The organism is Glycomyces lechevalierae (genome assembly GCF_027622945.1).
Taxonomy (GTDB): Bacteria; Actinomycetota; Actinomycetes; order Mycobacteriales; family Micromonosporaceae; genus Glycomyces; species Glycomyces rutgersensis.
In genome coordinates this window covers 1-83437 of the sequence record NZ_JAPZVQ010000023.1, presented here as the reverse complement: position 1 = coordinate 83437, position 83437 = coordinate 1, and the positions used below count along the sequence as shown (strand labels likewise).

Sequence of the window (83437 nt, the reverse complement as noted above, 5' to 3'; positions counted from 1 at the left end):
GTCACACGGCACGCGTCACGCGCCACCTCTCAAAATCGCTAGGACACGTCGCGGCGGTGGAACGCCCAAGTGGCCAAGGCCGCGAAGGCGAGCACGATCCCGCCCAGCAGCAGCCCGGCCTCGGTCGAGGTGATGACCATGATGTCCGGGTACTCGGAGTTGAAATCGCTCCAGTCCTGCAGCTCGATACGCCCGTCGATCCACGCGCTCACCCACGTGTACAGCGACAACCGCTCGGAGAACGGCATCTGCATCGCCATGCCCGCGAACCGCACCAGCATGTCGCCCACGATCAGGTAGCCGGCGATGATGCCGCCCGAGATCGCCGTGTGCCGGCCCAGCATCGCCAGCGACGCGCCGAGCACGGTCATCGCGATCGACAGCAGTCCGGCACGCGCGAACTTCGGCAGGTTCTCGTCCCACCAGGCCGAGTTCAGGTCGCCGATCTCGCCGCGAGCCGCCGCCGTCACGTACAGCAGCCCGAAGGCCAGCAGCAGCACCGCGATCACCGCCGCCGCGCACACCGCGGAGGCCGCGCCGAGCTTCGCACCCCACACCTTCAACCGGTTCGGGTGCCACAGCAGCAGGTTCGCCATCCCGCCGCTCGACCACTCCGCGCCGATCGCCGAGGACCCGAGCATCATCATGATCAGGCCCGCCACGATCGTCACGCCGATGAGGATCAGCGGGCTCTCGTCGGCGAACACGAACGTGTAAGTCCAGATGAGGTCGTCGGCCGTCATCATGCCGAACATGTCCGCGCAGAGTTCCTCGTGCGTCATGTCCTCGTAGTACGGCTCGCCGTCGATCCAGCTGTACTCCTCGGTCTCGAAGTAGTCCTCGTCGTCGACGCAGTCCTCGTACTCGAAGTTCTCCCCGTTGATCCGGTCGGCCTCGGCCTGCGCCTCGGCGAGCTCGGTCTCCGTCGGGCCCTTGCTTGACGTGAACCAGAAGACCCCGGCCAGCACCAGCAGCCCCGCCGCGGCGATGATGCCGAAGACCAGGGACAGGCGGCGGCGCGCGAGGCGCCGCAGTTCGGCTTTGAACAGGTTCACCGCTCGGCCCCTTCCGATTCGACGTTGATCGTCACGTCACCGGCGGCGACCGGCGCGGGCGCCGTCTGCGGCACCACCGCGGACTCCCCGATCTGGACCGTGTGCCCCGGGACCGGCGCGGTGCCGGTCAACTCCAGGAACACCGATTCCAGGTTCTTCGTCTCGGTCCGCAACTCGGACAGGTAGATCCCCGCGTCCGCGAGCGTCTTCGTCACCCACGCGGGCTCCGGCGCGCCCCGGACCACGAGCCGGTCGCGATCGACAGCGGCCGTCACCGGCCTCGCCTCGCCGAGCGAACCCGCCGCCGCCGCAAGGGCGTCGGCCGCCTCCGGCAGCGACGCCGCGTCCGGGAACCGCACGGTCAGGCTCGAATCGCCGTGGCCCGCGATGATGTCGGCGACCTTGCCGTCCACGATGCGCCGTCCCCGCGACACGATCGTCATCGAATCGCACAACTGCTGCACCTCCGAGAGGAGGTGCGAGCTGACAACCACGGTCACGCCCTGCGCGTGCGCGAGCCACTGCAGCAGCTCGCGCATGTGGTGGATCCCGGCCGGGTCGAGGCCGTTCGCCGGCTCGTCCAGGATCAGCAGCTGCGGCTGCTTCAGCAGCGCCTGCGCGACCGCGAGGCGCTGGCGCATGCCCAGCGAGTAGCCCTTGACGGAGGCCTTCGCGGCGTCGCGCAGGCCCACCTGCTCGAGCACTTCCTCGACGCGCGTGTTGGAGACGCCGGCGCTCTCGGCGAGGAGCTGGAGCGTCAGGCGGCCGGAGAAGTGCTTGAAGAACTGCGGGGACTCGACGACGGCGCCGATGCGCCCGACCACGTCCGGGAGGCGGTGGGGCACCTCCTCGCCGAAGATCCGCATGGTCCCGCCGTCGACGCGGATGAGACCGAGCAGGGCCCGCAGGGTGGTGGTCTTCCCAGAGCCGTTGGGGCCCAGGAAGCCGTGCACCTGGCCGGCGGCGACCTCGAGGTCGAGGCCGTCCAAAGCGTTGTGCGGCTGACGGAAGGCCCTCGAGTAGGTCTTCCTCAGCCCCGATATCTCGATGATGGGGGGCATCTGCTCATTCCAGTTAGGACGTACATGTCAGGGTGTTCGCGGTCGGGGTGTCCGGCCGTGCGGGCGGCGCCGGGGCGGCCGCCGCGGTCGGGACGCGTGGTCCCTTGTTCAGACGCCGCCGGACGCGGCGTCGTTGCACGGCCCCGGGATTCACCCCCGGGGTCGCCAGGGGGTATTGCCTGTGTGTCGTACTCCCGCCGCCGAGGCCCGCCCGCGACCGCCCGTCCGGGGCCCGTGGTTTCATTGACCCGTGGCTCAGTCTGAACGCGTCCTCGACCTGTCCGGCGTCACCGTCCGACGCGGCGGCAACCAGCTCCTCGACGGCGTCGACTGGCAAGTCGACGCCGACCAGCGGTGGGTCGTCCTCGGCCCCAACGGCGCCGGGAAGACGACGCTGCTCAACGTAGCGGCCGCCCGCAACCACCCCACTTCCGGCGTGGTGGAGATCCTCGGCGAACGCCTCGGCCGCGTCGACGTGTTCGAGCTGCGCCCCCGCATCGGCCTCACCACGACCGCCGTCGCCGACGCGATCCCCAACGACGAGAAGGCCTTCGACGTCGTCCGCACCGCCGCCTGGGGCATGATGGGCCGCTGGCGCGAGGAGTACGACCCGCAGGACGACGAGCGCGCCGCCTCGCTCATGCGCTGGCTCGGCGTCGCCCAGCTCGCCGACCGGCTGTTCGGGACGCTGTCGGAGGGCGAGCGCAAGCGCGTCCTCATCGCCCGGGCGCTCATGACCGACCCGGAGCTGCTGCTCCTCGACGAGCCCGCCGCCGGCCTCGACCTCGGTGCCCGCGAAGCGCTCGTGGCGACCCTCGCCGGCCTCGCCCGCGACGAGGCCGCCCCGGCCCTCGTGCTCGTGACCCACCACGTGGAGGAGATCCCGCCCGGGTTCACCCACGCCCTGGTCCTCTCCGGCGGCGGCGTGGTCGCCGCGGGCCCGATCGAGCAGGCCCTCACCTCGGAGACCCTCTCCAAGGCCTTCGGCCTCCCGCTGACCCTCACCGCCAACGGCAACCGCTTCACCGCCACCGCCGCCTGACCGAGTGTGAACCGCGACACCCCGGCCCGAAAACCGGCCGAAATCGTCGCACCCCCGAGCCAGGGTTTTGACCGGGGGCCCGAAACACGGCCCCCAGCGGCTCGACCCCTGCCCGCCGAACACCCCCGAACGCGAGCCCCCATCGGATCGCGCCGGAATGTCAGACCCCTGTGTCAGGGTTTTGACCGGGGGCCTGCGATACGGCCCTCAGTGCCTCGGTCCCTGCCCCGGAAACGGCCCTCAACGCGAGCCCGCCTCGCATCGGCCGGAATGTCGTACCCGCATGTCAGGGTATGAACCGGGGGCCCGAAACACGGCCCCCAGCGGCTCGGACGCTGCCCTCGTTTGCCCCGCCCGGAGGCTCCCCTCACACGCGCAGCGTTCGTCGCGCTTGGGCGACCTCGGCTAGGCTGACTCGGTGAGATTTCGGTGGTGGCGCGCGACGGTCCTGACAGCCGTCGCCGTTTTCGCGCTCGTCTACGTCGCCGGCCTGACCCGCCTCGGCGAGGCCGAAGCCGACCAGCTCCACGCGGTCCCCGTCCTCGCCGCCGACCCCGCCGGCGAACTCGACGCCCTCCGCTCCGCCGCCCCCGTCCCCGGCGACGACCCCGCCGCCGCCCTCGAGACCGCGCTCGCCGACCCCGAGACCGCCGCCGCCCTCGTCGCCTCCGAACCCACCGCCGACTCCGGCGAACTCGGCGCCGCCCTCGCCGAACTCCACGACGCCGGCGGCGACCTCGACCCCCTCGAGGTCAACGACTTCTTCACCGGCCTCGGCGACGACGCCACCGCCTGGCTCGCCCTCCTCTACCCCTCCACCGTCGCCGAGATGCCCGGCGCCCCCTTCGACGCCCGCATCGCCGCCAACCGCCTCATCCTCGAAGCGACCACCGCGGCCTCCACCACGTACGACAGCCCCTCGCGGCCCTGGACCGACGACGCCGAACGCCCCGCCCGCGAAGAACTCCAAGCCCTCGTCGGCACCGACCGCCAGTTCCTCTACCTCGACCCCTACAACAACAACGGCGACGGCTCCTGGATCGAAGTCGTCGGCGACCTCCACACCGCCGAGAACGTCGCCGTCCTCGTCCCCGGCGGCTCCGCCGTCCTCTCCAGCGAGAACTTCGAGCTCTACTACAACCGCGCCAAGTCCTTCGTGGACGCCGCCGACGGGAAGCTCGCCATCGTCGTCTGGGCCGCCGCCTCCTGGCCCTCCGGCTGGGTCGAGGAATCCTGGGCCTCCTGGTCCCAGGTCGCCGCCGAGAGCCTCGCCTCCTTCACCTTCGACCTGCGCAACCAGATCGGCGCCGACACCCCCCTCACCCTCGCCGGCCACTCCTACGGCGGCGCCGTCATCGGCTACGCCGAGACCTACGACGTCGCCGCCGACCAGGTCCTCCACATCGCCTCCGCCGGCATGGGCAACGACGTCTACAGCCCGGCCGACTACACCGAGCCCTGCCGTCCCCGCTACTCCATCACCGGCCCCGGCGACCCCATCTCCTACGTCCAGGGCATGCCGTACGTGCCGCTCCTCGGCCACGGCGCCGACCCCGACGACTTCCCCGGCAACCGCAACCTCGTCACCGGGAACCTCTCCGACGCCCCCGACGCCGTCGACGACTACGGCCTCAGCCTCGCCGACCAGGGCATCTCCGGCAAGCCCGTCGAGGGCGTCCACTCCCACTCCGAGATCTTCTTCCCCCACTCGGACGCCTGGAACAACATCCTCAAGGTCCTCCTCAACGAGACCCCCGAGCTCGCCGACGAGCAGCCCGAACCGTACGAACCCTGTTCCTAGGCAACAGGAAACGGGCGCGGCACCTGCCACGCCCGTTCCCGATGAGGCCCGCTACTCGCGTTCGAGCAGCAGCCCCAGATGCTTCTCCACCACCGGCAGGACCTCCTCGACCGTGACCTCACGGCCCAGCTCCTGCGACAGGCTCGTCACGTCCGCGTCCGTGATCGCGCACGGCGCGATCCGCTCCCAGTAGCTCATGTCCGGGTTGCAGTTCAACGCGAAGCCGTGCATCGTCGTCGCCCACCGCACCCGCACCCCGATCGCGCAGATCTTCCGCTCCGGGCCCTTCTCGTCCTCCGGCAGCCACACGCCCGTGCGGTCGTGCATCCGCCCCCGCGCCGACGTCACCCCGAACTCGTGGCACACCGCCGCGATCGTGTCCTCCACCCGGCGCACATAGCCGACCACGTCGACCTTGTTGCGCATCTTCATGATCGGATAGCCCACGATCTGCCCCGGCCCGTGCCAGGTGATCTGCCCGCCCCGGTCGACCGTGACGACCGGCGTGCCGTCCTGCGGCAGCGCCCACGTCTCCGTCCGCCGCCCGGCGGTGTACACGCTCGGATGCTCGAGCAGCAGCACGGTATCGCCGATCTCGTCGTCGATCCGCCGCTGCTGCAGTTCCTTCTGGTAGTCCCAGGCCTCCTGGTAGTCCACCAGGCCGCGCCGTTCGACGGTGATCTTCCCGCCGGCGACGCTCGCGGTTCCCACGGTTGCGGTCATGGAACGACATTAATCCGCGCCGCCCCTCAGCGGCCACCGGACGCCGGAAGCGTCACGATTGTTCCAGCCATGGGTCGTATCCGTTATGCCCTGCTCGTTCTTTATGATGCTGTTACTTAATTGCCGACTAGTTGCGGCTCTGGCCGCCCCGCTGACCACGCGTGAGCTGTCACACTACTATTTCCAGGTACTCAAGCCGATCCGCTCGCCCCGCACCAGTCGAGGGTTGCACACGACAACAGGGACACGAATGGAAGCAACGCAGCCGAAGACACCGATGGTCAGCATCTCCGGCGTCAACAAGCACTTCGGAGACCTGCACGCGCTCAAGGACATCGACCTGACCGTTGGAGACGGCGAGGTGGTGGTCCTCATCGGACCCTCCGGCTCCGGCAAGTCGACCCTGTGCCGCACCATCAACCGGCTCGAAACCGTCGACTCCGGCGACATCACCGTGGCCGGCAAGCCCCTCCCCGCCGAAGGCCGCGCACTGGCGAACCTCCGCGCCGACGTCGGCATGGTCTTCCAGCACTTCAACCTGTTCGCGCACCTCACGGTGCTGCAGAACATCACGCTGGGCCCGATCAAGGTGCGCCGCACGCCGAAGGCGAAGGCCGAGGAGCGCGCCCGGCAGCTCCTGGAGCGCGTGGGCCTGAGCGGGAAGGCCGACGTCTACCCGTCGCAGCTCTCCGGCGGCCAGCAGCAGCGCGTGGCGATCGCCCGCGGCCTCGCCATGGACCCCAAGCTCATGATGTTCGACGAGCCGACCTCCGCGCTCGACCCCGAGATGATCAACGAGGTCCTCGACGTCATGCACGACCTGGCCCGCGAGGGCATGACGATGGTCGTCGTCACCCACGAGATGGGCTTCGCGCGCCGCGCGGCGAACCGGGTCGTGTTCATGGCCGAGGGCCAGATCGTCGAGACCGCGACGCCCGACGAGTTCTTCGACAACCCGCAGACCGAGCGCGCCCAGGACTTCCTGTCCAAGGTCATGACCCACTAGAGCAACAGCACCACCACACTGTTCGCCCCCTTGAGGAAAGGAAACACCTATGCGCATGTTCCGCAGGACCGCGGTGGCCGCCGTGGCCGCCGTCGCCATGTCCCTCGCCGCCTGCTCCGGTGAAGCGAGCCAGGACCAGAAGGAGCAGGACGAGCTCCAGGAGTCCGTCGGCGACTACTCGCTCGAGCAGGCCGAGAGCATTCCCGCCGGCCTGATCCAGGACATCCAGGACAAGGGCCAGCTCGTCGTCGGCGTCAAGTTCGACCAGCCGCTCATCGGCCAGAAGAACACCGCCACCGGCAAGATCGAGGGCTTCGACGCCGAGATGGCCCGCCTGCTCACGCAGTACATCTTCGGCTCCGTGGACGAGGAGGGCGACGACGCGAACCTGAAGTTCGTCGAGACGACCTCCCAGAACCGCGAGACCTACATCAACGACGGCACCGTCGACGTCGTCATCGCGTCCTACTCGATGTACCCGGAGCGGCTCGAGAAGTTCGACTTCGCCGGCCCGTACTTCAACACCGGCCAGAACGTGATGGTCCAGGCCTCGAACACCGACATCAACTCGGTGGCCGACCTCGCCGGCCGCGATGTGTGCATCGCCGAGGGCTCCGGCTCGATCGACAACCTCACCGCCGAGAACCCGGAAGCGAAGATCACGCCGCTCGCCGACTACGCCGCGTGCGCCCAGGCGCTCGAGAACGGCCAGACCGAGGCCGTCAGCACCGACGAGACCATCCTGTACGGCTTCACCGTCGACAAGCCGGACGCCTACCGCGTCCTCGACACGGCGAACATCTTCACCGAGGAGCCCTACGGTGTCGGCATGAAGCTCGGCGAGACCGACGCGCGCCTGTTCATCGACGACATGATCGAAGCGATCACCGCGAACGGCGACTGGGAGAAGGCGTTCGACCTGACCTTCGGCGCCGCCGGCATGCCGAAGCCCGCGCAGCTGCCGGTCCCGGACCGCTACGAAGCCAAGTAACCGGTAACCCGAGACCGTTCGGCGGGGGGGGGGGGGGGGGGGCGGCCCCCCCCCCCCCCCCCCCACCGCCCTATGGAGGAGTCCGCTTGTTCGACAATTTCGACCTCATGGTCGCGGCCCTGGGCGCGGGCGCATGGACCACGGTGTGGGTCACGCTCGTCAGCTTCGCGATCGCCCTCGTCATCGGCATGGTCCTCGTGGTCATGCACGTCAGCCCCGCGTGGCCCGCCCGCTGGGCCGCGAACGCCTACACGCAGCTATTCCGGAACGTGCCGCTCCTGGCGGTCCTGTTCATCCTCTTCTTCGGCCTCCCGCAGGTCGGCATCAAAGCCGACAACTGGGTGTGGGCCCTCCTCGGTCTCGGCATGTACACCGGCGCGTTCGTCGGCGAGACCCTGCGCTCGGGCATCAACTCGATCCCGCTCGGCCAGGCCGAGGCCGCCCGCGCGATCGGGCTCACGTTCAGCCAGTCGCTGCGCTCGATCATCCTGCCGCAGTCGATCCGGGTGGTCATCCCGCCGCTCGGCTCGCTCCTGATCGCCCTGGTCAAGAACAGCGCGCTCGTCCTCGCCATCGGCGTCACCGAGCTGACCGCGCAGGCGCGGCGGCTCATCGAGGACAACGAGAGCCGCTTCGACCTGTGGGGGGTCATCATCGGCGTGACCGTCAGTTACCTGCTGATCGCCTTCGTCCTCAGCTACCTGGTGCGGATCGCTGAGAAGCGCACCGCCTTCGTCCGATGAGAGCGGTTGACTCATGAGCAGACAGAGTGAGAGCACGGTCCTGTTCGACGCGCTCGGCCCCAAGGGCCGACGCAACTCGAACATCGCCTCCATCATCTCCGCGGTGGTCATCCTCGGTGCGCTGGCGTACGCCGCCAGCGTGCTCGCCTCCGAGGGCTTCTTCGAGGCGAGCCGCTGGGCGAATCCCCTGGACAAGCTCGTCGTCGAGACCACGTGGATCCCGTCGATCCTCGCGACCCTGCGTGCGTTCGCGCTCGGCTCGATCCTGGCGCTGATCCTCGGCGTGATCTTCGGCTTCGGCCGGATCTCCCGATTCCGGCTGACCCGGTGGGCCGCCGCCGGATACGTCCAGTTCTTCCGGTCGCTGCCGCTGGTGCTGCTGATCTGGATCTCCTTCACCATCGACGGGCACTTCGGGTTCACCACCGACGTGCTCGGCTGGACCAACGAGGCCCGCCGCCTCACGTTCCTGGTGCTGGGCCTCGGGATCTACAACGGCGCGGTCCTCGCGGAGATCCTCCGCGCCGGCGTGGCGGCGCTGCCGCCGGGCCAGGCGATGGCCGGTCACGCGATCGGCCTGAGCCACGGCCAGGTCCAGCGCCTCGTGGTGCTGCCGCAGGTGCTGCGGAACATGCTGCCGGCGGTGCTCGCGCAACTGGTCATCCTCCTCAAGGACACCTCGCTGGGTTACGTGATCACCTACCCCGAGCTGCTGCACTCGGCGAAGATCATCGGCAACGACTACGGCAACTCGTTCCTGCAGGCGCTCGTCATCGCAGCGCTCATCTACTTCGTGCTCGCGTACGTCCTCTCGAAGCTGGTGGTGCTGGCCGAGCGGCGCCTGCGCCGCAAGACCGCCGCACCCGCGAAGGCGGTCCAGCAGATCGAGACGGCCGTCGTCGCCGAGTAACACATCACGCGTCACACGTGACGCGCCATCGAGGGCCCCGCCGTGTTGCCGCGGCGGGGCCCTCGCCCGTACCCGGGCCGACCGCCCGGGCGGGGCGCCGGATCGGGCGCACGGCGGCGGCGCCCGGTGCTGTGCGACATGTGACATGCCACTGGCGGCGGCCCGTGTTCGCGGCGGCGTTCACGGTGCCGTCTGACATGTGACATGGCACCGCCAAGGCACCGACCGGTATGAGGCGCAGTCACATTCGCGCCCTGCTACCCTCCATTTGAAATCAACAACCATTTTCAATTGGTGGGGGACCACAGCAATGAAACTCGCCTTCGTCGGCAAGGGCGGCTCCGGCAAGACCACGATGGCCTCGCTCTTCGCGCGCCGCGCGGCCGCACTCGGACACCCGGTCATGGCCATCGACGCCGACATCAACCAGCACCTCGCCGCCGCCCTCGGCCTCGACGCCGAAGCCGCCGCGATGGGCCCCGTCCTCGGCGAGCACCTGGCCGACATCAAGGACCACCTGCGCGGCACCAACCCGCTCATCCCGTCCGCCGACCTCATGCTCAAGACCACGCCGCCCGGACCCGGCTCCCGCCTGCTCACCGTGCGCGAATCCGACCCGCTCCTCGACGCGCTCTTCACCGAGCACGACGGCATCCGCTTCGCCGCCACCGGCGGCTTCGTCGACGACGACCTCGGCGTCGCCTGCTACCACTCCAAAGTCGGCGCGGTCGAACTGCTCCTCAACCACCTCGTCGACGGCACCGACGAATTCGTGATCGTCGACATGGTCGCCGGCGCCGAAGCGTTCGCCTCCGGCATGTTCACCCGCTTCGACCACACCTTCCTCGTCTGCGAACCGACCCTCCGCAGCGTCGGCGTCTACAAGCAGTACCTCGGGTACGCCGAGGACTACGACGTGCGGATCTCCGTGATCGGCAACAAGATCGACGACGAGGACGACGTCGCGTTCCTCCGCGAGCACGTGGGCGACGCCCTCGCCGGCTGGTGCTCGCGCTCCAAGTACGTCAAGGCCGCCGAGCGCGGCAGCGTCGGCCCCGTCGGCGCCCTCGAACCCGAGAACCTCGCTGTCGTCGACGCCGCCCGCGAACGGGCCGTCGACGGCGGCAAGGACTGGGCCAAGTTCACCCGCCAGGCCCACGAGTTCCACCGCAAGGCCGCGCTGGCCTGGGGGAATGACCGCGTCGGCGTGGACCTCGCCGACCAGATCGTCCCCGACTTCGTGCTCGGCGAGCACCTGCTCCGCGCCCCGGCAGTCTGACAGGCGGGCCGCACAGCGACGTGCGGCCCGACTGGACGCTCGCCGCGGACTGAACATTTCAGGACTTCCCTGCGTCGATTACCCGACAGCGGAGGGTCACCGCGACCGAGCACAATGAACCGATTCGAACCGAGAGGAGAACGCATGTCCCTTGACGTCTCTGAAGACCTGCTCGCCAAGGCCGAAGCAGGGGAGGTCGGCGACGCCGACTTCATCGACTGCGTCAAGCAGTCGCTGCCGTTCGCGTGGGAGCTCATCGCGAAGGTCGTGAACGACCTGAAGAACGGAGTGGTCTCGTCGAGCGGCTCGACGCAGTTCGCCGACAACACCACCCCGCCGCCGGACGAGCAGGCGCGCGGGCAGCTGCTGCGGGTGCTCGCCTCGGACTCGATGCGCGGCGCGCTCGAACGCCACTACGGCGTGAAGCTCGCGTTCCAGAACTGCCACCGGATCGCGGCGTTCCCGCTCGCCGAGGTCGACTCGGACACGTACCGCAAGTTCATCTCCCCGCGCGGGCAGCTGCTCAACCAGTCGCCGGAACTGCGCGACTGCTGAGCCGGCGGTTCACCGGGCCACCAGCTTGAGCGGGCCGGCGGGACACTGGTCCCGCCGGCCCGTGCCGCGTCCGTCGAGCGCCTCGACTACTCCGGGCGCCGCGTGATGAGGAAGTCCCGCACCAGCTCCTCGCCCTGCTTCACCAAGGGCCGCAGGATCTTCAGCCGCGAGAGCGCCACGACGCGGGCCGCGAGGGGCGCGGTCCGGCGGGCCAGCTCGCGCGACTTCTCCTGCCCCGGCGAGGCGTCGTACACCCAGTACAGGACCACGACCATCTGGTGCAGCCACAGCATCTCCGGCAGGATGTCCGCCATGTCCTTGGGCACCTTGGTCTTCGAGCCGTCCAGGACCTCGCGGTACAGCGCGATGTCGCGGTCGCGGCTCTCCGTCGAGTCCTCCGAGAAGGGGCTCAGCGGGCTCGACGGGTCGGCGGCGTTGCGGAAGAACTGGCCCGCGAACGCGTGGTACGGGCCCGCGATGTCCAGCCACGCCAGGAGCGCCGCCTCGATCCGCTCGGCCAGGGTCTCCTTGCCGTCGAGCAGGCGCGGGGTCAGCTCCGCGTGGCGGGTCGTCGCCTGCTCGTAGAAGCCCTGGATCAGGTGCTCCTTCGACTTGAAGTAGTAGTACGCGTTGCCAACGGACACACCGGCCTCGGCGGCGATCGCCCGCATCGTCGTCTTGTCGTAGCCGCGCTCGGCGAACATGTCGAGCGCGGTCTCGATGATGCGCTGACGCGTCCGCTCGCCCTTCGAGGAAGGACGGGCGGACGCGTCGGAGGACTCGGCTTCGGTGCTCACGCAGGCGATCCTACTTGGGTCAGGCGCCGTGCGCCTGCGGCCGCGGCTGCGGCGGCTCCAGGGTGGCGAGCGCCCGGGCGTCGACGTGGCCGCGCTTGCGGAAGCCGTTGAGCACGATGACGTTCACGACGTGCAGCACCCCGAGCACGAGCAGCACCGCCCCGATCTTGACCGCGACGGTCTCGAAGACGCCGCGGGCGTCGGCGACCGGTTCGGCGGTGCGCAGCCACAGCGTCACGAACCCGAAGTTGAGGAGGTAGAAGCCGACCTGCAGGAGCTTGTTGACGGCCTGGGCGAGCTGCTCGTCGCCGGCGAAGACGTCCTTGATGAAGTGGTACCCGTTGGTGCCCAGGGTGCGGGCGACCCAGACGGTGAGGGGGATGGCGACGAGGAGGTAGGCGATGTAGCCGATGACTGCCATGTCCATGACAGTGCTCCGTTCTGTACGGGGTTCAGGGCGTGAATTGAACATGTTCAACTCGCTTCTGAAGTTACACCCGCGTCTTGAACATGTTCAAGTTCGATGCCCAAATATGGCGGACGCCACCCGCACCCGCCGCCTGTAGGCTTGCCGCGTGACTGTTGCGGTGCGAGTGATCCCCTGCCTGGACGTGGACGCCGGGCGGGTCGTCAAAGGCGTGAACTTCGAGAACCTGCGCGACGCGGGCGACCCCGTCGCGCTCGCCGCCGCCTACGACGCGGCCGGCGCCGACGAGCTCACGTTCCTCGACGTGAGCGCCTCCTCCGGCGACCGCGCCACCATGTACGACGTCGTGGCCCGCACCGCCGAACAGGTCTTCATCCCCCTGACCGTGGGCGGCGGCGTGCGCACCGCCGACGACGTCGACCGGCTGCTGCGCGCCGGCGCGGACAAGGTCGGCATCAACACCGCCGCGATCGCCCGGCCCGAGGTCATCTCCGAGATCGCCGAACGCTTCGGCAACCAGGTCCTGGTGCTCTCCGCCGACGTCGCCTCCGGGCGCGACACCGATTCCGGCTGGGAGGTCACCACCCACGGCGGACAGAAGCGCTCCACGGGCCTCGACGCCGTCGAGTGGTGCGCCCGCGCCGCCGAGCTCGGGGCGGGGGAGATCCTCCTCAACTCCATCGACTCGGACGGCATGAAGCAGGGCTTCGACCTCAAGCTCATCGCCGCCGTGCGCGCCGCGGTCGACATCCCGCTCATCGCCTCCGGCGGCGCCGGCAAGGCCGCCGATTTCCCGCCGGCAGTCGACGCGGGCGCCGACGCGGTGCTCGCCGCCTCGATCTTCCACTTCGGCGACGTCGCCATCGGCGAGGTCAAGCAAGTGCTCCGCGAGGCCGGGCACCCGGTGCGCTAACGCGGATGGGATGACGCCGAGGGCCAACGTGAGCGGAGGGTCTCCGCAAATCGGACATCGATGGGCCCCCGGTTCCAACCCTGACATGCGGGTACGACATCCGGCCGGCGCGAGCCACGCTCGCATTGAGGGCCGTTTCCGGGGCGCGGGTCGAGCCGCTGAGGGCCGTATCGCAGGCCCCCGGTCAAAACCCTGACACAAGGGTGTGACATCCCCCGCGAAACCGAACGTGCCTCTCGTCCTGGGCCCAAGCCGAACGCCCAAGGGAAGCCGCAGTCCCGCCGGCGCCGGGGCCGTCGGCACGGGCCATCGCGGGTCCGCCGATCGGGAATTGCGGTTGGCGACTGTCATACGCGCGAGGCATGATTGCTAGCGGTTGCTTGCCGACCGGCTAGCCAGCGTTCGCGACGGCTGGCGCCCGAACCCACTGACCGGAGACCCAATGACGCTGCCCACCGGCACCGCCGCATCCCTCGACGATCAGCCCGCCGACGACCGCATCCTCCGCCAGGGACTGCGCAACATCGGCGACATGATCCGCCTCGAACCCAAACCGTTCGCGGTGGGCGCCGTCGGAGCCATGGCCAACACCGCCATGACCCTCTTCCTCTCCTTCGTCGTCGGCTGGGTCGTCTCCTCCATCGCCGTCCCCGCCTACGAGAGCGGCGAAGTCGTCCTCGGCACCGTCATGATCGGCGTCGCCGCCCTCCTCGGCACCTCGATCATCCGCTTCTCCACCATGTGCGCCCGCCGCATCGGCGCCGGCGTCATGATGTTCGGCGTCCAAGCCCACTGGCGCCGCCAGATCACCCGCCGCTACCTCGCCCTCCCCGTCTCCTGGCACCAGAAGCACCCCACCGGCACCCTCCTCTCCAACGCCAACGCGGACGTCGAAGCCGCCACCCGCCCCCTCGCGCCCCTGCCCTTCGCCGTCGGCACCCTCTTCATGGTCGTCATCGCCATGGGCGCCTTCTTCTGGATCGACTGGGCCATCGCCCTCGTCGCCCTCGGCATGTTCCCCACCCTCTTCGCCCTCAACGCCCTCTTCGCGACCAAGATGGCCCCCCGAGCCAAACGCGCCCAAGAACTCCGCGCCGAAGTCTCCGCCGTCGGCCACGAATCCTTCGACGGCGCCCTCGTCGTCAAGGCCATGGGACGCGAAGCCGCCGAGACCGAACGCTTCAGCGCCACCGCCGAAGAACTCCGCGACGCCATGATCGGCGTCGGCCGACTCCGCGCCGCCTTCGAACCCGCCATCTCCGGGCTCCCCGAGATCGGCGTCCTCGTCGCCCTCCTCGTCGGCCTCGCCCGCTTCGAAGCCGGCGCGATCGACCTCGGCCAACTCGTCACCGTCTCCTTCATGTTCTCCGTGCTCGCCTTCCCCGTCCGCGCCATCGGCTGGGTCCTCGGCGACCTCCCCGGCTCCGTCGTCGGCCGCCGCCGCGTCGACCACGTCCTCTCCGCCACCGGCGACATGACCTACGGCCAGGCCGAACTCCCCGAGACCACCGCCCCCGCCCGGCTCGAGTTCGACGCCGTCGCCTACGCCTACCCCGACGGCAAGGAAGCCCTCCACGAAGTCACCTTCACCGTCGAGGCCGGCACCACCGTCGCCCTCGTCGGCGCCACAGGCTCCGGCAAATCCACCCTCGCCCACCTCGCCGCCCGCCTCATCGACCCCACCCGCGGCACCGTCACCCTCGACGGCTCCGACCTGCGCGACCTCACCCACGCGAGCCTCGCCCGCACCACCGCGCTCGTCCAGCAGATCCCGTTCGTCTTCGACGACACCGTCCGCGCCAACCTCGCCCTCGACCGCCCCGGACTCACCGACGACCGCCTCTGGGACGCCCTCGTCGCCGCCGGAGCCGAGAAGTTCACCGCCGCCCTCGAGCAAGGCCTCGACACCGAAGTCGGCGAACGCGGCACCACCCTCTCCGGCGGCCAGCGCCAGCGCCTCACCCTCGCCCGCGCCCTCGCCGGCAGGCCGAGGCTCCTCATCCTCGACGACGCCACCAGCGCCGTCGACCCGAAGGTCGAGTCCCAGATCCTCACCGGCCTCAAGGACTCCGCGGACGTCGCCAGCGTCCTCGTCGTCGCCTACCGCCGCGCGACCATCGCCCTCGCCGACGAGGTCGTCTTCCTCGAAGACGGCCGCATCACCGCCCGCGGGCCCCACCAGGAACTGCTGAAGACCCACCAGCCGTACGCCGACCTCGTCACCGCCTACGAACGGGCCGAGGCCGAACGCGAATTCGAGGGCGAGTTCGACGACCCCGAGTTCAACGACCCCGACTTCAAGGACGAGGAGACCGCGGCGTGAGCGCGCAGGACGACACCACTCAGACGCAGCCCGGTCCCTGGCAGACCGTCAAACGCGGCCTGCGGCTCTCGCCCGAGCTGCGGCGCGGCCTCGGCTTCACGATCTTCCTCGCGGCGGTCACCTCGATCGGCCGGCTCGTCGTACCGGTGGGCGCGCAGCAGGTCCTCGACAAGGGGCTGCTCGGCGAGGGCGGGCCCGACATCGGGTACGTCGTGCTCGTCGCGGCCCTCGGCGTCGCCGCGCTCCTGGTCACCACGGGCACCAACTACCTGATGAACCGGCGCCTGTTCGTCGTCTCGGAGCACGCGCTGGCCTCGTTGCGGCGCAGGACGTTCCGGCACATCCACGACCTGTCGATGCTGCACCAGCAGTCGGAGCGGCGCGGTGCGCTCACCGCCCGCGTCACGACCGATATCGACCAGGTGAGCACGTTCCTGCAGCAGGGCGGCATGGTCCTCGTGACCGCGGCGGCGCAGATCGTCGTGGCCACGGTGGTCATGGCGGTCTACTCGTGGCAGTTGGCGATCGCGGTGTGGATCGTGTTCATCCCGGTCACGTGGCTGATCAAGTGGCTGCAGGGGCATCTCGCGGCCGCTTACACGGATGTGCGCAAGAGCGTGTCCAAGATGCTCTCGGCCGTCGCCGAGTCGGTCGTGGGCGCGGGCACGGTGCGCGCGTACGGGGTCGGGGCGCGCACGAGCGAGCGGCTCGACGCGTCGATCGACGAGCACCGGCGCGACCAGACCCGGGCGATCAGCCGTTCGGCGTTCTCGTTCGGCGCGGGGGAGCTGGTGTACCTGGGCGTCAACGTGGTCGTGGTGGTCCTCGGCGCGTTCCTCGTCGCGGGCGGGTCGATGACGGTGGGCGAGTTGACGGCGTTCCTGTTCCTCGTCATCCTCTTCACCCAGCCCGTGGTGATCGGCACGGAGACGCTCAACGAGGCCCAGAACGCGGTCTCGGGCTGGCGGCGGGTGCTCGACATCGTCGACACCGAGCCCGACGTGGCCGACCCGGTCGACGGCGTGGCGCTTCCCGAAGGGCCCCTTGGGGTCCGGTTCGAGGGTGTGCGGTTCGCGTACCCCGGCGGCGAGGAGGTGCTGCACGGGATCGACGTGGAGATCCGGGCCCATTCGAAGGTCGCGGTGGTCGGCGAGACCGGTTCGGGCAAGACGACGTTCGCGAAGCTGCTCACGCGGCTCATGGACCCGACTTCGGGGAAGGTGCGCATCGGCGGGACTCCGCTGGCGGAGGTCACGTTCGCGTCGCTGCGCGGCCGGGTGACGATGGTGCCGCAGGAGGGCTTCCTGTTCAACGGGACGCTCGCGCACAACGTCCGCTTCGCCAAGCCGGACTTGACCGACGCGGAGATCTATGTGGCCTTCGCCGAGCTCGGCCTCGACGACTGGCTCGAGACGCTGCCCGCGGGCCTGGAGACTGAGCTGGGGGAGAGCGGCGCGAACCTGAGTGTGGGTGAGCGCCAACTGGTGTCGCTGGTGCGGGCCTATGTGGCCGACCCCGACCTGCTGGTCCTCGACGAGGCCACGAGCGCCGTCGACCCGGCGACCGAGCTGCGGCTCTCGTCCGCGCTGGACGCGGTCACCCGGGGGCGCACGACGGTGATCATCGCGCACCGGCTCTCGACCGCCGAGACCTCTGACGAGGTGCTCGTCTTCGATGCCGGGAACCTGGTGCAGCAGGGCCCGCACGCCGAACTGGCGGCCGAGGCGGGCTCGGTGTATGCGGGCCTGCACGGTTCCTGGCGTGAGCAGACGCGTTCGAACTGATGGTGGAGCACTGACTCGTGTTGTGGCGGGGGCGGTCGGCCTGGCTGAGGACCGACCGCCGCCGCTACCGCGGTGGCCTGGTGCAGGTGCCGTCGGCGCGGGAGCCATCCCGCGCCTCCGATCTTCCGGCGGTCCGCGCGGTCCCCTACCTACCGCCGACCTACACCAAAACTGAAGCCAGCCTCCCACAGAAAGTCAAGACACTCAAGGAATGTTTTTCCCCTGTGGATAACTACGTGAGTGGGTGACATGTTGCCTGATCGCAAGCCTGTGGATAATCTTTTGAAGGTCATTCACTCGGCGACGGTGAGGACGATCTTGCCGATGGTGCGGCCCGTCTCGAGGGAGGCGTGGGCCTTGCCGACCTCGTCCAAGGGATAGGTCTCGGACACCGTGGGCGTGAGCCGCCCGGCCTCCACGAGGGCGGCGAGGGCGTTGAGGCCGATCAGGTCGGGCTCGACGATCGAGAACCCGGCCTTGATCCGCGCCTCCTCGGCCGCCGGGACGTCAGCCGGGCCGGGGAGGGTGATGAGGTAGCCGCCGTCGCGGACCACCGGGGCCGAGCGGGCCGTGTACTCGTCGCCCACACCGTCGAGCACGATGTCGATGCCGCTGACCTGCTCGGCGAAATCGCCTGCGGTGTAGTCGACGACCTCGTCTGCGCCGATGCCCTTGAGGTAGTCGTGCTTGGCGGCGCTGGCGGTCGCGATCACATGGGCGCCTTTGGCTTTGGCGATCTGGACGGCGAGGTGGCCGACGCCGCCCGCGGCGGCGTGGATCAGGACCGTCTGGCCCGCTTCGATGCCCGCGACGTCCACGAGGGACTGGTAGGCGGTGAGCCCGGCCAGCGGGAGGGCGGCGGCTTCGACGTGGCCGAGGCCGGCGGGCTTGCGGGCGAAGTGGCGGGCCGGGCCGGTCACGTACTCGGAGTAGCCCGCGGCGAACTGCGGGAAGCGCGGCATACCGAAGACCTCGTCGCCGACCTCGTAGAGCCGCACGCCGAAGCCGACCGCGGCGACGGTGCCCGAGACGTCCCAGCCGAGGGTGAAGTCGCCGGCGCGGCCGAGGAGTCCGCCGTAGGCGCGGGTCTTCCAGTCCACCGGGTTGAGGCCCGCGGCGTGCACTTTGACGAGGATCTCGCCGACGCCCGGTTCGGGGCGCTCGGTCTCGACGACCTTGAGGACGTCGGGTCCGCCGAGTTCGTCCTGCTTCACGGTTCGCATCGTGGCCATTGTGGATTCCTTCCGGTCGTTTCCGTTGCGGTGAGGACCAGTCTGCGCGGCGGGCGGCCGCGCGCCCAGTGGCCCGAGGGCCATGATGTGAAAGAATCGGGCCATGACCGCTTCCCCCCACCGCGTGGCCGTGCTCGCGCTCGACGGCGTCATCACGTTCGACCTCGGCGTCCCCGAGCGCGTCTTCGCCACCGCCGGGCATGTGGACGGCGTGCCCCGGTACGACGTGCGCGTGTGCTCCCTCGACGGCGGCCCGGTCCGCACCACCGCCGGGTACACGATCAACGTCGAGCACGGCCCCGAGCTGCTGGCCACGGCCGACACCGTGATCGTGGCGACCGTGGACCCCGCCGGGAACCACGTATGCGACCTGCCCGAGCCGCCTCCCGGGCTCGCGGAGGTGTTCGCGGACGTCCGGCCCGAGACGCGGATCGTGTCCTTCTGCAGCGCCGCGTTCGTGCTCGCCGGCCTGGGCCTGCTCGACGGCCGCGCCGCCACCACCCACTGGATGCTCACCGACCGGCTCAGCGAGCGCCACCCGGCGGTCGCCGTGGACCCCGACGTGCTGTTCGTCGACGAGGGCCGCATCCTCACCTCTGCCGGAGCCGGTGCGGCCGTGGACCTCTGCCTGCACCTGGTGCGCCGCGACTACGGCAGCGAGGTCGCGAACGCCGTCGCGCGCCGCTGCGTCATGCCGCCCTGGCGCGAGGGCGGCCAGGCCCAGTTCATCGAACGGCCCGTCCCCGAGCCCGCCGGGACCGGCACCGCCGAGGCCCGCGAATGGGCGCTCCGGCACCTCGACCGTCCACTGTCGATCGACGAGCTCGCGGCCCGGGCCCGGATGAGCCGCCGCTCCTTCACCCGCCGGTTCCGCGAGGAGACCGGGCAGAGCCCGGCGCAGTGGCTCACCCGCCAGCGCGTCGACCACGCCCGGCGGCTGCTCGAGTCGAGCGAGCTCACCGTGGATCAGATCGCGCGGCACGCCGGGCTCGGGACGGGTGTCTCGCTGCGCCAGCATCTGCGGGCGGTCCTGGGCGTGTCGCCGTCGGTGTACCGGCGGACCTTCCGGGAGCGGGAGGCTACAGCCGGAACCGCAGTTCCGGCCGCTCCCAGGTGACGCGCGGGGGCGTCGGCGGGACCGTGCCGGTCTTCTCGGCGCCGACGCTGCGGTAGAACGGTTCGGCCGGGGGATTGGACACGACGCGGATCTCCGTGATGCCTTCGGATCTGGCGAGGTCGAGCATGTGGCCGATCAGTCGGCGGCCGATGCCTTTGCCCTGCAAGCGGTCGTCGACGAAGAGCAGGTTGAGTTCGGGGAGTGCGAAGCCGTGCTCTGCGAGGGTGGCGGGGTCGACGAGGAGCGAGTAGAAGCCCATGAGGGTGTCGTGCTCGTCGACGGCGAGGTAGGTGGGGTGCCGTTCGAGGTAGTCGGGGCCAAGCCGGTATCCGTCGAGGATCGGCGCGTATTCGCCGTGGTAGGCGCTGGAGGCGTGGATGAGCGTGTTGACGCGGTCGGTGTCGGCTCCGGTCGCGCGCCGGATCTGAGGCGGTGTCGCATCCATGGTCGCCGATGGTAGCCGCGCCGTCGACGGTTACCCCCGGGGGGTACGGCCGTCAGGGGATGAGCAGGAGCTTCCCGGTGGTCTTGCGGGCTTCGAGGGCCTGGTGGGCTTCGGGAGCCTCTTCGAGGCGGAAGGTCTCGCCGACGCGCACGAGGAGGTCGTCGTCCTCGATCATCTGGAAGACCTCGCCCGCGCGCCACAGGTACTCCTCGCGGGTCGCGGTGAAGTCGCCGAGGGTGGGGCGGGTGAGGATGAGCGAGCCTCCCTTGTGGAGGAGCTGCGGGTCGACGGGCGGGACGGGGCCGCTCGACTGGCCGAAGAGGGCCATGACGCCGCGGCGGCGCAGGGCGCCGAGGCCTTCGCTGAAGGTGGTCTTGCCGACGCCGTCGAAGACCGCGGCGACGCCTTCGCCGCCGGTGAGTTCGCGGGCCTTCGCGCCGAAGCCCTCGTAGCGCATGACGTGGTCGGCGCCGTTCTGGCGGGCGAGTTCGGCCTTCGCGTCCGTGGAGACAGTGCCGATGACCTTGCCGCCCTTGGATTTCACCATCTGGGTGAGGAGGAGGCCCATGCCGCCGGCGGCGGCGTGGACGATGACGGTGTCGCCCTCCTGGACGGGATAGACCGTGTTGCACAGGTAGTGGGCGGTGAGGCCCTGGAGCATGACGGCGGCGGCGGTCTCGACGGCGACCTTCTCGGGGACGGGCACGAACTCGTCCGCGTCGCCGATGACGAGGTCGGCGTAGGAGCCGGGGACGCTCTTCCATGCGACCTCGTCGCCGACGGCGAAGCCGGTGACGCCGGCGCCGATCGCGGCGACGTACCCGCCGCCTTCGAGGCCGGGGGTGAACGGCACGGGCAGGCCGTAGGCGCCGGTGCGGTGGTAGACGTCGATGAAGTTGACGCCGGCGGCGGCGACCTTGACGGCGATCTGGCCCGGGCGGGGGCCCGGGTCGTCGCCTTCGAGCACGCGCATCACGCCGGGCCCGCCGGTCTGCTCGACCACGATCGCCTTCATGAGGTTTCCTTCCGCCGCACGGTCATCCCATAAAATAGCAGCGGCGCGCGGCCTCACTCGTCCGTGCTGGTCCGCTTGCCGTTCCCGACGCCGAAGCGCAGGCGGCTGCGGCCCCACCGGTTGCGTTCGGCGGTGCGGGAGACCTCCTCGCCCACGAGTTTGCGGATGGCGTCGCGGAAGCCCTTGTGCCGCAACTGGTAGCGGAGCGGATGCGCGGCGGGGTCGCGGGTGAGCTCCTTCATGAGCGAGACGCACAGCAGGAGCATGACGACGACGAACGGCAGGGCCACGATGATCGTCGCGTTCTTGAGCCCCTGCAGGCCGCCGGTGAGCAGGAGGACCGCGGCGACGGCGCCGATCGTCGCGCCCCAGAACACGACGAGGGGCTTCTTGGGCGCGAGCGAGCCGTGGCTGGAGAGGGACCCGAGGACGAGCGAGGCCGAGTCGGCGCCGGTCACGAAGTAGATCGCGACGAGGACCATGGAGAGTCCGGAGAGGAGGCTGTAGAGCGGCAGCGACTCGAGGACCGCGAACAGCGTGTACTCCTCGCCGAGGGCGACGGCGCCGCTGAAGTCCTGGCCGTGGTTCTGCTGCCACAGGGCGGTGCCGCCGAGGATCGCGAACCACAGTGTCGAAGCGGCCGAGGGGATGAGGAGGACGCCGACGATGAACTGGCGGATGGTGCGCCCGCGCGAGATGCGGGCGATGAAGGTGCCGACGAAGGGCGCCCACGAGAGCCACCACGCCCAGTAGAAGATCGTCCAGGTGCCCATCCAGTCGGAGCCGCCGAACGCGCCGGTGGCGCTGGAGATGCCGACGAGGTCGGTGAGGTAGCCGCCGACGGCGCTGGGCCAGGCGTCGAGGATGAACAGGGTCGGCCCGGCGAAGAACACGAACACGACGAGGAACAGGGCGAGGACCACGTTCGTCGTCGACAGCCATTTGACGCCGCGGTGCACGCCCGAGAACGCCGAGGCGACGAACGCGGCCGTCAGCGCGATGATGACGATGAGCTCCAGCTGCTTCGAGCCGGGCACGCCCACGACGATGTCGAGGCCGACGGCGACCTGGAGCGCGCCGAGGCCGAGGCTCGCGGCCGTGCCGAAGACCGTGGCGAACACGGCGAGCAGGTCGATGGCCTTGCCGGTGAGCGGCCCCCAGGCCTTCCCGGCGGTGAGCGGCGCGAACGCGTCGCTCATGTTGTTGCCGCGCTGCTTGCGGAACGTCGAGTAGCCGAGGGCGAGGCCGGCGACGGCGTAGATCGCCCACGGGTGGAGTCCCCAGTGGAAGAACGAGTAGACGAGCGCGCCCTCGGTGAGCTGGTCGTTGAAGTAGGGGGAGGCGGGGTCGAGCTCGAGCGGCGGGGGCGCGTCGAAGAAGTGCGCGAGCGGCTCGGCCACGCCGTAGAACATGAGGCCGATGCCCATGCCGGCGGCGAACATCATGGAGATCCACGGGAGCGTCCCGAACTCGGGCTCCTCGTCGGGGTTCGCGGCGAGCTTGATGTTGCCGTAGCGGCTCACGGCGATGTAGATCGCGAGGACCACGAAGATGTTCCCTGCGATGATGAACAGCCACGCAAAGTTCACGATCACCCAGTTGAGGGCGGCGGTGGAGCCGGTCTCGAACTGGTCGGGGAAGACCGCGCCGACGACGATGACGGCGAGGATCACGACGGCGCTGATCCAGAACACGGGCTGGTCGACCGGGTGCGTGGCCTGCCGCTCCTCCGCCTCGACCGGCGGCGCGGGCGGGGGCGGGACCTCCGCGGGATCGGTGGGCGGCGTCTCGGTCGCAGCCATGGGCAGGGCTCCGTTCGTCGGACTGGAGTGGCACTCCAGTCACCATAAGTGACGAAACGCCCCGGTTCGGCCACTTCCGGGAGCCCGCGGGGCGGTCAGTCCCGGCGGTAGACCAGCAGCGCGACCTCCCCGATCGCGCGCGTCTCGGCCAGCCGCAGCGGCCGCTCGGGCGACTGCGGGAACGCGGCCGCGTGCACGAACCGCGGCCCGCCCAGGCTCCCCAGCAGGAACGGCGCGACCGCCAGGTGCATCTCGTCCACGGCGTCCTCGGCGAGGAACAGGGTGTGGATCGTGCCGCCGCCCTCCACGAGCAGCCGCTCCACGCCCCGCGCGGCCAGGTCCGCCAGGGCCCGGGGGAGCTCCAGGACGGCGCCGAACGGGACGACCTCCGCGGCCTCCGGGGCGAGCGCGCACGCCGCCGCGCCCGCCTCGCTCGTGTAGACGACGACCGGGCCGCCCTCGCCGTCGAACAGCCGCGCCTCAGGGTCGAGGTCCCCCGAGGGCGAGAACACGACCCGCAGCGGCGACGCCGGGCGGCCCGACGCCTCCCGCTCCTCCCGGCGCCCGGCCGAGCGCACGAGCAGCCGCGGGTCGTCAGCGCGGACCGTGCCCGCGCCGACCGCGATCGCGTCCACGCCCGCGCGCACCGCGTCCACCCGGTCGAAGTCCGCCGCGTTCGACAGCATCAGCCGGTCCGGCGACACGTCGTCCAAATAGCCGTCGATGCTCATCGCGGCCGAAACGATCACATAAGGGCGCTCCATAACCCCCGAGAATCCCACGATGCACTCCCGACCGGGCCCGGGTGGCGGACCGCGGCGGGGAGCGATCACAATCAGTAGACGTGGAAGCAGGACAGACCAGCGACGACGTGATCGCGAACCTCACGTTCAACGCCGACGGGCTCGTCCCGGCCATCGCGCAGCAGCACGACACCGGGGAAGTCCTCATGCTCGCGTGGATGGACGCCGAGGCACTGCGGCGCACCGTCGCCACCCGCAAGGCCACCTACTGGTCGCGCAGCCGCGGCGAGTACTGGGTCAAGGGCGAGACCTCCGGCCACCACCAGGCGGTCGTCTCGGTCGCCGTCGACTGCGACGGCGACACCGTCCTGCTCCAGGTGGACCAGACCGGCCCCGCCTGCCACACCGGCACCCGCACCTGCTTCACCGGAAGGGAGATCGCATGAGCGAAGCAGCCGGCGAGACCCGCGCCGCCGAGCGCACCCGCGTCCTCCTCGCAGGCGTCCTCGCGGCCGCCGTCGCCGCCCTCGCCGCCTCCCGCGACTGGACGACCACCACCGACACCGGCCACGCCGGGATCACCGCCACCACCGCCCAGGCCGGCACCGACCTCGCCTCCTGGGCCCTGCCGTGCGCGCTCGCCGGCGGCGCGGCCTTCCTCGCGATGCTCGCCACCGGCAACCGCGCCCGCCGCGCCCTCGGCGTCGTCGCCGCCCTCGCCGGCCTCGCGGCCGCCCTCGGCGGCGCCCTCAACCTCGACGCCGGGCCCTGGCCGATCGCCATGGGCGCCGCCGCGCTCGTCCTCGCGGCCGCCGGCGCCGCCACCACCGCCCGCGCGGGCTCCTGGCCCAGCGCGAGCGACCGCTACGAAGCGGCACCCGACGGCAACGCCGCCATAGCAGAGGACCCGGTGTCGCTGTGGAACGCCCTCGACTCCGGCGAGGACCCCTCGTCGCCTAATATCACGGCATCGGCGCAGGAGAAGGGACGATCTTAGGTGAACGTGCTGGAGCAGATCATCACCGAAGTCCGCGCCGATCTCGAACGGCGCCAGACCGCGACCCCCATCGAGCAGATCCGCGAGCGCGCCGAGGCCGCCCGCCCCGCCCTCGACGGGTACGCCGCGCTCTCCGGCGGCGGCGTCATCGCCGAGGTCAAGCGCGCCTCGCCGTCCAAGGGCGCCCTCGCCGACATCCCCGACCCGGCCGTGCTCGCCGCCGAATACGCCGCGGGCGGCGCCGCCGTCATCTCGGTCCTCACCGAGCAGCACTACTTCAAAGGCAGCCTCGACGACCTCGACGCCGTCCGCGCCAAGGTCCAGATCCCGGTCCTCCGCAAGGACTTCGTGGTCTCCCCCTACCAGGTGCTCGAAGCCCGCGCCCACGGCGCCGACCTCGTGCTCCTCATCGTGGCCGCCCTCGACCAGGACACCCTCGTCTCCCTCCACGAGCGCATCGAAGGCCTCGGCATGACCGCCCTCGTCGAGGTCCACACCGAGTACGAGGCCGACCGGGCCCTGCGCGCCGGCGCCAAAGTCATTGGCGTCAACGCCCGCGACCTGACTACGCTCGACGTGGACCGCTCCGTGTTCGAGCGCATCGCCCCCGGCCTGCCCCGCGACGTCGTCAAGATCGCGGAATCGGGCGTCAGGGGCACGCGCGACCTCATCCGCTACGCCAGCGCCGGAGCCGACGCCGTACTCGTCGGGGAAGGCGTCGTCAAGCAGAAGAGCCCGCGCGACGCCGTCGCCGAGCTGGTCACCGCCGGGTCCCACCCGGCGACGCCGCGCCCGCTGTAGTGTTCGCGGCGAACACACACAGGTGAGCCCTGAGGTGCGCGACGCGCGCGCCCGGGCAGCGAGTTGCGAAGGGGAGCGAAGAACCGTGCCTAATCCAGATGCCAGCGGCCACTGGGGCGAATTCGGGGGCCGCTTCGTCCCCGAAGCGCTCATCGCCGCCCTCGACGAGCTCGAGGCCGCCCACACCGCCGCGCTCGCGGACCCGTCGTTCGTCGCCGAGCTCGACAAGCTCGGCCGCGAGTACGGGAACCTGCCGTCGCCGCTGTACTTCGCCGAGCGGCTCTCCGAGGAGGCCGGGGTCGAGGTGTGGCTCAAGCGCGAGGACCTCAACCACACCGGCGCGCACAAGATCCGCAACGTGCTCGGGCAGGCCCTGCTGACCAAGCGCATGGGCAAGACCCGCATCATCGCCGAGACCGGCGCGGGCCAGCACGGGGTCGCCTCCGCGACCGCCGCCGCGTACTTCGGGCTCGAATGCACCGTGTACATGGGCGAGGAGGACACGCGCCGCCAGGCCCTCAACGTCGCCCGGATGCGCCTCCTCGGCGCCGAGGTCGTGCCCGTCACGACCGGTTCGCGGACCCTCAAGGACGCGATGAACGAGGCCCTGCGCGAATGGGTCGCCTCCGTCGACCACACGCACTACCTGATCGGCTCGGTCGGCGGCCCCGCGCCGTTCCCGCAGCTCGTGCGCGACTACTGCCGCGGCATCGGCGACGAGGCCCGCGCGCAGTTCCTCGACCGCACCGGGACGCTCCCGGACGTGGTCGCGGCCTGCGTGGGCGGCGGCTCCAACGCCATGGGGATCTTCACGGCGTTCCTCGACGACGCCGACGTCAAGCTGTACGGGTTCGAGGCGGGCGGCGACGGCTACGACACCGGCCGGCACGCCGCGACGATCACGGCCGGGCAGATCGGCGTCCTGCACGGCGCGCGGACGTTCGTGCTGCAGGACGAGGACGGGCAGACGATCGAGTCGCACTCGATCTCGGCCGGGCTCGACTACCCGGGCGTCGGCCCCGAGCACGCGCACCTCGCCGCCACCGGGCGCGCGGCGTACGAGCCGGTCGACGACGCCGAGGCCATGGCGGCCTTGGAGAAGCTGGCCCGCACCGAGGGCATCATCTGCGCGATCGAGTCCGCGCACGGCCTCGCGGGGGCGCTGCGCCTCGCGAAGGGCCTCAAGCCGGGCGCGCGCGTCCTGGTGAACCTCTCGGGGCGCGGCGACAAGGACATGGGCAACGTGGTCGAGTACTTCGGCTTCGCGAACGAGAAGGGGGCGTAGGGGTGCTGCACGCTGCTGACGCTTTCGCGAAGACCCGGGCCGAGGGCCGGGCGGCACTGGTGGGGTACCTGCCCGCGGGCTACCCGACGCTGGCCGACTCGATCAAGGCCGTCGACATCATGATCGACCACGGGGCCGACATCATCGAGCTGGGCCTGCCGTACTCGGACCCGGTCATGGACGGGCCGGCGATCCAGAAGGCCGCCGACCAGGCGCTCGCCGGCGGGTTCCGGACCAAGCAGGTGTTCGAGGTGACCGAGGCGGTCGCCGGGCGCGTGCCGATCCTCGTCATGACGTACTGGAACCTGGTGGAGCGGTACGGGGTCGAGCGGTTCGCGCGCGACTTCGCGGCCGCCGGCGGGGCCGGGCTCATCACGCCCGACCTCATCCCGGACGAGGCCGAGGAATGGATCGCCGCGTCGGACCAGTACGGCCTGGACCGGGTGTTCCTGGTCGCGCCGTCGTCCACCGAGGAGCGGATCGCTTCGACCGTGGCCGTGTGCCGCGGGTTCGTGTACGCGCAGTCGGTCATGGGCGTCACCGGCGCCCGGGCCGCCACGTCCGCGGTCGCGCCGGCGCTCGTCGAGCGCACCCGCAAGCACACCGACCTGCCGATCGGCGTGGGCCTCGGCGTGCGCAGCGGCGACCAGGCCGCCGAGATCGGCGCGTACGGCGACGCCGTGATCGTGGGCTCCGCGATCGTCAACTGCTACCTGGACTCCGACGACATCCCGTCGGGCCACCAGAAGCTCGCCGAGCTCACCGCGGACCTCGCCGCGGGCGTGCGCCGGTAACCACTCGAGACGGCCCCGCGGGTTCAGGCCCGCGGGGCCTTCCCGTACCCGTGGCGGTACGTTTTGCGGCTTTTGCGAAACCGGCAGGGCCGCTTCGGAGGCGGCCCGTGGGACCGGCTCGGGCCCGTGCCACCCGCCGCTCGCGCAACCGATAGGTTTACTCGTCGTGGACCTCGCTTATATCCCGAGCCCGTCGGAGTCCGTCTGGCACCTCGGCCCCATCCCGATCCGCGCCTACGCGCTGTGCCTCATCGCCGGCATCGTGGCCGCCTGCTGGATCGCCGAAGCGCGCATGCGCTCGCGGGGCGCCCCCAAGTGGGCCGTGCTCGACATCGCCGTGTGGGCCGTGCCCTTCGGCATCGTCGGCGGCCGCCTCTATCACGTCTTCACCAGCCCCGACGCCTACTTCGGCGCCGACGGCGACCCGTGGAAGATCCTCGCGGTCTGGGAGGGCGGCCTGGGCATCCCCGGCGCGATCCTCCTCGGCGGCGTCGGCGTCTGGTTCGCCTGCCGCCAGCTCGGCCTGAAATTCTCGATGACCGCGGACGCCATCGCCCCCGGCCTGCCCGTCGCGCAGGCGATCGGCCGCCTCGGCAACTGGTTCAACCAGGAGCTGTACGGCAAGCCGCTCGACGCCTGGTGGGCCGTGTCGATCGACCGCGAGCACCGCGTCTTCGGCTACCTCGAGTACTCGACGTTCCACCCGACGTTCCTGTACGAACTGCTGTGGAACCTCGGCGTCGCGCTCGTCGTCTGGGCCGCCGACCGCAAGGTCAAGTTCGGGGCCGGGCGCGCGCTCGCCCTCTACGTCGCCCTCTACGGCATCGGCCGGTTCTGGATCGAGGGCCTGCGCATCGACCCCGCCGAGGCCTTCGCCGGGCTGCGCCTCAACCAGTGGATGAGCGTCATCGTCGTCGTCCTCGCCGTGATCTACCTGATCCGCGCCCGCGGCACCCGCCAGGTGTTCGTCCTCGACGGCGGCGAGCGCGTGCTCGTGGACTGGAATTCCGCCGAAGCCAAGGCCGCAGGCTACGTGAACGGCGGCCTCCCCAAGGGCGCCGAGCCGGGCGAGATCGGCGGCGCCGCGACCGAGGCCGACCCCGAACCCGACCGGCCCGAGGACGACGTGATCGCCGACGAGACCCACGCCGACGAGCCCCCGGCCGACGCGGACAAGACCGAGAGCTGACCCCTCCCCCGGGTGGTGCAGATGCAGAACCGAAGAGCCGTAGTCGTCGGCGCCGGCGTCGCCGGGCTCGCCAGCGCGATCGTCCTGTCCAAGCTGGGCTGGCGGGTCGCGCTGCTCGAGCGGCGCGAGCGCCTCAAAGGCGAGGACCTGGGCATGGTCCTGTGGGCCTCGGGCGTGCGCGCGCTGCGCGCGCTCGGGGTCGACGCGCAGCTCGACGCGTCCGGGACCCCGGTTGACCGCTTCGAGATCCGCAACGAGGACCGCCTGTCGAGCTCGTTCGCGGCGGCGATGCTCGGGGCCGACGACGGCACGCCTTCAGTGATGGTGCACACCGCGATGCTGTACGAGGCGCTGGTGTCGCGGCTGGGGGACAACGTCCAGGTGCACCCGGCGACGCAGGTCGACCGGATCGACATGGTGGACCTGGCGGCGGGCGACGCGTCGCGCCGCTGGGACGCCGAACTCGTGGTCGCGGCGGACGGCATCGACTCGCCGACGCGGCCGCTCATCGCCCCCGGTTCGCCCACAGTGGACGCCGGGGTGGTGTGCTTCCGGGGTCTCGTGCCCGCGCATCGGGCGCCCGAGCGGACCACGGACGCCGTGGAGATCTACGGGCCCGACCGCCGCCGCTTCGGCTACGGCGACCTCGGGCACGCCGGGGCGTGCTGGTGGGCGACGGTGCCGGGCGGGATGCGGCCGGAGTCGCCGCAGATCCAGTACGAGCTCATCAACCGGTGGTTCGCCGACTGGCCCGACCCGGTCGGCAAGTTCATCGCCGCGACCCGGCCCTCGGAGCTGACGCAGCAGTCGGTCCGGTACGTGTGGCCGATCCCGCCGGTCCTGCACCAGCCGGTCGGCCAGGGCGGCCTGGTGCTGCTCGGCGACGCCGCGCACGGCGTCGCGCCGATCCTCGCGCAGGGCGCGAGCCTCGCTCTGGAGGACGCGGTGACCCTCGGGTGGGCGCTGCGGCGCACCCCCGAATCGGTCCCGGCGGCGCTCGCCTCCTACGACCGGGCCCGCCTCGCCCGCATCAAGCGGGTCGCCCGCCTCTCGCGACGGGTCCACACGATCGCCTCCGGCGGCCGGGGGATGACCAAGAGCCTGCTGCGGGCGGTGCCGGACTCGTGGGTGCAGAACCAGGCGGCCTCGCTGTCGGACTGGCAGCCGCCGCGCTGAACGTGAACGGAGAGTCCGGCAGATCGGGCATCCGAAGGGCCCCGGTACCCGGCGAAGCTTGCGAGCCGGCAATGAGCACAGCACCCTGGCATAAGGGTCCGACGATTCGCGTTGGCGCCGAACGTGAACGGAGGGTCTTCGCGAATCGGACATCGATGGGCCCCCGGTCGCAACCCTGACAGGCGGGTACGACATCAGGCCGCCCGTCGGCGCGCTGGCGTCGTGAGGGGGCCTCGACTACGCTTCCATGCCATGGAGATCCGTGATGCGCGCCCCGAGGACTGGCCTGCCGTGTGGGCGTTCGCCGCTCCCATCGTCGCCTCCGGCGAGCACTTCTTGTGGGAGGCCGACACTCCCGAAGCACGGCTGCGCGCCTTCTGGATCGAGAAGGAGGCGCCCGCCAGCGCGCTCGTCGCCGTGGTCGAGGACGGATCGGTCGACGGCCGCGTCGTCGGGATCGCCGAGATCCACCCGAACCAGCCCGGCCGGGGGTCGCACATCGCCAACGCGGGCTTCATGGTCGACCCCGCCGTGCGCGGCAAGGGCGTCGGCCGCGCGCTCGGCGCGGCGGCACTCGCCCGCGCCAAAGCGGACGGCTTCACCGCCATGCAGTTCAACGCGGTCGTCGCCACCAACACCCGCGCCGTCGACCTCTGGCACGCCCTCGGCTTCCGCACCCTCGCGGTCCTCCCCGAGACCTTCCGCCATCCGACCCAGGGCCTGGTCGGCATGCACCTCATGTTCCGTGAACTGTGACCCGCGCAGCGCCTGTGTAGCATCGGCATCGCTATGAACGAACTGCGCGAGTCCATCCTCTCCGTGGGCGTGGCCGACCCCGAGACGGCCGTCAGCGTCCACGCCACCCTCGGCTCCGACCCCGCGCTCCTCGCGCAGGCCGGCGACCTGCCACAGACCCGCCAAGACGCCGACACCTGGGTCAAGGCCAAGTTCCTGCGCCCCGAGGGCCCGTTCCTGGAGGTCGCGGCGAACGCCGTCGCCGACGTCCTCGGCGAAGCCCCGGACAAGCCCACCGACGACGTCCTCGCCGCCATCACCACCCGGCCCCGCACCCCGTACGACCTGCGCGCCGTCACCGGCCTCTCCGAAGCCGACCTCGACGTCCTCCTCCCGCACCTCGAGCAGGCCGGCCTGATCCGCGCCGAAGCGAACCCGCTCGAGCCCGACGCGCCGTTCTGGACCATGGAGCACCGCCTCGCGCGCTTCCACTACGCGGTGCTCGCCGTGCACCTCGCGCGCTGGCGCCGCGGCTACATCACCGACAAACTGTGGCGGATGACCCACGCCCGCTGGGACCGGTACGTGTGCCGCCCCGAGTTCCACCGGCTCGCCCGCGAATGGGCGCTCAACGACCCGGCCGCGGCGCAGACCACGCGGCTCACCGTCCCCGACCCGCGCTTCCGGCAGCTCCGCACCATCGAGCTCGCCGCGTGGAGCGAGACCGGCGAGCCGATCGCGCTCGGCACGATCCGCTGGAAGTTCCAGATGGTCGAACGCCAGCTCAAGCGCCTCCGCTACGTCCGGCGGCTCCTCGGCGACCCCAAGACCCGCCTCTACTGCGTCGCCCCGCGCGTCGAGGCCGCGATCGCCGCCGACCCCGACCCGGACCTGTTCGTGATCAGCCCCGCGCAGCTGCTGCGGCGCGGCGCGAACGAGACCCCGAACGAGCCCGCGAGCGCCCCCGACCCCGCCTCTGACACCGCCCCCAAAGGTGACTTACACCCCATTTCCCGGCTGGTGGGCGTGTAAACGCGACGGGTAGGCTGAGGCTTCTTTCCCCGTATCCGAAACCTTGAGGAGTGACGATGGCGGCAAGCGTGGACGCGGTAGTGGCGGGAGCCGGTGGCTTCATCGGCGGGCACCTGGTGGCGAGCCTCCTCGCCGAGGGCAAGAGCGTTCGCGCCGTCGACGTCAAGCCCCTCGACGAGTGGTACCAGGTCCACGGCGACACCGAGAACCTGCAGCGCGACCTCGCCGACCTCGAGGCCTGCCGCGAAGCCGTCGGCGACGGCGCCGCCGAGGTCTACAACCTCGCCTGCAACATGGGCGGCATGGGCTTCATCGAGAACAACAAGGCCCTGTGCATGCTCTCGGTCCTCCCCTCCACCCACATGCTCATGGCCGCCAAGGACGCCGAGGTCGGCCGCTTCTTCTACTCCTCCTCCGCGTGCGTCTACGCCGGCTACAAGCAGACCGAGGCGAACATCGCGCCCCTGAAGGAAGAGGACGCCTACCCCGCCGACGCCGAGGACGGCTACGGCTGGGAGAAGCTGTTCTCCGAGCGCATGTGCCGCCACTTCCGCGAGGACTTCGGCCTCGAGACCCGCATCGCCCGCTACCACAACATCTACGGGCCCGAGGGCACCTGGGACGGCGGCCGCGAGAAGGCCCCCGCCGCGACCTGCCGCAAGATCGCCCTCGCCGCCCTCAAGGGCGAGAAGACGGTCGAGATCTGGGGCGACGGCGAGCAGACCCGCTCCTTCACCTACATCGACGACTGCGTCCACGGCACCAAGATGTTCACGCGCGGCGACGTCACCGAGCCGCTCAACCTCGGCTCCTCCGAGCTGACCACGATCAACAACCTGTACTACCTGGTCGCCGACATCGCCGGGATCGACATCGAGCTCAAGCACATCGACGGCCCCCTGGGCGTGCGCGGCCGCAACTCGGACAACACGCTCATCCAGAAGTACTACGGCTGGGAGCCCTCGATCAGCCTCCGCGAGGGCATGACCAAGACCTACGAGTGGGTCTACAACGAGGTCAAGGCCAAGTACAGCCTCTGATGTCCGACCCGAAGCTCCGCCGCGTCGACGTCCTCGGCGTCGGCGTCTCCACCGTCAACCAGGACATGGCGCTCGCCGAGGTCACCCGCTGGGTCGAGACCGGTGAACGCCACTACGTGTGCGTCACCGGCGTGCACGGCGTCATGGAGTCCCAGCGCGACCCCGAACTGCTCGCCATCCACAACGCCTCCGGGCTCACCACGCCCGACGGCATGCCGATGGTGTGGGCCGGGCACAAGGCCGGCGCCGACTGGATGGACCGGGTCTACGGGCCCGACCTGATGCTCAACGTGCTCGCCCGCGCCGCCGAACGCGGCTGGACCTCGTTCCTCTACGGCGGCAAGGACGGCGTGCCCGAACTCCTCGCCGAGAAGCTCGCCGAGCGCATCCCCGGCGTCAAGTTCGCCGGCATGTACTCGCCGCCCTTCCGTCCCCTGACGGAGGAGGAGGACGACGCGATCGTCAAGCGCATCAACGACTCCGGCGCGCAACTGGTGTGGGTGGGGCTCTCGACGCCGAAGCAGGAGCGCTGGATGGCCGCCCACCGCGACCGCCTCAACGCCCCCGCGATGTTCGGCGTCGGCGCCGCGTTCGACTTCCACGCCGGGCTCGTCCCGCAGGCCCCGCCGTGGATGCAGCGCAACGGCCTCGAATGGTTCTACCGGCTCACGAAGGAGCCCAAGCGCCTCTGGCGCCGCTACTTCCAGAACAACCCGGCCTACCTGCGGGAGATCCGCAAACGGCCCCCGTTCCTGCGCGACTAGCCGAAACATGTTCACGGCTGCCCGGTCCCCCCAAGGGACCGGGCAGCCGTGTTCTGTCGGTCCAGCGTGGCAGGGTTAGAACCGGGGGCCCATCGATGTCCGTTTTGCGTGGACCCTCCGTTCACATTCAGCGCCAACGGATCGTGTCGCACCCGCGTGCCACTGGTGCGGTGCTCCTGTGCGGCTCGCAAGCGACGCCGCAGCGGGACCCATCGATGTCCGATTTGCCGGGACCCTCCGTTCACGTTTCCCACTGCCCTCTCTCCCCGCCCTCCTACCCCGTGCGGCGCGGCGGCGCTAGGCTGTGGCGCATGGTCGACATTCCCAAAGAGATCACGCACACCGGGCACCACCCCCGCATGGCCGTCGTGTGGTCGGTCCTGTCGGCCGAGATCGAGCGATTCGCCGCAGGCACCGGAGCGACCCTCCGCATCCTCGACGTCGGCGGCGGCTCCGGCGGCTTCGCCGTCCCCCTCGCCGAACTCGGCCACGACGTCACCGTCGTCGAACCCAGCGCCAACGCGCTCGCCTCCCTTCGCCAGCGCGCCGCCGACGCCGGCGTCACCGACCGCGTCCGCGCCGTCCAGGCCGACGCCGACGAGCTCCCCGACGTGGCCGAGCCCGGCAGCGCCGACCTCGTCCTCTGCCACTCGGTCCTCGAGATGGTCGACTACCCGGACGCCGCCCTCGACGCCCTCGGCCGCGTCTGCGCGCCCGGCGGCGCCGTGAGCATCCTCGTCGCCAACCGCATCGCCGCCGTCCTCGGGAAGGCCCTCGCCGGCAACTTCCAGACCGCGCTCGACCTGCTCGCCAACGTCGACGGCATCATCGAGGGCCGCGACACGATCAAGCGCCGCTTCGAGACCGCGACCCTCACCGCGCTCGTCGGCGGCTCCGGGCTCGTCACCGAGCAGGTCCACGGCGTCGGCGTCGTCGGCGACCTCATCTCCGCCACGGCAGCGAAGGCCGAGACGGGCACCGGCGAGGCCCTGCGCGAGTTCGAGCTCGCCACCGCCTCGCGGATCCCTTTCCGGGACATGGCGACCCACATCCACCTGTTCGCCCGCAAGCCCATGCGCTGACCGGGCCGCCCGGCCGATCGTCCGATGCGTCTACGTCGAGGCGCGTAGACGCGATTACGTCCTGACGCCGAAGGCGCTCGGGCCGCCGGACCGTAGCCTGGACTCGTGACCACGCCGACCGCCGCCCGGACCAGGATCCCGGCCCCCGTCTTCGACATCGGGCTCGCCGTGCTGCTCGCGCTCCTCGTGAGCGGCACGACCGTCGGGGCCGCCCCGGACCACCGCCCCGGGCCGCTCGCGTTCGCGCTCATCGCCGCGACCGCCGCGTTCCTGGCGGTGCGCCGGCGCTGGCCGGAGGTCGCGCTCGCCGGAACCCTCGCGGGCCTGTACCTGTACCTGTACCTGGGGCTGCCCGAGGGTCCGATCTACATGCTCCCGGCCGTGGCGGTGTTCTCCTTGGCGTTCGCGCGGCCGCTCAAGCGCCTCCTGTTCGTCCTGCCCGGGCTGTTCGCGGTCAATACCGCGTACCAGACGTTCGTCCTCGGCGAGATCACCGACCTTTGGGTGAACGCGAGCATCACCTTCGTGTGGCTCGCCATCCCCGCCGCGGGCGGCCGGATCGTCCGCGAGGCCCGGCACGCGAGGGCGCGCGAACGCGAGGCCGAACGCGAGCGGTACCGGGCCGACGAACGCGTGGAGATGGCCCGGGAGATCCACGACGTGGTCGGGCACAGCCTGGCCGTGGTCAGCATGAACGCCGGTGTGGCCCTTCATGTCCTGGAGAAGCGGCCGGGCACGCCGCCCGAGGTCGTCGAGAACCTGCAGGCCATCCGGGACGCCTCGACCCGGGCGCTCCAGGACCTGCGCGCCACGCTCGCGCCGCTGCGGCAGGGCCGCCAGCCCGAGCTGCGCCCGACCGGCGCGATCGCCGACATACCGTCCCTTGTGGAGGCGGTGCGGACCGGCGGGCTCGAGGTCGAGTACGAGGTCACGGGCGAGCCCGAGGCGGTGCCGACGAACATCGCCGCGACCACGTACCGGGTGGTCCAGGAATCGCTGACGAACGTCATCCGGCACGCCGAGGCGTCGAAGGCCACGGTCCGGATCTACTGCGACCCGAGGTGGGTGCGGATCCTCGTCGAGGACGACGGCCGCGGCGGTCCGATCGACCTGGACAAGATCGGGCAGGGCGTCACGGGCATGATGGAACGGGTGCTCACCAGCGGCGGCGTCTTCAGCGCCGCGCCCAAACGCGACGGCGGCGGCTTCGCCGTGAAAGCCGACATGCCCTACAACCGCAGTGACACTTGAGGTCTCGCCGCACCCGCCCCGCCGCACCCGTCCACGGAGGACTCCGCATGATCGAACTCGTGATCGCCGACGACCAGAGCCTCATCAGGATGGCGCTGCGCAACCTCTTCAACAGCGAGGACGACATCCACGTCGCCGCCGAGGCCGAGAACGGGCAGGAGGCCTGGGACCTGGTCTCGCGGCTGCGGCCCGACGTGGCGCTGCTCGACATCCGCATGCCCGGTATCGACGGCCTCGAAGTGCTGCGGCGCATCGGCAGGGACGCGAACCTCGCCGCCACCCGCGTCGTCATGATCACCACGTTCGAGGTCGACGACTACATCTTCGACGCGCTCTCCAACGGGGCCGCCGGGTTCGTCATGAAGGACGCGCCGCCCGAGGACCTGCTGAAGGCCGTGCGCCTCGCCGCCGCCGGCGACTCGCTGCTCAGCCCCGACGTGACCCGCAAGGTGATCAACGCGTACGCCGAGCGCGGCACCAGTACCGGGAGGCCGCACCCGGGCCTGGCCGGCTTGACCGAGCGTGAACTGGAGATCCTGCGCTGGGTCGCCACCGGCCTCGCCAACGACGAGATCGGCGAGCGGCTGTTCATCAGCCCCGCCACGGTCCGCACGCACGTGGGGAAGCTCCTGTCGAAGCTCACCGCGCGCGACCGGGCCGGGCTGGTCGCCATCGCGTACCGGTCGGGCCTGGACATCCCCGAGGTGTGAGGGCGCCCTAGAAAAGGGGCGCAGGTGAAGCGGCAGTGAAGGGCGCCTGCGGGTCCGGCCCGCAGGCGCCCGGACTCACGCGATTAATAGCGGATCGCCGCACAGGACATCCGTGGTGCGCCCGTCGGCGTCGACGACCTGCCAGTAGTTGGCGCCGCCGGAGCACGGCGCGGCCTCCGCGCCGGCCTCCTCGAGCGACATGGTCCGCGGCGGATCGATCGCGACCGTGTCGACCACGACGTACAGGGCCTCGGGCCGGTCGCAGGGGACCGTCCACCACCGGTCGCTGTCGTCGAAGCACGAGCCGACGTCCGGCATGATCGGCACGCGCCCGGACGCGTCGGGATTGCCGAGCGCCTCGACGCAGACCAGCTGCTCGACGGTGTACGTGGTCGTGTCGTACGTGAAGTACCAGTCCTTCCACAGCTCGCCGAACTCGAGCCGGGTGTACTCCTCGCCGCACAGGTCGGCGGCGACCTGCGTGTCCGCGATGAGTCCGTCGGGGGTCACGGCGGCCCCGGTCGTGTCGCTCGAGTTCGTGACCTTCCAGAACGCGTCCGCGCTGTCGCACGGGGTCGAGAAGTCGAACCCGGACGAGCCGACCACCGGCTCGTACGGCAGGCACGCGCTGACCGGCACGTCCGCGCGGCCGGGCTCGTCATCGGTCGGCTGCTGCTCGGAGGGAGCGCCCGAAGCGCTCGGATTGGACGCGACCTCCTTGTCGTCGTCCCCGCCGCCCATCATGTTCACGCCGAGCACGACGAGGACGCCCGCGATGAGGACGCCGACGGCGACCACGACACCGATGATGAGACCGTTCCGCTTGCCGCCCTGGGGAGGCGGCGGCCCGTACGGCGGCTGCCCGTACGCGCCCGGGCCGCCCGGCGGCGGATAATGCGGTGGCTGCCCGCCCGGATACTGCTGCGCGCCTTGGGGTTGCCAGCCCCCAGGATACTGCGGGCCGCTGCCTCCCGGTGGCGGAGGCCAGCCGGGCTGCTGCGGACCGCTGCCTTCGGGTGGCGGAGGCCAGCCGGGCTGCTGCGGACCGGGCGTCGAGGATTGCGGGCCGGAGCCGCCGACCGGGTACTGCGGATCGGGCTCTTGGGGCGGCTGCCAGCCGCCCGCCTGCGGGGACTCCCGCGGGTCCCCTCCTTCAGGCGGCACGCCATCGTTCGGAGTCTGGGACATGTCACCAGACTATGAGCGCATTTCGCATCGCATCCCGGAACGCGCCGACCCGCAGCCACCGAGCGCTTGGGGCCTGCTCGAACGTGACCGCCGCAGACGCGGGCCCGCGCAGCACCGGTCACCCGCCGCCCACGCACCGCGCGCGAAGCGGCATGCCCCCATCGGTGCGTGGTATGGCCGAACCGACACGAAACCGGCTAGCCTCGGGCCATGCCTACGAGCCCGTACCTCACGGCGATGCGGCCCGCCTACGGCACCGGCACACTCGCCGATGTCATGCCGACCGCCCTTGCGGCCCTTGGAATCCCCACCCGAGGCGTGAACCTGCGCAGCAGCGAGCTCGCCGGCGTCCGCCGTGTCGCCGTGCTCCTCCTCGACGGCTTCGGCTTCCACCTCCTCGGCCAGGCCGCCCAGGCCAGCGCCACCGTCGGCGCCATGCACCACGGCGAACTCGGCACCCTCACCCCGATCACCGCCACGGTGCCGTCCTCCACCCCGATCAGCCTCGCGTCCCTCGCGTGCGGGCTCCCGCCCGGAGAGCACGGCATCATCGGCTTCACCGTGCGCGTGCCCGACACCGGCGACCTCGTCACCCACATCCGCTGGGAGGGCGCGCCCGACCCCGAGACCTGGCAGCCCGAGCCGACCTGCTTCGAGCAGGCCGACGCCGGCGGCGTCGTCTGCACCATCGTCTCGAACGGCACGTTCCGCGACACCGGCCTGACCCGCGCGATCTACAGAGGCGCCGACTGGCTCCCCGCGATCGCCCCGCACGAGGTCGCGGAGGGCACCCTCGCGGCGCTGGCGCGCGGGGACCGCAGCCTCGTGTACGCCTACCTGCCCGACGTCGACACGGCCGGGCACTTCCACGGGATCGGCTCGCCGCAGTGGCTCGAAGCGGTCGCGAAGGTCGCGGAGGCGATCGACGGGATCCTCACGGGCCTGCCCAGGGACGCGGCGCTGCTGGTGACGGCCGACCACGGCATGGTGAACATCACCGACCGGCTGCACGTGGACCGGCGGCCCGACCTCTTGACCGACGTCGAGGCGGTCGCGGGGGACGGGCGGATGCGGTACCTGTACGCGGCGCCGGGCGCGGTCGAGGACGTGCGGCAGGCGTGGGCCGAGGCCGTGGGCGACCGCGCCGAGGTGATCGACAAGGACGAGGCGATCGACCGCGGCTGGTTCGGCCCCAAGGTCACCGAGTCGAGCCGCGACCGCATCGGCGACCTCGTGGTGGCGTGCCGGGACACGTTCGCGATCGTCGGCGTCGAAGGCGAACCGCCGCACGTGGCGCGCCTCATCGGCCACCACGGCGGGCTCACCGCCGCGGAGATGGCCGTCCCGCTGTGGAGCTACCGCAACGGCTGAGCGGGCAGCGGGGGGGGGCGGCTCGCCCCCGGGAGCGGGTGTGTCGGCGCGGCCGCCCGCGGTTTCGATGATGCCCTGGAGGTACGACGGTTTCGGGTCGTGTCCGGCTTGTCCTGTACCCGAGGTCGGGTGTGTTCGTGCGGAGCCGCCCCCGGTTTCGATGGTGCCCTGGAGGTACGACAGTGCCCGGTTCGTCCCATACCCGGGGCCGGGCGTGGCGGGCGGCTTGAGCGCGCCGGTTGTCGGTGGGGGTGGCTAGGCTTCCGGTGTGGTCAGCGATCTTCATCGGTTCATCGGGCCCGGGCTGTCCGACGAGGGGCTCGGGATCATGCACGTCGACATGGACGCGTTCTTCGCGTCCGTGGAGATCGCGCGCGACCCGACCTTGCGCGGGAAGCCCGTGATCGTCGCCGGGCTCGGCCCGCGCGGCGTCGTCTCCGCCGCCTCCTACGAGGCCCGCAAGTACGGCGTGCACTCGGCGCTGCCGACCGCGATCGCGCGCCGCCGCTGCCCGCACGGCGTGTTCATCACCCCCACCACCTCGTACGGCGAAGTCTCGCGCGCGGTCATGGCGATCTTCCGCGAGTACACGCCGCACGTCCAGCCGATCTCGGTCGACGAGGCGTTCCTCGACGTCGCGGGCGCGCGGCGGCTCATCGGCTCGCCCGTCGAGATCGCCCAGGGGATCCGCGAGCGCGTGCGCGCCGAGCACGGCATCACCTGCACCGTGGGCATCGCCTCCACCAAGTTCCTGTCGAAGCTCGCCAGCGAGGCCTCGAAACCCGACGGGCTCGGCGTCGTCCCCGCCGCGACCGAGCTCGAGTTCCTGCACCGCCTGCCGATCCGCTCCGTGTGGGGCATCGGCGAGAAGACCGCCGAGAAGCTCACCCGGCTCGGCATGCGCACGGTCGGGGACCTCGCCCGGCTCGACGTCGACAGCCTCGCCGCGTCCGTCGGCACCGCCAGCGCCGAGCACCTGTATGCGCTCTCGCGGAACATCGACCCGCGGCCGGTGCGGCCCGAGCGGGTCGAGAAGTCGATCAGCAACGAGACCACGTTCGACCGCGACGCGCCCGACGCCGCCGTGTGGGGGCCGGTGCTCCTCGAACTGTCGCGCAAAGTGGCGTCCCGGGCGCGGGCCGCGGGCTGGGCGGGCCGCGGCGTGACCGTGAAGATCCGCTTCGGGGACTTCCGCACCATCACGCGCTCGCGGATGCTCGCCGCGCCCACCGACGTGGGCCGCGAGATCTACGCCGCCGCAAGGGAACTCGCGGACACCGCGGCGACGGCGCCCGTGCGGCTCATCGGCGTGAAGCTCGATCACCTGGTCGAGGCCGCCGCCGTGGGCCGGCAGGTGGCGCTCGGAGAACCCGAGCACGGGTGGCGCGACATCGAGACCGCGATCGATCTGGCGAGCGCGAAATTCGGGAAAGGAGCCGTCCGCTCGGCGGGTCGGCTGACGCGCCGGGACTCGCGTGTAGACACCCGCGAATCGGGGAACCCGGACCGGTGAGCGCTATTGTGCCGAGGCGGCTCCGTCAGCACGCGCATCGAGGCCAGAACGGACTGATTCAAGCACGAACTGCCTTCCGCCTCGGGCGAAAGCCTCGTAGACTTGGATGCAAGCAGTGGGGCCGCCGGCTTGGTGGAGGCCCCGTCGAGCACTAACGCAGGAGGAGTGTCGTGCCGCTCTCCGACCACGAACAACGCCTGTTCGAGCAAATCGAGCAGTCCTTGTCCGAAGACCCGCAGTTCGCCTCTGCTGTGCGCGCCCACGACCCGGCGCATGTGACCCGGCGCAGGCTCATCCTCGCCGGCATCGTCACGGTCATCGGGATCGGCGTCGTCATCGGCTCCGTGATCGCCGGGGGCGACGTCGCCATGTTCGGCGCGCCGATCGGCGCGGTGCTCATGTTCGGCGGTCTGATCCTCGGCCTCTGGGCGCAGCGCCGCGGCACGAATGTGAAGCTGAAGGCGGTCGACGGCAAAGCGAGCCGTTCCGTCGGCGGCTCGAAATCCCCCAAGCCCGGTGGTTTCACCTCCCGCATGGAGGAGCGGTGGCGCCGCCGCCGCGACAACGGCGACATCTTCTAGACAGACTTTCGCGCTGCGGCACGAGCGGCAGCGAGCGAACGGCCCGGCGGGTTTCCCCGCCGGGCCGTTGCATGTTCCGGATGTGTTGCGGCGCTGCCGTTTAGCGGCCGCGGAGCATGGCGCGGCGCGCGCCCTTGCCCGCGTTGGCGCTCGTCGGGATCGGGCCCTTCGGGATCGCCATGCCGACGCCGAGCGCGTCGAGGCGCTTGGCGATGTGGTTGGCGTCCTTGGAGTCGATGTTCTTGGGCAGCTTCATGAGCCGCTTGCGGACCTCGGTCACCGAGAAGTCGTCGCCGGCGGTCTCGCCGACGAGGAACGTGTAGACCGGGGTCGAGCCGACCACGCGCGAGATGCGCTTCTTCTCCTGGCCGAGGAGCTTGCGGACCTTGCCGCCGCCCTCGCCGAGGAGGACCACGCCGGCCTTGCCGACCGCGCGGTGCACCATCTGCGTCTCCGACAGGGCCGCCACGCCGGGCGTCACCTGCCAGCCGCGGATGCCGTCGATGAGCGCGTACGCCGCGCCCGGCTTGCCGACGGCCTCCTTGTTCACCACCTTGCTCGTGCGCATGTTGAGCACGATCAAGCCGGCCAGGAGCGCCACGAACAGGGCGCTGACGTACCAGAGCAGCGAGAACTTCGCGAAGACCACCAGAGCGGTGATGATCACGAACGGCAGCAGGACGGCCGCGGCCTCGAGCGGCAGGAACAGCTTGTCCCGCTCGTTCGTGAACTTGATCGCCATCCCGATGGTCTTCATCCGGGAGCCGAACGTCTCTTTTTCCTGCTGCTTTGCCATGCCGTCAATTCTAATGGGCGGGTCGGAAGGTTACGCGGGGGCCGCAGGCTGCACTCATTTACGGCTCGCAAGCGTCGCCGAGCGGGCGTCGATCGCCTGTCGGTACAGACGCCCGGCGCGGTACGAGGAGCGCACGAGCGGGCCGCTCATGACGCCCGCGAAACCGATCTCCTCGGCCTCGGCGGTGAGCTCCACGAACTCCTCGGGCTTGACCCAGCGGTCCACCGGGTGGTGCCGCTTGGTCGGGCGCAGGTACTGCGTGATCGTGATGAGCTCGCAGCCCGCGGCGTGCAGGTCCTTGAGCGCCTGCGAGACCTCGTCGCGCGTCTCGCCCATGCCGAGGATGAGGTTCGACTTGGTGACCAGGCCGTCCTCGCGGGCCTTCGTGATGACCTCGAGGGACCGCTCGTAGCGGAACGCGGGCCGGATGCGCTTGAAGATGCGCGGCACGGTCTCGACGTTGTGCGCGAGCACCTCGGGGCGCGAGGAGAAGACCTCGGCGAGCTGCTCGGGAACCGCGTTGAAGTCGGGGATGAGCAGTTCGACGCCGCAGCCGGGGACGGCCGCGTGGATCTGGCGGACGGTCTCGGCATAGAGCCACGCGCCGCCGTCCTCGAGGTCGTCGCGGGCGACGCCCGTGATCGTGGCGTACTTCAGGCCCATCGTCTGCACGGACTCGGCGACGCGCCGCGGCTCGTCGCGGTCGAGCGCCTCGGGCTTGCCCGTGTCGATCTGGCAGAAGTCGCAGCGGCGGGTGCACTGGGAGCCGCCGATGAGGAACGTCGCCTCCCGGTCCTCCCAGCATTCGTAGATGTTGGGACAACCGGCTTCTTGGCAGACCGTGTGGAGGCCTTCGCTCTTGACGAGGCCCCGCAGTTCGGTGTATTCCGGGCCGGTCTTGGCCTTGACCTTGATCCAGGAGGGTTTCTTCTCGATCGGGGTCTGGGCGTTGCGCACTTCGAGGCGCAGCATCCGGCGTCCTTCAGGCTGTACGGAAGTCACCGGCCCAGCCTACGCCGCGCACGCGCCGGACGGCAGGTGTCGCTCCGCACAGCGGCCGCGTCGGAGAAACGTAGGATGACGTTCCCGCTGGTCTAATGGGAGCAGTCGAGTAGGGGAGCAACCGTGGAACTCATTCACCAGGGCAAAGTGCGCGACGTGTACGCCGACGGCGGCGACCTCGTCCTCGTCGCCTCCGACCGCGTCAGCGTCTACGACGTGGTCCTGCCGACCCCCGTCCCCGGCAAGGGCGCGCTCCTGACCGCCTTGAGCCTGTGGTGGTTCGAGCAGCTCGCCGACATCGTCCCCAACCACGTGATCTCTGCCGAGGACGTGCCCGCCGAGTTCGCCGGCCGTGCCGTGCGCGTGAAGCGCCTCGAGATGGTCAAGGTCGAAGCGGTCGTGCGCGGCTACCTCACCGGCTCCGGCCTCGCCGAGTACGACAAGTCCGGCACCGTCTGCGGGATCGCCCTCCCCGAAGGCCTCGTCGACGGCTCGCGCCTGCCCGCCCCGATCTACACCCCGACCACCAAGGGAAACGTCGGCGACCACGACCTTCCCATGACCTACGAGGAGACCGCCGAACTCGTCGGCGCCGACCTCGCCGCCCGCGTCCGTGACCTCACCCTCGAGGTCTACCGCCGCGGCGCCGAGATCGCCCTCGCCAAGGGCATCATCATCGCCGACACGAAACTCGAGTTCGGGATCGACGCGGACGGCACCCTCCGCCTCGCCGACGAAGTGCTCACCTCCGACTCCTCCCGCTTCTGGGACGCCGCCGCCTGGAAGCCCGGCCAGACCCAGCCGTCCTTCGACAAGCAGTACGTGCGCGACTGGGCCAAGTCCACCGGCTGGACCCCCGACGACGCTGAAGCGCCCGAACTCCCGCAAGCCGTCATCGACGCGACCCTCGCCCGCTACATCGAGGCCTACGAACTCCTCACCGGCCGGCGCTGGCAGCAGTAGACGAGGGTGCGGGCCGCTCCTGCGAGCGGCCCGCACCGCCGCCATCACCATCAGGCTCCGAACAGGCCCTGCCCGACGTAACCGCCCTCGGGCGCGCCCGGCGGGAGCACGAACACCGCGCTGCCCTCGGCGGTGATGAACTCGCTCAACCGGTCCGAGGCCGCCATCTTCTCCTGCGCGTCGATGAACGCCTGCGGATCGGCCTGGAACGACACGAACAGCAGCCCCGCGTCATAGGGGTGCGCGGCGTGCATGTGGCCGTCCAGATGGCCGTCCTCGGCCTCGTCCGAGCTCACGTCCCCTTGCGTCAGGAACCCGTAGTCGTAGTTGTAGCCGCGCCGCACCATCGGCGCGTCGTGCACGACCGCGATGTGCGCGTCCGCCGGGACGGCGGGCAGCCCCGACGCGTCGAGGACCTCGAAGTCCGGGTGGTCGAACTCGCCGCCGCCGCTCAGCGGCACCCCTGAATCGCGCTCGCGCCCGAACGTCAGGTTCTGGTCCTCCGCCGAGAGCATCGACCAGTCCGGCAGCCGCATCCGGATCTTGCGGAACACCAGGTACGTGCCGCCCTCGAACCACGACGGCTCCCCGTCGACCGCCCACACCCGCGCGTCGAACTCCGCTGAGCCGGTCTCCGGGTTCGCGCTGCCGTCCTTGAACCCCATGAGGTTCCGCGGCGTGCCGCCGTCGGAAGGCCGTGACGAGAAGCCCTGCTGCACCCAGCCGAGCTTCGCGGCGGCGACCGCCCGCTTCCGCAGCTCCAGGAACGCGCCGCTCACCACCTGCTGGTCGTCGCCGCAGATCTGCACGAGCAGGTCCCCGCCCGACCAGGCCGGGTTCAGCTTGTCGCCCGCGAACTCGGGCAGCTCCACCAGCTTCGACGGCTGCGCCGCCTCCAGCCCGGCCTTCGCGAACGCGCCCGGGCCGAGCCCGAACGTCACCGTGAGCCGCGCCGGATCCAGGCCCGCCGAGACGGCCTCCGCGTCGAACTGGTCGTCGCCGTCGATCGCGGCCTTCGGCGGCGCCTCACCGGCGGCGAGCGCCGCGGCGGCCGCCGACCAGTCCTGCAACAGGGTTCGCAGGTTCGCGGCGATCGCGGCGGCGTCGAGGGCCTCGCCGGTCCCGAGTTCGGTGTCCGACAACGTGAACGACGCGAACAGCGCGTGCTGCTGCGCGGGCGTCTCGATACCGCCCTGCCGGTCTCCGAAGAACGGCTCCACGCCCGGCGCCTCGGCGGCAGCCTCACCGCCGTCCGACTGCGACGACGCGATCGCCATCCCCACGCCCGCACCGACCGCCGCCGAGATCGTCGCCCCCGCGAGAGCGGTGCGGCGCGACAGCTGCGGCTCGCCCTGGTGTTCCCTGGGCGGCTTGCGGAACCGCTGCCACACACCGACGAGCACATCGACCACGACGAACGCCGCCAGCGAGATCCCCAGCAGCGGGAAGCACCAGCCGACCCCGGCCGCGACCGCCACGATCACCGCCACGGCCGGCCACGGCAGCCGCCGCAGCGACCCGCGCGGATACGGCCGCCCCACGAGCGCGCGCTGACTGCGCAGTGGGCGCCGCTGCCACCACATCCGATAACCCCACACGATCACGCACACCAGCGCGATCATCACCGCCGCCAGCAGCAACTGATTCGCCAGCCCGAACAGCAGGCCCATGTGCGCGGCGATGAACACGTTCGTCACCTGCGCCATGAACGGCCACTCCGCGAACCGCGACTCTTCGACCACTTCCGGTGCGCCCGAAGCGGTGTCAACGACCAACTGGTCCTGCTCCACCGGCAGCGACCGGCGCGTCTCCGCCACCAGGTACTGCGTGCCCGAACCTGAGGGCAGCGTGATCTGCAAGGGGCCGTTCATGTCCGCGTCGAGCGCGGTCTCGTGGACGCTGTCGAGCAGCGTGACCGCGAACGGCGAAGCGGTCGCCGAGGACTCGTGCCCGCCGTGACCGCTGTGGTCGCCGCCCGCGTCGACCGTGACCGACGGCGTCGTCCAGTCCAAGGCCTGGCGCAGCTCCGTGACGCGCTCGCCCGCGTACTTCGACCAGGTCAACCCGGTCACGGACAGGAACAAGAGCACCGCGACCAGCCAGAAGCCGACCGGGCCGTGCCAGGCGAGCGTCCGCGACCGGCCCGCACCGGACGGCCGCGGCACGAGCAGGCTCCGGCGCTTCCGGGAGACCCACAGGACCAGGCCGCCCAGCGCCACCACCCACAGCCAGCTCGCCGCGAGCTCGCTGTACAGGCGGCCCGGGTCGCCGAGATGCAGGCTCCGGTGCAGCGTCGAGATCCACTCGCGCACCGGCCCGGCCTGCGAGGACCCGTACGAGGTCGACTCGCCCAGCACCTCCCCGGTGTAAGGATCGACGTAGACGACGGCGACCGCGCCCGACTCGCGGTCGACACCGTCGTCGACGAGCACCCCGGTCGAGGCGTCCGCCTCGGCGGCCGGCCGCACCGCCGTCACGGGCCAGTCCGGATGCGCCGCAGTCACGGCGTCGACCTGGTCGGCGAGGCTCAACCGCTCCTCACCGACATCGACGGTGCGCAGGTCCGAGTACAGCGCGTCCTCCACCGGATAGGAGAGCGCGTAAGCCAGCCCGGTCACGGCCGAGACCAGCAGGAACGGGGCGATGAGCACCCCGGCGTAGAAATGCAGCCGAAGCAGCGGCTGCCGCAGGGCAGCCCAAAACTTGGGTCTATTCGACATGGTTCGCTTTCTGAGCAGCCCGCGAGCACACCGCTCCCCGGGCAGGAGTCAGCGCCGAAGGCGCTGGGGGACAAAAGGACTCAGGAGAAAACGAACCGCGGCGGACCGCGATGGGAGATCTGCGTGCGCACCGCCGGGACCGGACGCGGCGCCTGCGCCCGCAGCACGAACCGGCGCGGCCGGATCACCACGAGCACGCCCGCGCCGACCATCCGGATCACGCGCGCGACGAACAGCGTCAACGCGTCGAGCAGCCTCGCGAACGCGGCATCGCCGCGCGCCAGCCACGACGCCTGCGCCAGCGCCGCCGCGATGTGCACCAGCCACATGCCCGCGCCCGCGGCGTCCGCATGGCCCGCAGTGGCAGTGGCACCGAGCTCGAAGAACTCGTGCAGCCCGTACTGGGCCGCGAAGCACAGTGGAGCGAGGGCGAGGAAGCCGCGCTGGCGTCCGCCGACCGCGTAAGCGGCGGCGAAGAGCAGGAACGCGGCGGCGGCGAACTGGAGCGGGCCGGGCGCGTGCCCGCCGCTCCACAGGTGCAGCAGGAGCGAGGCGGACGCCGAGACCGCTGCGAACACGGCGGCCCGCAGCAGTCGGAACGGAGTCTGCCTCACTTGCACGCGCGTATTGTGGCACGCCGCCCGGAACGGGCGGAACCCCCGCGTCGGCAATGCGACGCGGGGGAGTCTCGATCAGGCCCGCTTGGGGCCGTAGGTGAGGCGGCGCAGCAGGACCTCGAACGGGCCGCGCTTCCCGGCCTTGTCGAGCGCGACCGCGACGGCCACCGTCGCCAGCCAGGTGCCGAACGCGACGCCGAAGGCCCCGAGGTAGCCGAGGTCTTCGCCGAGGCCGAAGCCCCACGCGGTCAGGAGCGGCGCCATGACGAATGACTGCAGCAGGTAGCTGGTGAGCGAGCGCTCGCCGACCGCGGCGAGGGCCCCGGGGATGCCGCGGCGGCCGTAACCGCGCAGTTTGTGCGCGAGGAGCGCGAAGCCGCAGATGTAGCCGAGCCCGGCGTACATGCCGCCGAGCAGCGTCAGGTAGACCGCGGCGGCCCACAGCCCCTTCGCGGGCTCCCAGGCGCCGAGGGCGATGAGCGCCACGGGAAGCGAGCTGAGGACGTTCACGATCATGCCGGAGATGAAGAGCTTTTTGAGCTGCGGCAGGTGCGCCTCGGGGTGCTCGACCCAGCCGGCGCGGTGCAGCATCATGCCCGCGATGATGAGCGGCACGAACATGCCGGTGGCCGCGACGCCGATGGCGTTCGTGGGCGAGGCGATCGCGCCGAAGACGACCTGGGCGAGGTACGGCGGGAGGTCGATCTCCGGCGGCTGGCCGTTGGTCGTGAAGAGGTACGCCATGATCACGTTGCCGACGAGCGCGACGTACGCGATCGAGCCCCACAGCCACCGCTTGAGCGACTTGTCGGAGAGGTGCACGAAGAACAGGGCGATCAGGCCCATCGCGCCGTACGGGGCGAGGATGTCGCCGTAGAACAGGAAGGTGGAGTGGAGGAAGCCGAACGCGAGGAGCCACCAGGAGCGGCGGCGCAGGACCTTGCGGACGCCTTTCACGTCCGTGCCGCGCGCGAACATGCGCGTGGCCATGACGGCGATGCCGAAGCCGTAGAGGACGGCGAACATCGGCCGCGAGCGCTCGGCGATGAGCAGTTGCTCCACGAAGTAGGCGATGTGGTCGGCGGCCGACTGCCCGGTGTTGTGGCCGTAGTCGTCGAGGCGCATGCCCCACAAGTGGACCGGGACGTTGGCGAGGGCGATGAACAGGAGCATGAAGCCGCGCGCGATGTCCGGCGCGAGCGAGCGCTCGGACTTGGCGATCGGCGTCGGCGGTGCGGCGCCGACTTCAAGGGTGCGGGTCACGGAGGTTCCTATCGGGAGGGTCGTCTGGGTTCGGTTCTCACGGTAGGGAAAACGGGGGAGCGGCGCAGTAGTGCAGTCCCCCGAAAGCGGGTACCGCCAGCACGACCCGAGCGCCACGGAGGTGAAAGGGCTCCACCGCGAACGAGGTGGAGCCCCAGTGGACGGGGAGGCTTCTAGCTCCGCTTGGGGCCGTAGGTGAGGCGGCGCAGCAGGACCTCGAACGGGCCGCGCTTCCCGGCCTTGTCGAGCGCGACCGCGACGGCCACCGTCGCCAGCCAGGTGCCGAACGCGACGCCGAACGCCCCGAGGTAGCCGAGGTCTTCGCCGAGGCCGAGGCCCCAGGCGGTGAGCAGCGGCGCCATGATGAACGACTGGAGCAGGTAGCTCGTGAGCGAGCGCTCGCCGACCGCGGCGAGGGCCCCGGGGACGCCTCGGCGGCCGTAGCCGCGGAGCTTGTGGGCGAGGAGCGCGAAGCCGCAGATGTAGCCGATCCCGGCGTAGAGGCCGCCGAGCAGTGTCAGGTAGACCGAGGCGACCCAGAGGCCGTGCGCGGGCTCCCAGGCGCCGAGGGCGATGAGCGCCACGGGAAGCGAGCTGAGGACGTTCACGGCCATGCCGGAGGCGAAGACCCGCTTCAATTGCGGCAGATGCGCCTCAGGGTGCTCGATCCAGCCGGCGCGGTGGAGCATCATGCCCGCGATGACGAGCGGGAAGAACGAGCCGCTGATGACGAGGCCGAGGACGCCCACCGGCGAGACGACCGCGCCGAGCACCATCTGGGCGAGGTACGGCGGGAGTTCGACCTCGGGCGCCCCGCCGCCGCCCCCGGAGGTGAAGAGGAATGCCATGAGCACGTTGCCGATGAGCACGACATACGCGATGGAACCCCACAGCCACCGCTTGAGCGCCTTGTCGGAGAGGTGCACGAACGCGAGGGCGATCAGGCCCGTCGCGCCGTAGGGGGCGAGGATGTCGCCCCAGAAGAGGAAGACCGCGTGGATGAATCCGAACAGGAGCAGCCACGAAGAGCGGCGGCGGATGATCCTGCGGACGCCCTTGGCGTCCATGCCTCGCGCGAACATGCGCGAGGCCATGATGGCGATCCCGAAGCCGTAGAGGACGGCGAACATCGGCCGCGAACGCTCGGCGATGACGAGCTGCTCGATGAACAGCGCGACGTGGTCGGCGCCCGACTGGCCCGTGTTGTGGCCGTAGGCGTCGACGCCCATGCCCCACAGGTGGATCGGTACGTTGGCGAGCGCGATGAACAGGAGCATCCCGCCGCGCGCGATGTCGGGGGCGAGCGAGCGCTCGCCCTTGCTGATCGAGACGGGCGGGCCGGGCGGGCCGGTCGTGGCGAGAGGGGTCGCGGTGGACACGACGGTCTCCTTCGGATCGTGGCGGGTGTGCACTGGCTTCCGGTTCGAGTCTATGGAAAACGGGCTCGATTCACGGTATTCGCGACCGCCGCCGAAAGCTCCCGTCCGCGGTACCGACCTGGGTCATCCCGAGGAAGGATCAAGTTCGGGGAATGTCGTACCCCGGGAGGATTTCTGCGCTGACCAAAGTTACGGCTCGCCAGCTCGCGGAGGCCGGGTCCCTCTTATGTCTGTTTTGTGGTAGGCGCTCCGAGACGCTCCCGGACACGCCCGAGACCCAAGGCCCGCAGGCACACGCGTCGCCCCCGGACACGCCCGAAACCGGACTCCCGCAGACGCGCTGAAGGGCCCCAACCCGAAAGCGTTGGGGCCCTTCAGGTTACTACTGCTGCTACGCCTTCGTCCGGTGCAGCCGGTTCACTCCGGCTACGCCTTCGTGAACAAGAGCGCGGCGTTGTGGCCGCCGAAGCCGAAGGCCGTGTTGAGCGCGGCGTTCAGCTCGACCTTGCGCGCCTCGTTCGCCGCGACGTCCAGGTCCAGGCCCGGGTCGGGGTTGTCGAGGTTGATCGTCGGAGGGATGACCCCTTCGACGATCGCCAGGATCGCCGCGATCGACTCGACCGCGCCCGCGCCGCCGAGCAGGTGCCCGGTCATGGACTTGGTCGCGGTCAGCACCACGTGGTCGCCCACGACGCGCTTGATGCCCTTGACCTCCGCCATGTCGCCGACCGGAGTGGACGTCGCATGGGCGTTGACGTGGCCGATCTCCTTCGGGTCGATGCCGGCCTGCTTGATGGCCGCCGCCATCGCCCGGCCGCCGCCCCGGCACTCCGGGTCGGGCTGGACGATGTCGTACCCGTCGGAGGTCAGCCCGGAGCCCGCCACGACGGCGTAGATCTTCGCCCCGCGCGCCTCGGCGTGGTCGCGGCGCTCCAGGATGAGCGCGCCGGAGCCTTCGCCCATGACGAACCCGTCGCGGTCGCGGTCCCAGGGCCGGGAGGCGTGCGTCGGGTCGTCGTTGCGGGTCGACATGGCCTTCATCGAGGAGAACCCGGCCATCGGCAGGCCGCCGATGACCGCCTCCGCGCCGCCCGCCACGACCACGTCGGCACGGCCGACGCGGATCATGTCGGCGGCCCAGGAGATCGCCTCGGCCGAGGTGGCGCACGCGCTGGTGGGGGCGTGCACGCCGGCTTGGGCGCCGAATTCCAGGCCGACTACTGCGGCGGGACCGTTGGGCATGAGCATGGGCACGGTGAACGGCGAGACCTTGCGGGCGCCGCTCTCCTCCAGGATGTCGTCCTGGGCGAGGAGCGTCAGCGCCCCGCCGATGCCGGAACCGAAGACGACGCCCAGGCGTTCCTTGTCGAGGTCGTCGCTCAGCCCCGCGTCGTCCCACGCCTGCTGAGCCGCGACCAGCGCGATCTGCTCGGAGCGGTCCAGACGGCGCAGCCGCACCCGAGGCAGGACCTCGGACGGCTCCACCGCCAGCTCGGCGGCGATACGGCAGGGGAGTTCCTGCGCCCACTCGTGCTCGAGCAGGTGCACGCCCGACCGACCGGCCACGAGCGCTTCCCAGGTCGACGCCACGTCCCCGCCGAGGGGCGTGGTCGCGCCGAGCCCGGTCACGACTACCTCAGTCACATTTAGCCCTTTTCGATGTAGGAGACGGCGTCGCCGACGGTCTTCAGGTTGGCGACCTCGTCATCGGGGATCTTCACACCGAACTTCTCTTCAGCGGCGACGACGACCTCGACCATGGCGAGCGAGTCGACGTCCAGGTCGTCGGTGAACGACTTGCCGTCGGCGACATCGTCGGGGTTGACGCCCGCGACCTCTTCGAGAATGTCGGACAGGCCTTCGCGGATCTCGTCACGAGAATGAGCCATGAGTTATTTCCTCTCGATAATTACGGGCAGCGGATGACTTGCCCGGCGTAGGTGAGTCCGCCGCCGAATCCGAACAGGAGGATCGGGGCGCCGGAGGCCACCTTGCCACTTTGTACCAACTTCGACAGGGCCAGCGGCACCGATGCCGCCGACGTGTTGCCGGAGTAGACGATGTCCTCGGCGATGACGCAGTCGTCGCTGAAGTCGAGGCGCTTGGCGATGCCCTGGATGATCCGCAGGTTCGCCTGGTGCGGCACGAAGGCCGCGAGCTCGCTGATCTTGAGGCCCGCCCGCTCGGCGACCTGCTCGATGAGCGGCGCGAGCTGGGTGGTGGCCCAGCGGAACACGGTCTGGCCGGCCTGCTTGATGAACGGCACGTCCTCCTCGATGCGGATGACGTCGCTCATCGCCGGCTCGGAGCCCCACAGGACCGGGCTGATGGCCAGCTCCGGGTCGTCGGTGCCCTCGACCACGACAGCGCCCGCGCCGTCGCCGAAGAGGACGCACGAGGAGCGGTCCTCCCAGTCGGTGACCGCGCTGAGGCATTCGGCGCCGATCACGATGGCGCGCTTGGCACTGCCGACCCGGATGGCCATGTCGGCCTGGGCCAGCGCGTACTCGAAGCCCGAGCAGGCGGTGTTGATGTCGATGGCGGCCGGCGCGCCGATGCCGAGCGCGTCGGAGACGCGGCAGGCGGTGTTCGGGCACAGGTCCTTCGCCGAGACGGTGGCGACGATGACCATGTCGATGTCGGCGGCGGTGAAGCCGCCGTTCTCCATGGCGTTGCGGGCGGCCTCGATCGCGAGGTCGGCGACCTTCTGGCCGTCGGCGGCGATGCGGCGCTCCTTGATGCCGACACGAGAGACGATCCACTCGTCGTTGGTGTCGACCATCTCGGCGAGGTCGGCGTTGGTGAGGATCTTCTCCGGCTGGTAGTGCCCGACGCTGACGACGCGCGATCCGTTGACGCTCACTCGGCTCCTTCATTCTTCGCGAGTCCGGTGGCGGCAGCCAGGTCCTCGGGGGTGTTCACGTTGACACGCTCCACGCCCTTGAGTGCCCGCTTGGCCAGTCCGGTGAGCGTCCCTGCAGGCGGCAGCTCGATGACCGCCGTGACGCCCAGTTCTCCAAGCGTACTCATGCAGGCGTCCCACCTGACCGGTGAGGTGACCTGTGCCACGATCTGCTGCAAGGCGGTCTTGCCCGAGGCCACGGCCTTGCCGTCGCGGTTGGACAGGAGCGTCCGGACCGGGTCGGCGGTCGCGATCTCGGCGGCCACGGCCTCGAGCGCTTCCTGCGCCGGAGCCATGTGCGGGGTGTGGAACGCCCCGGCGACCTTGAGCGGGATGATCCGCGCCTTCTCCGGCGGGTTCTGGGTCAGCTTCTCGATGGCGGCGACCGGTCCGGCGGCGACGATCTGCCCGGCGCCGTTGCGGTTCGCGGGCCAGGCCCCGGCCGATTCGATCGCGGTGAGCACGTCCTCTTCGACGCCGCCGAGGACGGCGGCCATCGTGGTCGGCTCGATGTTGCAGGCGGCGGCCATCTCGCGGCCGCGGACGGCGGCGAGGCGGACGGCGGCCTCGGGGGTGAGGACCCCGGCGATCGCGAGCGCGGTCAGCTCGCCGACGGAGTGCCCGGCGACGACGAGGTCGGCCTCGGCGAGGTCGCCGGTGAGCAGCCGCTCGGCGGCCAGCAGCCCGGCGGCCACGAGGAGCGGCTGGGTGTTGGCGGTGTCGGTGATCTCGTCCTGCTCGGCGGTCGTGCCGAGTCGGACGAGGTCGAGGTCGATGATCTCGGACCACTCGCGGAGGCGCGCCTCGGCGGAGGGGTCTTCGATCCACGGCGTCAGGAACCCGGGCTTCTGCGAGCCCTGCCCGGGAGCGAGAATGGCAAGCACACTAAGACTTTCGCATCGACAACAGGTGATACGGGAGCAGTCGGGAGACTGAAAGCCCGTTCGGTTCTTGTAGGGAATCTACAACACTCGTTGTCAACTGCGAGAACGCCGGGTGCCCGAAGCGTTCTCCAGGCGTCCTATGGTCAACCCCACACGGAGGACGAAGGCCTCATGCGGTTCGGTGGGGGAGAAACCGGTCACCTCCTGGATGCGGCGGAGGCGGTAGCGGACCGTGTTGGGGTGGACGTACAGCTCGCGGGCGGTGCCCTCGAGGACGCCGCCGGAGGCGATGAACGCGTCCATGGTCTCCAACAGCTCGCCGCCCGCGCGGCGCAGCGTCAGGTAGACGCTCTCGCGCAGGCCCCGGCGGGCCTCCTCGTCGCCCGCGATGGCCCGCTCCGGGAGGAGCTGGGTGGCCGTGACGGGCCGGGGCGCGTCCGGCCAGGCCGGGGCGGCCCGGTGGCCGGCGACGGCCGCGAGCGCGGACGTGGAGGCGTCCGCGAGGCCGGTCACGGTGGGGCCCACCACGATCGGGCCGTCGCCGAACTGCCCGGTGAGCTTCTCGACGATCTCGACGGGCTCTTTGACGCCACCGAGGAGGAGCACGAGGCGGGCGCCGTGGACGCCGGCGAGGATGTCGAGCCCGAGGCGCCGGGCGGCGCGCTGGACGGAGTGGAGCACGAGGGTGGCCTCGCCGCCGGGGGTGGCGCCGCAGACGACGGTGATCGTCTGCGTCTCGGACCAGCCGAGGGCGGCGGCCCGGGAGATGAGCTCGTCGGAGTTGTCGCCGCGCAGGAGCGCGTCGACGAGCATCGCCTGGAGGCGGGCGTCCCAGGCGCCGCGCGTCTCGGCGGCGCGGGCGTACACGCGTGCGGAGGCGAACGCGATCTCGCGGCTGAAGCGCAGCACCGACTCGCGGAGCTGGTCGGTCTCGCCGTCGGCGGCGAGCGCGGGCACCTGCTCCTCGACCACGTCGATGACGACCTGGATGAGGGCGACGGTGTGCTGGAGGCTGATGGCGCGGGCGAGCTCGACGGGGGCGGCCTCGAAGACCATGTCGGAGGTGCCCAGGTCCTCGCCGCCGTTGCGCAGCCATTCGAGGAACTGCCGCACGCCGGCTTGGGCCACCAGGGTGACCATGGAGCGCTGCTCGGCGGGGAGGTCGCGGAACCAGGGGAGGCGTTCGTCCATCCGGGTGAGCGACTGGGTCGTCAACGCCGACGAGGAGCGTTCGATGTTCTGAATGGTCGTGGCCAGATCCATGCCCTATAGCCTGCCAGACGTGGCGCGCGCCGCGCATGGCCGTCTGTCGGAATACCTCGGCCGCCACTACTGTTGCGCGGAAGAGCACCACAGAAGCCACGACAGAGAGGCGGCCCCATGGCCACGGTTGCACTGACCAAGGACAACTTCGAGGAGACCGTCACCGGCAACGAGATCGTGCTGGTGGACTGGTGGGCCGACTGGTGCGGCCCGTGCAAGATGTTCGCGCCCACGTTCGAGGCGTCGAGCGAGAAGCACCCTGACGTCGTCTTCGGGAAGATCGACACCGAGGACCAGCCGGAGCTCTCGGGCGAGGCGGGGATCCAGTCGATCCCGACGCTCATGGCGTTCCGCGACGGCATCCTCCTCTACAGCCAGCCCGGCGCGCTGCCGCCGGCCGCGCTCGAGGAGATCATCGGCAAGGTGAAGGAACTCGACATGGACGCGGTTCGCGCCGAGATCGAGAAGGAGGAGGCCGAGGCCTAGGCCTCCGGACTCCTCAGCCGCGGGCCGGACCCGTCCGGTGCCACGGCATGACGAAGGGCCGCAAGCGATCCGCTTGCGGCCCTTCGTCGTAGGCGCGTACTAGGAGTCGCCGCCCGCCTCGCCGGCTTCGGCGGCGGTCGGGTCGGTGATCTGGTACTTGGCGGCCGCCTGGGCGGCCAGCTCCGGCTTGACCTCGCCGCGGGCGGCGAGCTGCTGGAGGGCGGCCACGGTGATCGACTCGCCGTCGACGTTGAAGTGGCGGCGCAGGGCCCCGCGGGTGTCGGAGTGGCCGAAGCCGTCCGTGCCCAGGGAGGTGTAGTCGCCCGGCACCCAGCGGCTGATGAGGTCCGGGACGGCCCGCATGTAGTCGCTGACGGCCACGAACGGCCCCTCGGCGCCCGAGAGCTTCGAGGTGACGTACGGGATCCGCTTCTCGGCCTCCGGGTGGCGGAGGTTGTGGCGGTCGGCCTCGATCCCGTCGCGGCTCAGCTCGGTCCAGGAGGTGACCGACCAGATGTCGGCGGCCACGCCCCAGTCCGCTTCGAGCAGCTGGGCGGCCTTGACGGCCCAGGACATGCCCGAACCCGAGGTCAGGAGCTGTACTCGGGGGCCCGAGCCCGCGGCGGCGTGGACCTTGTGGATGCCCCGGAGGATGCCCTCGACGTCCACGTTCTCCGGCTCGGCCGGCTGCACGATCGGCTCGTTGTACACGGTCATGTAGTAGAAGACGTGCTCGCCTTCGCCGTACATGCGGCGCAGGCCGTCCTGGACGATGTGCCCGATCTCGTAGCCGTACGCGGGGTCGTACGAGACGACCGCCGGGTTGGTGTGCGCGAGGAGCAGCGAGTGGCCGTCCTCGTGCTGCAGGCCCTCGCCGTTGAGCGTGGTGCGGCCAGCGGTGGCGCCGATGAGGAAGCCGTTCGCGAGCTGGTCCGTGGCGGCCCAGATCGCGTCCGCGGTCCGCTGGAACCCGAACATCGAGTAGAAGATGTAGAACGGGATCATCGGCTCGCCGAGCGTGTCGCCCGAGCTGCCCGCGGCGGTGAACGCGGCCATCGAACCGGCCTCGTTGATGCCCACGTGCATGAGCTGGCCCTGCTGCGACTCCTTGTAGGAGAGGAACAGGTCGCGGTCCACCGACAGGTACTGCTGGCCGTGCGTCGACCAGATCTTCGCCGTCGGGAACATCGCGTCCATGCCGAACGTGCGCGCCTCGTCGGGGATGATCGGCACCCAGCGCTTGCCGGTCTCCTTGTCCCGCATGAGGTCCTTGAGCAGGCGCACGAGGGCCATCGTCGTGGCGGCCTTCTGCTTGCCCGAACCGCGCCTGGTCGACTTGTACGCCTCCTCGCCCGGCAGGCTCAGCGGGATGACCGTGTTGCGGCGCTTGGGGATCGAACCGCCCAGGGCGGCCCGGCGGGCCTGCAGGTACTCGTCCTCGGCCGAACCGGCCTCGGGCTTGACGTACGGCGGCAGGTACGGGTTGGCCTCGAGCTGCGCGTCGCTGATCGGCATCTCGAGGGCGTCGCGGAAGCCCTTGAGGTCGTCGAGCGAGAGCTTCTTCATCTGGTGGGTCGCGTTGCGGCCCTCGAAGGTCGAGCCCAGCTTGTAGCCCTTGACGGTGTGCGCGAGGATCACGGTGGGCTGCCCCTCGTGCTCCATCGCGGCCTTGTACGCGGCGTAGATCTTGCGGTCGTCGTGGCCGCCGCGGCGCAGGTTCCAGATGTCGTCGTCCGAGAGCGGCTGCGCGAGCGCCTTCGTGCGCGTGTCGCGGCCGAAGAAGTGCTCCCGGATGAACGCGCCCGACTCGGCCTTGAACGTCTGGAAGTCGCCGTCGGGGGTGGTGTTCATGAGGTTCACCAGCGCGCCGTCGGCGTCCGCGGCGAGCAGCGGGTCCCACTCGCGGCCCCACATGACCTTGATGACGTTCCAGCCCGCGCCGCGGAAGTACGACTCGAGCTCCTGCACGATCTTGCCGTTGCCGCGCACCGGGCCGTCGAGGCGCTGCAGGTTGCAGTTGACGACGAACGTGAGGTTGTCGAGCTCGGCGCCCGCGGCGAACTGGAGCGCGCCGCGCGATTCGACCTCGTCCATCTCGCCGTCGCCGAGGAACGCCCAGACCTGCTGCTTCTTGGTGTCCTTGATGCCGCGGTCGTCCATGTAGCGGTTGAACAGCGCCTGGTAGATCGCGTTGATCGGGCCCAGGCCCATCGACACGGTCGGGAACTGCCAGTAGTCCGGCATGAGGCGCGGGTGGGGGTAGGAGGGCAGGCCGCCCTGGGGGCGCGAGACCTCCTGGCGGAAGCCGTCGAGGTCGTCCTCGGTCAGTCGGCCTTCCACAAAGGAGCGGGCGTACATGCCGGGGGAGGCGTGGCCCTGGAAGAAGATCTGGTCGCCGCCGCCCTCGTGGTCGCGGCCGCGGAAGAAGTGGTTGTAGCCGACCTCGTACAGGTTCGCCGCGGAGGCGTACGTCGAGATGTGGCCGCCCACGCCGATGCCGGGTCGCTGCGCGCGGTGCACGGTCATCGCCGCGTTCCAGCGCACGAACGACCGGATGCGGTGCTCGACGGCCTCGTCGCCGGGGTAGTGCGGCTCGGCTTCCACCGGAATGGTGTTCACATAGTCGGTGCTCGTGGACGCCGGAACGCCGATCTGGCGCTTGCGGGCGTGCTCGAGCAGCCGCTGCATGACGTAGCGGGCACGGGTGCGCCCGCCGCCGTCGAGGAGGCCGTCCAGGGATTCCAGCCACTCGCTGGTCTCCCCAGGGTCAGTGTCCGGTACTTGGGTCGGCAATCCGTCACTGATGGGCGGCCGGTTCTGTTCCGTGGTCACGGGCGATCCCTCGTTCTAAGACTGCGGCTTTGCAGGGTTGCTCTTCAGGCAGCAGAGTGTCATCGTTTTCTACCATCCTCCCTTGAATCTACCGCGAGCATCGTCGACCCACCCGCCTTGATGCGACGGCGCCCACACTCCCCGCGACCATGAAACGCGCTCACCTGCAACGCCGCGAATCGCGTCCCGGAAAGCGAGATCACCGCCATGTGAACGTGTCCGCACGAACCCCCTCGGCGGCTTTGCGAACCGGCCCGCCGCACCTCTTTTCCCCCGCCCGCGCGAGCGCTGGATATGCCACGGCTCATATGGTCTACTTCATATGCTGTGCAGAGCAGAGCGGGACGCTCTGGCAGCCCGACCTATGGAGGGGACGAAGTGAACGCTCCGAGCAGCCCGGTGGACTCATCGAGCGTGGTGCAGCGACTGGGACTCGACGGCGTCGAGTCCGTCATGGAGATCGGCTTCGACACCGATGTCGACGCCGCCCTGCGCAGCGCCGTCATCGAGGCGGTCGGCGAACTCCTCGACGAGGACTCCGACGAGATCGTGGGCGCGGTGCTCCTGTGGTGCCGCGAAGAGGACGGCGACCTGGTCGACCTCCTCCTCGACGCCCGCGACCCCCTCGCCGACGACGGCGTGGTCTGGCTCCTCACCCCCAAGGCCGGTCGCCCCGGCCACATCGAGCCCGCCGACATCGAGGAGTCCACGACCCTCGCCGGCCTCAAGTCGACGAAGACCCTCAACGCCTCCCCGGACTGGGTCGCCTCCCGCATGGTCGTCGCCCGCCGCTGACACCCCGGAATGTCGCGCGGGCCCGCTTCCGGCGGGTCCGGTGGCCGGCGCGGACGCCTGGCGATAACGTTCACCGCGTCAGAGACCACTGAAGGCCCTCCGCCGAGGGCCGCACCGCGAGGAGCGCGCATGCCGATCGAACCCGGAACCAAGGCCCCCGGCTTCACCCTGAAGGACCAGAACAACCAAGAGGTCAGCCTCGCCGACTTCCTCGGCGAGAAGAACGTCCTGCTCGTGTTCTACCCGTTCGCGTTCACCGGCGTGTGCGAGGGCGAGCTGTGCGGCATCCGCGACAACCTCGACGCCTACCAGAGCGACGACGTGCAGGTCCTCAGCGTCTCCATCGACTCCCCGTTCGCCCACAAGGTCTGGGCGCAGCGCGAGGGCTTCGAGTTCCCGCTGCTCTCCGACTTCTGGCCGCACGGCGAGGTCGCCCAGGCCTACGGCGTCTTCAACGACGAGAAGGGCATGGCGAACCGCGGCACCTTCGTCATCGACAAGCAGGGCGTCGTCCGCTTCGCCGAGATGAACATGCCCGGCGAGGCCCGCGACCAGGGCGCCTGGCAGAAGGCCCTGTCCGAACTGGCCTAAGACCTGAATGAAGAGCGGCCGCCGGGGCTTCCCGGCGGCCCTTTTCCATTCCGGCACAGGCAACCGGCGCGGGCCCTCGGGGCGTCTGTGCGGCGAAGCCCCCGGGAGAAGGAAGGTCGCCGTGCCGCGAACGAAGACCGCCGTCATCGGCCTGGCCGTGCTCTGCACCGCCTCGGGCTGCTCCTGGTTCGCCGGGGAGCCCGAAGACGAGTACCTCGACTACGGCGAGTACGAGCGGCAGCTCACCGACACCTTCAACGAGAGCCGCCGCCTCACCGAAGAACTCGACGAGGCCGAGTCCCGCATCGTGCAGACCTGCCTGGAGGCGCAGGGATTCGACCTCCACGACCCCTTCGAGCTCGAGGCCGCCCTCGCCCAGGAGCGGGAGTCCTTCATGGACCATTCGCCCTACGACTGGTTCCTGCCGACCGTCGAGGACGCGCAGCGGCGCGGCTTCTGGCAGTGGACCAGCATCGACGGGTACGAGACCGTCGAAGGCGGCGACGAACTCGACGCCGAATGGTCCGAGTTCCAGGCGGACATGGGCTGGACGACGATCGTCTTCAACGGCCAGGACGACGACGAGCTGCCGGAGTTCTTCACCCAGCCTGAAGAGGACCAGTTCGCCTGGTACGTCGCCTACGGCGGCCAGGCCTGGGCCGAGTACATGCACCCCGACCTCGCCGGGATCGAACGCTCCCAACGCGAAGGCCAGTCCGACGGGCAGATGACGCCCCCGCCCGGCGGCTGCGAGCTCCAGATGCTCGAAGCGGTCTACGGCCAGAGCACGCTCGACGGCATGGACGAGGGCTGGACCGCCGCCGACCTGCGGCCCGAGCCGCCGAACGGCGACTGGTCCGCGATGACCGACCGCTACACCGAGGGCACCGCCGACGCCGAGGGCGACCTCCTCGACTGCCTCGAAGGGCGCGGCCACGAGGGCTGGGAGTTCTACGAAGGACAGTTGTTCGTCCACTCCTACCTCTCCGCGGCGGGCGACGGCGAGTACGCGCTCAACTCCTACCCGGACGCGGGCACCAACTGGCCCGACCCGCCCGGCGACGTTCCCGACCCCGACGACCCGCAGGGCTGGCTCGACTTCGAGCGGGCGCTGGCGGTCGACTTCGCCGAATGCGGCGACGAATCCGGGTACCGCGCGGCCGCGGTGGACGCCTGGCAGCAGGCGCAGCTCCACTACTACCTCGAGGTCGAGGACGCGACCTTCGCCTGGCAGAACGACATGCGCGACCTCATCGCCCAGGCCCAGGCGGCCATCAGCGGGTGACCTCTTCGGCTTCGCCCCAGGGGCTCAGGAAGACGTACGCGACCATCGGGAAGCGTTCGCGCAGCTGCGCCTCGAGGTCGCGGCAGGTGCGCTCGATGGCCTCGCCGGTGGCGTTGTCGCGGAAGTCGATCTTCGCGGCGACCATCACCGAGGCGGGTCCGAGCTGGAGGGTCAGGAGCTCCTGGACGGCCGCGATGTCATCGCCCGCTTCGAGTTCGGTCCGCACGGCGTCGACGAAGCGCGGCGGCAGGCTCTTGCCGATGAGCAGCGAGATGTTCGCGTGGCCCAGCAGCACCGCGATCACGAGCAGCAGCACGCCGATGAGGATCGAGGCGGTGCCGTCGTACACCGGGTCGCCGGTGGCCTGGGTGAGCGCCAGGCCGCCGGCGGCCAGCAGCAGGCCGATGAGTGCGGCGAAGTCCTCCAGGAACACCGCCTTCACGCTCGTGTCGGGCGTCCGCCGCAGGAACCGGATCGGGTGGACGCCCCAGTACCGCGACTCGCGCCGAACCTGCACGATGGTCCGAATGAACGAGACGCCTTCGAGCACGAACGAGATCGCAAGGACCACATAGGAGATGAGATAGTCGCGCTCGGCGCCGCCGTGCAGCGAGTGGAAGCCGTGCGTGATGGAGAACAGGCCGCCGGCCACGAACGTGAACGCGGCCGCGAGCGCCGCCCAAAGGTAGGCGGTGCTGCCGTACCCGAACGGGTGCGCGGCGTCGGCCGGCTTCACGCTGTTGCGCAAGGCGATGTACAGCATGACCTGCGTGACGGTGTCGGCCGCGGAGTGCGCGGCCTCCGAGACCATCGCGGCCGAACCGCCCACGACCCCGGCCACGAGCTTCGCCAGCGCGATGCAGAGGTTCATCAGCGCGGCGATGATCACCGTGATCACGCTCTCGGACTTGACCTCAGCCGCTTCGCTCATGGATCCGAGCCTAGGCGAGGCGAATGGAGCGGGGCGCGATTGGTGCCGCATCGGTCTTCTAATCCGATGGTCGCAGGTTCGAGTCGGCGGCCCGGCTGAGGCGAAAGGGCCGGGCGCGGTCCTGCTGCGCCCGGCCCTTTCGTTTGACTTACTTGTCGGCGCTCTCGTCCAAACTGTGCTTCCTATTCCTCTCCGAGGCTGTGCTTCCTATTCCTCTCCGAGGAAGCCCCACTCGCCCACGTTGTAGAAGACACGCATGGTGGTCGCCCAGTTGTCGCGCACGTTCACGACGTCCTTGTTGACCATGACCAGTTGCGGCGTCCACGCCAGCGGCAGCTGCACCGACTGGTCGAGGGAGATCTGCGCGGCCCGGTTGTTGAGCTCGGCCGCGCGGTCGCGGTCGAGGGTGGTCGCGAGTTCGGCGATGACGGCGTCCACTTCGTCGTTCTGGAACCCGGTGTGGTTGCCCTCGCCCCAGTAGTCGGCGGCGGAGGACGCGAACAGCGGGGTCTCGATCCAGGAGAACAGGATCAGGTCCCAGTCGCGCTCTTCGAGGACCGTGTTGAGCTCGCCGGCCGGGATCGGGTCGGTGGTGAGGTCGATGCCCAGGTCGCCGAGGTAGGTGATGACGAGGTCCTGGATGATCGGCGTGAAGGCCTCGCCTTCGATGCCGGTGCGGAAGCGCAGGGACACCGGCTGGCCCTCAGGGGTGAGGAGCGCGTCGCCGTCCCAGGTGTACCCGGCGTCCTCGAGGATCGCGCGGGCCGCGTCCTGGTCGCCCGAGCCGAGGCCGGAGTCGCCGATCTGGTCGGTCCAGTACTCCGAGTCGGGGCGGAAGAGCACGTTGGACATCGTCTCGGTGTCCTCGTAGGCGGTGCCGTAGGCGCGGGCGTTCATCTCGTCCGCGTCGATCGCGGTGAAGATCGCCCGGCGCAGCGGTTCGGCCGCGAGGAACGGGTTGTCGAAGTTCGCGTCGATGTGGGACCAGCCGGACTGCGGCGCGACGCTGAACTTCAGCTCCGGGTCGTCGGCGAGCTGGTCGAGGATCTCGGGGTCGAAGCTGGAGGGCGCGGCGCCGTCGATGGTGCCCTGGCGCAGCTCGGTGGCCATCGCGTCGGCGCCTTCGATGTACTTGAGCGTCAAGGAGTCCAGCGTCGACTGCTGCGATCCGGTCCATTCGGGGTTCGGCACGTACTTGGCGTAGTCGCCGAGCACGCCTTCGACCATCTTGAACGGTCCGGCGCTGTAGTCGAGCGGCGGGTTCTCGGAGAAGTCGGCGATGGACGCGGCCATGACGGCCGGGTCGGTGCGCCAGTCGGCGTGGCCGCGGGCCTCGGCGATGTGCGCGGGGTGGGTGATGACCTGCGCGGCGAACCACTCGGCGTCGAGGTAGCCGTCCTTGTAGGTCACGACGATGGTGTTGTCCTCGCCCTGCTCGATCGAGGCCACGTTGGAGCCGTAGTCGGTAGCGGGGGTGCAGCCGGCGCACTGGGCCTCGTCGGTGGAGGTGGCCTTCCAGTGCCAGATGAAGTCGTCGAGGCCGATGGGCGTGCCGTCGCCCCAGGTGGCCTCGGGCTTGAGGTGGTAGGCCACGGTCATCGGCGCTTCGGCGAGGAGTTCGGGCGCGGCCGAGTAGATGCCGTCGTTGTAGTGGATCTCGCCGGCCTGGTCGTAGGTGAAGACGGTGGGGCGCAGCGGCTGGTTGATGACCGAGGTGGACAGGCTGGAGCCGTAGATGTCGGCCTGGCCCCAGGCCTCCCACTTGCCGCCCACGGCCCAGACGAGGTCGCCGCCTTCCTTGCGGGGGCCGGAGTTGCAGGTGGTGGGCTCGGTGGCGCAGTCCTCGAAGCCGGCCCCGGTCGGGTCGCCGGACCCGTCGCCGCCGCACGCGGTGAGGGTGAGGGCGAGGACGGCGGTGACGGCGGCGAGGGCGCTGGTTCGCAGGCCTCGGCGGGGTTCTCTCTGGGGCATAGCAGGCTCTTTCGCGGTATTCGGGGGGAACGACTCACAGGCGTGCATCACACCATAATGCCGCCCGAAATGGAAGTCTAGTAAAACGATAGGAATGCTAGCTTATGGCGGCCCCGGCTGCCAGTGTCCGCCTGTCATCCCATGTTCATCGCGTCGAAATCGTTATCAGGCGGATCTATCCAACCCTTTATCTATGGGTTAGATTTTGCCTTGTCTTAACTCGCGCCGGCGGCCCGCCGGCGTCCGAACCCCCCGACCGCAAGGAGGCGGAAGACATGGTGGACAAGGCTTTGTGGCGCAGAGGCGCCGCTCTCGGTGCGACGGTGCTGATCGGTGCGACGGCCCTCGCCGCGTGCGGCGGCGGCGACTCCGGCGACGACGGCCCCCTGAAGATGGTCGTCTGGGGCGGCGACCTCGACAAGGAGACCTACCAGGCCCGCATCGACCTCTTCGAGGCCGAGAACCCCGACACCAAGATCGATCTCCAGCTCATCCCCTCGGACCAGTACGCCCAGAAGGTCCAGACGATGATCGCCGGCGGCGACGGCCCCGACATCATGCAGGTCGCCGAGAACGTCAACTCGTACTCCTCCAAGAGCCAGCTCCTGCCGCTCGACGAGTACATCGACGACGCCGGCCTCGACATGGAGGAGCGCTTCGGCCCCGTCGGCTCGCTCTACACCTACGAGGACGAGACCTACGCGATCCCCGACCGCTCCGGCGCGATGATCCTCTACTACAACAAGGACCTCTTCGACGCCGCCGGCGTCGAGTACCCGACGGCCGAGTGGACCCAGCAGGACGCCCAGGCCGCCATGGAGAAGCTGACCGTCCCCGGCGAGCAGTGGGGCTTCTCCGGCGCCGGCTGGTGGGCCCAGTGGTGGAGCTTCGCCTACCAGAACGGCGGGCAGATCATCGACGACAGCGGCAAGCCCACGGTCAACTCCCCTGAGGTCGTCGACGCGCTCCAGTGGGCCAACGACCTGCAGTACAAGTACCACTACGCCCCGACCGCGGCCGAGTACGCGGACATGGGCCCGGACATGGGCGGCGACCCCGCCTTCGCCGCGGGCACCGTCGCGATGAACGCCACCGGCTTCTGGGGCATCGGCGGACTCCTCGAGTCCGACATCAACTGGGGCATCGCGCCGCTGTGGGGCGGCCAGGAGCAGGCGGTCTCCGCCTTCGGTTCCGGCCTGTCCATCACCCGCGACAGCGACAACCCGCAGAAGGCCTTCGAGGCGATCGACTTCCTCACCGACACCGAGGCCCAGACGGTCATCATCGACAAGGCCCAGGACGTGCCCGCCAACATCCAGGTGCAGCAGTCCGACGCGTTCCTCAAGCCCGCGTGGGCTCCCGAGGGCCTGAACATGGCCGCGTTCGGCGAGTCCTCCGAGTTCATCTTCCGCGCCCCCTTCATCCCCGAGTGGGAGGAGATGCAGGCGGCGTTCAACGACAACCTCGGCACCTTCTGGAACGAGGGCGGCGACGCCAAGACCGAACTCGACAAGATCCAGACGCAGCTCGAGTCCATCATCGAGTAGGACGAGCCTCCGATGTCGAACCACGTCGGCGAAGCCCCCGGAGCGGGGCGCCCCCCGCGCCCCGCTCCGGCGGGGCCCGCCCCCGCACCAAGATGTCCCGCCGCAGCAGGAAGGAAGCGCTGTACTTCTGGCTCTTCATCTCGCCGTGGCTGATCGGTTTCGTCGGGTTCCTGCTCGGCCCCATGATCGCCTCCGTCTACATCTCACTGACGGAGTGGGACTCGTTCACGCCGCCCGAATGGGTCGGGCTGCAGAACTACACCGAAGCGCTCACCGAGGACCCGGTCTTCTGGAAGGCGCTGTGGAACACCTTCTACTACGCGGCGGTCTCCGTCCCGCTCGGCCTCGTCATCGGCGTGTGGCTGGCGAACCTGCTCAACAAGCGGGTGCGCGGGCGCAAGCTCTTCCGGACCTTCATCTACCTGCCCACGCTCGTCCCGCTCGTCGCGACGGCCATGGTCTTCAAGATGGTCCTTGCGCCCTCGGGCCCGCTCAACGACCTGCTCGGCTGGTTCGGCATCGACGGGCCCAACTGGCTCATCGACGAGTCCTGGGTCAAACCCGCGCTCATCGTGCTCTCCGCCTGGGGCGCCGGCGGGGCGACCGTGCTCCTGCTCTCGGCGATGAACGGCATCCCGCGCGAGCTCTACGAAGCCGCCGAGATCGACGGCGCGAGCCCGTGGCGCCAGTTCTGGTCCGTCACGTTCCCGCAGATCACCCCGGTGATCTTCTTCAACCTCATCATGGGGCTGATCGGGGCGTTCCAGATCTTCTCGCAGGTGTACATCCTCACCGCGGGCGGACCGAACAACGCCAGCAAGACCATGGTGCCGCTGCTGTTCGACGAGGCGTTCAAGTTCTACCACTTCGGTTACGCCTCGGCCGTCGCATGGCTGCTCTTCATCGTGATCATGGCCTTCACCCTGATCGCGTTCCGCACGTCCCGCAAATGGGTCTTCTACGAGACGGAGGTGCGCTGATGGCACTCGCCACCGAAAGCCCCGACCACGTGGTCGCGGCCGACTCGAAAGGCAAGCCCGACAAGGACTTCGCCACCCGCGGCCTCTCGGTCTTCAAGGCCTCGCCCGCCACTTACGCGGTGCTGCTGGTCGTCTCGGCGATCTTCTTCGTGCCGTTCATCCTCATGATCTCGATCGCGCTCGCGAGCGACCTCACCAGCTCGCAGAACGCGTTCACCGTCATCCCGGGCGAGTTCGAGTGGCGCAACTTCACCGAGGTCTTCACCGCCACCGGCCTGCCCGTCGGGCGGTTCGTGGGCAACTCGGTCATCATCGCGACCCTCTCCGCCGTCGGCCAGGTGCTCTCGTCCTCGCTCGTCGGCTACGCCTTCGCGCGGCTGCGCGCCCCCGGCAAGGGCGTCATGTTCATGATCGTCCTCGCCACCATGATGATCCCCGCGCAGATCACCATGATCCCGCAGTTCCTGCTGTTCAAGGAGCTCGGCTGGGTCAACACCTACCTGCCGCTCATCATCCCGAACTTCTTCACCAACGCGTTCAACGTGTTCCTGGTGCGGCAGTTCGTCTCCCGCATCTCCGGGGAGCTCGACGAAGCCGCGCAGATGGACGGCCTCGGCTACTTCGGCGTCTACCGCCGGATCATCCTGCCCATGATGTGGCCGATCCTCACCGCGATCGCGATCTTCACGCTCACGCACGCGTGGGGCGACTTCATGGGCCCGCTCATCTACCTCAACGCCGAAGAGCAGATGCCGCTCGCGCTGGGCCTGCAGTACATGACGGGCACGAGCAACGAGATGCAGCTCCCGCCGTGGAACCTCGTCATGGTCGGGTCGATCATCCTCACCATGCCCATGATCGTCATCTACTACCTCGGCCAGAAGTACCTGTACGAAATGAACCTCCAAGGTGGAAGTGCTGGTGTGAAGTGACTGATCCGTCCACCGCGACCGTCCGGCTCGGACGCTCTGGGCTCGTCCTCGACGACCGCGAGGAAGCGCTGCTGTGCGCGTCGCTGTTCTACTTCCGGCTTCCCCGCGAGGTCTGGGAGGCGCGGCTCGCGCAGGTGCGCGCCACCGGATACCGCGCGATCGACGTCTACCTGCCGTGGAACTTCCACGAGACCGCCCCCGGCGCATGGGACTTCGAGGGCCGCCGCGACGTCGGCGCGTTCCTCGACCTCGCCCACGAGGCCGGCCTCGCCGTCATCGCCCGGCCCGGCCCGTACATCTGCTCCGAATGGGACGGCGGCGCGCTGCCGTCCTGGCTCGCGCTCGAAGACGGACTCGAACTGCGCCAAGCGGAACCGAAGTTCCTCGAGCACGTGGGCCGCTGGTTCGACCAGGCCCTGCCGATCCTCGCCGCCCGCCAGTGGGGCCGCGGCGGCAGCGTCGTGGCCGTGCAGCTCGAGAACGAGCTCGACTTCTTCGACACGCACGACCGCCACGCCTACCTGACCGCCCTGCGGGACATGGCGATCGGCCACGGCATCGACGTGCCGCTCGTCGCCTGCGCCGGCCAGGGCGACCTCATCGGCGCCACCGGCGGGGTCGACGGCATCGCCCCGGCGTTCAACTTCTACCCCGACGACCGCTCGCCGTTCGTCGAGGCCGAAGTGCGCCGGTACGCGGACCTCGTGGGCGCCAAGGGACTCCCGCTGCTCGTCACCGAGACCAACCGGGCCCACACGACGCTGCGCAGGCTCATGGCGAGCGGCGCGACCCTGCTCGCGCCGTACCTCCAGGCCTCCGGCTACGACCTCGGGTACACGCCCTCGGTCGGCAACTGGGGCGACCCCGGCGGGTTCATGACCCACGACTACGACTTCGGCGGCTACCTCTCCCCGGTGGGCGAGGCCCGCCCGGAGACGGCCGAGGCCCGCACGCTCGCGGCCCTCGCCCGCACCCTCGGCCCGGCCCTCGCCCGCGCGACCACCGCCGCGGCCGACGGGATCAGCGCCGACGTCCCGACCAGCGACTCCCCGTCCCGGCTCCTGCTCGACGGCGGCGGCACGCTCACCGGCGTCCCGAACCTCGGCGACGAGCCCGGCACGGCCGTGTTCGCGGCCGCGGACGGCCTGCCCGAGACCGCGATCGCCTTGGCGCCCTTCTCGTGCGCGCTGGTCCTGCGCGACCTGCCGCTCGCGGGCTTCGGCCTCCCCGGCACGCTCCGGTTCGCCTCGGCCGACCTCGTCGCCGCCGGACCCGAAGGCCTCGAGTTCGCCGCCCGCACGGCGAGCACGATCGCGCTCGAAGGCGCCGGAGGCGTGCAGCGCGTCGCGATCGACGCGCCCGCACACGGCGGATCGATCGTCACCGAGATCGCCTCGGGCGCGGACCGCTGGACCGTCGTGGTCCACCACCCCGAGGACGTGCCCGCGCCCGACGGCACCGCGGGCGTCATCGCCCCGGCCCTGCCCGAGCCCGAGATCCTCACCAGCGCAACGCGTCTCGAACTCGAGACCCGAACCGGCGAGACCACCGCGCACGAGCGGCCCCCGGCCTCGGAGGAGATCGGCGTCTACCGCGGCCGCACCCACTACGCGGCCGCCGTGGACGGCATCGGCGAACTGCTCATCGAAGGCGCCGGCGACATCGTCGACCTCGCCCTCGACGGCACCGCGCTGGCGAGCATCGCGCGTTTCGGTGCCACGGTCCGTGTCCCGGTCGCCGGGGCCTCGCGCCTCGACGCCACCGTGGAGACCTGGGGCCACGCGAACTTCGACGACTCGCGCCTGCCCGGCCTCGCGATCGGGTCGCTCCGCGGCCTCGGCCGCGTCTGGGCGATCGCCGCGAGCGAGGACATCGCCTCACTGTGGACCGTCGACGGCGGCGAGCAGTGGGCCGGCGACCCGGCGCCCGTGCGGACCCTCGCGGGCTGGAGCAGCACCCGGATCGGACGCCCGGTCACCTACCGGCGCGACCTGCCCGTGGACGGCACCAGCCACTACGCGCTGCACCTCGATGGACTCCAGACGCCCTGCGAGATCACCGTGGACGGCGCGTCGAGCATCGTGAGCCCCAACGACCCGTGGGTCCACTTCGCCCCCGGCGAAGGCCACGAGATCGCGATCACCATGCCGCACTGGCCGGTCGACGGCGGCGGTGCGACGCTGCTGCGCCTGGAGGCCGTGCGAGACTGGCAGGTCGAGGCGCAGCCCGACCACGCCCTCCTCGCGCTGTCCGCCAAGGACAGTGCCGGGACCGAGGTCGTGCTCCCGCTCGAACTCGGTGCGGGCGAAGAGGTCTGGCTCGACGTTCCCGTCCCGCCCGGCGGCCGCTCCCTGCGGTTCGAGGGCGGGCAGGTGCGCGTCAGCGCGTTCGCGCGCGGCGAACTGCTCGGACGCGTCTGGCTCGACGACGCGGCCCGGCCGAAGTTCACGGGCGGGGACCCCGGTCGACTCTGGAGTCCGGGATCATGGAACACCGGCGCGGTGCGCCTGCTGGTCCACGGCACCGCCGGCGGGGCGCGGCCGCGCCAGGCGGGCGGCCCCGCCGCCCCCCCCCCCCCCCCCCCCCCACGACCCCAGTAGCGAACCCAGGAGTCCACATGGCCGTCACCAGGCGCACCTCGCGCGACATCCGCAGCGAGTCGCGGCTCGACGTGCTGCACGCGCTGCTGGCGGCGGGCGAGGCGAGCCGGGGCGACCTGGCCGCCGAGACGGGCCTCAGCAACGCCACGGTGGCCACCGTGGTCAGCGACCTGCTCGAAGGCGGCATCGTCACCGAGGCCCGCCGCACCGGCGGGCGCATCGGACGGCCCACGACCACCCTGCGCCTCAACGGGAACCGCGGCCGCATCGTGGGCGTCGACGTCGCCGAGACGTACGTGCGCGCGACCGTGTTCGACTCCGCGCTCGACGAACTGGCCTCCGCCGAGGTCGCCACGGACGAGCACCACGACGAGTACGACTACGTCATCGACGGCATCGTGCGGGCGCTCGACGCCTCGCTCGAGAACGCGCACGCCGACCGCGACGACGTGCTCGGCGTCGGCATCTCGCTCCCCGGCGGCATGCAGCGCTGGACCGAGGTCTCCGTGGTGGTCCCGAACGCGCCGTGGCTGCACGTCGACCGGCTCCGCGAGCGCATCGGCCTGCCGATGGTCGTCGACAACCCGCTCAAGGCCATCGCCACCGCCGAGCTCTGGTTCGGCGCGGGCCGGCGCCACAAGAGCATGATCACCGTCAACCTCGGCACCGGCGTCGGCGCCGGCATCGTCCTCGAAGGCACGATCCTGCGCGGCGCCCAGAACGGCGCGGGGGAGTGGGGCCACAGCCTCCTCGCCCTCGACGGCCGCGGATGCCGTTGCGGCCGAAAAGGATGCGTCGAGGCCTACGTGGGCGCGGCGGGCATCCAGCAGACCCTCGCCGCGATCGCCCCCGAGCACCCGCTCGCCTCCGTGCCGATGCAGCGCGAGTTCATCGGCGCGCTCGCGGCCGCCCTCGAACCCCCGGCGCACCCGGCGCTGACCGAGACCCTCGAACTCACCGCCCGGTACCTCGGCTCGGCGATCGCCGACCTCTGCGCGATCGTCAACCCCGAGATGATCACCCTGACCGGCTGGACCGCCTGGGCCCTGGGCGACCACCTCATCCCGGCCGTGCGCCGCCGCGTGCTCGAGGAGGCCCCCGGCGACTCCGCCGCCGACCTCGCCATCGAGGTCTCCACCGTGCGCGGCAACTCCGTCGCCACGGGCATCGCGACGATCGCGTTGGAGCGCTTCCTCGGCGACGTGGGCCTCGTGACCACCCGGGTCCCGACCGCGATCTGAACCCGCCCTTTCGCCTCTCGACGTGACGTGTCGTACCCGGATGGGACACTGCGGGCATGGAGAAGTACGACGTCAAGAAGGCCTACAAACAGCTCTACGCGCCGCCGCGCAACGCGTTCGCCGTCGTCGAGGTGCCCGAGTTCCGCTACCTGGCCGTCGACGGCAAGGGCGACCCCAACACCGCCGACGCGTACGCCGACGCCGTCGCGGCCCTCTACGGGACGGCCTACACGCTGAAGTTCGCCAGCAAGCGCACCCTCGGCAGGGACTTCGTCGTCGCCCCCATGGAAGGCCTCTGGCGCGCCGACGACCCCGCCGTGTTCCTCACCCGCGAGAAGAGCGCCTGGGAGTGGACCATGATGATCGGCCAGCCCGAGTGGATCACCGAGGAGATGGTCGTGGCCGCCGCGGGCGAGGCCGCCGCGAAGCACCCCAACCCCGCCTTCGAGGGCCTGCGGCTCGTCTCCTTCACCGAGGGCCTGTGCGTCCAGACCCTGCACATCGGCTCCTACGACTCCGAGACGCCCGTCCTGCAGCGCCTCCACGAGCACTACCTGCCGTACAACAAGCTCACCTTCAACGGCGACCACCACGAGATCTACCTCAGCGACGCCCGCCGCACCGCCCCCGCCAAGCTCAAGACGATCCTCCGCCAGCCCGTCAAACCCGTGGAGTGATCCGCCCCACTCGGGGTACCCGGGGGCCATGAATGCTCCACTGGTCCCCCCCGAGTCCTACTGGATCGCCTCCACGCAGGCGACGGCGTACCCGCCCGTCGAGGACCGGGTGGCAACCGAGGTCGCCGTCATCGGCGCGGGCATCACGGGCCTGTGCACCGCCTGGGAGCTCGCCCGTGCGGGACGCTCGGTGGCCGTGATCGAAGCCGACCGCATCGTCGCGGGCGTCACCGGCAACACCACCGCCAAGCTCAGCGCCCAGCACGGCGAGATCTACTCGCATCTGCGACACGCCTTCGGCGCCGCCGCGGCCCGGAACTACGCGGACGCGCAGACCGGCGCAATCGAGCACGTCGCGGCCGTCGCGGATGAACTCGGCATCGACTGCGAGCTGGAACGGGCCCCGTCGTTCATCTACGCCGAGTCCGAAGACGGGGTCGCGGCTCTGCGCGACGAGGCCGAGGCCGCGCGCGCCGCGGGCCTCCACGCCGAGTTCACGACCGAGACCGGCCTCCCGTACGAGGTCGCGGGCGCGGTGCGGGTCGAGAACGAGGCCCAGTTCCACCCGCGTCGGTTCCTGCTCGCGCTGGCCGCCGACCTGGTCGCGCACGGCGGGCAGGTCTTCGAGCAGTCGCGCGTGACCGGCCTGGAACGGGACGAGGGCCGCCACGTGCTCGCCGTCCAGGGCGGCGGCGAGGTCCGCTGCGACGAGGTCGTGATGGCCACCCAGTTCCCGGTGTTCGCCCCGATGAAGATCATCGCGCGCCTGACGCCCCGCCGCGAACCCGTCGTGGCCGCGCCGATCGCCGCATCGGCCGACCCCGGCGGCATGTACCTCACGCAGGAGGAACACGTGCGCTCGGTGCGCACCGCCCCCTACGGCGAGGGCAGGCGGCTCCTCATCGTCGCCGGCGAGAAGTTCACGCCCGGCGACCCCGACACGACCGGACGGCTCGACCGCCTCAGTGCCTGGATGACCGGGCGTTTCGATGTCGGCGAGATCGAATACCGGTGGGCCGCACAGGACTTCACGACCACCGACCGGGTCCCGTTCGTGGGCCGCATGCCCGGTGAGGACGGCGTCTACGTCGCCTGCGGATTCGGCGGCTGGGGGATGACCAACGGGGTCGCGGCCGCGCGGACCATCGCCGACACGATGGCGGGCACGCCGCCGCCGTGGGCAGGGCTGTTCGACCCGGGCCGGTTCCACCTGCTCAAGGAGGCCGGCCGGCTCGCCTCCGCCGGGGCCAAGGTCATGGGGCACTACCTCGGTGACCGCCTCCCGCACGCCGCCCCGTCCGACCCCGCCGAGCTCGGCCCCGGCGAAGGCGCGGTCATGCGCCTCGACGGCGGGCTGCGGGCCGTCTACCGCGACGAGGACGGCGGGCTCCAGATCGTCTCGGCCACCTGCACGCACATGGGCTGCATCGTCGCCTTCAACGACGCCGAGCGCACCTGGGAATGCCCGTGCCACGGCTCGCGGTACGCCACCAGCGGCGCGGTCCTCCAGGGCCCGACGACGAAGCCGCTCGAGCCGCATCCGCACGACTGACCCGTGACCGGGCTCATGATGCCGTCCACGCCCGAAAGGTATAGTTTCGGAAATTAGCGAAATGCCGAAGGACGGTGGACGTGCTCGACGAGTGCAAGGCGCTCTCCAATGAGACCCGCCTGCGGATCCTCAACTGGCTCAAGGAGCCCGAGGCCAACTTCCCGTGCGGGGACACGGCGGAGCTCGGCGTGTGCGCGGGGCTGATCCAGCAGAAGTCCGGCGCCTCCGCCTCCACGGTCTCGGCGCACCTCGCGATCCTCCAGCGCGCCGGGTTCCTCCAGGCCACGCGGCGCGGCCAGTGGATCTACTACCGCCGGGACGAGGCGCGCATCCGCGCGTTCACCGAAGACCTGCACCGCAGCCTGTGACGGAAAGAGGCACCTCATGCCCGTAGCCCTGTCGATCCTCGACCTGGCGCCGATCGCGCCGGGACGGTCCGCGCGCGAAAGCCTCGCGGCGAGCGTCGAACTCGCCCGAGCCGCCGAACGCAGCGGCTACCGCCGCGTCTGGTACGCCGAGCACCACAACATGCCGACCATCGCCTCCAGCGCCACGGCCGTCGTCATCGGCCACGTCGCCGAGCACACGGACACCATCCGCCTCGGCGCGGGAGGCATCATGCTCCCCAACCACTCGCCGCTGGTGATCGCCGAGCAGTTCGGCACCCTCGAGACGCTCTTCCCCGGCCGCATCGACCTCGGCCTCGGCCGCGCCCCCGGCACCGACCGCCCGACCATGCGCGCCATCCGCCGCGACGCGACCTCCGCGGACACCTTCCCGCAGGACGTGCTCGAACTCCAGGGGTACCTCCGCGGCGAGTCCCGCGTGCCCGGCGTCCAGTCCGTGCCCGTCCCCCAGAACGAAGTGCCCCTCTACCTCCTGGGCTCCTCTCTCTTCGGCGCGCAGCTCGCCGCGCAGCTCGGCCTGCCGTACGCGTTCGCCTCGCACTTCGCGCCGGACGCCCTCTTCGAGGCCGTGGCCGCCTACCGCGAGGAGTTCCAACCCTCCGAACAGCTCGACAAGCCCTACGTGATCGCCGGCGTGAACGTCTTCGCCGCCGAGGACCGCGACGAGGCCGAGGCCCAGCGCGCGATCGCCTACCGCAACCGCGCCCGCGCCTTCATCGCCCGCGGCCAGGGCGGCCGCGAGTACACCGACGCCGAGATCGACGCCTTCCTCGCCTCCGCGGGCGGGCAGCAGCTCTCGACGATGACGAAGTACACGGCCACTGGCTCCGCCGAGGACGTGCGCGCCTACCTTGAGGACTTCGCCGACAAGGTCCGCGCGGACGAGCTCATCACCGCCCACCACGCCCAAGAGGTCCCCGACCGCGTCCGCTCGGTCGAACTCACCGCGAAGGCCATGCAGCGCTAGAGCAAAGGGCCCGGCGGTCTTCCGCCGGGCCCGTCTCGTCCTCGCGGCTAGATGCTCGAGCCGCCGCCGGTCGTGCTGCTCCACGAGGCGTGGTAATCGTTCAGCGAGTACCGCTTCTGGACCCCGAGGCCTGGAGGTCGCGATCGTCCTCCACGCCCTCCTCAACACCGTCGCCTTCATCGGCGCACCGCTGCTGCGCATCGACCTCGGCGCCGCACTCTCCGACCGCTCCGCCGGCACCGGCTCACCCACCAAACTCATCCCCACCCTCGCCGTCATCGTCATCACCGCGATCATCTGGAGGTCCACCCGCACAACCGGACCCGCACTCACCTCGCCGCCCACCACCACCGCAACCCACTGACACCCGGCCTCACCCCGAGGGTCGTTCTCGGGGTGAGGCCGCGAGTCGGCTCGACGGGCGGCTCGAACGTGTGCCCGCCTGGACCACGTCCAATAGCGACGGGATGTCGCTGCCGCCACGGCTGGCGATAGCGTGGCTTATGGACTTTGAACAGTCGAGCGAGTGCGCCCTGCACGGTCCTGGGATCTCACCCCAGCGCCTGATTGGGTGTCGCCTCGTGAAGGTCACGGCCTCGTGGTCTTGGCATGCAGACGGTCGGTCCACGGACCCGCTGGACGTGTGGCTGACCGTTGAACGCGAAGGGCCGATACGGATCACCACCGGCTCGGACTGGTGCCTCATCGTCGATGCGTCCAAGCCGCACGCAGGCTATGACCTGGGCGAGGGAGGACGCGTCGAAGTGCGTGAGAGCGGCCGCGAGACACCGTTCGGCAGTCACCTCGGGGAGGACATCCTCGGCGCACGGGAGGACTACGAACCGTTCACCGGGCGCATCGGTCTCGACCTGACCTTCGCGACCGGTCGAGTCCGCTGCGAAAGCTGGGCAGGCGACCTTCGCCTGAAGGATCTTCCGTAGGGCCGGTCTATCGCCTGACGAACGGGCTTGCCATCACGACCACTCGGTCTTTTGCAACCTCGTACCCGAGCACGGGACGAGCACCGTCCCCTCCCTCGGCATCCATCAGCACCCGCTTTCCCAGCCGCCGTCCGATCTCGGTCAGGAACGCGCAGAACAGGTCCAGGCGCTGCTGGCCTTGGAGCTCACGAAGATCGACATCGAAATCGATCGCCTCCGGTGAATGGAACCGGAAGATCACCAGCACTTCGGCAGCCGGCCAGACCTTCAACTGCGCGCACTCCTCATTCAGCGGGAGGGCCAAGATCGTCTCCGCGCGTGGGACCGGAAGGACTCTCGCCCCCTCGGAGTACTGGTGCGTCCAGCCGCGCTCGGCGATGAGATCGAGCACCGATTGCCAGTCGTCGACCGAGGTCGCGGGTACCAGCAGATCAGGCAGTGCCCCCATGAGGCCGGGGTTGAAGCAGTCGCTGACCTCGTCCCAACGCAGACGGTTTGCATGAGGTCCCTGCTGGCTCGTAGTGCCTTCTTGCGGAGCTTCCCGGCCGCCACGGACGCACCGCTGCGGCCCGAGGCGGCGGTCACGCTGCCACAGCGCCAAGGCCGCGATGGCAGCCGCAAGTGTCAGGGTCAGGAGCACCGAGAGCGCCGGATTGACCCAGGACGGTACGAGCTGGATGGTGCGATCGCTGCATTCGAGGACGCCGCTGACCGGCAGGATGCGTTCCTGGAAATCGACGAAGTCTCCCGCGTCGCGGGCGGGGCATTGCTCGTCGATCATGAAGTAGAACATCGTCGACTGCCCGTAGGCCTGTACGGGCAGAGCCAGACCGAGCAGCCCGAAAGTCACAGCGAGGAGGTCGAAGTGCGGCCTCGGCCGCCCCGCGTGACGGGCGCGCACGGCTTCTCGCGCGGCACGTATGCAGGCGATCAGCGCCGCCGGCATGAGGAGGAAGAAGGCGACCATGAACACGGTATGACCGTACTTGATCAATCCTCATGCGACGGACCGCCAGCTCGACGCGGAAGTTCGGTCTAGCGCCTCATTGAGGCGGTCCGGGCTGGGGCCTGCAAGAAGCACCTGGCGGCTGAGTTCGGTATCAGCCGCCGCAGTGCCGACCGACTTGTGCTTGCGAGCATCGCGAAGGCCGGTCGATAGCCCCTGCATGCTGTGATGCTGTGGCAGGCGGGGCGGGCCCGCTTCGGGCCCGCCCCGCCTTGCCGTTGATTTCACTGATGCGGGTGGCGACTGGCGTAGCGGCTGCGGCGAACTAGCTTGCCGTTGGAGTACCGATCGCGCACCGCTCACCACATCTCGTTGCGCCACTTGTACAACGTCCTCGCCAAGGCCGGTATCGGCCTCGGCGGCCGTGTCTGATGTGGATTCGGTCCCGTCATTCACCGCCCCGTTGGAAGGTCGTGCTTGAAGCTCCACACCGCGATCCGGCACAGCGCCTCTTTGTACCGCGCTGCGGCCTGCCCGGTCAGGTAGCCGCGTTTGGGCCGGTCATCTGCGGTCACGAACTGCACCACCGCGTCGCGGCGGCCGAGGCTGACCGTCTGGTGGAAGTACCGGATCTGGACGATCGGCGGGCGGCGACCGGCGATCTCGGCGGCGAGGTGTCCGGCGGCGAGCCAGCCGGTCGGCATTCCCGACGAGCACGACATTCGCAGGGGCCGACCGGCTGGGCCCATCGCCCAGGCGGCGTCGCCGATAGCGAACACCTCGGGACGCGAGACCGAGCGCATCGCAGGATCCACGACGATCTGGCCGCATTCGTTCACCTCGAGTCCCGAATCGGCCGCGATCGGGTTGGGGGTGAACCCGGTGGCGCCGATCGCGATATCCGCTTCGAAGCGCGTCGCATCGGTGAACACCGCGCCGTCCTCGGTGAGCTCCCGGACTCGGACGCCTTCGTGGACTTCGACTCCCAGCCGCTCGAAACCGCGCCGCAGATGCGTGCGCACTCCGGGCACGAGCCAGTGGCCGAGCCCGCCCGAGGTCACCAGTGCGACCAACAGGTCCGGCCGGGCCTCTGCGATCTCCGAGGCCACCTCCAGGCCTGTCAGACCGCCGCCGACCACGAGCACACGTTCCCCGGCTGCGGCCCGGGCGAGCCTGCCCCGCAGACGCAGTGCCGCGACCGGGGAGGCCGCGCTCCAGGCGTGTGCATCGCCCGGTAGCGGGGCTCCCGCGCTGCCCAGGGCGTAGACGAGCGAGTCGTAGCCGATCGGCTCGCCGTCGGCGAACACCTTGCGGCCGTGCACGTCGACGGTCTCCACGCGCGCGCACTGGAGTCGCACGCCCGTTCCGCGGAGCAGGTCGGCCAACTCGTAGCGGGGCAAATCCTGCCCGGCGACGACCTGGTGCAGGCGGAGGCGTTCGACGAAGTCGGTCCGGTCGTTGACCAGAACGATCTCGGCGTCCGAGCCTTTGAGCAGGGTGCCGAGCCTGCGGGCGGCGGTCAGACCGGCGTATCCGGCCCCCAGAATGACGATGCGGTGCGTCATGGCTGCGCTCCTTCGTGTCGGTGATGCGACTAGACGAAGGAGGCACGACGATTCCTGACAGCCGGGGAGGGATCGAGATCGGCTTCACAGCCGGTGCTTCACCAAACCGCGAGGAGTGGCTCGCCGTGCGCCCGGCGGGCCCACCGCTCGCTCAGGCGCGCAAGGCGATCCGGGGCGGCGTAGCTGCGCAACGCGGCGATGCGGCCGCCGCCGTCGAGTTCGACGGTCATGACACCGACGACCTTGCCGTCGATGACCGCGACCGCCGCCGGGGCGCCGCTGACCAGGTCCGCGTAGATCGCGGGGGCGCCGCCGATGAGCCGGTGTTTGGCCGGGGTCGGCTTGTACGCAGCCCGCAGGTACGCGGCGACCGCCGCCCGACCCAGGTATCGAATCGGCTCGTCGAGTAGCCCGGCGCTGTCGGAGACCGCTGTCGCATCCTCGGCGAGGATCGCCACCAGTGCCTCGATGCGCCCGGTCGCGGCCGCGGCCAGGAACGCTTCGACCACGCGCCGCGCCTCGACCTGATCGACCTCTTGCCGAGGCGCTCTGGAGGCGCGGGCCCGGGCCCGGTGGAGATGCTGCTGACTGGCGGCCTCCGAGACGCTCAGCATCTCGGCGATCTCCTTATGCGAGTAGCCGAAGGCCTCCCGAAGCACATACACCGCCCGCTCGGTCGGCGTCAGCCGCTCCATCAACTGCAAGACCGCCAGCGACACCGATTCCCGCTGCACCGCGGTCTCGGCGGGCCCAAGCATCGGGTCCCCGTCGAACACCGGCTCCGGCAAATGCTCGAAAACCCGCTCCCGCCGCACCCGTGCCGACCCCAGCCGGTCCATGCACAGGTTCGCGACAGTCCTGACCAGCCACGCCTCCGGCACCTCGATGCCCGCACGATCGACCCCCTGCCACCGCAGGTACGCATCCTGGACGGCGTCTTCGGCATCAGCCGCCGACCCCAGCAGTCGGTAGGCGACAGCGAGCAACCGGGGCTGGTGGGCATCGAACTCATCCGGGGCGGCATCCATGAATCCTCCGATGCTGATGCGAAGTGCGCGGACGTCGAGACACTCGCAGCACGAACGCTGCAATGGCGGCCACAAATGCCAGGGCGAGGATAATCGAGAGCGTCAGATCGGCCCAGGACGGTACGAGCTGGATGGTGCGATCGGCGCATTCGGGAAGCGCGCAGGCGACCCGGGGTGAGGAGGCCACGAACTCGGATTGCCTGTAGTCGATCAGCCCCTTGTGACGGACCGCCAGCTCGACGCGGAAGTTCGGCCCTAACCACTGATAACCAAACCCGGATCATTCGGCATGAGGCGTAACCATCCGAATGTCCGGGTTATCAGGTTAGTGGGTGCTACAGGGATCGAACCTGTGACCACCTCCTTGTAAGGGAGGTGCTCTACCGCTGAGCTAAGCACCCGGAGGGCGCGCGGGAGCGCGCCGAGCCTGAGAAAGGGTACCTGAACGGGGACTTGGGCGCGAGGAGAGGGTGGCGGGGCGGTTCGCATCGTGGGCGCGCGGATGGCGTGCGGCACAGGCCGGAATTCTGTGGAAGCTTCAAGTGTTGTGGGGTTCGTGGAAAAGCTACGCGTGGACATCTGGTCCGACATCGCCTGCCCGTGGTGCTACGTCGGCAAGGCCCGGTTCGACAAGGCCGTGGAGCAGCTCGAGGGCAAGGTCGACGTCGAGGTCCGGCACCGGTCCTTCGAACTCGACCCGCACCGCGCCCCGGGCGACACCGCCCCGGTCGTGGACATGCTCGTCAAGAAGTACGGCATGAGCCAGGCCCAGGCGCAGGCCGGGGAGTACCGGCTCGGCGACCTCGCCAAGGCCGAAGGCCTCGAGTACCGCACCGAGGGCCGCGACCACGGCAACACCTTCGACCTGCACCGCCTCCTGCACCTCGCCTCCGAGCGCGGCCTCGAATCCGAGGCATGGCAGGCGTTCTACACCGCCAACTTCGCGGACGAGGCCTCGATCTTCGACCGCGAGCGCGTGATCGACGTGGCCGTCGCCGCCGGGCTCGACAAGGACGAGGTCGTCGCCGTGCTCGACGACCCCGCCGCCTACCGCGAGGCCGTGCGCGCCGACGAGGCCGAAGCGGCCGCGCTCGGCGCCACCGGGGTGCCCTTCTTCGTCGTGGACGAGAAGTACGGCGTCTCCGGCGCCCAGCCCACCGAGCTGTTCGCCGAGATCCTCGAAAAGGCTTGGGGCGAAAAGCGGCCGGCGATCACCACGATCACCGGCGCCGACGGCGCCGAGGCGTGCGGCCCCGACGGCTGCACTATCTGAGAACCTTTCAGGCGTAACTGGCGAAACCTTCACGAACGGGAACCTCCGGGAATATCCTGAGGCGAATCCGCTCGATCGAGGAGGCGATAGCCATGCCGATGGACCGCGAGACACAACTCAGGCTGGTGAAACTGCGCGACGACACCGGCGTGCTCTCGCTCTACGTCAACGCCGACCCCCGGCAGGAAGGTTCCCAGCCGCCCTGGAAGACCCGGCTCGACCAGGGCCTCAAGCAACTGCACGAAGCCGTTGACAACGGCACGCGCGCCGCGCTCGGCCGCCGGCTGGAGGAGCTCAAGCTCGACCTCGAGCAGCTCGTCCGCCCCGGCGCCCCCGGTATCGGCCGCGCCCTGTTCGTCGGCCTCGCTAGCGGCCAGACCTACGGCGTCGAGATGCAGACGCCGCTCACCGACCGGGTCGTCCTCGCCCCCCGCTCCCACATCGCCCCGATGTTCGGCGCCTGGGCCGAGGGCTCCCCGACCGGCATCGCCGTCGTCGACGGCAAGGGCATGCGGCTGCTCGACAGCCGCTTCGGCAAGTGCGAGGAGATCTCCGGACTCCACTTCGCGCTCGACACCGCCGAATGGCGGGTCATGAAGGGCCCCAGCGCCACCCGCTCCGCCTGGGGCGGACGCGACGGCATCAGCGCGAACAACCAGCACGACCTGTTCGACTACCGCATCGCCGAGCACCTGCAGAAGTTCCTCGCCGCCGCCCACTCCACCCTGGAGGAGCACGTGGCGACCTTCGGCTGGGAGCAGCTCGTCATCTCCGGCGAACCCGAACTCGTCGAGGCCTCCTCCAAGTCGCTCAACGGGTTCAAGGCCGAGGTCGTGCCCTCGAAACTGGTGCTCAGCCAGTCCACGCCCGCGCAGATCCAGCAAGCCCTCGCGCCCGAGATCGCGACCGCCCGCGCGGCCCGGGACGCACGCCTCACCGAGGACTTCGCCGAGTCCCCGCGCAAGACCGTCGCGGGCTCCGGGGCCGTGCTCGAGGCACTCCAGGACGGCCGGGTGGACCGCCTCATCATCGAGCGCGACTCGGTGTGGAGCGGCCGCCGCATCCCGGACGGGACGGTCCTCGCGGACGCGATCGCCCCGGTCGAGCCCGAGCTCGCCGGCGCCGTCGCGGACGCCCAACTGGGCGAGGCGATGATCGAGATGGCGCTGGCCTCGGACGCGCGGGTGTCGATCCTGAGCGAGGGCGTGCAGATCGACGAGAAGGCGGGCGGCGTCGGCGCGTTCCTGCGCTGGTGAGCACCGCTTGAATGAAGAAGTTAGGTTATGCTAACCTTTCTTCGGCAGTACGATACAGGGCCGCGGGTTGCTCACCTCCCGCGGCCCTGAGCCGTTTCCGCGGCCCGATATCGCCTGGATCACAAGGCGCCCCAAGGGCTTCCCTTGGGGCGCTCTTTGCCCTATCGTTAATTCATCAGGTGATGAATTAATCGCCTCGGGCCACCCCCAAGGAGGACGTCATGTCCCAGCAAGCCGAAGTCATCGTCGTCGGAGCCGGACCCACCGGACTGCTCCTCGCGGGCGACCTCGCCGAAGCCGGCGTGAACGTGACCGTGCTCGAGAAGCGCGGCGCCGAGATCTCGAACCTCTCCCGCGCCTTCGCCGTCCACGCCCGCACCCTCGAGGCCCTCGACGTCCGCGGCCTCACCGACAGGCTGTTCGCCCTGGGCGGCAACAAGCTCGACGAGCTCTTCCTCTTCGGCAAGGCCGCCCTGAGCCTCAAGCACCTCGACACCCGCTTCCCCTGCGTCCTCATGACCCCGCAGTACCACGTCGAGCGGGTCCTGCGCGAGCGCGCCGAGCGGGCCGGCGTCGCGTTCCACTACGGCTGCAAGGTGACCGGCATCGACCAGGCCGACGGCCGGGCGACCGTCCGCACCGAGGAGGGCGACTTCACCACGGCGTACGTCGTCGGCGCCGACGGCGTGCACTCGGCCGTGCGCGAGGCCGTCGGCATCCCCTTCCCCGGCGAGGCGGTCCTGAAATCGATCATGCTCGCGGACGTGAAGCTCGCCGAGCCGCCCGCGCGGAACCCGCTCACCGCCGGGGCCGACGGCGCGTTCTGCTTCGTCGCCGACTTCGGCGACGGCTACTGGCGGGTCATCGCCTGGAACGCCGCGGACCAGCAGCCCGACGACGCGCCGGTCGACCTCGAGGAGATCCGCACCGCCATGAAGCTCTCGCTCGGCACCGACCTCGGGATGCACGACGCGCGCTGGGCCTCCCGCTTCCACTCCGACGAGCGCCAGGCCCCGACCTACCGCGCCGGGAGCGTCTTCCTCGCCGGCGACGCCGCGCACTGCCACTCCCCGGCCGGCGGCCAGGGCATGAACACCGGCCTCCAGGACGCGGCCAACCTCTCCTGGAAGCTCGCGGCCGTCCTGCGCGGCGCCGACCCCGCGCTCCTCGACACCTATGAGGCCGAACGCCACCCGGTGGGGGAGCAGGTCCTGCGCTCCAGCGGCGCCCTGGTCCGCGTGGCCGCCAACCGCTCCCGCGTCGCCCAGGCCGTGCGCGGCGTCGCCATCGGCACCGCCCTGCGCCTCAAGACGGTCATGCGCAAGGCCACCGGCATGATCAGCGGCATCGCCATCCACTACCCGCACGCCCACGGCGAGCACCACCTGGTGGGCAAGCGCGCCAAGGACATCGACCTCGCCGACGGCACCCGCCTCTACGAGTCCCTGCACTGCGGCAGGTTCGCCGTCCTCGACAGCGCCGAGGCCTACGACGGCGCGTTCACAGCGAACGCGGCCTCGGCCCACCCCTCCGGTGAGGTCGTGATCGTCAGGCCCGACGCCTACATCGGCT

At 70.4% G+C, this 83437-nt stretch carries 74 protein-coding genes, 1 tRNA gene and 1 pseudogene; 47 read left to right on the top strand and 29 right to left on the bottom strand.

Translation table 11 applies throughout. The annotated features are described in order from the left end of the window. Window positions 1–38 precede the first annotated feature (38 nt). Together O2L01_RS24405 and O2L01_RS24400 are read right to left on the bottom strand one after the other, a co-directional pair. On the bottom strand, window positions 39–1055 hold the full coding sequence (locus tag O2L01_RS24405; protein ID WP_270124661.1) for an ABC transporter permease subunit: 1017 nt from the start codon (window positions 1053–1055) through the stop codon (window positions 39–41). Then, on the bottom strand, window positions 1052–2116 hold the full coding sequence (locus O2L01_RS24400; protein WP_270124660.1) for an ABC transporter ATP-binding protein: 1065 nt from the start codon (window positions 2114–2116) through the stop codon (window positions 1052–1054). The genes O2L01_RS24405 and O2L01_RS24400 overlap by 4 nt, the downstream gene beginning before the upstream one ends. A 250-nt stretch (window positions 2117–2366) precedes the next feature. Between O2L01_RS24400 and O2L01_RS24395 the strand changes: the two genes are divergently transcribed. Continuing rightward, window positions 2367–3158 (top strand): ABC transporter ATP-binding protein, encoded by a 792-nt coding sequence (locus tag O2L01_RS24395; protein ID WP_270124659.1) that lies wholly within the window; start codon window positions 2367–2369, stop codon window positions 3156–3158. Between the two features lie 418 nt (window positions 3159–3576). After that, window positions 3577–4959, top strand: a complete 1383-nt coding sequence (locus O2L01_RS24390; RefSeq protein ID WP_270124658.1) for an alpha/beta hydrolase — start codon at window positions 3577–3579, stop codon at window positions 4957–4959. 51 nt (window positions 4960–5010) lie between these two features. On the opposite strand, the gene lipB is transcribed toward O2L01_RS24390, so the two are convergent. Further along, window positions 5011–5682 carry a lipoyl(octanoyl) transferase LipB gene (gene lipB, locus O2L01_RS24385; protein WP_270124657.1) on the bottom strand — a complete coding sequence of 224 codons (672 nt, stop codon included), beginning with the start codon at window positions 5680–5682 and terminating at the stop codon, window positions 5011–5013. A gap of 250 nt (window positions 5683–5932) precedes the next feature. Between lipB and O2L01_RS24380 the strand changes: the two genes are divergently transcribed. The 6 genes from O2L01_RS24380 to O2L01_RS24355 all read left to right on the top strand — a co-directional run bounded on the left by O2L01_RS24380 (window position 5933) and on the right by O2L01_RS24355 (window position 11166). Continuing rightward, on the top strand, window positions 5933–6688 hold the full coding sequence (locus O2L01_RS24380; protein ID WP_270124656.1) for an amino acid ABC transporter ATP-binding protein: 756 nt from the start codon (window positions 5933–5935) through the stop codon (window positions 6686–6688). Window positions 6689–6743: 55 nt separating this feature from the next. Next, window positions 6744–7679, top strand: a complete 936-nt coding sequence (locus O2L01_RS24375; protein ID WP_270124655.1) for a glutamate ABC transporter substrate-binding protein — start codon at window positions 6744–6746, stop codon at window positions 7677–7679. Between the two features lie 86 nt (window positions 7680–7765). Beyond that, window positions 7766–8422 (top strand): amino acid ABC transporter permease, encoded by a 657-nt coding sequence (locus O2L01_RS24370; protein WP_270124654.1) that lies wholly within the window; start codon window positions 7766–7768, stop codon window positions 8420–8422. 13 nt (window positions 8423–8435) lie between these two features. Beyond that, a complete protein-coding gene (locus tag O2L01_RS24365; RefSeq protein ID WP_270124653.1) occupies window positions 8436–9332 on the top strand; it encodes an amino acid ABC transporter permease in 897 nt (298 codons plus the stop codon). Between the two features lie 310 nt (window positions 9333–9642). After that, complete coding sequence (locus O2L01_RS24360; RefSeq protein WP_270124652.1) at window positions 9643–10611, top strand: ATP-binding protein; 969 nt, start codon at window positions 9643–9645, stop codon at window positions 10609–10611. Window positions 10612–10755: 144 nt separating this feature from the next. Beyond that, window positions 10756–11166: an SCO5389 family protein gene (locus tag O2L01_RS24355; protein ID WP_270124651.1), complete on the top strand. Its 411-nt coding sequence runs from the start codon at window positions 10756–10758 to the stop codon at window positions 11164–11166. A gap of 86 nt (window positions 11167–11252) precedes the next feature. Here the strand turns inward: O2L01_RS24355 and O2L01_RS24350 are convergent, their stop codons facing one another. Together O2L01_RS24350 and O2L01_RS24345 are read right to left on the bottom strand one after the other, a co-directional pair. Further along, window positions 11253–11963, bottom strand: a complete 711-nt coding sequence (locus tag O2L01_RS24350) for a TetR/AcrR family transcriptional regulator (RefSeq protein WP_270124650.1) — start codon at window positions 11961–11963, stop codon at window positions 11253–11255. A 19-nt stretch (window positions 11964–11982) separates the two neighbouring features. Further along, a complete protein-coding gene (locus O2L01_RS24345; protein ID WP_270124649.1) occupies window positions 11983–12390 on the bottom strand; it encodes a hypothetical protein in 408 nt (135 codons plus the stop codon). Between the two features lie 148 nt (window positions 12391–12538). On the opposite strand from O2L01_RS24345, the gene hisF reads away from it, so the two are divergent. From hisF to O2L01_RS24330, 3 genes are all read left to right on the top strand, one after another. Next, a complete protein-coding gene (hisF, locus tag O2L01_RS24340) occupies window positions 12539–13303 on the top strand; it encodes an imidazole glycerol phosphate synthase subunit HisF (protein ID WP_270124648.1) in 765 nt (254 codons plus the stop codon). Window positions 13304–13745: 442 nt separating this feature from the next. Next, window positions 13746–15626 (top strand): ABC transporter ATP-binding protein, encoded by a 1881-nt coding sequence (locus tag O2L01_RS24335; RefSeq protein WP_270124647.1) that lies wholly within the window; start codon window positions 13746–13748, stop codon window positions 15624–15626. Next, window positions 15623–17410, top strand: a complete 1788-nt coding sequence (locus O2L01_RS24330) for an ABC transporter ATP-binding protein (RefSeq protein ID WP_270124646.1) — start codon at window positions 15623–15625, stop codon at window positions 17408–17410. The genes O2L01_RS24335 and O2L01_RS24330 overlap by 4 nt, the downstream gene beginning before the upstream one ends. 293 nt (window positions 17411–17703) lie before the next feature. Here O2L01_RS24330 and O2L01_RS24325 read toward each other — a convergent pair whose 3' ends face one another. Next, window positions 17704–18633 carry an NADP-dependent oxidoreductase gene (locus O2L01_RS24325; RefSeq protein WP_344469018.1) on the bottom strand — a complete coding sequence of 310 codons (930 nt, stop codon included), beginning with the start codon at window positions 18631–18633 and terminating at the stop codon, window positions 17704–17706. Window positions 18634–18745: 112 nt separating this feature from the next. Here O2L01_RS24325 and O2L01_RS24320 point away from each other — a divergent pair, with 112 nt between their 5' ends. Next, window positions 18746–19759: a GlxA family transcriptional regulator gene (locus O2L01_RS24320; protein WP_270124644.1), complete on the top strand. Its 1014-nt coding sequence runs from the start codon at window positions 18746–18748 to the stop codon at window positions 19757–19759. On the opposite strand, the gene O2L01_RS24315 is transcribed toward O2L01_RS24320, so the two are convergent. The 4 genes from O2L01_RS24315 to O2L01_RS24300 all read right to left on the bottom strand — a co-directional run bounded on the left by O2L01_RS24315 (window position 19722) and on the right by O2L01_RS24300 (window position 23785). Continuing rightward, entirely contained in the window at window positions 19722–20204 is a 483-nt protein-coding gene (locus O2L01_RS24315) for a GNAT family N-acetyltransferase (RefSeq protein ID WP_270124643.1), read from the bottom strand. The two genes, O2L01_RS24320 and O2L01_RS24315, sit on opposite strands and share 38 nt — an antisense overlap. Before the next feature lie 52 nt (window positions 20205–20256). Further along, window positions 20257–21219 (bottom strand): quinone oxidoreductase family protein, encoded by a 963-nt coding sequence (locus tag O2L01_RS24310; RefSeq protein ID WP_270124642.1) that lies wholly within the window; start codon window positions 21217–21219, stop codon window positions 20257–20259. 53 nt (window positions 21220–21272) lie between these two features. After that, window positions 21273–23021 (bottom strand): BCCT family transporter, encoded by a 1749-nt coding sequence (locus O2L01_RS24305; protein WP_270124641.1) that lies wholly within the window; start codon window positions 23019–23021, stop codon window positions 21273–21275. Window positions 23022–23116: 95 nt separating this feature from the next. Next, complete coding sequence (locus tag O2L01_RS24300; protein WP_270124640.1) at window positions 23117–23785, bottom strand: RibD family protein; 669 nt, start codon at window positions 23783–23785, stop codon at window positions 23117–23119. An 80-nt stretch (window positions 23786–23865) separates the two neighbouring features. Between O2L01_RS24300 and hisI the strand changes: the two genes are divergently transcribed. The 14 genes from hisI (at window position 23866) to O2L01_RS24230 (ending at window position 36620) form a co-directional block, all read left to right on the top strand. Continuing rightward, window positions 23866–24210, top strand: coding sequence for a phosphoribosyl-AMP cyclohydrolase (gene hisI / locus O2L01_RS24295; RefSeq protein ID WP_270114183.1), 345 nt, complete (start codon window positions 23866–23868; stop codon window positions 24208–24210). Then, window positions 24207–24761: a Trp biosynthesis-associated membrane protein gene (locus O2L01_RS24290; protein ID WP_270124639.1), complete on the top strand. Its 555-nt coding sequence runs from the start codon at window positions 24207–24209 to the stop codon at window positions 24759–24761. Before hisI ends, O2L01_RS24290 begins: the two co-directional genes overlap by 4 nt. Window positions 24762–24767: 6 nt before the next feature. Beyond that, window positions 24768–25562: an indole-3-glycerol phosphate synthase TrpC gene (gene trpC, locus O2L01_RS24285; protein WP_416259812.1), complete on the top strand. Its 795-nt coding sequence runs from the start codon at window positions 24768–24770 to the stop codon at window positions 25560–25562. A gap of 85 nt (window positions 25563–25647) precedes the next feature. Continuing rightward, window positions 25648–26847 (top strand): tryptophan synthase subunit beta, encoded by a 1200-nt coding sequence (gene trpB / locus O2L01_RS24280; protein ID WP_270124637.1) that lies wholly within the window; start codon window positions 25648–25650, stop codon window positions 26845–26847. A 5-nt stretch (window positions 26848–26852) separates the two neighbouring features. After that, window positions 26853–27641: a tryptophan synthase subunit alpha gene (gene trpA, locus O2L01_RS24275; protein WP_344469015.1), complete on the top strand. Its 789-nt coding sequence runs from the start codon at window positions 26853–26855 to the stop codon at window positions 27639–27641. Window positions 27642–27807: 166 nt separating this feature from the next. After that, window positions 27808–28830, top strand: a complete 1023-nt coding sequence (gene lgt / locus O2L01_RS24270) for a prolipoprotein diacylglyceryl transferase (protein ID WP_270124635.1) — start codon at window positions 27808–27810, stop codon at window positions 28828–28830. A gap of 21 nt (window positions 28831–28851) precedes the next feature. Beyond that, window positions 28852–30006, top strand: a complete 1155-nt coding sequence (locus O2L01_RS24265) for an FAD-dependent oxidoreductase (protein ID WP_270124634.1) — start codon at window positions 28852–28854, stop codon at window positions 30004–30006. Window positions 30007–30258: 252 nt separating this feature from the next. After that, window positions 30259–30762, top strand: a complete 504-nt coding sequence (locus O2L01_RS24260; RefSeq protein WP_270124633.1) for a GNAT family N-acetyltransferase — start codon at window positions 30259–30261, stop codon at window positions 30760–30762. Window positions 30763–30795: 33 nt separating this feature from the next. After that, complete coding sequence (locus tag O2L01_RS24255) at window positions 30796–31773, top strand: hypothetical protein (protein ID WP_270124632.1); 978 nt, start codon at window positions 30796–30798, stop codon at window positions 31771–31773. 56 nt (window positions 31774–31829) lie between these two features. Continuing rightward, the gene (locus O2L01_RS24250) at window positions 31830–32813 is read left to right on the top strand and encodes an NAD-dependent epimerase/dehydratase family protein (protein ID WP_270124631.1); all 984 of its coding nucleotides are present in this window, start codon (window positions 31830–31832) and stop codon (window positions 32811–32813) included. Then, window positions 32813–33577 (top strand): WecB/TagA/CpsF family glycosyltransferase, encoded by a 765-nt coding sequence (locus O2L01_RS24245; protein WP_270124630.1) that lies wholly within the window; start codon window positions 32813–32815, stop codon window positions 33575–33577. Before O2L01_RS24250 ends, O2L01_RS24245 begins: the two co-directional genes overlap by 1 nt. Window positions 33578–33888: 311 nt before the next feature. Beyond that, window positions 33889–34659, top strand: coding sequence for a methyltransferase domain-containing protein (locus O2L01_RS24240; protein ID WP_270124629.1), 771 nt, complete (start codon window positions 33889–33891; stop codon window positions 34657–34659). Window positions 34660–34764: 105 nt separating this feature from the next. After that, window positions 34765–35910, top strand: coding sequence for a sensor histidine kinase (locus O2L01_RS24235; protein ID WP_270124628.1), 1146 nt, complete (start codon window positions 34765–34767; stop codon window positions 35908–35910). A gap of 47 nt (window positions 35911–35957) precedes the next feature. Next, window positions 35958–36620 carry a response regulator gene (locus O2L01_RS24230; protein WP_270124627.1) on the top strand — a complete coding sequence of 221 codons (663 nt, stop codon included), beginning with the start codon at window positions 35958–35960 and terminating at the stop codon, window positions 36618–36620. Between the two features lie 75 nt (window positions 36621–36695). Here O2L01_RS24230 and O2L01_RS24225 read toward each other — a convergent pair whose 3' ends face one another. Continuing rightward, window positions 36696–37808, bottom strand: coding sequence for a hypothetical protein (locus O2L01_RS24225; protein WP_270124626.1), 1113 nt, complete (start codon window positions 37806–37808; stop codon window positions 36696–36698). Window positions 37809–38018: 210 nt separating this feature from the next. Between O2L01_RS24225 and O2L01_RS24220 the strand changes: the two genes are divergently transcribed. From O2L01_RS24220 to O2L01_RS24210, 3 genes are all read left to right on the top strand, one after another. Further along, window positions 38019–39179 carry an alkaline phosphatase family protein gene (locus tag O2L01_RS24220; RefSeq protein ID WP_270124625.1) on the top strand — a complete coding sequence of 387 codons (1161 nt, stop codon included), beginning with the start codon at window positions 38019–38021 and terminating at the stop codon, window positions 39177–39179. A gap of 328 nt (window positions 39180–39507) precedes the next feature. Next, window positions 39508–40692 (top strand): DNA polymerase IV, encoded by a 1185-nt coding sequence (gene dinB / locus O2L01_RS24215; protein WP_374727681.1) that lies wholly within the window; start codon window positions 39508–39510, stop codon window positions 40690–40692. A gap of 170 nt (window positions 40693–40862) precedes the next feature. Continuing rightward, a complete protein-coding gene (locus O2L01_RS24210; protein ID WP_270124623.1) occupies window positions 40863–41273 on the top strand; it encodes a DUF3040 domain-containing protein in 411 nt (136 codons plus the stop codon). A 100-nt stretch (window positions 41274–41373) separates the two neighbouring features. Here the strand turns inward: O2L01_RS24210 and O2L01_RS24205 are convergent, their stop codons facing one another. Further along, complete coding sequence (locus tag O2L01_RS24205; protein ID WP_270124622.1) at window positions 41374–42069, bottom strand: DUF4191 family protein; 696 nt, start codon at window positions 42067–42069, stop codon at window positions 41374–41376. Window positions 42070–42123: 54 nt separating this feature from the next. After that, the gene (gene lipA / locus O2L01_RS24200; RefSeq protein WP_374727682.1) at window positions 42124–43041 is read right to left on the bottom strand and encodes a lipoyl synthase; all 918 of its coding nucleotides are present in this window, start codon (window positions 43039–43041) and stop codon (window positions 42124–42126) included. Between the two features lie 153 nt (window positions 43042–43194). Between lipA and O2L01_RS24195 the strand changes: the two genes are divergently transcribed. Beyond that, window positions 43195–44034: a phosphoribosylaminoimidazolesuccinocarboxamide synthase gene (locus tag O2L01_RS24195; RefSeq protein ID WP_270124620.1), complete on the top strand. Its 840-nt coding sequence runs from the start codon at window positions 43195–43197 to the stop codon at window positions 44032–44034. A gap of 50 nt (window positions 44035–44084) precedes the next feature. On the opposite strand, the gene O2L01_RS24190 is transcribed toward O2L01_RS24195, so the two are convergent. From O2L01_RS24190 to O2L01_RS24150, 9 genes and pseudogenes are all read right to left on the bottom strand, one after another. Beyond that, window positions 44085–46754, bottom strand: a complete 2670-nt coding sequence (locus tag O2L01_RS24190) for a Dyp-type peroxidase (protein WP_270124619.1) — start codon at window positions 46752–46754, stop codon at window positions 44085–44087. 80 nt (window positions 46755–46834) lie between these two features. After that, complete coding sequence (locus tag O2L01_RS24185) at window positions 46835–47374, bottom strand: hypothetical protein (protein ID WP_270124618.1); 540 nt, start codon at window positions 47372–47374, stop codon at window positions 46835–46837. 72 nt (window positions 47375–47446) lie between these two features. Further along, window positions 47447–48634 (bottom strand): DUF418 domain-containing protein, encoded by a 1188-nt coding sequence (locus tag O2L01_RS24180; protein WP_270124617.1) that lies wholly within the window; start codon window positions 48632–48634, stop codon window positions 47447–47449. Window positions 48635–48807: 173 nt separating this feature from the next. Continuing rightward, on the bottom strand, window positions 48808–50013 hold the full coding sequence (locus O2L01_RS24175) for a DUF418 domain-containing protein (RefSeq protein WP_270124615.1): 1206 nt from the start codon (window positions 50011–50013) through the stop codon (window positions 48808–48810). A 426-nt stretch (window positions 50014–50439) separates the two neighbouring features. Then, window positions 50440–51657, bottom strand: a complete 1218-nt coding sequence (gene fabF / locus O2L01_RS24170; RefSeq protein ID WP_270124614.1) for a beta-ketoacyl-ACP synthase II — start codon at window positions 51655–51657, stop codon at window positions 50440–50442. A gap of 2 nt (window positions 51658–51659) precedes the next feature. Next, window positions 51660–51902 (bottom strand): acyl carrier protein, encoded by a 243-nt coding sequence (locus tag O2L01_RS24165; RefSeq protein WP_270124613.1) that lies wholly within the window; start codon window positions 51900–51902, stop codon window positions 51660–51662. Window positions 51903–51922: 20 nt separating this feature from the next. After that, entirely contained in the window at window positions 51923–52876 is a 954-nt protein-coding gene (locus O2L01_RS24160) for a beta-ketoacyl-ACP synthase III (protein WP_270124612.1), read from the bottom strand. Between the two features lie 5 nt (window positions 52877–52881). Further along, window positions 52882–53799, bottom strand: a pseudogene (locus tag O2L01_RS24155) (ACP S-malonyltransferase); the annotation flags it as partial. 93 nt (window positions 53800–53892) lie between these two features. Continuing rightward, window positions 53893–55062: a PucR family transcriptional regulator gene (locus tag O2L01_RS24150; RefSeq protein ID WP_270124610.1), complete on the bottom strand. Its 1170-nt coding sequence runs from the start codon at window positions 55060–55062 to the stop codon at window positions 53893–53895. A 117-nt stretch (window positions 55063–55179) separates the two neighbouring features. Between O2L01_RS24150 and trxA the strand changes: the two genes are divergently transcribed. Beyond that, a complete protein-coding gene (trxA, locus tag O2L01_RS24145; protein ID WP_270124609.1) occupies window positions 55180–55548 on the top strand; it encodes a thioredoxin in 369 nt (122 codons plus the stop codon). A gap of 99 nt (window positions 55549–55647) precedes the next feature. On the opposite strand, the gene aceE is transcribed toward trxA, so the two are convergent. Further along, window positions 55648–58380: a pyruvate dehydrogenase (acetyl-transferring), homodimeric type gene (aceE, locus tag O2L01_RS24140; protein ID WP_270124608.1), complete on the bottom strand. Its 2733-nt coding sequence runs from the start codon at window positions 58378–58380 to the stop codon at window positions 55648–55650. A gap of 378 nt (window positions 58381–58758) precedes the next feature. Between aceE and O2L01_RS24135 the strand changes: the two genes are divergently transcribed. The 3 genes from O2L01_RS24135 (at window position 58759) to O2L01_RS24125 (ending at window position 61051) form a co-directional block, all read left to right on the top strand. Next, window positions 58759–59175, top strand: coding sequence for a DUF3052 domain-containing protein (locus O2L01_RS24135; RefSeq protein WP_270124607.1), 417 nt, complete (start codon window positions 58759–58761; stop codon window positions 59173–59175). 129 nt (window positions 59176–59304) lie between these two features. Beyond that, complete coding sequence (locus tag O2L01_RS24130; protein ID WP_270124606.1) at window positions 59305–59766, top strand: peroxiredoxin; 462 nt, start codon at window positions 59305–59307, stop codon at window positions 59764–59766. Between the two features lie 121 nt (window positions 59767–59887). Then, window positions 59888–61051: a hypothetical protein gene (locus O2L01_RS24125; protein ID WP_270124605.1), complete on the top strand. Its 1164-nt coding sequence runs from the start codon at window positions 59888–59890 to the stop codon at window positions 61049–61051. On the opposite strand, the gene O2L01_RS24120 is transcribed toward O2L01_RS24125, so the two are convergent. Both O2L01_RS24120 and O2L01_RS24115 read right to left on the bottom strand, forming a co-directional pair. Further along, window positions 61041–61982 carry a cation diffusion facilitator family transporter gene (locus O2L01_RS24120; RefSeq protein ID WP_270124604.1) on the bottom strand — a complete coding sequence of 314 codons (942 nt, stop codon included), beginning with the start codon at window positions 61980–61982 and terminating at the stop codon, window positions 61041–61043. The genes O2L01_RS24125 and O2L01_RS24120 overlap by 11 nt on opposite strands. A gap of 207 nt (window positions 61983–62189) precedes the next feature. Next, complete coding sequence (locus O2L01_RS24115; protein ID WP_270124603.1) at window positions 62190–63953, bottom strand: ABC transporter substrate-binding protein; 1764 nt, start codon at window positions 63951–63953, stop codon at window positions 62190–62192. 275 nt (window positions 63954–64228) lie between these two features. On the opposite strand from O2L01_RS24115, the gene O2L01_RS24110 reads away from it, so the two are divergent. From O2L01_RS24110 to O2L01_RS24065, 10 genes are all read left to right on the top strand, one after another. Then, entirely contained in the window at window positions 64229–65500 is a 1272-nt protein-coding gene (locus O2L01_RS24110; RefSeq protein ID WP_270124601.1) for an ABC transporter substrate-binding protein, read from the top strand. 92 nt (window positions 65501–65592) lie between these two features. Beyond that, window positions 65593–66480, top strand: a complete 888-nt coding sequence (locus O2L01_RS24105; protein WP_270124598.1) for a carbohydrate ABC transporter permease — start codon at window positions 65593–65595, stop codon at window positions 66478–66480. Then, a complete protein-coding gene (locus tag O2L01_RS24100; protein ID WP_270124596.1) occupies window positions 66480–67412 on the top strand; it encodes a carbohydrate ABC transporter permease in 933 nt (310 codons plus the stop codon). Before O2L01_RS24105 ends, O2L01_RS24100 begins: the two co-directional genes overlap by 1 nt. Beyond that, window positions 67409–70012, top strand: a complete 2604-nt coding sequence (locus tag O2L01_RS24095) for a beta-galactosidase (protein ID WP_270124594.1) — start codon at window positions 67409–67411, stop codon at window positions 70010–70012. Before O2L01_RS24100 ends, O2L01_RS24095 begins: the two co-directional genes overlap by 4 nt. 17 nt (window positions 70013–70029) lie before the next feature. Further along, window positions 70030–71253 (top strand): ROK family transcriptional regulator, encoded by a 1224-nt coding sequence (locus tag O2L01_RS24090; RefSeq protein WP_270124592.1) that lies wholly within the window; start codon window positions 70030–70032, stop codon window positions 71251–71253. Window positions 71254–71309: 56 nt separating this feature from the next. Further along, window positions 71310–71930, top strand: coding sequence for a GyrI-like domain-containing protein (locus O2L01_RS24085; protein ID WP_270124590.1), 621 nt, complete (start codon window positions 71310–71312; stop codon window positions 71928–71930). 28 nt (window positions 71931–71958) lie between these two features. Beyond that, complete coding sequence (locus O2L01_RS24080; RefSeq protein WP_270124588.1) at window positions 71959–73482, top strand: FAD-dependent oxidoreductase; 1524 nt, start codon at window positions 71959–71961, stop codon at window positions 73480–73482. A gap of 74 nt (window positions 73483–73556) precedes the next feature. After that, window positions 73557–73850, top strand: coding sequence for an ArsR/SmtB family transcription factor (locus O2L01_RS24075; RefSeq protein ID WP_344468948.1), 294 nt, complete (start codon window positions 73557–73559; stop codon window positions 73848–73850). 16 nt (window positions 73851–73866) lie between these two features. Beyond that, window positions 73867–74856 carry an LLM class flavin-dependent oxidoreductase gene (locus tag O2L01_RS24070; RefSeq protein WP_270124586.1) on the top strand — a complete coding sequence of 330 codons (990 nt, stop codon included), beginning with the start codon at window positions 73867–73869 and terminating at the stop codon, window positions 74854–74856. Window positions 74857–75497: 641 nt separating this feature from the next. Continuing rightward, window positions 75498–75797 (top strand): hypothetical protein, encoded by a 300-nt coding sequence (locus O2L01_RS24065; RefSeq protein ID WP_270124585.1) that lies wholly within the window; start codon window positions 75498–75500, stop codon window positions 75795–75797. Window positions 75798–75804: 7 nt separating this feature from the next. On the opposite strand, the gene O2L01_RS25825 is transcribed toward O2L01_RS24065, so the two are convergent. From O2L01_RS25825 to O2L01_RS24045, 4 genes are all read right to left on the bottom strand, one after another. After that, window positions 75805–76245 (bottom strand): hypothetical protein, encoded by a 441-nt coding sequence (locus O2L01_RS25825; protein ID WP_344469011.1) that lies wholly within the window; start codon window positions 76243–76245, stop codon window positions 75805–75807. 950 nt (window positions 76246–77195) lie between these two features. Then, window positions 77196–78308: an NAD(P)/FAD-dependent oxidoreductase gene (locus O2L01_RS24055; protein ID WP_270124583.1), complete on the bottom strand. Its 1113-nt coding sequence runs from the start codon at window positions 78306–78308 to the stop codon at window positions 77196–77198. A 98-nt stretch (window positions 78309–78406) separates the two neighbouring features. After that, complete coding sequence (locus O2L01_RS24050; protein ID WP_270124582.1) at window positions 78407–79336, bottom strand: sigma-70 family RNA polymerase sigma factor; 930 nt, start codon at window positions 79334–79336, stop codon at window positions 78407–78409. Between the two features lie 329 nt (window positions 79337–79665). Continuing rightward, window positions 79666–79737 (bottom strand) — tRNA-Val (locus tag O2L01_RS24045). A gap of 170 nt (window positions 79738–79907) precedes the next feature. Here O2L01_RS24045 and O2L01_RS24040 point away from each other — a divergent pair. The 3 genes from O2L01_RS24040 to O2L01_RS24030 form a co-directional block, all read left to right on the top strand. Then, window positions 79908–80609 carry a DsbA family oxidoreductase gene (locus O2L01_RS24040; protein ID WP_270124581.1) on the top strand — a complete coding sequence of 234 codons (702 nt, stop codon included), beginning with the start codon at window positions 79908–79910 and terminating at the stop codon, window positions 80607–80609. Window positions 80610–80701: 92 nt separating this feature from the next. Continuing rightward, window positions 80702–81865, top strand: coding sequence for a VLRF1 family aeRF1-type release factor (locus O2L01_RS24035; RefSeq protein ID WP_270124580.1), 1164 nt, complete (start codon window positions 80702–80704; stop codon window positions 81863–81865). Between the two features lie 221 nt (window positions 81866–82086). Then, window positions 82087–83437: FAD-dependent oxidoreductase (locus tag O2L01_RS24030; protein ID WP_270124579.1), on the top strand; the 1351-nt coding region annotated here is incomplete at its 3' end.

Coding starts and splice junctions, on each gene's coding strand:
- trxA (WP_270124609.1), top strand. CDS start 55,180: ATGGCCACGGTTGCACTGACCAAGGACAACTTCGAGGAGACCGTCACC.
- O2L01_RS24165 (WP_270124613.1), bottom strand. CDS start 51,902: ATGGCTCATTCTCGTGACGAGATCCGCGAAGGCCTGTCCGACATTCTC.
- dinB (WP_374727681.1), top strand. CDS start 39,508: ATGCACGTCGACATGGACGCGTTCTTCGCGTCCGTGGAGATCGCGCGC.
- O2L01_RS24245 (WP_270124630.1), top strand. CDS start 32,813: ATGTCCGACCCGAAGCTCCGCCGCGTCGACGTCCTCGGCGTCGGCGTC.
- O2L01_RS24255 (WP_270124632.1), top strand. CDS start 30,796: ATGAACGAACTGCGCGAGTCCATCCTCTCCGTGGGCGTGGCCGACCCC.
- O2L01_RS24115 (WP_270124603.1), bottom strand. CDS start 63,953: ATGCCCCAGAGAGAACCCCGCCGAGGCCTGCGAACCAGCGCCCTCGCC.
- O2L01_RS24325 (WP_344469018.1), bottom strand. CDS start 18,633: ATGCGAACCGTGAAGCAGGACGAACTCGGCGGACCCGACGTCCTCAAG.
- O2L01_RS24080 (WP_270124588.1), top strand. CDS start 71,959: ATGAATGCTCCACTGGTCCCCCCCGAGTCCTACTGGATCGCCTCCACG.
- lipA (WP_374727682.1), bottom strand. CDS start 43,041: ATGCTGCGCCTCGAAGTGCGCAACGCCCAGACCCCGATCGAGAAGAAA.
- O2L01_RS24110 (WP_270124601.1), top strand. CDS start 64,229: ATGGTGGACAAGGCTTTGTGGCGCAGAGGCGCCGCTCTCGGTGCGACG.
- O2L01_RS24225 (WP_270124626.1), bottom strand. CDS start 37,808: ATGTCCCAGACTCCGAACGATGGCGTGCCGCCTGAAGGAGGGGACCCG.
- O2L01_RS24400 (WP_270124660.1), bottom strand. CDS start 2,116: ATGCCCCCCATCATCGAGATATCGGGGCTGAGGAAGACCTACTCGAGG.
- O2L01_RS24050 (WP_270124582.1), bottom strand. CDS start 79,336: ATGGATGCCGCCCCGGATGAGTTCGATGCCCACCAGCCCCGGTTGCTC.
- O2L01_RS24305 (WP_270124641.1), bottom strand. CDS start 23,021: ATGGCTGCGACCGAGACGCCGCCCACCGATCCCGCGGAGGTCCCGCCC.
- O2L01_RS24090 (WP_270124592.1), top strand. CDS start 70,030: ATGGCCGTCACCAGGCGCACCTCGCGCGACATCCGCAGCGAGTCGCGG.
- O2L01_RS24120 (WP_270124604.1), bottom strand. CDS start 61,982: ATGAGCGAAGCGGCTGAGGTCAAGTCCGAGAGCGTGATCACGGTGATC.
- O2L01_RS24355 (WP_270124651.1), top strand. CDS start 10,756: ATGTCCCTTGACGTCTCTGAAGACCTGCTCGCCAAGGCCGAAGCAGGG.
- O2L01_RS24300 (WP_270124640.1), bottom strand. CDS start 23,785: ATGGAGCGCCCTTATGTGATCGTTTCGGCCGCGATGAGCATCGACGGC.
- O2L01_RS24150 (WP_270124610.1), bottom strand. CDS start 55,062: ATGGATCTGGCCACGACCATTCAGAACATCGAACGCTCCTCGTCGGCG.
- O2L01_RS24365 (WP_270124653.1), top strand. CDS start 8,436: ATGAGCAGACAGAGTGAGAGCACGGTCCTGTTCGACGCGCTCGGCCCC.
- lipB (WP_270124657.1), bottom strand. CDS start 5,682: ATGACCGCAACCGTGGGAACCGCGAGCGTCGCCGGCGGGAAGATCACC.
- O2L01_RS24240 (WP_270124629.1), top strand. CDS start 33,889: ATGGTCGACATTCCCAAAGAGATCACGCACACCGGGCACCACCCCCGC.
- O2L01_RS24250 (WP_270124631.1), top strand. CDS start 31,830: ATGGCGGCAAGCGTGGACGCGGTAGTGGCGGGAGCCGGTGGCTTCATC.
- O2L01_RS24265 (WP_270124634.1), top strand. CDS start 28,852: ATGCAGAACCGAAGAGCCGTAGTCGTCGGCGCCGGCGTCGCCGGGCTC.
- O2L01_RS24290 (WP_270124639.1), top strand. CDS start 24,207: ATGAGCGAAGCAGCCGGCGAGACCCGCGCCGCCGAGCGCACCCGCGTC.
- O2L01_RS24315 (WP_270124643.1), bottom strand. CDS start 20,204: ATGGATGCGACACCGCCTCAGATCCGGCGCGCGACCGGAGCCGACACC.
- O2L01_RS24230 (WP_270124627.1), top strand. CDS start 35,958: ATGATCGAACTCGTGATCGCCGACGACCAGAGCCTCATCAGGATGGCG.
- O2L01_RS24375 (WP_270124655.1), top strand. CDS start 6,744: ATGTTCCGCAGGACCGCGGTGGCCGCCGTGGCCGCCGTCGCCATGTCC.
- O2L01_RS25825 (WP_344469011.1), bottom strand. CDS start 76,245: ATGGGGGCACTGCCTGATCTGCTGGTACCCGCGACCTCGGTCGACGAC.
- O2L01_RS24360 (WP_270124652.1), top strand. CDS start 9,643: ATGAAACTCGCCTTCGTCGGCAAGGGCGGCTCCGGCAAGACCACGATG.
- O2L01_RS24055 (WP_270124583.1), bottom strand. CDS start 78,308: ATGACGCACCGCATCGTCATTCTGGGGGCCGGATACGCCGGTCTGACC.
- O2L01_RS24035 (WP_270124580.1), top strand. CDS start 80,702: ATGCCGATGGACCGCGAGACACAACTCAGGCTGGTGAAACTGCGCGAC.
- O2L01_RS24310 (WP_270124642.1), bottom strand. CDS start 21,219: ATGAAGGCGATCGTGGTCGAGCAGACCGGCGGGCCCGGCGTGATGCGC.
- O2L01_RS24380 (WP_270124656.1), top strand. CDS start 5,933: ATGGAAGCAACGCAGCCGAAGACACCGATGGTCAGCATCTCCGGCGTC.
- O2L01_RS24205 (WP_270124622.1), bottom strand. CDS start 42,069: ATGGCAAAGCAGCAGGAAAAAGAGACGTTCGGCTCCCGGATGAAGACC.
- O2L01_RS24345 (WP_270124649.1), bottom strand. CDS start 12,390: ATGGACATGGCAGTCATCGGCTACATCGCCTACCTCCTCGTCGCCATC.
- O2L01_RS24100 (WP_270124596.1), top strand. CDS start 66,480: ATGGCACTCGCCACCGAAAGCCCCGACCACGTGGTCGCGGCCGACTCG.
- O2L01_RS24070 (WP_270124586.1), top strand. CDS start 73,867: ATGCCCGTAGCCCTGTCGATCCTCGACCTGGCGCCGATCGCGCCGGGA.
- O2L01_RS24260 (WP_270124633.1), top strand. CDS start 30,259: ATGGAGATCCGTGATGCGCGCCCCGAGGACTGGCCTGCCGTGTGGGCG.
- O2L01_RS24105 (WP_270124598.1), top strand. CDS start 65,593: ATGTCCCGCCGCAGCAGGAAGGAAGCGCTGTACTTCTGGCTCTTCATC.
- O2L01_RS24320 (WP_270124644.1), top strand. CDS start 18,746: ATGACCGCTTCCCCCCACCGCGTGGCCGTGCTCGCGCTCGACGGCGTC.
- O2L01_RS24130 (WP_270124606.1), top strand. CDS start 59,305: ATGCCGATCGAACCCGGAACCAAGGCCCCCGGCTTCACCCTGAAGGAC.
- O2L01_RS24190 (WP_270124619.1), bottom strand. CDS start 46,754: ATGTCGAATAGACCCAAGTTTTGGGCTGCCCTGCGGCAGCCGCTGCTT.
- O2L01_RS24085 (WP_270124590.1), top strand. CDS start 71,310: ATGGAGAAGTACGACGTCAAGAAGGCCTACAAACAGCTCTACGCGCCG.
- O2L01_RS24220 (WP_270124625.1), top strand. CDS start 38,019: ATGCCTACGAGCCCGTACCTCACGGCGATGCGGCCCGCCTACGGCACC.
- O2L01_RS24335 (WP_270124647.1), top strand. CDS start 13,746: ATGACGCTGCCCACCGGCACCGCCGCATCCCTCGACGATCAGCCCGCC.